This window comes from Streptomyces sp. NPDC085932 (assembly GCF_044540525.1).
Lineage (GTDB): Bacteria > Actinomycetota > Actinomycetes > Streptomycetales > Streptomycetaceae > Streptomyces > Streptomyces levis.
Map to the genome: position 1 here is coordinate 339,639 of NZ_JBITSJ010000007.1, position 110,684 is coordinate 450,322.

The 110,684-nt window shown below is 73.2% G+C and carries 103 protein-coding genes, 1 pseudogene and 1 riboswitch (2 of these 105 cut by a window edge); of the genes and pseudogenes, 50 read left to right on the forward strand and 54 right to left on the reverse strand.

Annotated features, from left to right (window positions below):
• Positions 1-972, forward strand: the 3' portion of a protein-coding gene (locus tag ACIGAQ_RS31645; protein ID WP_399789033.1) for an ABC transporter substrate-binding protein. The gene continues 339 nt to the left of window position 1, outside the view; only the last 972 of its 1,311 coding nucleotides appear in the window; the start codon falls outside the window, past its left edge; its stop codon occupies positions 970-972.
• A 52-nt stretch (positions 973-1,024) separates the two neighbouring features.
• On the opposite strand, the gene ACIGAQ_RS31650 is transcribed toward ACIGAQ_RS31645, so the two are convergent.
• Both ACIGAQ_RS31650 and ACIGAQ_RS31655 read right to left on the reverse strand, forming a co-directional pair.
• Entirely contained in the window at positions 1,025-2,746 is a 1,722-nt protein-coding gene (locus ACIGAQ_RS31650) for a hypothetical protein (RefSeq protein ID WP_399789037.1), read from the reverse strand.
• A 201-nt stretch (positions 2,747-2,947) separates the two neighbouring features.
• Positions 2,948-4,333 carry a transcriptional regulator gene (locus ACIGAQ_RS31655; protein WP_399789040.1) on the reverse strand — a complete coding sequence of 462 codons (1,386 nt, stop codon included), beginning with the start codon at positions 4,331-4,333 and terminating at the stop codon, positions 2,948-2,950.
• 306 nt (positions 4,334-4,639) lie between these two features.
• Between ACIGAQ_RS31655 and ACIGAQ_RS31660 the strand changes: the two genes are divergently transcribed.
• The 3 genes from ACIGAQ_RS31660 to ACIGAQ_RS31670 all read left to right on the forward strand — a co-directional run bounded on the left by ACIGAQ_RS31660 (position 4,640) and on the right by ACIGAQ_RS31670 (position 7,796).
• Positions 4,640-5,302 carry a bifunctional DNA primase/polymerase gene (locus ACIGAQ_RS31660; RefSeq protein ID WP_311681827.1) on the forward strand — a complete coding sequence of 221 codons (663 nt, stop codon included), beginning with the start codon at positions 4,640-4,642 and terminating at the stop codon, positions 5,300-5,302.
• 113 nt (positions 5,303-5,415) lie between these two features.
• Positions 5,416-6,207: an ABC transporter ATP-binding protein gene (locus ACIGAQ_RS31665; protein WP_399789044.1), complete on the forward strand. Its 792-nt coding sequence runs from the start codon at positions 5,416-5,418 to the stop codon at positions 6,205-6,207.
• Positions 6,204-7,796, forward strand: coding sequence for a transporter (locus ACIGAQ_RS31670; protein ID WP_399789047.1), 1,593 nt, complete (start codon positions 6,204-6,206; stop codon positions 7,794-7,796). Before ACIGAQ_RS31665 ends, ACIGAQ_RS31670 begins: the two co-directional genes overlap by 4 nt.
• Before the next feature lie 51 nt (positions 7,797-7,847).
• Here the strand turns inward: ACIGAQ_RS31670 and ACIGAQ_RS31675 are convergent, their stop codons facing one another.
• Both ACIGAQ_RS31675 and ACIGAQ_RS31680 read right to left on the reverse strand, forming a co-directional pair.
• Positions 7,848-8,756 (reverse strand): alpha/beta fold hydrolase, encoded by a 909-nt coding sequence (locus ACIGAQ_RS31675; RefSeq protein WP_399789050.1) that lies wholly within the window; start codon positions 8,754-8,756, stop codon positions 7,848-7,850.
• Between the two features lie 552 nt (positions 8,757-9,308).
• Entirely contained in the window at positions 9,309-10,001 is a 693-nt protein-coding gene (locus ACIGAQ_RS31680) for a metal-dependent transcriptional regulator (RefSeq protein WP_094056948.1), read from the reverse strand.
• A gap of 285 nt (positions 10,002-10,286) precedes the next feature.
• Between ACIGAQ_RS31680 and ACIGAQ_RS31685 the strand changes: the two genes are divergently transcribed.
• Positions 10,287-11,042 carry an SIS domain-containing protein gene (locus ACIGAQ_RS31685; protein WP_399789054.1) on the forward strand — a complete coding sequence of 252 codons (756 nt, stop codon included), beginning with the start codon at positions 10,287-10,289 and terminating at the stop codon, positions 11,040-11,042.
• 25 nt (positions 11,043-11,067) lie between these two features.
• Here the strand turns inward: ACIGAQ_RS31685 and ACIGAQ_RS31690 are convergent, their stop codons facing one another.
• Together ACIGAQ_RS31690 and ACIGAQ_RS31695 are read right to left on the reverse strand one after the other, a co-directional pair.
• Positions 11,068-12,501 (reverse strand): PAS domain-containing protein, encoded by a 1,434-nt coding sequence (locus tag ACIGAQ_RS31690; protein WP_399789057.1) that lies wholly within the window; start codon positions 12,499-12,501, stop codon positions 11,068-11,070.
• A gap of 612 nt (positions 12,502-13,113) precedes the next feature.
• A complete protein-coding gene (locus tag ACIGAQ_RS31695; RefSeq protein WP_362281139.1) occupies positions 13,114-14,214 on the reverse strand; it encodes a citrate synthase 2 in 1,101 nt (366 codons plus the stop codon).
• Positions 14,215-14,499: 285 nt separating this feature from the next.
• Here ACIGAQ_RS31695 and pdxH point away from each other — a divergent pair, with 285 nt between their 5' ends.
• Positions 14,500-15,168 (forward strand): pyridoxamine 5'-phosphate oxidase, encoded by a 669-nt coding sequence (pdxH, locus tag ACIGAQ_RS31700; RefSeq protein ID WP_399789060.1) that lies wholly within the window; start codon positions 14,500-14,502, stop codon positions 15,166-15,168.
• Between the two features lie 12 nt (positions 15,169-15,180).
• Here the strand turns inward: pdxH and ACIGAQ_RS31705 are convergent, their stop codons facing one another.
• The 10 genes from ACIGAQ_RS31705 to ACIGAQ_RS31750 all read right to left on the reverse strand — a co-directional run bounded on the left by ACIGAQ_RS31705 (position 15,181) and on the right by ACIGAQ_RS31750 (position 26,848).
• A complete protein-coding gene (locus ACIGAQ_RS31705; RefSeq protein ID WP_362281136.1) occupies positions 15,181-15,762 on the reverse strand; it encodes a hypothetical protein in 582 nt (193 codons plus the stop codon).
• A gap of 34 nt (positions 15,763-15,796) precedes the next feature.
• Positions 15,797-16,408: a TetR/AcrR family transcriptional regulator gene (locus tag ACIGAQ_RS31710; protein ID WP_311681442.1), complete on the reverse strand. Its 612-nt coding sequence runs from the start codon at positions 16,406-16,408 to the stop codon at positions 15,797-15,799.
• Positions 16,396-17,130: an enoyl-CoA hydratase family protein gene (locus ACIGAQ_RS31715; RefSeq protein WP_311681441.1), complete on the reverse strand. Its 735-nt coding sequence runs from the start codon at positions 17,128-17,130 to the stop codon at positions 16,396-16,398. Before ACIGAQ_RS31715 ends, ACIGAQ_RS31710 begins: the two co-directional genes overlap by 13 nt.
• The gene (locus tag ACIGAQ_RS31720) at positions 17,127-18,695 is read right to left on the reverse strand and encodes a 4-coumarate--CoA ligase family protein (RefSeq protein ID WP_399789064.1); all 1,569 of its coding nucleotides are present in this window, start codon (positions 18,693-18,695) and stop codon (positions 17,127-17,129) included. Before ACIGAQ_RS31720 ends, ACIGAQ_RS31715 begins: the two co-directional genes overlap by 4 nt.
• A gap of 38 nt (positions 18,696-18,733) precedes the next feature.
• Complete coding sequence (locus ACIGAQ_RS31725) at positions 18,734-19,861, reverse strand: acyl-CoA dehydrogenase family protein (protein ID WP_399789067.1); 1,128 nt, start codon at positions 19,859-19,861, stop codon at positions 18,734-18,736.
• Between the two features lie 58 nt (positions 19,862-19,919).
• Positions 19,920-21,767 carry an acetyl/propionyl/methylcrotonyl-CoA carboxylase subunit alpha gene (locus ACIGAQ_RS31730; RefSeq protein ID WP_399789070.1) on the reverse strand — a complete coding sequence of 616 codons (1,848 nt, stop codon included), beginning with the start codon at positions 21,765-21,767 and terminating at the stop codon, positions 19,920-19,922.
• A gap of 10 nt (positions 21,768-21,777) precedes the next feature.
• Positions 21,778-23,376 carry an acyl-CoA carboxylase subunit beta gene (locus ACIGAQ_RS31735; protein ID WP_399789073.1) on the reverse strand — a complete coding sequence of 533 codons (1,599 nt, stop codon included), beginning with the start codon at positions 23,374-23,376 and terminating at the stop codon, positions 21,778-21,780.
• Complete coding sequence (locus tag ACIGAQ_RS31740) at positions 23,373-25,043, reverse strand: acyclic terpene utilization AtuA family protein (RefSeq protein ID WP_399789415.1); 1,671 nt, start codon at positions 25,041-25,043, stop codon at positions 23,373-23,375. Before ACIGAQ_RS31740 ends, ACIGAQ_RS31735 begins: the two co-directional genes overlap by 4 nt.
• Positions 25,044-25,075: 32 nt before the next feature.
• On the reverse strand, positions 25,076-25,870 hold the full coding sequence (locus ACIGAQ_RS31745; protein WP_399789076.1) for a TIGR03084 family metal-binding protein: 795 nt from the start codon (positions 25,868-25,870) through the stop codon (positions 25,076-25,078).
• 450 nt (positions 25,871-26,320) lie between these two features.
• On the reverse strand, positions 26,321-26,848 hold the full coding sequence (locus ACIGAQ_RS31750) for a TetR/AcrR family transcriptional regulator (RefSeq protein ID WP_399789418.1): 528 nt from the start codon (positions 26,846-26,848) through the stop codon (positions 26,321-26,323).
• Positions 26,849-27,051: 203 nt separating this feature from the next.
• Between ACIGAQ_RS31750 and ACIGAQ_RS31755 the strand changes: the two genes are divergently transcribed.
• Complete coding sequence (locus ACIGAQ_RS31755; protein ID WP_399789421.1) at positions 27,052-27,930, forward strand: NAD(P)-dependent oxidoreductase; 879 nt, start codon at positions 27,052-27,054, stop codon at positions 27,928-27,930.
• Positions 27,931-27,987: 57 nt separating this feature from the next.
• Here the strand turns inward: ACIGAQ_RS31755 and serC are convergent, their stop codons facing one another.
• The gene (serC, locus tag ACIGAQ_RS31760) at positions 27,988-29,106 is read right to left on the reverse strand and encodes a phosphoserine transaminase (RefSeq protein ID WP_311681431.1); all 1,119 of its coding nucleotides are present in this window, start codon (positions 29,104-29,106) and stop codon (positions 27,988-27,990) included.
• 176 nt (positions 29,107-29,282) lie between these two features.
• On the opposite strand from serC, the gene ACIGAQ_RS31765 reads away from it, so the two are divergent.
• The 3 genes from ACIGAQ_RS31765 (at position 29,283) to ACIGAQ_RS31775 (ending at position 34,844) form a co-directional block, all read left to right on the forward strand.
• Complete coding sequence (locus ACIGAQ_RS31765; protein ID WP_399789424.1) at positions 29,283-32,186, forward strand: FAD-binding and (Fe-S)-binding domain-containing protein; 2,904 nt, start codon at positions 29,283-29,285, stop codon at positions 32,184-32,186.
• A gap of 386 nt (positions 32,187-32,572) precedes the next feature.
• Positions 32,573-33,709 (forward strand): lipid II:glycine glycyltransferase FemX, encoded by a 1,137-nt coding sequence (locus ACIGAQ_RS31770; RefSeq protein WP_399789079.1) that lies wholly within the window; start codon positions 32,573-32,575, stop codon positions 33,707-33,709.
• A 103-nt stretch (positions 33,710-33,812) separates the two neighbouring features.
• A complete protein-coding gene (locus tag ACIGAQ_RS31775) occupies positions 33,813-34,844 on the forward strand; it encodes an EamA family transporter (protein WP_399789082.1) in 1,032 nt (343 codons plus the stop codon).
• A 109-nt stretch (positions 34,845-34,953) separates the two neighbouring features.
• Here ACIGAQ_RS31775 and ACIGAQ_RS31780 read toward each other — a convergent pair whose 3' ends face one another.
• The 3 genes from ACIGAQ_RS31780 to ACIGAQ_RS31790 are packed head-to-tail and all read right to left on the reverse strand — an operon-like array spanning position 34,954 to position 37,457.
• Positions 34,954-35,622, reverse strand: coding sequence for a formylglycine-generating enzyme family protein (locus ACIGAQ_RS31780; RefSeq protein WP_399789085.1), 669 nt, complete (start codon positions 35,620-35,622; stop codon positions 34,954-34,956).
• Positions 35,623-35,679: 57 nt separating this feature from the next.
• Complete coding sequence (locus ACIGAQ_RS31785) at positions 35,680-36,501, reverse strand: ABC transporter permease (RefSeq protein WP_311681427.1); 822 nt, start codon at positions 36,499-36,501, stop codon at positions 35,680-35,682.
• Positions 36,498-37,457 carry an ATP-binding cassette domain-containing protein gene (locus ACIGAQ_RS31790; RefSeq protein WP_311681426.1) on the reverse strand — a complete coding sequence of 320 codons (960 nt, stop codon included), beginning with the start codon at positions 37,455-37,457 and terminating at the stop codon, positions 36,498-36,500. Before ACIGAQ_RS31790 ends, ACIGAQ_RS31785 begins: the two co-directional genes overlap by 4 nt.
• 105 nt (positions 37,458-37,562) lie before the next feature.
• Between ACIGAQ_RS31790 and ACIGAQ_RS31795 the strand changes: the two genes are divergently transcribed.
• On the forward strand, positions 37,563-38,375 hold the full coding sequence (locus tag ACIGAQ_RS31795; protein ID WP_399789090.1) for a TetR/AcrR family transcriptional regulator: 813 nt from the start codon (positions 37,563-37,565) through the stop codon (positions 38,373-38,375).
• On the opposite strand, the gene ACIGAQ_RS31800 is transcribed toward ACIGAQ_RS31795, so the two are convergent.
• On the reverse strand, positions 38,372-39,346 hold the full coding sequence (locus tag ACIGAQ_RS31800) for a WD40 repeat domain-containing protein (protein WP_399789093.1): 975 nt from the start codon (positions 39,344-39,346) through the stop codon (positions 38,372-38,374). The genes ACIGAQ_RS31795 and ACIGAQ_RS31800 overlap by 4 nt on opposite strands.
• A 133-nt stretch (positions 39,347-39,479) precedes the next feature.
• Between ACIGAQ_RS31800 and ACIGAQ_RS31805 the strand changes: the two genes are divergently transcribed.
• Positions 39,480-40,154, forward strand: a complete 675-nt coding sequence (locus ACIGAQ_RS31805; protein WP_399789096.1) for an SGNH/GDSL hydrolase family protein — start codon at positions 39,480-39,482, stop codon at positions 40,152-40,154.
• Here ACIGAQ_RS31805 and ACIGAQ_RS31810 read toward each other — a convergent pair.
• The gene (locus ACIGAQ_RS31810; RefSeq protein ID WP_399789099.1) at positions 40,142-40,894 is read right to left on the reverse strand and encodes an aminoglycoside adenylyltransferase family protein; all 753 of its coding nucleotides are present in this window, start codon (positions 40,892-40,894) and stop codon (positions 40,142-40,144) included. The genes ACIGAQ_RS31805 and ACIGAQ_RS31810 overlap by 13 nt on opposite strands.
• Positions 40,895-41,004: 110 nt before the next feature.
• On the opposite strand from ACIGAQ_RS31810, the gene ACIGAQ_RS31815 reads away from it, so the two are divergent.
• Positions 41,005-41,523, forward strand: a complete 519-nt coding sequence (locus ACIGAQ_RS31815; protein ID WP_399789102.1) for a hypothetical protein — start codon at positions 41,005-41,007, stop codon at positions 41,521-41,523.
• A gap of 46 nt (positions 41,524-41,569) precedes the next feature.
• Complete coding sequence (locus ACIGAQ_RS31820; RefSeq protein ID WP_399789105.1) at positions 41,570-42,562, forward strand: aldo/keto reductase; 993 nt, start codon at positions 41,570-41,572, stop codon at positions 42,560-42,562.
• Between the two features lie 170 nt (positions 42,563-42,732).
• Here ACIGAQ_RS31820 and thpR read toward each other — a convergent pair whose 3' ends face one another.
• Entirely contained in the window at positions 42,733-43,305 is a 573-nt protein-coding gene (gene thpR / locus ACIGAQ_RS31825) for an RNA 2',3'-cyclic phosphodiesterase (protein WP_399789108.1), read from the reverse strand.
• Positions 43,306-43,420: 115 nt separating this feature from the next.
• Between thpR and ACIGAQ_RS31830 the strand changes: the two genes are divergently transcribed.
• Positions 43,421-44,008 (forward strand): Uma2 family endonuclease, encoded by a 588-nt coding sequence (locus tag ACIGAQ_RS31830; RefSeq protein ID WP_399789110.1) that lies wholly within the window; start codon positions 43,421-43,423, stop codon positions 44,006-44,008.
• An 8-nt stretch (positions 44,009-44,016) separates the two neighbouring features.
• On the opposite strand, the gene ACIGAQ_RS31835 is transcribed toward ACIGAQ_RS31830, so the two are convergent.
• Complete coding sequence (locus tag ACIGAQ_RS31835; protein WP_311681417.1) at positions 44,017-45,399, reverse strand: MFS transporter; 1,383 nt, start codon at positions 45,397-45,399, stop codon at positions 44,017-44,019.
• Between the two features lie 27 nt (positions 45,400-45,426).
• Positions 45,427-45,864, reverse strand: coding sequence for a MarR family winged helix-turn-helix transcriptional regulator (locus ACIGAQ_RS31840; RefSeq protein ID WP_094056918.1), 438 nt, complete (start codon positions 45,862-45,864; stop codon positions 45,427-45,429).
• A gap of 154 nt (positions 45,865-46,018) precedes the next feature.
• On the opposite strand from ACIGAQ_RS31840, the gene ACIGAQ_RS31845 reads away from it, so the two are divergent.
• The gene (locus ACIGAQ_RS31845; protein ID WP_311681416.1) at positions 46,019-46,246 is read left to right on the forward strand and encodes a ribbon-helix-helix protein, CopG family; all 228 of its coding nucleotides are present in this window, start codon (positions 46,019-46,021) and stop codon (positions 46,244-46,246) included.
• Here the strand turns inward: ACIGAQ_RS31845 and ACIGAQ_RS31850 are convergent.
• On the reverse strand, positions 46,216-47,661 hold the full coding sequence (locus tag ACIGAQ_RS31850) for an NCS2 family permease (RefSeq protein WP_311681415.1): 1,446 nt from the start codon (positions 47,659-47,661) through the stop codon (positions 46,216-46,218). The two genes, ACIGAQ_RS31845 and ACIGAQ_RS31850, sit on opposite strands and share 31 nt — an antisense overlap.
• A gap of 118 nt (positions 47,662-47,779) precedes the next feature.
• Here ACIGAQ_RS31850 and ACIGAQ_RS31855 point away from each other — a divergent pair, with 118 nt between their 5' ends.
• The 3 genes from ACIGAQ_RS31855 to ACIGAQ_RS31865 all read left to right on the forward strand — a co-directional run bounded on the left by ACIGAQ_RS31855 (position 47,780) and on the right by ACIGAQ_RS31865 (position 51,548).
• Entirely contained in the window at positions 47,780-48,046 is a 267-nt protein-coding gene (locus tag ACIGAQ_RS31855) for a DUF2530 domain-containing protein (protein ID WP_311681414.1), read from the forward strand.
• Positions 48,047-48,177: 131 nt separating this feature from the next.
• Positions 48,178-49,023 carry a class I SAM-dependent methyltransferase gene (locus tag ACIGAQ_RS31860; protein ID WP_311681413.1) on the forward strand — a complete coding sequence of 282 codons (846 nt, stop codon included), beginning with the start codon at positions 48,178-48,180 and terminating at the stop codon, positions 49,021-49,023.
• Between the two features lie 131 nt (positions 49,024-49,154).
• Positions 49,155-51,548, forward strand: a complete 2,394-nt coding sequence (locus ACIGAQ_RS31865) for a cation-translocating P-type ATPase (protein ID WP_399789116.1) — start codon at positions 49,155-49,157, stop codon at positions 51,546-51,548.
• Between the two features lie 6 nt (positions 51,549-51,554).
• Here the strand turns inward: ACIGAQ_RS31865 and ACIGAQ_RS31870 are convergent, their stop codons facing one another.
• The 3 genes from ACIGAQ_RS31870 to ACIGAQ_RS31880 all read right to left on the reverse strand — a co-directional run bounded on the left by ACIGAQ_RS31870 (position 51,555) and on the right by ACIGAQ_RS31880 (position 56,844).
• Entirely contained in the window at positions 51,555-52,463 is a 909-nt protein-coding gene (locus ACIGAQ_RS31870) for a hypothetical protein (protein ID WP_399789119.1), read from the reverse strand.
• A 172-nt stretch (positions 52,464-52,635) separates the two neighbouring features.
• The gene (locus tag ACIGAQ_RS31875) at positions 52,636-55,752 is read right to left on the reverse strand and encodes a sacsin N-terminal ATP-binding-like domain-containing protein (RefSeq protein ID WP_399789122.1); all 3,117 of its coding nucleotides are present in this window, start codon (positions 55,750-55,752) and stop codon (positions 52,636-52,638) included.
• Between the two features lie 165 nt (positions 55,753-55,917).
• On the reverse strand, positions 55,918-56,844 hold the full coding sequence (locus ACIGAQ_RS31880) for a DUF3027 domain-containing protein (RefSeq protein WP_311681409.1): 927 nt from the start codon (positions 56,842-56,844) through the stop codon (positions 55,918-55,920).
• A 251-nt stretch (positions 56,845-57,095) separates the two neighbouring features.
• Here ACIGAQ_RS31880 and ACIGAQ_RS31885 point away from each other — a divergent pair, with 251 nt between their 5' ends.
• The 4 genes from ACIGAQ_RS31885 to ACIGAQ_RS31900 all read left to right on the forward strand — a co-directional run bounded on the left by ACIGAQ_RS31885 (position 57,096) and on the right by ACIGAQ_RS31900 (position 60,608).
• Positions 57,096-58,529, forward strand: coding sequence for an MFS transporter (locus tag ACIGAQ_RS31885; protein ID WP_311681408.1), 1,434 nt, complete (start codon positions 57,096-57,098; stop codon positions 58,527-58,529).
• Between the two features lie 72 nt (positions 58,530-58,601).
• The gene (locus ACIGAQ_RS31890; RefSeq protein ID WP_311681406.1) at positions 58,602-59,075 is read left to right on the forward strand and encodes a DUF2771 domain-containing protein; all 474 of its coding nucleotides are present in this window, start codon (positions 58,602-58,604) and stop codon (positions 59,073-59,075) included.
• On the forward strand, positions 59,045-59,770 hold the full coding sequence (locus ACIGAQ_RS31895; RefSeq protein ID WP_399789427.1) for a futalosine hydrolase: 726 nt from the start codon (positions 59,045-59,047) through the stop codon (positions 59,768-59,770). The genes ACIGAQ_RS31890 and ACIGAQ_RS31895 overlap by 31 nt, the downstream gene beginning before the upstream one ends.
• A complete protein-coding gene (locus ACIGAQ_RS31900; RefSeq protein WP_311681405.1) occupies positions 59,760-60,608 on the forward strand; it encodes a 1,4-dihydroxy-6-naphthoate synthase in 849 nt (282 codons plus the stop codon). The genes ACIGAQ_RS31895 and ACIGAQ_RS31900 overlap by 11 nt, the downstream gene beginning before the upstream one ends.
• Before the next feature lie 8 nt (positions 60,609-60,616).
• Here ACIGAQ_RS31900 and ACIGAQ_RS31905 read toward each other — a convergent pair whose 3' ends face one another.
• On the reverse strand, positions 60,617-61,000 hold the full coding sequence (locus ACIGAQ_RS31905; RefSeq protein ID WP_010035896.1) for a cold-shock protein: 384 nt from the start codon (positions 60,998-61,000) through the stop codon (positions 60,617-60,619).
• 162 nt (positions 61,001-61,162) lie between these two features.
• Here ACIGAQ_RS31905 and ACIGAQ_RS31910 point away from each other — a divergent pair, with 162 nt between their 5' ends.
• On the forward strand, positions 61,163-61,411 hold the full coding sequence (locus ACIGAQ_RS31910) for a hypothetical protein (protein WP_311681404.1): 249 nt from the start codon (positions 61,163-61,165) through the stop codon (positions 61,409-61,411).
• Here the strand turns inward: ACIGAQ_RS31910 and ACIGAQ_RS31915 are convergent.
• Together ACIGAQ_RS31915 and ACIGAQ_RS31920 are read right to left on the reverse strand one after the other, a co-directional pair.
• Positions 61,390-62,013: an HAD family hydrolase gene (locus ACIGAQ_RS31915; RefSeq protein ID WP_399789129.1), complete on the reverse strand. Its 624-nt coding sequence runs from the start codon at positions 62,011-62,013 to the stop codon at positions 61,390-61,392. The two genes, ACIGAQ_RS31910 and ACIGAQ_RS31915, sit on opposite strands and share 22 nt — an antisense overlap.
• 64 nt (positions 62,014-62,077) lie before the next feature.
• Positions 62,078-63,067 carry a hypothetical protein gene (locus tag ACIGAQ_RS31920; RefSeq protein ID WP_399789132.1) on the reverse strand — a complete coding sequence of 330 codons (990 nt, stop codon included), beginning with the start codon at positions 63,065-63,067 and terminating at the stop codon, positions 62,078-62,080.
• A 152-nt stretch (positions 63,068-63,219) separates the two neighbouring features.
• On the opposite strand from ACIGAQ_RS31920, the gene ACIGAQ_RS31925 reads away from it, so the two are divergent.
• The 3 genes from ACIGAQ_RS31925 to ACIGAQ_RS31935 all read left to right on the forward strand — a co-directional run bounded on the left by ACIGAQ_RS31925 (position 63,220) and on the right by ACIGAQ_RS31935 (position 66,393).
• Complete coding sequence (locus ACIGAQ_RS31925; protein WP_399789135.1) at positions 63,220-65,778, forward strand: helicase-associated domain-containing protein; 2,559 nt, start codon at positions 63,220-63,222, stop codon at positions 65,776-65,778.
• A 169-nt stretch (positions 65,779-65,947) separates the two neighbouring features.
• Complete coding sequence (locus ACIGAQ_RS31930; protein WP_256984351.1) at positions 65,948-66,079, forward strand: hypothetical protein; 132 nt, start codon at positions 65,948-65,950, stop codon at positions 66,077-66,079.
• 125 nt (positions 66,080-66,204) lie between these two features.
• Entirely contained in the window at positions 66,205-66,393 is a 189-nt protein-coding gene (locus ACIGAQ_RS31935) for a hypothetical protein (protein WP_399789138.1), read from the forward strand.
• On the opposite strand, the gene istB is transcribed toward ACIGAQ_RS31935, so the two are convergent.
• Positions 66,371-67,588, reverse strand: a complete 1,218-nt coding sequence (gene istB, locus ACIGAQ_RS31940) for an IS21-like element helper ATPase IstB (RefSeq protein ID WP_311681394.1) — start codon at positions 67,586-67,588, stop codon at positions 66,371-66,373. The genes ACIGAQ_RS31935 and istB overlap by 23 nt on opposite strands.
• 180 nt (positions 67,589-67,768) lie before the next feature.
• On the opposite strand from istB, the gene ACIGAQ_RS31945 reads away from it, so the two are divergent.
• Complete coding sequence (locus ACIGAQ_RS31945; protein WP_311681392.1) at positions 67,769-69,412, forward strand: DNA repair helicase XPB; 1,644 nt, start codon at positions 67,769-67,771, stop codon at positions 69,410-69,412.
• Positions 69,413-69,428: 16 nt separating this feature from the next.
• Here the strand turns inward: ACIGAQ_RS31945 and ACIGAQ_RS31950 are convergent, their stop codons facing one another.
• A complete protein-coding gene (locus ACIGAQ_RS31950; RefSeq protein WP_311681390.1) occupies positions 69,429-69,617 on the reverse strand; it encodes a hypothetical protein in 189 nt (62 codons plus the stop codon).
• A gap of 270 nt (positions 69,618-69,887) precedes the next feature.
• Here ACIGAQ_RS31950 and ACIGAQ_RS31955 point away from each other — a divergent pair, with 270 nt between their 5' ends.
• Positions 69,888-71,927, forward strand: a complete 2,040-nt coding sequence (locus tag ACIGAQ_RS31955; protein WP_399789143.1) for a HelD family protein — start codon at positions 69,888-69,890, stop codon at positions 71,925-71,927.
• Between the two features lie 14 nt (positions 71,928-71,941).
• Here ACIGAQ_RS31955 and ACIGAQ_RS31960 read toward each other — a convergent pair whose 3' ends face one another.
• Positions 71,942-72,634 (reverse strand): copper homeostasis protein CutC, encoded by a 693-nt coding sequence (locus ACIGAQ_RS31960; protein ID WP_399789147.1) that lies wholly within the window; start codon positions 72,632-72,634, stop codon positions 71,942-71,944.
• A gap of 109 nt (positions 72,635-72,743) precedes the next feature.
• Positions 72,744-73,424 carry a maleylpyruvate isomerase family mycothiol-dependent enzyme gene (locus ACIGAQ_RS31965; RefSeq protein ID WP_311681386.1) on the reverse strand — a complete coding sequence of 227 codons (681 nt, stop codon included), beginning with the start codon at positions 73,422-73,424 and terminating at the stop codon, positions 72,744-72,746.
• Between the two features lie 47 nt (positions 73,425-73,471).
• Here ACIGAQ_RS31965 and ACIGAQ_RS31970 point away from each other — a divergent pair, with 47 nt between their 5' ends.
• Positions 73,472-74,134: a hypothetical protein gene (locus tag ACIGAQ_RS31970; protein ID WP_399789151.1), complete on the forward strand. Its 663-nt coding sequence runs from the start codon at positions 73,472-73,474 to the stop codon at positions 74,132-74,134.
• A gap of 34 nt (positions 74,135-74,168) precedes the next feature.
• Complete coding sequence (locus tag ACIGAQ_RS31975; protein ID WP_399789430.1) at positions 74,169-75,224, forward strand: GNAT family N-acetyltransferase; 1,056 nt, start codon at positions 74,169-74,171, stop codon at positions 75,222-75,224.
• Here the strand turns inward: ACIGAQ_RS31975 and ACIGAQ_RS31980 are convergent.
• Together ACIGAQ_RS31980 and ACIGAQ_RS31985 are read right to left on the reverse strand one after the other, a co-directional pair.
• Positions 75,194-75,481, reverse strand: a complete 288-nt coding sequence (locus tag ACIGAQ_RS31980; protein WP_311681383.1) for a DUF4031 domain-containing protein — start codon at positions 75,479-75,481, stop codon at positions 75,194-75,196. The two genes, ACIGAQ_RS31975 and ACIGAQ_RS31980, sit on opposite strands and share 31 nt — an antisense overlap.
• Before the next feature lie 7 nt (positions 75,482-75,488).
• Complete coding sequence (locus ACIGAQ_RS31985; protein WP_094055588.1) at positions 75,489-75,872, reverse strand: hypothetical protein; 384 nt, start codon at positions 75,870-75,872, stop codon at positions 75,489-75,491.
• A 55-nt stretch (positions 75,873-75,927) separates the two neighbouring features.
• On the opposite strand from ACIGAQ_RS31985, the gene ACIGAQ_RS31990 reads away from it, so the two are divergent.
• The gene (locus ACIGAQ_RS31990; protein WP_311681382.1) at positions 75,928-76,854 is read left to right on the forward strand and encodes a MurR/RpiR family transcriptional regulator; all 927 of its coding nucleotides are present in this window, start codon (positions 75,928-75,930) and stop codon (positions 76,852-76,854) included.
• 46 nt (positions 76,855-76,900) lie between these two features.
• On the forward strand, positions 76,901-77,833 hold the full coding sequence (gene murQ / locus ACIGAQ_RS31995) for an N-acetylmuramic acid 6-phosphate etherase (protein ID WP_399789155.1): 933 nt from the start codon (positions 76,901-76,903) through the stop codon (positions 77,831-77,833).
• 9 nt (positions 77,834-77,842) lie between these two features.
• On the opposite strand, the gene ACIGAQ_RS32000 is transcribed toward murQ, so the two are convergent.
• Positions 77,843-78,787, reverse strand: coding sequence for an alpha/beta fold hydrolase (locus tag ACIGAQ_RS32000; RefSeq protein ID WP_399789158.1), 945 nt, complete (start codon positions 78,785-78,787; stop codon positions 77,843-77,845).
• A gap of 105 nt (positions 78,788-78,892) precedes the next feature.
• Here ACIGAQ_RS32000 and ACIGAQ_RS32005 point away from each other — a divergent pair, with 105 nt between their 5' ends.
• Positions 78,893-79,507, forward strand: a complete 615-nt coding sequence (locus ACIGAQ_RS32005; RefSeq protein ID WP_311681378.1) for a helix-turn-helix domain-containing protein — start codon at positions 78,893-78,895, stop codon at positions 79,505-79,507.
• Positions 79,508-79,523: 16 nt separating this feature from the next.
• On the opposite strand, the gene ACIGAQ_RS32010 is transcribed toward ACIGAQ_RS32005, so the two are convergent.
• Positions 79,524-81,581, reverse strand: a complete 2,058-nt coding sequence (locus ACIGAQ_RS32010) for a hypothetical protein (RefSeq protein WP_399789162.1) — start codon at positions 81,579-81,581, stop codon at positions 79,524-79,526.
• A 189-nt stretch (positions 81,582-81,770) separates the two neighbouring features.
• Positions 81,771-81,962: pseudogene (locus ACIGAQ_RS32015) on the reverse strand (hypothetical protein); the annotation flags it as partial.
• 114 nt (positions 81,963-82,076) lie between these two features.
• On the opposite strand from ACIGAQ_RS32015, the gene ACIGAQ_RS32020 reads away from it, so the two are divergent.
• The 4 genes from ACIGAQ_RS32020 to ACIGAQ_RS32035 all read left to right on the forward strand — a co-directional run bounded on the left by ACIGAQ_RS32020 (position 82,077) and on the right by ACIGAQ_RS32035 (position 84,739).
• Positions 82,077-82,916: a Scr1 family TA system antitoxin-like transcriptional regulator gene (locus tag ACIGAQ_RS32020; protein WP_399789165.1), complete on the forward strand. Its 840-nt coding sequence runs from the start codon at positions 82,077-82,079 to the stop codon at positions 82,914-82,916.
• Positions 82,900-83,097, forward strand: coding sequence for a DUF397 domain-containing protein (locus tag ACIGAQ_RS32025; protein WP_311681373.1), 198 nt, complete (start codon positions 82,900-82,902; stop codon positions 83,095-83,097). The genes ACIGAQ_RS32020 and ACIGAQ_RS32025 overlap by 17 nt, the downstream gene beginning before the upstream one ends.
• 249 nt (positions 83,098-83,346) lie before the next feature.
• Positions 83,347-84,222, forward strand: a complete 876-nt coding sequence (locus ACIGAQ_RS32030; protein ID WP_399789433.1) for a hypothetical protein — start codon at positions 83,347-83,349, stop codon at positions 84,220-84,222.
• Positions 84,170-84,739: a hypothetical protein gene (locus tag ACIGAQ_RS32035; protein ID WP_399789168.1), complete on the forward strand. Its 570-nt coding sequence runs from the start codon at positions 84,170-84,172 to the stop codon at positions 84,737-84,739. Before ACIGAQ_RS32030 ends, ACIGAQ_RS32035 begins: the two co-directional genes overlap by 53 nt.
• A 1-nt stretch (position 84,740) precedes the next feature.
• Here the strand turns inward: ACIGAQ_RS32035 and ACIGAQ_RS32040 are convergent, their stop codons facing one another.
• The 6 genes from ACIGAQ_RS32040 to thrC form a co-directional block, all read right to left on the reverse strand.
• Positions 84,741-86,297 carry a carboxylesterase/lipase family protein gene (locus tag ACIGAQ_RS32040; RefSeq protein WP_399789171.1) on the reverse strand — a complete coding sequence of 519 codons (1,557 nt, stop codon included), beginning with the start codon at positions 86,295-86,297 and terminating at the stop codon, positions 84,741-84,743.
• Positions 86,298-86,390: 93 nt separating this feature from the next.
• Positions 86,391-87,542, reverse strand: a complete 1,152-nt coding sequence (locus ACIGAQ_RS32045) for an NADH:flavin oxidoreductase (protein ID WP_399789174.1) — start codon at positions 87,540-87,542, stop codon at positions 86,391-86,393.
• A gap of 159 nt (positions 87,543-87,701) precedes the next feature.
• Positions 87,702-89,324, reverse strand: a complete 1,623-nt coding sequence (gene groL / locus ACIGAQ_RS32050; RefSeq protein WP_037759437.1) for a chaperonin GroEL — start codon at positions 89,322-89,324, stop codon at positions 87,702-87,704.
• Between the two features lie 331 nt (positions 89,325-89,655).
• Positions 89,656-89,859, reverse strand: a complete 204-nt coding sequence (locus ACIGAQ_RS32055; RefSeq protein ID WP_004986573.1) for a cold-shock protein — start codon at positions 89,857-89,859, stop codon at positions 89,656-89,658.
• A gap of 456 nt (positions 89,860-90,315) precedes the next feature.
• Positions 90,316-90,591 (reverse strand): ubiquitin-like small modifier protein 1, encoded by a 276-nt coding sequence (locus ACIGAQ_RS32060; RefSeq protein WP_010035955.1) that lies wholly within the window; start codon positions 90,589-90,591, stop codon positions 90,316-90,318.
• 84 nt (positions 90,592-90,675) lie between these two features.
• Positions 90,676-91,962 carry a threonine synthase gene (thrC, locus tag ACIGAQ_RS32065; protein ID WP_399789179.1) on the reverse strand — a complete coding sequence of 429 codons (1,287 nt, stop codon included), beginning with the start codon at positions 91,960-91,962 and terminating at the stop codon, positions 90,676-90,678.
• Between the two features lie 18 nt (positions 91,963-91,980).
• Positions 91,981-92,136: riboswitch (SAM riboswitch) on the reverse strand.
• Between the two features lie 155 nt (positions 92,137-92,291).
• On the opposite strand from thrC, the gene ACIGAQ_RS32070 reads away from it, so the two are divergent.
• The 3 genes from ACIGAQ_RS32070 (at position 92,292) to otsB (ending at position 95,537) form a co-directional block, all read left to right on the forward strand.
• Positions 92,292-93,236, forward strand: coding sequence for a glucosyl-3-phosphoglycerate synthase (locus ACIGAQ_RS32070; RefSeq protein ID WP_362281020.1), 945 nt, complete (start codon positions 92,292-92,294; stop codon positions 93,234-93,236).
• Between the two features lie 73 nt (positions 93,237-93,309).
• Entirely contained in the window at positions 93,310-94,698 is a 1,389-nt protein-coding gene (locus ACIGAQ_RS32075) for a trehalose-6-phosphate synthase (RefSeq protein ID WP_362281017.1), read from the forward strand.
• An 8-nt stretch (positions 94,699-94,706) separates the two neighbouring features.
• Positions 94,707-95,537, forward strand: a complete 831-nt coding sequence (gene otsB / locus ACIGAQ_RS32080; protein WP_399789183.1) for a trehalose-phosphatase — start codon at positions 94,707-94,709, stop codon at positions 95,535-95,537.
• Between the two features lie 16 nt (positions 95,538-95,553).
• Here the strand turns inward: otsB and ACIGAQ_RS32085 are convergent, their stop codons facing one another.
• Together ACIGAQ_RS32085 and ACIGAQ_RS32090 are read right to left on the reverse strand one after the other, a co-directional pair.
• The gene (locus tag ACIGAQ_RS32085; RefSeq protein ID WP_311681364.1) at positions 95,554-95,823 is read right to left on the reverse strand and encodes a DUF3263 domain-containing protein; all 270 of its coding nucleotides are present in this window, start codon (positions 95,821-95,823) and stop codon (positions 95,554-95,556) included.
• A gap of 35 nt (positions 95,824-95,858) precedes the next feature.
• The gene (locus ACIGAQ_RS32090; protein ID WP_399789186.1) at positions 95,859-97,112 is read right to left on the reverse strand and encodes an extracellular solute-binding protein; all 1,254 of its coding nucleotides are present in this window, start codon (positions 97,110-97,112) and stop codon (positions 95,859-95,861) included.
• 154 nt (positions 97,113-97,266) lie between these two features.
• On the opposite strand from ACIGAQ_RS32090, the gene ACIGAQ_RS32095 reads away from it, so the two are divergent.
• The 3 genes from ACIGAQ_RS32095 (at position 97,267) to ACIGAQ_RS32105 (ending at position 100,469) form a co-directional block, all read left to right on the forward strand.
• Entirely contained in the window at positions 97,267-98,208 is a 942-nt protein-coding gene (locus ACIGAQ_RS32095; protein WP_362281011.1) for an ROK family protein, read from the forward strand.
• Entirely contained in the window at positions 98,208-99,419 is a 1,212-nt protein-coding gene (nagA, locus tag ACIGAQ_RS32100; protein WP_399789190.1) for an N-acetylglucosamine-6-phosphate deacetylase, read from the forward strand. The genes ACIGAQ_RS32095 and nagA overlap by 1 nt, the downstream gene beginning before the upstream one ends.
• 120 nt (positions 99,420-99,539) lie before the next feature.
• Positions 99,540-100,469 (forward strand): 1-phosphofructokinase family hexose kinase, encoded by a 930-nt coding sequence (locus ACIGAQ_RS32105; protein WP_399789193.1) that lies wholly within the window; start codon positions 99,540-99,542, stop codon positions 100,467-100,469.
• Positions 100,470-100,484: 15 nt separating this feature from the next.
• On the opposite strand, the gene ACIGAQ_RS32110 is transcribed toward ACIGAQ_RS32105, so the two are convergent.
• Positions 100,485-101,441 carry a carbohydrate-binding protein gene (locus tag ACIGAQ_RS32110; protein WP_311681358.1) on the reverse strand — a complete coding sequence of 319 codons (957 nt, stop codon included), beginning with the start codon at positions 101,439-101,441 and terminating at the stop codon, positions 100,485-100,487.
• 118 nt (positions 101,442-101,559) lie between these two features.
• Complete coding sequence (gene cdgB / locus ACIGAQ_RS32115) at positions 101,560-103,218, reverse strand: diguanylate cyclase CdgB (protein ID WP_311681357.1); 1,659 nt, start codon at positions 103,216-103,218, stop codon at positions 101,560-101,562.
• A gap of 334 nt (positions 103,219-103,552) precedes the next feature.
• On the opposite strand from cdgB, the gene ACIGAQ_RS32120 reads away from it, so the two are divergent.
• The gene (locus ACIGAQ_RS32120; RefSeq protein ID WP_311681356.1) at positions 103,553-104,137 is read left to right on the forward strand and encodes a flavin reductase family protein; all 585 of its coding nucleotides are present in this window, start codon (positions 103,553-103,555) and stop codon (positions 104,135-104,137) included.
• Between the two features lie 57 nt (positions 104,138-104,194).
• Positions 104,195-104,683, forward strand: a complete 489-nt coding sequence (locus ACIGAQ_RS32125; protein WP_311681355.1) for a GNAT family N-acetyltransferase — start codon at positions 104,195-104,197, stop codon at positions 104,681-104,683.
• Positions 104,684-104,895: 212 nt separating this feature from the next.
• On the opposite strand, the gene arfB is transcribed toward ACIGAQ_RS32125, so the two are convergent.
• Positions 104,896-105,333 (reverse strand): alternative ribosome rescue aminoacyl-tRNA hydrolase ArfB, encoded by a 438-nt coding sequence (gene arfB, locus ACIGAQ_RS32130; RefSeq protein ID WP_311681354.1) that lies wholly within the window; start codon positions 105,331-105,333, stop codon positions 104,896-104,898.
• Between the two features lie 159 nt (positions 105,334-105,492).
• Between arfB and ACIGAQ_RS32135 the strand changes: the two genes are divergently transcribed.
• Positions 105,493-106,068 (forward strand): TerD family protein, encoded by a 576-nt coding sequence (locus ACIGAQ_RS32135; protein WP_094055611.1) that lies wholly within the window; start codon positions 105,493-105,495, stop codon positions 106,066-106,068.
• Positions 106,069-106,365: 297 nt separating this feature from the next.
• On the opposite strand, the gene ACIGAQ_RS32140 is transcribed toward ACIGAQ_RS32135, so the two are convergent.
• Positions 106,366-107,817 carry a M1 family metallopeptidase gene (locus ACIGAQ_RS32140; protein WP_399789199.1) on the reverse strand — a complete coding sequence of 484 codons (1,452 nt, stop codon included), beginning with the start codon at positions 107,815-107,817 and terminating at the stop codon, positions 106,366-106,368.
• On the opposite strand from ACIGAQ_RS32140, the gene ACIGAQ_RS32145 reads away from it, so the two are divergent.
• On the forward strand, positions 107,807-108,307 hold the full coding sequence (locus ACIGAQ_RS32145) for a hypothetical protein (protein ID WP_311681351.1): 501 nt from the start codon (positions 107,807-107,809) through the stop codon (positions 108,305-108,307). The two genes, ACIGAQ_RS32140 and ACIGAQ_RS32145, sit on opposite strands and share 11 nt — an antisense overlap.
• Positions 108,308-108,501: 194 nt before the next feature.
• Here ACIGAQ_RS32145 and ACIGAQ_RS32150 read toward each other — a convergent pair whose 3' ends face one another.
• Positions 108,502-109,179, reverse strand: a complete 678-nt coding sequence (locus ACIGAQ_RS32150; protein ID WP_399789204.1) for a pentapeptide repeat-containing protein — start codon at positions 109,177-109,179, stop codon at positions 108,502-108,504.
• A 139-nt stretch (positions 109,180-109,318) separates the two neighbouring features.
• Between ACIGAQ_RS32150 and ACIGAQ_RS32155 the strand changes: the two genes are divergently transcribed.
• Positions 109,319-110,479: an FAD-dependent oxidoreductase gene (locus ACIGAQ_RS32155; protein ID WP_399789207.1), complete on the forward strand. Its 1,161-nt coding sequence runs from the start codon at positions 109,319-109,321 to the stop codon at positions 110,477-110,479.
• Between the two features lie 61 nt (positions 110,480-110,540).
• Positions 110,541-110,684, forward strand: the 5' portion of a protein-coding gene (locus ACIGAQ_RS32160) for a zinc-binding dehydrogenase (protein WP_399789210.1). Its footprint extends 840 nt past the window's final position; only the first 144 of its 984 coding nucleotides appear in the window; it begins with the start codon at positions 110,541-110,543; its stop codon lies beyond the right edge, outside the window.

Consider the following 110,684-nt stretch of genomic DNA (forward strand, 5'->3'; position numbering starts at 1 on the left):
CGGCAGGCCTCCAGGGAGAACGTGGTCGCGGTCGTCGGATCCTACAGCCAGTACGCCGACTCCTTCTTCCCGTCCCTGGAGGGCGCGGGCATCCCCTACATAGGCGGCTACGGCATCACGAACGCCGAGTTCACCAGCCCCCTGTCCTACCCGGTCAACGGCGGCCAGCCCGCGCTGCTCGCCGGCCTGGGCCGCGCGCTCGCCGACTGCGGGCCGGTCGCGCTGGTCCGTCCCGACACCATCGCGGGCGACCAGCTGCCGCCGTTGCTCGACTCGGGCCTGAAGTCGGGCGGGCACGCGCCCGCACGGGATCAGCGCGCGCCGGAGGACGCCACCGAGTACGACGGCCACGCCGAGCGGGCACTGCGCGCGACGACCTCCGACCCGGAGGACGAGGGCTGCGTGGTGCCGGCGCTCGGGGACCGCAACGGCACGTTCATGGACTCCTTCCGCCGCGCCCGGGAGGACTATCCCGACGTCCGCACGGCCGCCGTCCTCGGCAGCGTCGACCAGACGGTGATCGACGCGACCGGCGGGGCGTCGGGGCCCTACGAGGGCTCGTACATCACCGGCTGGTACCCCGTGGCGAGTGATCCGCGCTGGGACGGGATGAAGCGGGTGATCAAGGAGGAGGCCTTCGGCGACAACCGCATCGACCCCGCGGACGCCGGTGTGCAGACCACGTGGATCGCCTACTCCGTCTTCCGCCAGGTCGTCGAGTCGCTCGGCGACGGCGAGGTGAGCGCCGACACGGTGGCCGAGGCCCTCGACGACGGCTTCAAGGCCGACACGGGCGAGCTCACGCCGACCCTGCGGTGGCGGTTCCAGGACGAGCTGGCCTCGGTGGGCTTCCCGCGGCTGGTCAACGCGAACGTGACCTTGCAGGTGGTGCGCGACGGGCGGCTGGTCTCGGCCCGCAAGGGCTTCGTCGACACGACCCGGACGCTGCAGGACGCCGACGTGAACTACTAGGCGGGTGCCTGGCGGTTCACGCCGGTCCGGCTCGTCCGGCTCGTCCGGCGCGTCAGAGCTGCGTCGGCTGGCGCTCGGTCAGGCCGTACGTCTTGGCGATGCTGTTCCACAGCGTGGCCGCCTTGGCCTTCTCGGCGCTCGCGACGCCGCTGGCCCGGTTGCCGGCCTGGGTCTGGCCGGTGACGCGGGCCTGGCCCTTCTTGCAGCCCTTCTTGCCGGCGGTCTGGTCGGCCCAGGCCGCGTAGTGGTTGTCGGCGGAGGCGGAGGCCTGCCACGCCTTGGTGAGGGCGGTGGTGAGCGCGGCGTGGTCGGGCAGCCGGTCGACCTGGATGCCGCCGAGCCGGGTGACCAGCTGGGTGCGCTGCTTGGCGGCGTCGCGCAGGTCCTTGGCGGCCTGGGCGAGGTTGTCGCAGCCCTTGACGTCGGCCACCGCGTTGATCACCGCGCTGCGGCTGTCGCCGCTGTCGGCGAGCAGCTTGTCGAGTTCGACGGCCTGGGCGCGGGCCGGATCGGCGGAGGGTGAGGCGGAGTCGTCCGTCGCGGGCGCCGAGGCGGCCACGGTCTTGTTGTCGTCGCCGGCGTCGTCGTCGCCGCCCCCGCCCGCGAGCAGCGCGCCCGCACCGACGCCGAGGACGGCTATGCCGACGCCGACGGCGGCGATGAGGGGGACGCGCGAGCCGGTCCGGCCGCCGCGGGAGCGGCCCGCGGCAGGAGCGCCGTGGGACGGCTGCGGGGCGCCGTGGGAGGGCTGGGGCCGGTACTGCTCGACGCGGGGCAGTTGCTGGGTGGCCCCGGCGGGAGCGCCGGCGGCCTGGTCGTCGCGGAAGAGATGACCGAACTCGGCCGGCGGCTGCGGGTCCGCGCCGCCGGGCACCGGCGCGATGTACTGCGTGGCCTCGGCGTCCGGGTTCGAGGCGGGCGGCAGCGGCCCGGCGCCCGCACCGGTGCGCGGCCCGGTGCCCAGGAACCGCGTCGCCTCGGGGTCCTCGGCGGACGACTCGGGCGGCAGCGCCCCCGGCCCGACCGGGGGTATGTACTGCGTGGCCCCTTCGTCGGCGGCCGCCGGGACGGGCGGCAGATACTGCGTGGCCGCGGCGGCCCCGTCCGCGGGGACGGGCGGCAGGTACTGGGTCGCCCCCTCGTCGGCGGCGGGGGGCAGCGGGGCTCCTGCCGGACCGTGCCCGTGCGCACCGGGGGGAGAACCGTACGCGCCGGAGGCCGGCGGCATGCCGCCGGCTGCGGATGCCCCGTAGGCGTCGGTGGCGGGCGGCAGCGGGGCTCCCCCGCCGGAGCCGTACCCGCCGGGGGCCTGCGGGCCCTCCGGAGGCAGCGGGGCTCCCCCGCCGGAAGCGCCGTAGGCACCCGCCGGCGGCTGGGCGGTGTCGTACCCGCTGTGGTGTGCCCGCTGGTCGTACGCGTGCGGCGGCCGGGCGCCCTCCTGCGGGAGCGCTCCCGGGTCCTGCGGGTCGGCCGCGGGCTGCCGGCCGTCCCAGGCCTGCTGCTCGGGCGCGTGCCACTGCTGGGGCGGCGGGGACTGCCAGGTCTGGCCCGGCTGCGGGGCCGCCTGCTGCTCCGGACCCCACGGCAGGCCCCAGGTCTGGCCCTCCGCGGGGGCCTGCCCCGTCGAGGGCGGGGCGGGACGACGGCCCGCGGGGGCATCACCGGGTCCGCCCGTCATCCCCGGCAGCAGGGGTTCGCCACCGTCCGAGGGCAGCACGATGCCTTCGCGCGCGGGGCGCGCCGAGGGCTCCTCGCCCTGTCCACTCTGCGTCACCGGGACTCCTACTAATGGGGGACCTTGTGAATCGTCGGGTCACGCTACCGGGTCCCCTGAGCCCCGTGCCACGCAGCACAGGGCGCGACCTCCTGCCCTGTGAGCGCGGTTACAAAACCGGGTCACGGCACGCCTTTCGCGTCACCTCCCGCCCGTCCGGCGGCCGTTTCCCGGATGTTCACGCCTGCGCGGAGCGTGTGTTCACGCCGCCGCCTGCAGGTCGAGCCGTGCGCCGAACTCCCGTACCACCGCCTCGTCCCGGTAAGGCTCCAGCCGCTGCTGGAAGTCCTCCAGGTATTCGGCGCCCCGGTTGGACCGCAGGCCCTCCAGCAGTTCGACGGCCTTCATGCCGGTGCTGCACGCCTCCTCGATCTCCCGCTGCTGCACCTGCGCTGTGGCGAGCAACACATATCCGATGGCCCGCCGTCGGGCCCGGGTCCGCGGATGCCCCGCCAGCGACTCCTGCGCGCACCGCGCGGCCGCCTCGGCCTGCCCGAGGTCCCGGTGGCAGTGGGCCAACTCGTCGGCGAGATACGCCTCGTCGAAGTGCGCGATCCACACCGGGTCGTCCCCGGTGGCCGGGTCGGCCGCCTCCAGGGCGCTCACCGCGCGCCCGGCCGCGACCTGGGCGGCGCGCGCGGCGCCCAGCAGGGCGTGCCCGCGCGCCTCCGCCGCGTGGAACATGGACTCCGCGCGCGGCGTGACGCGCCCCCGCGCCCCCTCCTGCGCCGCCCGCGCCAACTGCGCGATCTCCCGCGGGTTCCCGAGCTGCGCGGCGAGGTGGCTCATGGAGGCCGCGAGGACGTACCCGCCGTAGCCGCGGTCCCCGGCCGCCTGCGCCAGGCGCAGGGCCTGGATGTAGTAGCGCTGCGCCAGCCCCGGCTGGCCCGTGTCGACGGCCATGTACCCGGCGAGCTCCGTCAGCCGCGCCACCGCGGCGAACAGGTCCCGCCCCACCGCCTCCCGGTAGGACCCCGCCAGCAGTCCCGAGACCACGCTGTTGAGGTAGTGCACGACCACCGGCCGCACGTGCCCGCTGCCGTACTGGTGGTCGAGATCCACGAGCGCCTGCGTCATGGCCCGCACGGCCTGCACGTCGGACTGCCCGACCCGTGGCCCGGCCGACCGCGACACCTGCGCGTCCGGCGCCGAGATCAGCCAGTCGCGACTGGGCTCGACCAGCGCGGACGCGGCGACGGAGGAGCCGGACAGGAAGTCCCGCCGCCCCACGTCGCTGCGCCACAGTTCGCAGACCTGCTCGATGGCCCCCAGCACCGTCGGCGAGAACTGCAGGCCGACCCCCGAGGCGAGGTTCTTGCCGTTGGCCATCCCGATCTCGTCGATCGTGACCGTACGGCCGAGTTTGCGGCCCAGCGCCTCGGCGATGATCGCCGGTGCCCTGCCCCGCGGTTGCTGCCCGCGCAGCCAGCGCGCCACGGACGTCTTGTCGTAGCGCAGATCGAGTCCGTGCTCGGCTCCGCACATGTTGACCCGGCGGGCGAGGCCGGCGTTGGAGCATCCGGCTTCCTGGATGAGCGCCTGGAGCCGTTCGTTCGGCTGCCGGGCGACGAGCGGCCTTGCGGCCATGGCGTACCCCCTGTGGCTGCGGTGCCTGCCCACGCACCGAGTTGACGTGTCTTCCGCGGCCGGGCCCTTCGCGTCCCGGCGAAGGGATCCGGCCGTGAAGATCAATGCCCCGCCGACCAGGCGAAAATGCGAGGCATGTGAGGATTGCCGGGGTAACGGCTGGTGCCGGCCCCACTCGTGGCTACCCACCTCGGGCCACGGATCCTCCTGCGCGCCCCCGCACATGCACCCATGCGCCCCGGCCAGGGGCGAGGTGCTCCTCCCCGCGCACGTCGGCGGGCGTAACCCCTGGTGACGCCCGGAGTTGTGTTCATCGTGGAAGAGACGATCGCCGGCACCGAAGCCGCTCAGATCCCGAAGCAGCGCGGGGAATCGCTGCTGGAGACCGCCGTCCGCTACGCCGAGGAGCGCCACTGGGACGTGTTCCCGGGCACCTGGCTGGAAGCCGTCGACGGAAGTCAGCGCTGCTCGTGCGGTGACGCCGCGTGTCCGGCACCCGGCTCGCACCCGGCGCGTCCGGACTGGGCGACGCAGGCGACGGGGAGCGCGACGGTCGCACGGCGGATGTGGCAGAAGCAGCCGACGGCGTCGATCCTGCTGCCGACGGGGCGGACGTTCGACGCGATCTCCGTGCCGGAGACGGCCGGGTTCCTGGCGCTGGCGCGCATGGAGCGGATGGAGCTGACGCTGGGGCCGGTGACGCTCACGCCGGACCGGCGCATGGAGTTCTTCGTGCTGCCGGGGGCCGCCGTGAAGGTGCCCGACCTGGTGCGCAAGCTGGGGTGGTCGGTGTCGTCGCTGGACCTGACGGTGCTGGGCGAGGGGGCATACGTGGCCGCGCCGCCCACGCGGTTCGGGTCCCGTGGGGCCGTGCAGTGGGCCTGCCGGCCGACGCCCGCGAACCGGTGGCTGCCGGACGCGGAGGAGTTGATCTCGCCGTTGGCCTATGCGTGCGGGCGGGACCGGTAGCGCCTGTTCGTCTGCCTGGTGGCGGTCGGCCGGCGGCTGCGGCTTCGTCGTGGTCGATCGCGCAGTTCCCCGCGCCCCTGAAAGAAGGGCGACGCCCCACCGTAAGGTGCACGGTGACGGAGGGAGGCGCGGTGGGATCCAGCGCTGTGCGTGTGCAGGGACTGTGGAAGCGGTTCGGGCAGCAGGTCGCTGTCGCCGGGATCGATCTGGAGCTGCCCGCGGGCAAGTTCATCGGGCTCGTCGGGCCGAACGGGGCCGGGAAGACCACCACGCTGTCCATGGTGACCGGGCTGCTCCGACCCGACCACGGGACCGTCGAGATCGTCGGGCACGACGTGTGGCGCGATCCCGTCGAGGTGAAGGCCCGCATCGGGGTGCTGCCGGAGGGGCTGCGGCTGTTCGAGAGGCTGTCCGGGCGGGAACTGCTGGCGTACTCGGGCCGGTTGCGGGGGCTGCCCGGCGCCGAGGTCGACAAGCGCACCACCCAGCTCCTCGACGTCCTCGACCTGGCCGGCGCCCAGCACAAGCTCGTCGTCGACTACTCCACCGGCATGCGCAAGAAGATCGGTCTCGCCGCCGCGCTGCTCCACAATCCCGAAGTGCTCTTCCTGGACGAGCCGTTCGAGGGCGTCGACCCGGTCTCCGCCCAGACCATCCGGGGCGTCCTGGAGCGCTACACCGCCTCGGGCGCCACCGTGGTGTTCTCCTCCCACGTCATGGAACTCGTCGAGTCGCTGTGCGACTGGGTCGCGGTGATGGCCGCCGGGCGCATCCGGGCCACCGGCACCCTCGCCGAGGTGCGCGGTGACGCGCCTTCGCTGCAGCGGGCGTTCCTCGAACTCGTCGGCGCCCAGGGCCGGGACGCCGGGTCCGACCTGGACTGGCTGGGCGGCGGGTCCCGGTGAGCGCCGGCGCGATCACCCCCGTCCTCATCCGGCTGAAGCTGTCCCTGCTGCGCAACGGGCTGCGGCAGTCCGGCGGACGCAGGGCCGCCTACATCACCTCGGCCGTCTTCGCCCTGCTGTTCGCCGCGCTCCAGCTGATCGGCCTGATCGCGCTGCGCGGGCACGCGCACGCCGCGTCGGTGGTGGTGCTGGCGGTGGCGGTGCTGGGGCTCGGCTGGGCCGTGATGCCGCTGTTCTTCCCCAGCGGTGACGAGACCCTCGATCCGACCCGGCTGGTGATGCTGCCGCTGCGGCCCCGGCCGCTGGTGCGGGCGCTGCTCACGGCGTCCCTGGTGGGGATCGGGCCGCTGTTCACGCTGTGTCTGCTGGCCGGTTCGGTGATCGCGGTGGCCCGGGGCGGGGCCGCGTTCGCGGTGGGCGTGGTCGCCGTCGTGCTGGCGCTGCTGGTGTGCGTGGCCCTCGCGCGGGCCGTGGCCGCCGCCAACGTCCGGCTGCTGACCAGCCGAAAGGGACGCGATCTCGCCGTGCTGAGCGGGCTCGTCATCGCCGTCGGGGCACAGATCGTCAACTTCGGCGCCCAGCGGATCGGGGCGTCCGGGCTGGGCGAGCTGGACCCGGCGGGGGACGTGCTGCAGTGGGTGCCGCCCGCCTCGGCGATCGGCGCCGTGCACGCGGTGAGCGAGGGCTCGTACGGACGCGCCGTCGCACAACTGGCGCTCAGCGCGGGCGCACTGGCGGCGCTGCTCGCGGTGTGGTCGCGGCATCTGACCCGGCTGATGACCTCGCCGGACGGCTCGACCCTGCCGACGGCGGACACGGCCGCCCGCACGCGGTCGTCGACCGGGCTCGCCGGGCTGCTGCCGGCCGGACGTACGGGCACGGTGATGGAGCGCAGCCTGCGCTATGTGTGGCGCGACCCGAAGACCAAGGCCGCCTGGGTGACCTCGCTGGCCATCGGGCTGATCGTGCCGGTCTTCAACGCCTGGCAGGGCACCGGGTCCGTGTACTTCGCGTGCTTCGCGGCCGGCATGCTCGGCATCCAGATGTACAACCAGTTCGGGCAGGACTCCTCGGCGTTCTGGATGGTCGCGATGACGATCTCCTCCACCCGTGACGCCTACGTCGAACTGCGCGCCCGGGCCTACGCCCTGCTGCTGATCACCCTGCCGTACGCCGCGCTCGTCACCGTCCTCACGACCGCGATGCTCGGCGACTGGCCGCGGCTGCCCGAGGCGCTGGGGCTGTCGTTCGCGCTGCTCGGCGCGATGCTCGCGACCGGGGCGTGGACCTCCGCCCGCTTCCCCTACTCCATCCCGCAGGAGGGCTACAAGAACGTCGCCCCCGGGCAGACCGGGCTCGCCTGGATCTCCATCTTCGGCGGGATGATCGGGGCGGCCCTGCTCTGCGCGCCCGTCATCGCGCTCACGATCTGGCTGAACGTGAGCGCCGACGGCGACGACCTGGCCTGGCTGCTGCTGCCCGTGGGCACGCTGTACGGAGCGGTGCTCACGGCGGTGGGACTGCGCCTGGCCGCTCCCCGCACGGCCCGGCGGCTGCCGGAGATCCTCCAGGCGGTCAGCAAGGGCTGAGGGGGCCGGGCGGGCGGTGGCCGGGCGCCGGTCGTCGGTGGCCGGCCGGTCTCAGTCGTCGCCGAGGGAGTCCAGGAACGGTTCGATGGCCGCGCGCCAGGCCTCGGGCTGGTCGTAGTGGACGAGGTGGCCGGCGTCGGCGACCTCCGCGTACTGGCCGCGCGGCAGGACCCGGACCATCTCCTGGGCCTCGGCGCGGCCCAGCTCGCCGTCGAGGCCGCGCACCACCAGGGCGGGGCACCGCACCTGGGCCAGCTCCTCCCAGTGCGCGTCGTACACCCACGTCTCGCGGGAGCGGAGCATCTGCTCCGGCTCGAAGACGGGGCGCCAGCCGTCCGGGGACTCGGCCATCACCTCGGCGTAGAACGCGCCGCGGGCCGGGTTGGGCCGCTCCACCCAGGGGTCGTCCTCGCCGAACCACTTGCGGACGTCGGCGAGCGTGGCGAAGGGCAGCGGCCAGGACGCGAACCACTGGGCCCACTCCCGCTGCGACGCGGCGCCGAGGGCGGAGGCCCGCATGTCGCAGATGATCAGCCCGCGGACCAGGTCCGGACGCCGGGCGGCGAGCTGCCAGGCGGTGAGCGCGCCCATGGCGTGACCGATGAGGACGACCGGGGCGAGACCGAGCTGTTCCAGAGCGGCCTCGGCGTCGTCGACGTAGGCGTCCCGGGTGAAGGCGCCCTCCGGGGGCTTCTCGCTGCGGCCGTGGCCGCGCTGGTCGAGGGCGACCGCGCGGTACCGGCCGGAGAGCCACCGGGCGGTGGGCGCCCAGTGCGAGGCGCGGCCCATGAGGCCGTGCAATAACAGCACGCCCGGGGAGCCGTCGGCCCCGGACCGCCCGCCGTGCCCCTCCCCCGCGCCCGGCCCGTCCTGGGACGGATCGGTCTTGGGCGGGTCGCCGAACTCCCAGGCCGCGAGGCGTACGCCGCCCGTCCCGGTCACGTCGATGCGTCGCGCCATGTCTGGCACCCCCCAAGCTTCGCGCGGACCGCGGCCGCTCCGGCCGGACGGTCCTGGGAACCGTGTTCTGCCTGCTGTGCCTGTCCTGCGGGTCCCTGGTGAACCCGTGCCCTGCGTCGCCCGCAGACTATCGAATGCGCTTTCGAAGATGCGGTTCCGGCGGGCAACACCCCTCATTCGAGTGACGGCCCTCGGGGATTGATCGCCGCTGCCGAGGGGAGATCTTCAGCGGGAGGCGGACCGCTCGGGGAAACAGGTCCGCGGGGGATGACCCTGAGAGCTCGGGGCTCCGGGTCAGCACAGGGGAGGACAGGCCCCGGCGCCGCACGGCGCCGGGGCCCTCTCCGTCCGAACGGCACATCCTCCCGCCCCCTCCCCGGCCGGGTGACATCGCTGTCAGGCCACGGCCCAGAGCCCTTCAGGTCATATGCCTCACGCGACAGCGTCGCACGGGAAGCGGACGAGCGCTGCCATTCGACGGACCGGACCCGGAACGCGGTACGGATCACGCCAACGCCGCAAGCGCCCCCGCGGCCCGTGCCATCGACCGGATCAGGGCTTGGCGACGAACACGTGGGAGGCCACGTCCGACTCCAGCTCGGCCGCCTCGCCGCCGCTGCCCACCAGCACGCCGCCCGCCGACTCCGTCACGCTCACCACCGAGCCGGGCTGCACGCCCGCGCGCCGCAGCGTGTACATCAGCTGCGCGTCCGTCTGGATCGGCTCGCCGATGCGGCGCACCACGACCGTCTTGCCCTCCGTGCCCGGGTCGAGGCTGGCCAGCGACACCATGCCCTCGTCCAGGAACGGGTCGGCGCCGTCCTTCTCGCCCAGCTCCTCCAGGCCCGGGATGGGGTTGCCGTACGGCGACTCCGTCGGGTGCCGCAGCAGCTCCAGGACGCGACGCTCCACGGCCTCGCTCATCACGTGCTCCCAGCGGCACGCCTCGGCGTGGACCTGCTCCCACTCCAGACCGATCACGTCCACGAGCAGACACTCGGCGAGGCGGTGCTTGCGCATCACGCGCGTGGCGAGACGGCGGCCCTCGTCCGTGAGCTCCAGGTGCCGGTCGGTGGCGACGGACACCAGGCCGTCGCGCTCCATCCGCGCCACGGTCTGGCTCACCGTCGGGCCGCTCTGGTCGAGCCGCTCGGCGATACGGGCGCGCATGGGGACCACACCCTCTTCCTCCAGCTCGAGGATGGTGCGGAGATACATCTCCGTGGTGTCGATCAGTCCGGACATACGTGCCCCTCGAATGAGATCTGCCGGAGGCTGGACGGCTCACCGGCGCGTGCGCTGGCCCTGCACCCAATTCTGCCGGATACCACCGACAACCGTGCCGCGGGAGGAGAAGCGGTGGATCACCGGGTCCCGGAGCAGCGTACGGAGTCCCGCTTCGTGCCCCGACCGGCGCCGGGGCCACGCGGGGGGATCCCGGCCGTATTGACACCGCACTGGTCCAGACCGCACCGTGATGCGCGACACAAGCCCGTGGGCCACTCCGCACCAGTCCGAAGGGGATCCCGTATGAGCGACCGCTCACCGGCCGGCCAGTTCCTCGACGCCGCGATCGACCTGCTGCGGCGGGTCCGTGACGAGGAGGCCGACAGCATCGCGGCCGCCGGGACGCTCCTGGCCGACACCGTCGAGCAGGGCGGCCGGCTCTTCGCCTTCGGCGCCGGGCACTCCTCCCTCGCCGCGCAGGATCTCGTCTACCGCGCCGGCGGACTGGCCCTGATGAACCTCCTCGCCGTGCCGGGCGTCGTCGGCGTCGACGTCATGCCGGCACCGCTCGGCTCGGCCCTGGAACGCGTCGACGGCCTCGCCGCCGCCGTCCTCGACAACTCCCCGCTCCGCGCGGGCGACGCCCTGCTGATCATCTCCCTCTCCGGGCGCAACGCCCTGCCCGTGGAGATGGCCCTGCACGCGCGCGCCCTGGGCGTGAAGGTCATCGGCGTGACGTCGGTGGCGTACGCGTCGGAGACGAAGTCCCGGCACTCCTCCGGCACGTTTCTGAAGGACCACTGCGACCTCGTCCTCGACTCGAGGATCGCGGTCGGGGACGCGGAGCTCACCCACGACAAGGTGCCCGCCCCCTTCGCCCCCGCCTCCACGGTCGTCACCTCGGCCCTCCTTCAGGCCGTCATGGCCACGACCGCCACGACCCTCGCCGACCGGGGCATCGAGCCGCCGCTCCTGCGCTCCGGGAACGTCGACGGCGGGCACGACTGGAACGCCCGGGTGATGGAGCAGTACGGCGACCGGATCTTCTACCGGCACTAGCCGGTGACCGGCCGGCCGGGGCCCGTCAGCCGCCGGCGGGTGGGTCCGCCAGGTCCAGCAGGTCCACCACGTCCAGTGCCGTCGCGATGCGTACCGCCACGTCCTCCGCGTACACCGCGTCGGACCGCTCGAAGGCGCTGCGGCCCGCCCCCCGCAGGAACGTCACGACACCCAGCGTGCGCCCCCTGCTGCGCAGCACCGCGCACAGGGCGTGCACCGCGTCCGGCGGCCACTGACGCGCCAGCGCCCACTCGCGCGCCCGCTCGGCGGACGCGGCGCCCGCGCTCGCCCGCAGCGCCCCCGTCCGCTCCACGCACTGCAGGGCCGGGTGGCCCTCCGGGTAGCGCACGGGCAGCCCCGCCGGTCCCGCGAGCCTGCTCGGCCCCGGCGCACCCGACGGCGTGGCCGCGACCCGCACCAGCCGGACCGGCCCCTCGGCCTCCGGGTCGGTCAGCGCGCCGCCGGCCACCCGGTCGATCAGCGCGTGGTCGGCGAACCCGGCGAGGGCGAAGTCCAGGTGGACCGTCGCCGCCTCCGCCGGGTCCTCGCACTCGGCGGCCGCCCGCGCCGCCCGGTGCAGCTGCTGCGTGCGAAACCGCAGCAGGGACGCCTCCTGCTCGTTCTGCTTGAACTCCGTCACGTCCTGGAACAGCCAGCCCACACCCAGTGGAACCGGTTCTTCCGCGAGCGGCGAGGCCAGGCGCAGGAAGCCGCTGCGCCAGCACCTCCGCCGCTCCCCCTCCGGCGTGCGCACACTCACCCACACCTCGGCGGGCGCCGGGGGCGCGCCCTCCGCCAGCACGTGCTGCAGCGCGCTCTCCAGCTCCTCCACGCCCTGCGACAGCAGCTCGCCGAGCGGCCGGCCCAGCACCGACGTACGGCCCGTGCCCAGCGCCCGGGCCGCGTGCGCGTTGACCACGGCGGGCCGCAGGTCGACGTCGACCAGGACGACGCCCCAGCCGGCGTCCTCGAAGAGTGCCTCGCTCAGGGCGATGGACCGCTCCAGGTCGATCTGGGCGTGCACCTCGCTGAACGCGCAGTAGACCCCGGCCGGCTTTCCGTCGGGACCGCGCACGGCCGCCGACTGCGTGCGGACCAGCACCCGTCCGCCGTCCTTCGTCAGCAGCGCGAACTCGTGCACCTGCCGGCCCGGGGCGTGCATGGCCGACAGCAGGCGCTCCTCGACCTCCTCGGCGTCCGCGCTGCGCACCGCCCATCCGGCCAGGCCGCGCTTGCCGACGGCCTCCTCCGCGCTCCAGCCGAGGATCCGCTCGGCCTCGCGGTTCCAGTGCGTGACGACGCCGTCGGCGTCGAAGGCGCACAGCGCCGCGTCCATCCCGTCCAGCAGCGCGGCGAGCAGATCCGAACCATCGGCACCGTCCCGCCCATCGGCACCGTCCCGCTCGGGCTCTTCCGGCCCCAGCTCGTCGGTGGTCCCACTACGCCGGGAAGCACTCACCTGGACCCCCTGCAGGCTGCGTCCGCACGTACGGCACGCCGGTTCGCTCCTTGCCTTCATTCAACTGGAAGGTGACCCAGCGCACACCGGGTTCCCCCAACATTGAAGGAATCGTTGTACGCGGGCAATCCCCACGTCAACGGCCCGTGACACCGCCGTCGCACCGGTGCGGGTACCCCCGGGGTCAAGGTCTCAAAAAAACGGTTGATCCGGGCCGGGACGGTTTCTTAGGGTGCCAGTACACGAGAGAGGAGGTGGTTCGGCAGATGTATGGAAACCGGACGCGTGAGGTGGCTGCGGGCTAGCGGCCCGACACCACACTCGGTGCGGTGCCGAGCCAGCGCGCGAACGACGCGTGCAGCCGGCCCAATCTCAAGCAGTCACCCGACCCGCGAGTCGCCGGTACGTCCGGCCGGCTCCTCCCCGGAGGAACCAGACTCGCGGGTCGTCTGCGTTCTCGGAGAGACCCATCGTGCGGCCGGGTCTTCGGTGAGCAGCATCGCGTAACCGGGCGGGAACCAGGGAGGCGATCGGGGAGGAGTTGGACCGGCTCGTGTCGCCGGGCGGGGCCACGGCCCCACCCGGGGGCGGGTAGGGCCGTGGGCGGGTGGGTCAGTGGGCGATGTCCTCGTAGCCCTCGATCTCGCGCGGGTTGCGGCTGCCCGGGCCGACGTAGCGGGCCGAGGGGCGGACCAGGCGGCCCGTGCGCTTCTGCTCCAGGATGTGGGCGGACCAGCCGGCCGTACGGGCGCAGGTGAACATGGACGTGAACATGTGCGCGGGGACCTCGGCGAAGTCCAGGACGATGGCCGCCCAGAACTCCACGTTGGTGGCGAGGACGCGGTCGGGGCGGCGGGCGTGCAGCTCCGCCAGGGCCGCCTTCTCCAGGGCCTCGGCGACCTCGAAGCGCGGGGCGCCCAGTTCGCGGGCGGTGCGGCGCAGGACGCGGGCGCGGGGGTCCTCGGCGCGGTAGACGCGGTGCCCGAAGCCCATGAGGCGCTCGCCCTTGTCCAGGGTCTGCTTGACGTAGGCCTCCGCGTCGCCCGTGCGCTCGATCTCCTCGATCATGTGCAGGACCCGGGACGGGGCCCCGCCGTGCAGCGGACCCGACATGGCCCCCACCGCGCCGGACAGCGCGGCCGCGACGTCCGCGCCGGTCGAGGCGATGACCCGGGCCGTGAACGTGGAGGCGTTCATGCCGTGCTCGGCGGCGCTCGTCCAGTAGGCGTCCACCGCCGCCACGTGCTTGGGGTCGGGCTCGCCCCGCCAGCGGATCATGAAGCGCTCGACGACCGAGTTCGCCTTGTCGATCTCGCGCTGCGGCACCATGGGCAGGCCCTGCCCGCGGGCCGACTGGGCCACGTACGACAACGCCATGACGGCCGCCCGGGCCAGGTCCTCGCGGGCCTGCTCGGCGTCGATGTCCAGCAGCGGCCTCAGGCCCCAGACCGGCGCGAGCATGGCCAGCGCGGACTGGACGTCCACGCGGATGTCACCGGAGTGGACGGGGATGGGGAACGGCTCGGCGGCGGGCAGCCCCGGGTTGAAGGCACCGTCGACGAGCAGGCCCCAGACGTTGCCGAAGGAGACGTGGCCGACGAGGTCCTCGATGTCGACGCCCCGGTACCGGAGTGCGCCGCCCTCCTTGTCCGGTTCGGCGATCTCCGTCTCGAACGCGACGACTCCCTCGAGCCCGGGTACGAAGTCGGACATCAGGCGGCTCCTCGTGATGTAAGCGACAGATGGTGTGTTGTGGGGTGGGACGTACGAACCATGTGTCAGTCAGCTGGCGAAGCGGGCGGCCGTCCAGTGGATCCACGGTCGTCTGCGGCGACTCGCGGTCCTGGCCGGTTGCCCCTGTGATGCCCCGAACGGTCGGCGGTCACCCAACCGGAACGGCACCGAAACGATATCTCCGAGTGTCAAGGTTGGGGAGGGTTCGCGGCACTCAGTGCCAGGCAGTGACGAAGGACACCGTCCGTACGGCAAGATGACCGGGTGACCGACCGCGACGACGTCCCCTTCGACCTGGCCTCGATGCGCAAGCAGTACCGGGCGGACGGGCTCTCCGAGACCGAGCTGGCCGCCACCCCCGTCGAGCAGTTCGCGCGCTGGTTCAAGCAGGCCGCGACGGACGGCGGGCTGTTCGAGCCGAACGCCATGATCGTCTCGACGGCCGACGCCGAGGGCCGGCCCGGCTCCCGCACGGTGCTGCTGAAGCACTTCGACGAGCACGGCTTCGTCTTCTACACGAACTACGACTCCCGCAAGGCCCGTGACCTGGCGGAGAACCCGTACGTCTCGCTGCTGTTCCCCTGGCACCCCATGGCCCGCCAGGTCATCGTCACGGGCGTCGCGCGGCGCACCGGCCGGGACGAGACGGCCGCCTACTTCCGCACCCGCCCGCACGGCTCCCAGCTCGGGGCGTGGGCCAGTGCCCAGTCCTCGGTGGTCTCCACCCGGGCCGACATCGACGGCGCGTACGCCGAACTGGCCGCCCGCTACCCGGAGGGCGAGCAGGTGCCGGTGCCGCCGCACTGGGGCGGGTTCCGGGTGGCGCCGCAGACGGTGGAGTTCTGGCAGGGCCGTGAGAACCGCCTGCACGACCGCCTGCGGTACGTGGAGCAGCCCGACGGCAGCTGGCGGGTGGAGCGGCTCAGTCCGTGACGGGGCCGGGCCTCAGATCTTTCCCTGGACGAACGCCGTGCGGTGCCCGTCGAGCAGCTCGCTCACGCGGCCGCGGAATTCCGGTGTGAGCTCGGGCCAGTTCCAGAACTCGAACCCGAGATGGGCGAAGGCGAAGTAGTCGTCGGTCCAGGCCCAGTCGCGCAGGGGAACCCGGCGGGCGCAGGCCGGGCAGCGGACCTGGGCCGCACCGGTGGCGGACCAGGTGCTGATGGCGTCCCCGAAGGGCGCCCAGGCCTCGTCGATCGTCGCCCACTCGTCGTCGACCAGGCGGGTCGTGACCGAGCAGCGCGGGCATGTCGCTGCCTCCATGCCTCCTGGCCAGCCGTGGAAGACGGTGCGCCCGGTGTGCACGGCGAGGCCGTCCCACGGCTCGTCGTCCGCGTCGGCCTCGGCGACCGCGCGCTCCCATCGCGGGCCCGGCGGGTGTCCCAGGGGCAGGCCCAGGACACAGTCCGTGCGTTCGGACAGCACGACGCCCTCGGCCACGAGCCACTGCACGACTCTGCGCGCGAGCGGCTCCGCTTCCGCCCCGTCCGCGTCGAGGTCGACGATCGTCTGGTAGTGATCACCCATGCCGGAACCGTAGTGCCCGGCACTGACACCGCCCTCAGCCCAGCGTCTCCTCCAGCAGCCCCGCCCACTGGGCCACCACCCGTTCGCGGCGGGCGGCGTCGTCCGTGAGGAGGTTGGCCAGGCCCAGGCCGCGGGCCATGTCGAGCAGGCCCTGGACCGTTTCGCGGACGCCGGGGACGGATTCGTCGGCGGCGAGGAGGTCGACGGCGATGCGGTGGGTCTCGCGGCCGACGCGGGATTCGAGCTCGGTGACGCGGGGGCGGAGCTGCTCCTCGTTGGAGGCGGCCACCCACAGGTGGAGGGCGGCGCGGAACAGCGGGCCCGTGTAGAGGTCCACCAGGGCGGCGACGACGGCGTGGCGGTCCCCGTGCGCGCCCTCGGGGAAGAGGGCGCGCAGGGCGGTGGAGCGTTCCTCGGCGACGTACTCGACGGCCGCCGTGAAGAGGTCCTCGCGGGTCGGGAAGTGGTGCTGGGCGGCGCCGCGGGACACACCGGCCCGCTCGGCGACGACGGAGACGGTGGAGCCCGCCCAGCCGTGTTCGGCGAGGCAGGCCACGGCGGCTTCCAGGAGCCGCTGCCGGGTGGCCCGGCTGCGGTCCTGCTTGGGGACTCTCTCCGCACGGTCGACCGTGCTCACACCACCCATGCCGGATCCCGTCGTTCGAGGAAGGCCGTCATCCCCTCGCGTGCCTGCGGGGAGGCGAACAGCCGGGCCGAGAGCGCGGTCAGGTCGGCCGCTTCCCGGTCGAAGGCTTCCAGCACCCTAGCCGTGAGCAGCCGTTTCGTCTCGGCCAGGGCGTCGGGGGCGGCTCTGCGCAGGCCGTCGAGGATCGGGGCCAGGGCCGTGTCGACGTCCTCGGCGTACGCGGTGAGCAGGCCCGTCGCGGTGGCCTCGGCCGCGTCGAAGCGTTCGCCGGTGAGGTAGTGGCGGGACAGGGCGCGTGGGTTCGCGCGGGACAGCAGCGGCAGCGAGATGACCGCGGGGGCGACGCCGATGCGGACCTCCGTGAAGGCGAAGGTGGCCGCGGTGGAGGCGACCGCGATGTCGCAGGCGGCCAGCAGGCCGAGGCCGCCCGCGCGGACGTGGCCGGTGACCCGGGCGACGACCGGCTTGGGCAGTTCGACGATCCGGCGCAGCAGGGCGACCAGCGCCTCGGGGTCGGGCGGGTCCTTGAGGTCGGCGCCGGCGCTGAACGTGGTGCCGGTGTGGGTGAGGACGACCGCGCGGACGCCGGTGTCCCGGCCGGCGTCCGTGAGCGCGTCGGCCAGTTCGCCGACCAGGGCAGCCGAGAGGGCGTTGCGGCGCTGCGGCGCGTCGAGGGCCAGGGTCTCGACGGCACGCGCGCGGGTGCGGGCGATCAGGGTCATGCGCTCTCCCGGAGCTGTCGGCGGAGGATCTTGCCGGAGGCCGCCCGGGGGACGCCGTCGATGAAGGTGACCTCGCGTATCCGCTTGTAGGGGGCCACGCGCTCGGCGACGTACATCATGATCTCCCCGGCGGTGAGTCCGGCGGCGGCCGGCTGACGGACGACGTAGGCGTGCGGGACCTCGTTGCCGTCGTCGTCGTAGGTGCCGATGACGGCGGCGTCGGCGATACCCGGGTGGGTGAGCAGGAGCGCCTCCAGTTCGGCCGGGGCGACCTGGAAGCCCTTGTACTTGATCAGTTCCTTCACCCGGTCGACGACGAACAGCCATCCGTCCTCGTCCACGTGCCCGACGTCCCCCGTGTGCAGCCAGCCGTCGGCGTCGATCATCGCGGCGGTGGCGTCGGGGCGGCCCAGGTAGCCCTTCATCACCTGGGGGCCGCGGATGAGGATCTCGCCGGACTCGCCCGGGGGCAGGTCCCGGGTGGGGTCGTCGAGGGAGACGATGCGCATCTCGGTGCCGGCGATGAGCCTGCCGACGGTGCCGGGCGGCGCGTCGCGCATGGCGTCCAGCGGGACGACGTGGGTCCCGGGCGACAGCTCGGTCATGCCGTAGGCCTGGCCGACGGGCGGCAGGCCGAGGCGTTCGGAGCAGGCGGCGGCGAGGCGGGCGTCCAGGGGCGCGGCGGCGCTGACGATGTACCGCAGCGACGACAGGTCATACCGGGAGACGACCGGGTGCTTCGCGAGGGCCAGGACGATGGGCGGGGCGACGTACAGCGCGGTGATGCGGTGGTTCTGGATCGCCGCGAGGAACTGCTCCAGGTCGAAGCGGGGCAGCACGACGACGGTGGCGCCTTGGCGCAGGGGCGCGTTCATCAGGGCCGTGAGGCCGTAGATGTGGAAGAAGGGCAGCACCGCCAGGACCCGGTCGCCGGGGCCCGCGGGGATCGCCGGGGCCAGCTGGGCGAGGTTGGTGGCGATCTGGCGGTGGGTGAGCATGACGCCCTTGGGCGTGCCGGTGGTGCCGGAGGAGTACGGCAGGGCGGCGACGTCCTCGGCGGGGTCGATGGCGACGCGGGGTTCGGGGGCGGTGGTGGCCAGCATGTCGATCAGGGAGCGGTGGCCGGTCGCGCTGTCGCACACGAAGATCTCCCGTACGCCGCCCGCGAGTTCGGCGGCCCTGCGGGCGATGTCCAGCAGCGGCGACACGGTGACGATCCAACGGGCCGCGCAGTCGGTGAGCTGCTTGGCGAACTCCTGGGCGGTGGCGAGCGGATGCACGGTGGTGACGGTGGCACCCGCGCGCGTGGCGGCGTAGAACGCGGTCGGGAAGGCGACGGTGTTGGGGCTGTGCAGGGCGAGGACGTCGCCCTTGCGGACCCCGGCCTCGGCGAGGCCGGCGGCGACGCGCCGGTGGAACCGGTCCACCTGCTCGTACGTGAGGGTGGTGCCGTCCGTGCCGTCGATCAGGGCCGGGGTGTCACCGAACTCGGCGGCCCGGGCCAGGACGGCGTCGTGGATGGGGAGGTCGACGGGCGGGACGTCTGCGTACTCGCTGCGGAACATGGCTGGTTCCTCCTCGCGGCGCGGGAAGTCTCAGGTTCTCAGTACGACTTCGGCAGGCCCAGGGTCTGGTGGGAGACGTAGTTGAGGATCATCTCCCTGCTGACCGGGGCGATACGGGCCACGCGCGCGGCCGTTATCAGCTGCGCCAGGCCGTACTCGCGGGTGAGTCCGTTGCCGCCGAGGGTGTGCACGGCCTGGTCGACGGCCTTCACACAGGCCTCGCCGGCGGCGTACTTGGCCATGTTGGCGGCCTCTCCGGCGCCCGGGTCGTCACCCGCGTCGTAGAGGGCCGCGGCCTTCTGCATCATCAGGCGGGCCAGTTCGAGGTCGACGTGCGCCTGGGCGAGGGGGTGGGCGATGGCCTGGTGGGCGCCGATGGCGGTGTTCCAGACGGTGCGGTCGCGGGCGTACTCGACGGCCCTGCCGAGGGCGTACCGGCCCATGCCGATCGCGAAGGCGGCCGTCATGATCCGCTCGGGGTTGAGTCCGGCGAACAGCTGGAGCAGGCCCGCGTCCTCGTCGCCGACGAGCGCGTCGGCGGGCAGGCGCACGTCGTCCAGGACGAGTTCGAACTGCTTCTCCGCGGCGTTGAGTTCCATGTCGATGGGGCGGCGGGTGAAGCCCTCGGTGTCGCGCGGGACGATGAACAGGCAGGGCTTGAGGCGGCCGGTGCGGGCGTCCTCGGTGCGGCCGACGATCAGGGTGGCGTCGGCGATGTCGACGCCGGAGATGAAGACCTTGCGGCCGGTGAGGATCCAGCCTCCGGTGTCCTGGTCGCGGCGGGCCGTGGTGGTGATGCGGTGGGAGTTGGAGCCGGCGTCGGGTTCGGTGATGCCGAAGGCCATCCGGCGGGTGCCGTCGGACAGGCCGGGCAGCCAGGTCTCCTTCTGGGCGTCGGTGCCGAAGCGGGCGATGACCGTGCCGCAGATGGCCGGTGAGACCACCAGCATGAGCAGCGGGCAGCCGGCGGCGCCGAGTTCTTCGAGGACGATGGAGAGTTCGGTGATGCCGCCGCCTCCACCGCCGTGTGCCTCCGGCAGGTTGACGCCCAGGTAGCCGAGTTTGCCTGCCTCGGACCAGAGGTGATCGGGGTCGGCGCCCCGGCCGTGGCGTCTGCCGAGGGCGGCGACGGCTGCTCGGAGCGCCTTGTGGTCTTCGGTGTCCATGGGACGTCCTTTCAGGTGCGGGTCGTATGTGGCTGGGCGCGCAGTTCCCCGCGCCCCTTCAGGCCTCCTGCACAACCGCCAGCAACGTCCCCGGCTCGACCTGCTGGCCGGGTGCGACCGGCAATGCGGTCAGCGTTCCGGTCACCGGTGCGGTGATCTTGTGCTGCATCTTCATCGCCTCCAGCCAGAGCAGGGGCTCGCCGGCCTTCACCGGTGTGCCCGCCGCGAGGCCGTCGGCGACGCGGACGACCGTGCCCGGCATGGGGGCCAGGAGGGAGCCGGGGGCGTGTTGCGCGGTGGGGTCGGGGAAGCGGGGCAGGGCGGTCAGGGCGGTGGTGTTGACGTGGACCCGGTCGTCGTGGCGGGCGACGTCGAACCGGCGTCTGACGCCGTCCACTTCGAGGATCACCAGACCCGCGTCGGCGTGCACCACGCGCACCCCGTCCGCCTCCAGGCCCTGCCGGGTGTACCGGTAGCGGGCCTCGTGCTCCTCCCCCGCCATCAGGTAGCGCTTGGTCTGCGGCTGCGAGGGGACGTTGCGCCAGCCGCCGAAGCCGGGGCGGGCCCGGGCGCTCGCGTCGGCGAGGGCGGCGGCCAGGGGGGCGTGCGGGTCGGGGGCCGGTTCGGCCAGGTCCGCGAGGTGGCGGTCGTAGAAGCCGGTGTCCATGCGGGCGGCGGCGAATTCGGGGTGCCGCAGGGAGCGGACCAGCAGGTCGCGGTTGGTGACGGGGCCGTGGATCGCGGCCCGTTCCAGGGCGGACGCCAGCTTGCGCAGGGCCTCCGCGCGGGTGGGCGCGTGGGCCACGACCTTGGCGATCATCGGGTCGTAGTGGACGCCGATGGTGTCGCCGTCGGTGTAGCCGGTGTCGAGGCGGACGGCGCCGGGGAGCGCGAGACGGTGCAGGGTGCCCGTCTGCGGGGCCCAGTCGCGGGCGGGGTCCTCGGCGTACAGGCGGGCCTCCACGGCGTGGCCCCGCGCGCGGGGCGGCTCGGGGGCGAGGGGGTGACCCTCCGCGATGCGGATCTGCTCCGCGACCAGGTCGATGCCGAACACGGCCTCGGTCACCGGATGTTCGACCTGGAGGCGGGTGTTCATCTCCAGGAAGTGCGCCCTGCCGTCGGCGACGAGGAACTCGACCGTGCCGGCGCCGACGTAGTCGACGGCCCGGGCGGCCCGTACGGCCGAGGCGTGCAGTTCCTCCTCCAGTGCGCCGGGCAGCGCGGGGGCCGGTGCCTCCTCGATCACCTTCTGGTGGCGGCGCTGCAGGGAACAGTCGCGGGTGCCCAGCGGCCGGACCGTGCCGTGGGTGTCGGCGAGGATCTGCACCTCGACGTGCCGGCCGCGCTCCACGTACGGCTCGACGAAGACCTCGCCGTCGCCGAAGGCGCTCGCCGCCTCCGCGCGGGCGGCCGCCAGTTCGGCGTCCAGGTCCGCCAGGCGCCGTACGACGCGCATGCCGCGGCCGCCGCCGCCCGCCGCGGCCTTCACCAGGACGGGCAGGTCGGCCTCGGTGACCTCGGTGAGCGGCTCGATGCCCAGGAGCTGCTTGGCGCGGGTCTTGGACGCCATCGCCTCGATGGCCTCCGGGGGCGGGCCGATCCAGGTCAGGCCCGCGTCCAGGACGGCCCGGGCGAAGTCCGCGTTCTCGGAGAGGAAGCCGTAGCCGGGGTGCACGGCGTCCGCGCCGGCGGCGACGGCGGCCTTCACGATCAGGTCGCCGCGCAGGTAGGTGTCGGCGGGCGCCTCCCCCGGGAGGCGGACGCTCGCGTCGGCCACGCGCGCGTGGAGAGCGTGCGCGTCGGCGTCCGAGTGGACGGCGACCGTGCGGATGCCCAGCTCGTGGCAGGTGCGGAAGACCCGGCAGGCGATCTCGCCCCGGTTGGCGACCAGCACAGAAGTGATCACTGAAGGTTCCTCACATCCGGAAGACGCCGAAGCCGCCGCGGGCGCCCTCGTAGGGGGCGGTGTGGATCGCGGACAGGCACAGGCCGAGCACGGTGCGGGTGTCGCGCGGGTCGATCACGCCGTCGTCATAGAGCCGCCCGGACAGGAACATCGGCAGCGACTCGGACTCGATCTGCTGCTCGACCATGGCGCGCAGCGCGGCGTCGGCCTCGTCGTCGTACGGCTGTCCCTTGGCCGCGGCGGACTGACGGGCGACGATCGACAGCACGCCGGCGAGCTGCTGCGGGCCCATCACGGCCGACTTGGCGCTGGGCCAGGCGAACAGGAAGCGGGGGTCGTAGGCGCGGCCGCACATGCCGTAGTGGCCGGCGCCGTAGGAGGCGCCCATGAGGACCGACAGGTGCGGGACGCGGCTGTTGCTGACGGCGTTGATCATCATCGCGCCGTGCTTGATGATGCCGCCCTGCTCGTACTCCCTGCCGACCATGTAGCCGGTGGTGTTGTGCAGGAACAGCAGCGGGATGTCGCGCTGGTTGGCGAGCTGGATGAACTGGGCGGCCTTCTGGGACTCCTCGCTGAACAGCACCCCCTGGGCGTTGGCGAGGATGCCGACCGGGTAGCCGTGCAGGGTGGCCCAGCCGGTGGCCAGACTGGTGCCGTACAGCGGCTTGAACTCGTCGAAGTCGGAGGCGTCGACGACGCGGGCGATGACCTCGCGCGGGTCGAAGGGGCTCTTCAGGTCGCCGGGGACGATGCCGAGAAGCTCCTCGGCGTCGTACTCGGGCGGCTCGGCCGGGCCCGGATCGCCGTACGCCTTGCGGTGGTTGAGGCGGGCGACCACGCGGCGGGCCTGGCGCAGCGCGTCGTGCTCGTCGACGGCGAAGTAGTCCGCGAGGCCCGAGGTGCGCGCGTGCATCTCGGCGCCGCCCAGGGACTCGTCGTCGCTCTCCTCGCCGGTCGCCATCTTCACCAGGGGCGGGCCGCCCAGGAACACCTTGGCCCGCTCCTTGACCATGATCACGTGGTCGGACATGCCGGGGATGTAGGCGCCCCCGGCGGTGGAGTTGCCGAAGACGACCGCGACGGTCGGGACGCCGGCGGCCGACAGCCGGGTGAGATCCCGGAAGATGGCGCCCCCGGGGATGAAGATCTCCTTCTGCGAGGGCAGGTCGGCGCCGCCGGACTCCACCAGGCTGATGCAGGGCAGCCGGTTGGCGAGCGCGATGTCGTTGGCGCGCAGGGCCTTCTTCAGGGACCACGGGTTGCTCGCCCCGCCGCGTACGGTCGGGTCGTTGGCGGTGATCAGGCACTCCACGCCCTCGACGACCCCGATGCCGGTGACCAGGGACGCGCCGACGGTGTAGTCGCTGCCCCAGGCCGCGAGCGGGGACAGTTCCAGGAAGGGCGTGTCGGGGTCGAGGAGCAGTTCGATGCGCTCGCGGGCGAGGAGTTTGCCGCGCTTGCGGTGCCGTGCGACGTACTTCTCGCCGCCGCCCGCGAGGGCCTTGGCGTGCTCGGCGTCGAGCGCGGCGAGCTTGTCGAGCATCGCCTCGCGGTTGGCCCGGAAGTCGGGGCCCGACGGGTCGAGCGCGGAGGTCAGGACGGTCACAGCAGGGCCTCCGGTATCTCCAGGTGGCGGGAGCGCAGCCATTCGCCGAGCGCCTTGGCCTGCGGGTCGAAGCGGTGCTGGGCGGCGACGCCCTTGCCGAGGATCCCCTCGACCACGAAGTTCAGGGCGCGCAGGTGGGGCAGCACGTGCCGGGTCACCTTCAGCGGGCGGCTCTCGGGGATCAGCTCCCGGAACCGCTCGACGGTCAGCTCGTGCGCGAGCCACCGCCAGGCGTCGTCGGTGCGGGTCCAGACGCCGACGTTGGCGTTGCCGCCCTTGTCGCCGCTGCGGGCCCCCGCGACGAGGCCGAGCGGGGCCCTGCGGCACGGTCCGGCCGGCAGCGGCTCCGGCAGGGGCGGCTCCGGGACGTCGTCGAGCACCCGGGTGTCCTGGGGCGGGGACACCGTGACCCGGCGTCCGTCGGGGAGGACGGCCACATGGTCGACCGCCCCATGGGGGACGTACACATCCTCGAACACCCCATACGGCGCGCCCTTCCCGGGTGGCGCCAGCACATGGAAGCCGGGGTAGCTGGCCAGCGCCAGCTCCACCGCGGCCCCGCTCAGCGCCCGCCCCACGGCCTGCTGGTCCGGATCCCGTACGACCAGCCGCAGCAGCGCGCTCGCGCACTCCTCGGTGTCGGCGTCGGGCCGGTCGGTGCGCGCCAACTCCCAGCGGGCGTCGGCGACCTCGTGCAGCGCGGGCGCCATCTGGTCCCGCACCAGCGCGGCCTTGGCCTCGATGTCCAGGCCGGTGAGCACGAAGACGACCTCGTTGCGGAAGCCGCCGAGCTTGTTGAGCCCGACCTTGAGGGTGGGCGGGGGCGCCTCCCCGCGCACGCCCTCGATCCGCACCCGGTCGGGCCCGTCCTGGCCGAGCCGGACCGTGTCCAGCCGGGCGGTGACGTCCGGCCCCGCGTACCGGGCACCGGCCGTCTCGTACAGCAGCTGGGCGGTGACCGTGCCGACGTCGACGAAGCCGCCGGTACCGGGGTGCTTGGTGATCACGCAGCTCCCGTCGTCGTGCAGCTCGGCGAGCGGGAAACCGGGGCGGCGCACGTCGCCGTCCCGGAAGAAGGCGTAGTTGCCGCCGGTGGCCTGCGCTCCGCACTCCAGGACGTGCCCGGCGACGACGGCCCCCGCGAGCCGGTCGTGGTCCCCCGGAGTCCAGCCGAAGTGGGCGGCGGCCGGCCCGGTGACCAGGGCCGCGTCCGTCACGCGCCCGGTGACGACGAGGTCGGCGCCCGCGCGCAGACAGGCCGCGATACCGAAGCCGCCGAGGTAGGCGTGGGCGGCGAGGCTCCCGGGATGGGCGGCGGTGAGGTCGTCGCCCTCGACATGGGCGACACGCACGGGGACGCCGAGCCGGCCGGCCAGCGCCCGTACGGCGTCGGCGAGTCCGGCCGGGTTGAGCCCGCCCGCGTTGGTGACGATCCGCACGCCCCGCTCGTGCGCGAGTCCGAGGCACTCCTCCAGCTGCCGCAGGAAGGTGCGGGCGTATCCGGCGCCCGGGTCCTTCAGCCGGTCCCGGCCGAGGATCAGCATGGTGAGCTCGGCGAGGTAGTCGCCGGTGAGGACGTCGAGTTCGCCGCCGGTGAGCATCTCGCGCAGGGCGTCGAAGCGGTCGCCGTAGAAGCCGGAGGCGTTGCCGATGCGCAGGGGTTTCACCGGCTCGCCCGTCCTGCCGGTGTGCGGGGTCGTCACGAGGCGGCTCCCTTCGGCGGGCGTCCGCTGCCCGGCGGTCCCGCGAAGGCCTGTGCGATGCCGAGCCAGCGGTCGGCGTCGGGGCCGTCGGCGCGCAGGGCCAGGTCGGCACGGTGGGCGCGCTGGGTGACGAGCAGGCAGAAGTCGAGGGCGGGGCCGGTGACGCGCTGCGGGGCGTCGTCGGGTCCGTAGGTCCACAGGTCGCCGGAGGGTGCCCGCAGCTCGATGCGGAACGGGTCGCCGGGCGGAGTCAGCCCGTGCACGCCGAAGGCGAAGTCCCGGGTCCGTACCCCGAGCCAGGCCACATGCCGCAGCCGGTCCGTGGGTGGGCGCACCACACCCAGGGCGTCCGCGACGTCCTGTCCGTGGGCCCAGGTCTCCATGAGGCGGGCGGTCGCCATGGAGGCGGCCGACATGGGTGGCCCGTACCAGGGGAAGCGCGCCTTGGGCGGTGCGGCGCGCAGGGCCTCCGCCAGCGCCGCGCGGCCCTCGCGCCAGCGGGCGAGCAGTGCGCCGGGCGGCAGGGCGGCGCCCTCCGCCGCGCCCTCGTCGACGAACGAACCGGGCGCGGCGAGGGCCTTCTCGACCAGGGCGTGGAAACCGTCGGCGTCCGTGACCGCGAGCAGGGCGGAGTGGTCGGTCCAGGCGAGGTGGGCGATCTGGTGGGCCACGGTCCAGCCGGGTGCGGGGGTCGCGAGCGCCCAGCGCCGCGCGTCCGCGCCGGCCACGAGACGGTCGAGTTCCTCGCTCTCCTCGCGCAGATCGTCGAGCACGGACGTCGAGTCGGACACGAGCGCTCCCCTCGGGGCACGGCGGTGTGCGCGGTGATGCCAGGTGGCACGGGGTGGTGCGGGGTGGTGCGGCGTGGTGAGGAGCATGGCAGCGCGCCAGGAAACAATCAAGCATGCTTGCATGAAAATCTGCTCGGCCGGGCTGGAGTCGTCGGACGAAAGGACGTGGGCCGCACGAGCGCGTGGGGCAGGAGGACTGCCCGGCGCCGGCTCAGGCGGCCGAGCGGGGCCGCCGAGCCCTTGGCGACAGCAGGACGACCCGAACGCGCGGGATCACCCGGCCGGGCGGGACCGCCGAGCGCGCGGCGGCAGCCGGGCGACCCGAAGGCGCGGGATCAGCCGACGCAGTACCAGGGGATCAGTCGACGCGGCACGAAACGATCAGTCACCGCAGCACCAGGCGATCAGTCGACGCGGTACCAGGCGATCAGTCGCCGCAGTACCAGCCGATCAGTCGACGCGGTACGAGGCGATCAGTCGGGCCAGGTGGCGGCCCGCCACCTCCAGCGGGGTCGCGCTGCGGGCGACCTGCGCGGCCAGTTCCGCGCCCTCCAGGGTCGCGATCACCGTGTGGGCCAGGTCCTCGGCGTCCGCCTCGGCGAAGCCGGCCGTGACGAGCTTCTCGGCGACCACCGTCCGCCAGCGCGCGAAGGCCTCCGCCGCCGCCTGCTGGATGCCGGGAGCGCCGGCCGCCGTACCCACGGCGGCGGAGGTCACCGGGCAGCCGTCCAGCCAGTCGGAGTCGCGCAGCCCCTCGGCGAGGGACGCGGTGAGGGCGAGGAGGGCCCGCCCGGGGTCCGGCTCCGCGTCGAGCGTCTCGCGCAGCAACTCGGTGAACTCCTCGTCGCCGAGCCGGACGGCCGCCGCACCGAGCTCCTGCTTGCCGCCGGGGAAGAAGTGGTAGACGGACCCCAGGGTGGCCCCGGCCTCGCGGGAGATCTGCTTGATGCCCGTGCCCTCGTAGCCCTGCCGCTGCATCAGGCGGGACGCCGTACGGACGATCCGCTCGCGGGTGCCGGCGGTTTCGAGGTCGTGCGGGGCCTTGGTCTTCACGCCGCCACTCTACCGAGCTAGACCGATCGCTCTAGCCACTGTGCTACGTTTCTCTCTGGATAGAGCGTTCGTTTTAGTCGTTCCGGCCGACGTGCGCTCCCGTCGTCGTTTTCCGTGAGCAGAGGGGGATCTCCGTGAGCACTTCCGTGACCGTCATCGGCCTCGGCCCCATGGGCCGCGCCATGGCCGGCGCCTATCTGGACGCCGGCTACCGCGTCACCGTCTTCAACCGCACCGCGAGCCGCGCCGACGAACTGGTGGCCCGGGGCGCGCTGCGGGCCGCCACCGTCGAGGAGGCACTGGCGGCCAACGAGACGGTGGTGCTGAGCCTCACCGACTACGCCGCCATGTACGCCCTGCTGGAGCCCGCCGCCCCGGCGCTGCGCGGCCGTGTCCTGGTCAACCTGAGCTCGGACACCCCGGAGCGGGTCCGCGAGGGAGCCGCCTGGGCCGCGAAGCACGGGGCGTGCCATCTCACCGGCGGGGTGCAGACACCGCCCTCCGGCATCGGCTCGCCGGAGGGCGACACCTTCTACAGCGGTCCCCGGGAGGTCTTCGAGGCCTGCGAGGACGACCTGAAGGTGCTCACCGGCACCGACTACCGGGGCGAGGACCCGGGCCTGGCCGCGCTGTACTACCAGCTCCAGATGGACCTCTTCTGGACCGCCCTGACCGCCTGGCTGCACACCCTGGCCCTGGCGGACGCGAACGGCATCAGCCCCTCGCAGTTCGCCCCGTACGCGGCGCGGACCCTGGGCGGGATGGACCAGTTCCTCGACTTCTACACGCCCCGGATCGAGGCCGGGCGGCACACGGGTGAGGTCGAGCGGATCTCGATGGCCGTGGCGAGCATGGACCACGTCGTGCACACCACCCGCGACTCGGGCGTGGACCCGGCGCTGCCCGCCGCGGTGCTGGAGGCGTTCCGGCGCGGGGCGGCCGCGGGGTACGCGGAGGACAGCCTGACCCGGCTGTTCGAGGTGTTCGGGCGGGGTGCGGCGGCCTGAGCACGACGGAGGGCGCCCCGCGTGTGCGGGGCGCCCTCGGTCACGTTCGCGGGAAGGTCAGAGCTTCTCGATCACGTAGTCGACGCACTTGGTGAGCGCCTCGATGTCCGCCGGGTCGATCGCCGGGAACATCGCGACGCGCAGCTGGTTGCGGCCGAGCTTGCGGTAGGGCTCGGTGTCGACGATGCCGTTGGCGCGCAGCACCTTCGCGACGGCGGCGGCGTCGACCTCGTCCGTGAAGTCGATCGTGCCGATGACCTGCGAGCGCTTGGCCGGGTCGGTGACGAACGGGTTCGCGAACTTCACGTCCTCGGCCCAGCCGTACAGCGTCCGCGCGGACGTGGCCGTGCGGCGCACCGACCAGTCCAGGCCGCCCTGGCCGTTGATCCACTCCAGCTGCTGGTTCAGCAGGAAGAGCGTGGCGAGGGCCGGGGTGTTGTACGTCTGGTTCTTGCGGGAGTTGTCGATCGCCGTGGGCAGCGAGAAGAACTCCGGGACGTGGCGGCCGGAGGCGTGGATCCGCTCGGCGCGCTCGATGGCGGCCGGGGAGAACACGCCGATCCACAGGCCGCCGTCGGAGGCGAAGGACTTCTGCGGGGCGAAGTAGTAGACGTCCGTCTCGCTGATGTCGACGGGCAGGCCGCCGGCGCCGGACGTGGCGTCCACCAGCACCAGGGCGCCCTCGTCGGCGCCGGCCACGCGCTTGATCGGCATGGCGACACCGGTGGAGGTCTCGTTGTGGGTGAACGCGTAGACGTCCACACCGGCCTCGGCGACCGGCTCGGGGTGGGTGCCCGGGTCGGCGGAGATGACGTCCGGCTCGGCCAGCCACGGGGCGAGCTTGGCGGCCTTGGCGAACTTGGAGGAGAACTCGCCGAAGCTCAGGTGCTGCGACTTGTTCTCGATCAGGCCGTGCGTCGCGATGTCCCAGAACGCGGTGGAGCCGCCGTTGCCGAGGACCACCTCGTAGCCGTCGGGGAGCTGGAACAGCTCGCTGATGCCCTCGCGCACCTGGCCGACCAGGTTCTTGACGGGGGCCTGACGGTGGGAGGTGCCCAAGAGAGAGGTGCCGGTGGCGGCGAGGGCGTCCAGCGCCTCCGTCCGCACCTTGGAGGGACCCGCGCCGAAACGTCCGTCCGCGGGCTTGATGTCAGAGGGAATCTGGATCTCAGCCACGGAGGGGAGCGTAGCCGTTCACAGAAACGTGGGCGAAACGTCGTCCGTCGGGTGAGACGGCAGGTGGACGGTGGCGGACCGGGGCGGCCGGAGGCGGGGTCGTCACTGTCCGTGCCCGCGTGCATGCTGGAGCCATGACGGATCTTCCGCACGGCACGGAGCTGACGGCCCGGGATCTGACGGCCCTGGAGGGCGAGTTGCGCGCGGCCGTCCGCGGTGACGTGGGCTTCGGCGCGCTGGACCGGGCCCTGGTCACCATGGACGCCTCCAACTACCGGCGTGTGCCGTGGGGGGTCGTGGCGCCGTGGGACGCCGAGGACGTGGCGGGTGTGCTGGAGGTGTGCCGGGAGCGGGGGGTGCCCGTGGTGGCGCGGGGTGGGGGGACGTCGATCGCCGGGCAGGCGACGGGCACCGGTGTGGTGCTGGACTTCACCCGCCACATGAACCGGCTGGTCGGTCTGGATCCCGAGGCCCGTACGGCCGTCGTGCAGCCGGGGCTGGTGCTCGACCGGCTCCAGGAGGCCGCCGCCCCGCACGGGCTGCGCTTCGGCCCCGACCCGTCCACGCACAGCAGGTGCACGCTCGGCGGCATGATCGGCAACAACTCCTGCGGCTCGCACTCGGTGGCGTGGGGGACGACCGCCGACAGCGTGCGGGAGCTCGCCGTTCTCACCGCACGGGGGGAGCGGCTGCGGCTCGGGCGGGACTGGGCCGGGGCCCCGGACGGCCTGCGGGCGCTGGCCGAGGGCGAACTGGCCCGGCTGCGCACGGGCTTTCCCGACCTGCCCCGCCGCATCTCCGGTTACGCGCTGGACGCCCTGCTGCCCGAGCGGGGCGCCGACGTGGCCCGCTCCTTCTGCGGCAGCGAGGGCACCCTCGGCGTCCTCACCGAGGCGGTCGTACGCCTGGTCGAGGCGCCACGCGCGCGTGCGCTGGCCGTGCTGGCCTACGCCGACGAGAGCGCGGCCGCGGAGGCCGCCGCCGGGCTGCTGCCGTTCGGGCCGCTGACGGTGGAGGGCATGGCGGCGGACCTGGTGCCGTCGGCCGCGGACCTCCCCCGGGGCGGGGCCTGGCTGTTCGTGGAGACCGGCGGGGAGTCGCAGGCGGAGGCACGCGCGCGTGCGGAGGCGATCGTGCGGGCGGCCGACGTCCTGGACGCCCGGGTGGTCACGGACGCGGCGGGGCAGCGCGCGCTGTGGCGGATCCGGGAGGACGCGAGCGGGACGGCGACGCGGATGCCCGACGGGACCGAGGCGTGGCCGGGATGGGAGGACTGCGCGGTGCCGCCCGCCCGGCTCGGCGCGTATCTGCGGGACTTCCGGTCGCTGCTGGCGGCGCACGGGCTGCGCGGCACGCCGTACGGGCACTTCGGGGACGGCTGCATCCACGTCCGTGTCGACTTCGACCTCCTCACCCGGGCCGGCGTCGCCCGCTTCCGCCGTTTCTCGGAGGAGCTGGCGGAGCTCGTGGTGGCGTACGGGGGTTCGCTGTCCGGGGAGCACGGGGACGGGCAGGCGCGGGCGGAGCTGCTGCCGAGGATGTACGGCCCGGAGCTGGTGGGCCTGTTCGAGCGGGCGAAGGCCGTGTGGGACCCGGACGACCTGCTCAACCCCGGCATGCTCGTCCGGCCCGCGCCCCTGGACTCGGGCCTGCGCTTCGCCGTCCTGCCCCGCGAACCGGTCGACGTCGCCTTCGGCTACCCGGCGGACGGCGGCGACTTCACGGCGGCGGTACGGCGCTGCGTGGGGGTCGCCAAGTGCCGTACGGCGTCGGTGTCCGGGCCCGCCGTCATGTGCCCGTCCTTCCGGGCGACCGGCGCCGAGGAGCACTCCACGCGCGGGCGGGCCCGGCTGCTGCACGAGATGCTCGCCGGCGAGGTGGTCACGGACGGCTGGCGCTCCACGGAGGTCCGGGACGCGCTGGACCTGTGCCTGTCCTGCAAGGGCTGCCGGTCGGACTGCCCGGTCGGGGTCGACATGGCCACCTACAAGGCGGAGTTCCTGCACCACCACTACGCCGGGCGGCGCCGGCCCGCCGCGCACCACGCGATGGGACGGCTGCCGGTGTGGCTGCGCGCGGTGGCGGTCACGCGCACGGCGCCGCTGGTGAACGCACTCGCCGGGACACGCCCCCTCGCCGCGCTCGCGAAGCGGCTGGGCGGGATCGCACCCGAACGGGAGCTTCCGCGGGTGGCGCGGCGGACGTTCAGCCGGTGGTGGGAGCGGCGGCGCGGTGCGGCGAGGGGCCGGGACGGGGCCGGGGACCTGATCGTCCTGTGGCCCGACACGTTCACCGAGCACCTCTCCCCGTCCGTGGGGCGGGCCGCCGTGCGGGTGCTGGAGGCGGCCGGGCTGCGGGTGGCGCTGCCGCCCACCGTGCACCTGCGGAAACCGCCGGTGGGCGACGGCAGGGCGGTCGCCCTCGACCCCCTGTCGCTGGTGCGCGGGCGGGGCCGGGTCTGCTGCGGGCTGACGTACGTCTCGACCGGGCAGCTCGACCGCGCCCGGGCGGTCCTGCGCCGCACGCTCGATCTGATGGAACCGGTGCTGGAGACCGACGCGCCGGTCGTGGTGCTGGAGCCGAGCTGCGCGGCGGCCCTGCGCACGGACGCCCCCGAGCTGCTGCACGACGACCCGCGGGCCGCCCGTCTCGCCGCGAAGGTGCTGACGTTCGCGGAGGTCCTGGAGCGGCACGCTCCCGGCTGGACGCCGCCGCGCGTGGACCGCCCGGTGGCCGGTCAGACCCACTGCCACCAGCACGCGGTGCTCGGCGACGCGGCCGACCGCCGGCTGCGCGCGGCCGCCTCGCTCTCCGGCGAGCTGAGCGGCGGCTGCTGCGGCCTGGCGGGCAACTTCGGCTTCGAGAAGGGCCATTACGAGGTGTCCGTCGCGTGTGCGGAGGACCAGCTGCTGCCCTCCGTGCGGGACGCCCCGGACGGCACGGTGGTCCTGGCGGACGGCTTCTCCTGCCGCACGCAGCTGGAGCAGCTGGCGGGGGTGCGCGGACGGCACCTGGCGGAGGTACTGGAGGAGGCACTGGACGCCTCACCGCCCGCCGACGACACGGCCGACACCACGTGAGGCGCCGGACGGCTCGCCTCCGCCGGTGAACCCACGACAGGCGCCCGGACGCCGCGCTGCTCCCGACGACTCCGAGAGACCCCCGGACGACTCGCCTCCCCCGACGACCCCACCAGAGACCCCCGGACGACTCGCCTCCCCCGGCGAGCCCGCTTGAGGTGCCGCACGCCTCGCCGCCCGCCGACGACACGGCCGGGAGCCCGCTTGAGGCGTTGGCCGGCTCGTCCCCCGGCGGCCGTCCCGCGTGAGGCGTTCGGGCCACGTGGCGGGGCGATCCGAGTGTCTGGGGCCGGGGAGCGGCGGGGCCGCTCCTAGGCTCGCGGCACCACTCACCGCCCGCCGAGGGCCCCCGCCCGCCGAGGGCCGCTGCTCGAAGGAGCCCGCGCATGAGCGTCCGCGTCCAGCCGATCACCCGCGACGAGCACCTGGCGTTCGTCGCGGCCCGCCCCTCCGCCAGCCACACCCAGGTCCCGTCCTGGGGCGCGGTGAAGCCCGACTGGGAGGCGGAGAGCCTCGGCTGGTTCGACCGGACCGGGCAGCTCGTCGGCGCGGGCCTGGTGCTGCTGCGCCCGCTGCCGGGGCCCCGGCTGCCCGGGCTGCGGCGGTACCTGGCGTATCTGCCCGAGGGCCCGCTGATCGACTGGCACGAGCCGGGCCTGGAAGACCTCCTGGAGCCGATGGTCGCCCACCTGCGGCGGCGGGGCGCCTTCGCCGTGCGGATGGGCCCGCCGGTCGTGGTGCGCCGCTGGAGCGCCGAGACGGTGAAGGCGGCGATCGCGGACCCGGCCGCCCGCCGGCTGCGCGACGTGCGGGCGACGTCGTACGACCCGCGGGCCGGGCAGGTCGCGGACGGCCTGCGCCGGACGGGCTGGCGGCTGAGCGAGGCCGGCGGCGACTCCGGCTTCGCCGCGGGACAGCCCCGGTACGTCTTCCAGGTGCCGTTGGCGGGCCGCTCGCTGGAGGAGATCCACGACGGCCTCAACCAGCAGTGGCGGCGCAACATCAAGAAGGCGGAGAAGGCCGGGGTGAAGGTCGTGCGCGGCGACGCGGAGGACCTGCCGGCCTTCCACGAGCTGTACACCGAGACCGCCGAGCGCGACGGCTTCCTGCCGCGCCCCCTCTCCTACTTCCAGGGCATGTGGAGCGCGCTGACCGCCGAGCACCCGGACCGGATGCGGCTCTACCTCGCCCACCACGACGGCGAGGTGCTCGCCGCCGCGACGATGCTCACCGTCGGCGAGCACGTCTGGTACTCCTACGGCGCCTCCACCGGCCGCCGGCGCGAGGTCCAGCCGAGCAGCGCCGTGCAGTGGCGGATGCTGAGCGACGCGCACGAACTCGGCGCCGCCGTCTACGACCTGCGAGGCATCACCGACACCCTGGAGGAGTCCAGCCCGCTGCTGGGCCTGCTCCGCTTCAAGGTGGGCACCGGCGGCGAGGCCGTCGAGTACCTCGGCGAGTGGGACTACCCGCTCAACCGGCTGCTGTACAGGGCGTTCGAGTTCTATCTGTCCCGCCGCTGAGGCGGCAGCGGGCACCGGCCGGCGTCTCACGGCGCGAGACAGAGGCAAAAGGGCTTCACGCACCTGACGGAGTCCATTACCCTGGACTGTGAAGTACATCGGGATGTACGCAACGTGCCGACCGGTGTACGGACCGCCCGCATCCGCGCCGACGAGCCCAGGACCGCTTGTGACCACCCGCGACAGCGTCAGCACGCCTCAGCCCGCGACCACCGCGTCGCCCGCGTCCGGCCCCGCCTCCGGCCCGGGCAGGCTGGGCTCCCTCGGCCCCGTGGGTCTCGTCCTGGCCGGCGGGATCTCGGTGCAGTTCGGCGGCGCCCTGGCGGTGACGCTGATGCCGCGGGCGGGCGCTCTCGGAGTGGTGGCGCTGCGGCTGCTCGTCGCGGCGGTCGTGCTGCTGCTGGTCTGCCGTCCCCGGCTGCGCGGCCACTCGCGCGCCGACTGGGGCACGGTCGTCGTCTTCGGCATCACCATGGCCGCGATGAACGGCCTCTTCTACCAGGCCGTCGCCCGGATCCCGCTGGGCCCCGCGGTCACCCTGGAGGTGCTGGGACCGCTCGCCCTGTCGGTGCTGGCGTCCCGGCGGGCGATCAACGTCGTCTGGGCGGCCCTCGCCCTCGCCGGTGTCTTCCTCCTCGGCGGCGGAGGCTTCAGCGGACTCGACCCCACGGGAGCGGCCTTCGCCCTGGGCGCCGGCGCCATGTGGGCGGCGTACATCGTCTTCAGCGCCCGTACGGGCCGCCGCTTCCCGCAGGCGGACGGGCTGGCCCTGGCCATGGCGGTGGGCGCGGTGCTGTTCCTGCCGCTGGGCATCGCCGAGTCGGGCACGAAGCTCCTCGACCCGGTCACCCTGGGCCTGGGCGCGGCGGTCGCCCTGCTCTCCTCGGTCCTGCCCTACACGCTCGAACTGCTCGCCCTGCGCCGTCTGCCCGCCTCCACCTTCGCGATCCTGATGAGCCTGGAACCGGCCCTCGCGGCCACGGCCGGCTTCCTGATCCTCGACCAGTCCCTCACGGCACCGGAGGCCGCGGCGATCGCGCTGGTCATCGCGGCGAGCATGGGCGCGGTGCGGACGCAGGTGGGCCGGGGCCGCGGCAAGACGGCGGCACTGGAGGGCACGGGCCTGGAAGGCTAGGCCGCAGCACCGACCGACGCGGACCGCACCACCCCCCGGGCACGCACCGCACCACCCACCGCGTACCCACCGCACCGGCCCTTACGGCACCGTCCGAGCGCACCGGCCCCTACGACACCGTCCGGGCCAGACGGAACCCCACGTCGTCGATCCGGAACGTCGGATGGCTCCGGCGCCGGACCGAGGCCCGGCAGCTCCAGTGCTCGTCGGACCAGCCGCCGCCGCGCAGTACCCGGTAGGTGCCGTAGACCTCGGGGTCGTAGAGGTCCCAGCACCAGTCCCAGACGTTGCCGAGCATGTCGTACAGGCCCCAGGCGTTGGGCTGTTTGCCGCCCACGGGGTGGATCCTGTCGCCCGCGTTCCCCCGGTACCAGGCGATGTCGTCGAGGGGACCGTAGCGCGGGCCGGTGCCGCCGGCGCGGCAGGCGTGCTCCCACTCGGCCTCGGTCGGCAGGCGGTAGCCGTCGGCGCCGGCGTCCCGGTCGACCGCCTCACCGCCCTCGCGGACGCGGTACGCGGGGGTCAGTCCGTCGCGCAGGGACGAGGCGTTGCAGAAGCGGACCGCGTCCCACCAGGACACGCCCTCCACGGGCAGCCGCGCTCCCCGGGCCGCGCTCGGCCGGTGACCGGTGACCTCGGCGTACTCCTCCTGGGTGACGGGGAACACCGACAGCCGGAACGCCGCGACCTCCACGTCCCAGCTGCGCCCGGTCCGCCGGTCCGACAGCGTCACCCGCCCGGCCGGGACGGTGACCATGCCGCTCTGGAAGTCCCCCATGACCGGCCACCCTACGGCGGGGGCGCCCGGCCACGACCGGGCGCCCCCGCCGCTCCCCTACCGGCTGAGCTTGCGGAACCGCCGTACCGCCAGGGGCAGGAAGACCGCCGTCAGGATCACCGGCCACACCCCGGCCATCAGCAGCGCGTGCTGTTCCACCCAGGAGTCGCCGCCCCCGCCGGGCGTGCCGAACAGGTCGCGGGTGGCCGCCGCCGTGGACGAGATCGGGTTCCAGGCCGCGATCCAGCCCAGCCAGTCGGGCATCAGCTGCGGCGCGACGAAGATGCTGGAGATCATCGTCAGCGGGAAGGCGACCGCGAACAGTCCGCCCGCCGCCTCCGGGTTGGGCACCAGCAGGCCGAGCCACACGCCGATCCAGATCAGCGCGAACCGCAGCCACAGCAGCAGGCCGAACGCGGCGAGGAAGCCGAGACCGCCGTCCGGGCGCCAGCCCATGGCGAGGGCGGTGAGCATCATGATGGCCAGCTCCGCGCAGGCCACGATGAGGTCGGTGACCCCGCGTCCGGCCACCACGGCGGAGGAGGCCATCGGCATGGAGCGGAAGCGGTCGATGACGCCCTTGGTGGAGTCGTAGACCACGACGGTGGCCGTGTTGATGAAGCCGAACGCCATGGTCATCACGAACATGCCCGGCATCAGGAAGTCCTTGTAGTCCCCGCCGCCCGGCACCGTCATCGCGCTGCCGAAGACATAGCCGTAGAGCAGCACGGACAGGATCGGGAAGCCCAGCTGCCAGGCGATGTTGACCGGCTGGCGCTGGTAGTGGGTCAGGCCGCGGCGGACGATGTTCCAGCAGTCGGCGAGCGCCCAGTACGTGCCGCCCCGCGCGCTGGTGGTGCTCAGGTCGACGGCGCTCATGCCGCGGCCTCCTTCTCGGTCCGGTGTCCGGTCAGGCGCAGGAAGACGTCGTCGAGGCTCGGCCTGCGCAGTCCGATGTCCTCCACGCGGACGCCCTCGTCCTGGAGGGTCCGCGCCACCTCCGTGAGGGCCGCGACCCGGTCGGCGACCGGGGCGTGCACCCGCAACTCCACCTCGTCGGCCTCCGGTTCGCCGTCGGTGACCCGGGCGACGACCTTCACCACCCGCGGGATCTCGGACCGCTCGGCGACCACGACCTCGATCCGGTCGCCGCCGACCAGGCCCTTCAGCCCGTCCGGGGTGTCGTCCGCGATGGCCCGGCCCTGGTCGATGACGGTGATGCGCGAGGCCAGTTTGTCGGCCTCCTCCAGGTACTGCGTGGTCAGCAGCACCGTCGTGCCGCTCGCCACCAGCGCCCGGACCGAGTCCCAGACCTCCCCGCGGCTGCGCGGGTCCAGGCCGGTCGTCGGCTCGTCGAGGAAGAGCACGGCCGGGGCCAGGATCATCGACGCGGCGAGGTCGAGGCGGCGCCGCATGCCGCCGCTGTACTTGCCGACACCCCGGTCGGCGGCGTCGGTCAGGTCGAACTGCTCCAGCAGCTCGGCCGCCCGGAGCCTGGCGCGCTTGCCGCCCAGGTGGAACAGGCGGCCGAACATCTCCAGGTTCTGCCGGCCGGTGAGCACCTCGTCGACCGCCGCGTACTGGCCGGTGAGCCCGATCCTGGCCCGCACCTCGCGCGGCTGCCGGGCCACGTCGAGCCCGGCGACCGTCGCCCGGCCCCCGTCCAGCCGGATCAGCGTGGACAGGATGCGCACGGCGGTGGTCTTGCCCGCGCCGTTCGGCCCGAGCAGGCCGTGCACCGTGCCCTCGCGGACCTCCAGGTCGAAGCCGTCGAGGGCGCGCTTCTCGCCGTACCGCTTCTCCAGCGCCTCGGCGCGCACCGCATGTCCGTCCATGTCGTCCTCCCGTTGCTCGTGCCGCGTCGGCACTGAACTGGGTACAGCGTACCCGATTAGGCGTACGTTGTACCCAGTTTTCTCGCGGGGCCCTAAGCTGGGCTCATGACGAGCGGCGCACAGGGCAGTGGCGGTACGGAGACCAGCGGCAGCGGCGACATCGCCCGCACCCTGGAGCTGCTGTGGGACACCGGCCGGCGCCCGAGCCGCGGGCCCAAGCCGACGCTGTCCCTGGACCGGATCGTGGAAGCGGCCGTCCAGGTGGCGGACGCCGAGGGCCTCGAAGGGCTCTCCATGCGCCGCGTCGCGGCCGAGCTGGGCACCGGCACCATGTCGCTGTACCGGTACGTCCCCGGCAAGGGCGAGCTGCTCGACCTCATGCTGGACCGGGTCCAGCGCCCCTCGGAGAACCCGGCCGACCTGGGCGACGGCGGCTGGCGCGCGGCCCTGGAGGCACTGGCCCGGGCGACCCTCGCCCTCTACCGCCGCCACCCCTGGCTGCTCCACGTCAACCAGTCCCGCCCGATCCTCGGGCCCAGCGCCCTCGACGGCATGGAAAAGGTCCTCACCCGGATCCGCCCCATGGGGCTCAGCGACCCCGAGCTGGTCTCCGCGATCATCATGATCGACGGGTACGTCGTCGGGGCCGCGCGCACGCAGCTGTACCAGCTGGAGGCGGAGCGCCGGACGGGCCTGACGGACGCCGAGTTCTGGCAGGCGCAGGTGCCGGTCCTGGAGAAGGCCATGGCGTCCGGCCGCTACCCGGTCATGGCGTCCCTGTCCGAGGACACCTTCGGACCGGACTTCGACCACTTCGAGTTCGGTCTCCAGCGCATCCTGGACGGCCTGGAGGTGCTGGTCGAGCGGCGCCGCCGGTCCCCGGAGCCGGCAGAGGACCGCGCGCAGAACGGGAGTTAGGCCCGGCGCCTCAGCCTGCGCAGGCCGAACACGACGACCAGGGCGGCGGCAGCGGCGATCGCCCCGGTCTTCAGGTCGCCGCTCAGTCCCTCGCCCCCGGCGCCCTCCGCCGAGGAGGACGAACCGCCCTTGGCCGGGGCCGAGTCGGAGCCCCCGGGTGCGTCCTGCGGCTCCACCGGGCTGTCCGCTCCCTCCGCGCCGAACATGAGCTTCGTCCCGTCGGCGGTGTAGGTGACGGACTCCCCCTGCCCCAGGAACGGCACGCCGAGCCGCTCCTTGCGCTTGAGCTTCCCGCCGTTCCAGTCGTAGGCGATCGCCCCGAAGTAGCTGCGGACGACGAGGTGTTCGCCGTCGGGCGAGAGCGTCGCGTCGGTGGCCTCCAGATCGGGGACGGCCGCCACGGGCCGGAACACGTTGGTGCCGCCCGGGGCGAGGCCGGCCGGGCCCTCGTACAGGTGCCCGCCCTTCTCGTTCTTGTCGACGATGTAGACGCGGCCGGTCTTCGGGTGCACGACGAGCGACTCGGCGTCCCGCGCGCCGTCGGAGTACTTCACGACGTACTGGGTGGCCCGGATCTTCTGGTCGCGCAGGTTCTTCGGCTCGGGCAGCCGGTAGATCCACACGTGCGGCCAGGTGCCGCCGAGGTTGTCGCCGATGTCGCCGACCCAGATCTCGTTGTCCGGCCCGATGGAGACGGCCTCGACGTCCCGCGGGCTGCCCACGCCGGTCATGGTGATCGTCGCGACCGTCTCGCCCGTTCTGCTGTCGACGGCGTAGAGGTAGGCCCCGTCGTCACTGTCGTTGTGCGTCCAGTAGATCCCCGGGTGCTGGCGCGAGGCGGCCAGGCCGCTGGACTCGGTGATGCGCGGATCCCTGATCGTGAACTCCCCGTCCCCGTCGGCGGCGGTGGCGGGCACGGCGAGGGCGCCCGTGAGGAGGGCCGCCGCGAGAAGGGTGAAGGGTGCGCGCATGCCCCAAGCGTGCCATCCCGCCGGGCGGTTCATCAGGCGCTTCCCCGGGAGCCGGCCTCCCGCACCGGGACCGGGCAGGACGCGTGGCCCGACTCACATCCCGTCCGGCGCGCTGATCGTCCATGATGAGCGGATGCTCAGGTTCATGCCCGTCGGTGACTCCATGACGATCGGAAGCGCGGGCGAACACACGTGGCGCTACCGGCTGTGGCAGCACCTGCGCCGTTCCCACGGCGGCCCCTTCACCCTGGTCGGCCCCCGCGAGACGCTCTACGACAAGGTCGCCGAGGCCCCGACGTCGTACGCCTACGCCCGACCGGACTTCCCCCGGGCGCACCTGGCCGGCTGGGGCGAGGGCTGGCAGCACATGGCGCCGCTGATCGGCGACGCCGTGCGCTCGTGCCGCGCGGACGTCCTGCTGGTCTCCCTGGGCCTGATCGACCTGGGCTTCTACACGAACGCGGAGCAGACCGCCGAGAACGTCCGGGCCTTCACGGCCGAGGCGCGCGCGGCGAACCGGCGGGTGCGGATGGTGTGGCTGCCGGTCACGCCGAACGTCCGGGCCCGTACGGACACGGCCTTCGCCGCCGAGGTCGCCCGCTTCAACGAGCTGCTCGCCAAGACGGCCGCGGACCTCGCCGAACCGGCCTCCCCGATCCTCCTGGCCTCGGCCCCGCCCGCCTACGACGTCTCCGCCGACACCTACGACGGAACCCACCCCAACGCGAGCGGCGAGCACAAGATCGCGGCGGCCTTCGCCGAGGCGATGCACCAGGGCTGGGACCTGGGCGCGCCCTACACGCCCTGACGCTCCCGGATCATCCGGGCCAGGTATCGCGCGCAGGCCGCGACGTCCAGGCCGTCCCACCGCTCCTCCTCGTGGCCGAGGTAGACGGCCCGGGCGCGGGCGAGGGCCGGGCGGTGCGCGCGGGGCAGCCGGCCGACGGCCCACTCGGCGGCGGCGTCCTTGGACCGGACGGCTCCGGTGGCGAGGGTGTGCCACCCGCGGGCCAGGGTGAGCAGGACGTTGCGCGTGTCCGTCGCCAGCTCGCCCATCAGCTCCGGCACCCCGGCGACGATCGCCCGCCGCAGGTCGGCCTCCGGCACGGGATCGAGCAGCTCGGCGGGCCGGGGCCCGTACAGCGGGGCGTCGGCGAGCAGCACCATCGTCAGGACCGTGGCGAGATCGGGGCTGGGCCCGCGCCCGGGCGTCACCCCCCGCTCGAAGTCCTCCCGCAGCCATTCCCCGTACAGGAAGTCGCAGACGGGCGGGTACCGCCAGGGCCGTACGTCGCCCTGCACGACGAGGGTGAGCTCGACCGGCCGCAGTCCGTCCCCGACGCCGGACACCTTCAGCAACTCCTCGACCAGCACCCGGCGCCGGTCGTGGGTCGCCGGCTCGCGCAGCACGGCCAGCACGTCCACGTCACTGTGCGGGCGCAGACCGCCGAGGGTGGCGGAGCCGTGCAGGCAGACGCCGAGGAGGGAGTCCCCGAGGGTGCTCCTCAGCAGCCGGACCAAGTGCCCGGTGCCGGGCCGTCGCGGCATCACGTCCCGCTCCTCTCGTCGTCCGGTACGCACGGCCGGGAATCACCCCCACGTGGGGTTTGCACACCGCCCCGCTCACCTCCCTTCCCTCCCCGCCCTACCGTCCCCCCATGGCGACACACCCGACCGCCGGGGAACCGGACCGGTGCGCGGCCGGGCGGTCGGACCGGTCCGCTCCCGACGCCGTCACGCGTCTGGCCTCGTGGAACCGGGCCCGCCTGGAGGCCGAGGGCCTCCTGCTGAACCCACCGCCCCGGGGCGGACCGCTCATCGGCCCGGCCCACCGCTCCCCCGCCGGCGAGGACCTCCTGCGTGAGGCGAGGGACCTCCTGCGCGCGCTGCTCTGCGACGAGCGGCGGGCGGCGTCCGGTCCCCACCGCGTCACCACCCTCACGCTCACGCTGCCCCGCGACAAGGCCCACGCCCTCGCCTTCCTGCTGCGCGCCGCCACCGAGATCGGCACCGTCGGCACCGCCGCGCACCTGCTCTTGCGCATCGAGTACGCCGAGCCGGCCGACGCACCGGCGGACCGCGCCCTCACCGCCTGCCTGCGGCTGGTGAACGACCTGGAGGTCAACGAGCGGGAGCTGTACGGCCGTGAGAACGGGCCGGACGACCCGCCCGCCTAGGCCGGCGCTTGCTTGGAGCGCACTTCAAGACGTTGGCTTGGTCGGCATGAAGTACACGCAGCTCGGACGCACGGGACTCAAGGTCAGCCGGCTCGTCCTCGGCACCATGAACTTCGGCCCGCAGACCGACGAGGCCGACAGCCACACCATCATGGACGCGGCGCTGGACGCGGGCATCAACTTCTTCGACACCGCCAACGTGTACGGCTGGGGCGAGAACAAGGGCCGTACCGAAAGCATCATCGGCACGTGGTTCGCCAAGGGCGAGGGCCGGCGCGACAAGGTCGTCCTCGCCACGAAGGTCTACGGCAACATGGGCGCCGACGGCCCCGCCTGGCCGAACCACGACAAGCTCTCCGCCGTCAACATCCGCCGGGCCGTCGACGCCAGCCTCAAGCGGCTGCAGACCGACCACATCGACGTCTACCAGTTCCACCACATCGACCGGGACACCCCCTTCGAGGAGATCTGGCAGGCGATCGACGTCCTCATCCAGCAGGGCAAGATCCTCTACGTCGGGTCGTCGAACTTCCCCGGCTACAAGATCGCCCAGGCCAACGAGATCGCCGCCCGGCGCGGCGGGACCATCGGGCTGGTCAGCGAGCAGTGCCTGTACAACCTCGCCGAGCGTCGCGCCGAGATGGAGGTCATCCCGGCCGCGCAGGACTACGGGCTCGGGGTCATCCCGTGGTCGCCGCTGCACGGCGGTCTGCTGGGCGGCGTGCTGAAGAAGGAGGTCCAGGGCGGGCGCCGCGCCTCGGGCCGCGCGGCCGACGCGCTCGCCGACCCGGCCACCCGGGCGCGGATCCAGTCCTACGAGGACCTGCTCGACAAGCACGGCGTCGAGCCCGGCGAGGCCGCCCTGGCCTGGCTGCTCACGCGCCCCGGCGTGACCGGCCCGATCGTCGGCCCGCGCACGGCCGAGCAGCTCGCCTCCGCGGTCCGCGCGGCCGAGCTGGAGCTGTCCGAGGAGCTCCTGACCGGCCTGGACGAGATCTTCCCGGGCCCGGGCCCGAGCCCGGAGGCCTTCGCCTGGTAGTCGCCCCTTCGGGGGCGCGGGGCCGGTCCGTCGTGCGGCTCCGCCGTGCGGGCGCGACCGGCCCCGTCGCCTACCGGCCCAGCACGGAAGCCAGGGCGACGACGAGGAACATCAGCACGAGCACACCGGCCATGATCCGGTTGCGGGTTTTCGGGTCCACGGCACCGAGCCTAACCGGCACTCCCGAGCGCCCAGCGTCCGACCGCCTCGTACCGGGGCTGCTCCCCCGGCACACCGGACGTCGGCAGGTTGCTCCGCACCAGGACCAGCTCGTCGACGGTCCAGGTCCGGCCGGTGAACCCCGCGAGCGCGTCCAGGTACGGCCGTGTGTCCCGCGCCTCCCGGCTGCGTGCCACGGTCAGGTGGGCCTTGTACCGCCGGTGCTCCCCCATCGGCACCCCCGCCTTGCGCGCCGCGGCCTCCGCCCGCTCGGCGAGCAGCCGCAGCGTCGCCAGGTCGCCCTCGGCCCCGGCCCACAGCGCCCTGCCGTGCCCGAACTGCCCGCCGCCCCGCACGGCCAGCGGAAAGGGGGCGGTCCGGTGCGCGGCCCGCTCCAGCCGGGCCGACAGCTCCGGCACGAGCGCGTCGCCGACCTCGCCGTAGAAGGCGAGCGTGAAGTGCCATCCGGGCCGTCCGGTCCACCGCATCCCGCCGGCCCCGGGCAGCCCGCGCAGTTCGTCGACCACGGCCCCGAGCTCACGGCACACCTCGTCGGGGGGCAGCACGGCGGCGAAGAGTCTCATCCGCCCAGTCTGCCCGCCCCCGCCCCGCGGGTCCGGGCGTGCCCTGGTCGCCGTGCGTATCGTTGGACTGCGCGGCCGGATCCATCGTCGGGTGCGGCCGGGGAGGAGCGCCACGATGACCGTCCTTGACGACAGGATCGAGATGGCCGACAACAGCGGCGAACTCACCCTCGACGAGATGTTCGAGTGGGTGGAGACGATGCCCGTCCCCGAGGGTTACAAGGTCGAAATCGTCGGGGGGAACATCTTCATGGCGCCTCAGCGGGACACCCACTGGGACATCATCCTGGACATCGTCGAGCAGCTGCGCGCCAAGTACCCGCGCAAGCGCCTGAAGTCCGACGTCCGTGTCGACTACCCGGGCCACCTCAACGGCTTCGCCTCGGACGTGACCCTGATGGCGGAGGACGCGGCCACGAACGACAAGGGGCTGTGGCGCTACGAGGACGTCGAGTTCGTCGCCGAAGTGATCTCCAGGAAGACCGGGGCGAACGACTACGGCCCCAAGAAGGAGGCTTACGCCGCGGCCGGCGTGCCGGTGTACCTGATCGTGGATCCGTACACCGGCCGCTGGCATCTGCACACCAAGCCCAAGGACGGTGAGTACCGGGGCGAGCTGAGCCTGGACTTCGGAGACGAGATCGACCTGACCGGCACCGTGGTCGGCCTCGTCCTGAACACCGGCGAGTTCCCCCGGGACTGACGGCCCCGCTACGCCGCCGGTGCCAGTTCCTCCGTCCGTTCGCGGGGGACGAAGCGCACCCGGGGGTGCCCGCGGTGCCAGCCGACCGACAGGCGGAGATTGCCGACGCGGGCCAGGATGAGGCCGATCGCGGCCGCGGCCGCCACCGCCACCGCGCCGCCCGCCGCGAGGCCGACGCGCGCGCCGTAGGTGTCGGTGACCCAGCCGACGATCGGGGCGCCGACCGGGGAGCCGCCGAGGAAGACCATCATGTAGAGGGCCATGACACGGCCGCGCATGGCCGGGTCGGTGGACATCTGGATGCTGGTGTTCGTCGTGACGTTGACGGTCATGCCGAACAGGCCGAGCGGGATCATGAGCAGGGCGAACATCCACAGGGTGGGGGTCGTCGCGGCCAGGATCTCCAGGGCGCCGAAGGCCATCGCCGCCACGATGAGCAGCCGCAGCCGGGCCGTGCCCCGCCGGGCGGCGAGCAGCGCGCCCGCGACCGAGCCGACCGCCATGAGCGTGTTGAACAGGGAGTAGGCGCCGGCGCCCGCGTGGAAGACGTCGTCCGCGAAGGCCGAGAGGTAGACGGGGAAGTTGAAGGCGAACGTGCCGACGAAGCCGACCAGGACGATCGGCCAGATCAGCTCCGGCCGGCCGGTGACGTAGCGGACGCCCTCGCGCAGCTGCCCCTTGCCCCGCGGGGCGCGCTCGACGGCGTGCAGCTCGCGGGCGCGCATCAGCAGCAGCCCGGTGAGCGGCGCGATGAAGGACAGGCCGTTGAAGAGGAAGGCGTAGCCGGTGCCGACGCCGGTGATCAGCAGGCCCGCGACGGCGGGGCCGACCAGGCGGGCCGACTGGAAGTTCGCCGAGTTCAGGCTGACGGCGTTCTGCAACTGGCCCGGGCCGACCAGTTCGGAGACGAAGGACTGGCGGGCCGGGTTGTCGACGACGGTGGCGAGACCGACCGCGAAGGCGGCGACGTACACGTGCCACACCTGGACGTGCCCGGTGAGCGTGAGGACGGCCAGGGCGATCGCCGTGAGCGCCATCGCCGACTGCGTCACGAGCAGCGTGGGCCGCTTGCGCAGCCGGTCGACGAGGACACCGCCGTAGAGGCCGAACAGGAGCATCGGCAGGAACTGCAGGGCGGTCGTTATGCCGACGGCGGCGGAGGAGCCGGTGAGGCTGAGCACCAGCCAGTCCTGGGCGATGCGCTGCATCCACGTGCCGATGTTGGAGACGACCTGCCCCATGAAGAACAGGCGGTAGTTCCGCACCTTCAGGGAGGAGAACATCGAGGACTTGCGGACGGCGCGGTCGCCGGAGGCGGGTGTCGCGGGGGCGGGCGGGGAGTCGTGGGGTTCAGGTGCGGGGGCGGAAGCTGTTCCGGGTCCCGAACTCAAAGGGTTCGCCTCCTTGGTGCATACGGCTTACAGGTGCGCGAGCTTCTCCAGCACGGGGGCGGCGGCACGGAGCTTCGCCCACTCGTCCTCGTCGAGGTTCTCGGCCAGCGTGGCCAGGAACGCGTTCCGCTTGGCGCGGCTCTCCTCGAGCATCGCCTCGGCCTGCTCGGTGCGCGTGACGACCTTCTGGCGCCGGTCCTCGGGGTGCGGCTCCAGTCGCACCAGTCCCTTGGCCTCCAGCAGCGCCACGATGCGGGTCATCGACGGCGGCTGGACGTGCTCCTTGCGGGCGAGTTCGCCCGGGGTGGCCCTGCCGCACAGGGACAGGGTGCCGAGCACCGACATCTCGGTGGGGCTGAGCGACTCGTCGACCCGCTGGTGCTTGAGACGGCGGGACAGCCGCATCACGGCGGATCGGAGGGAGTTCACGGCGGCTGCGTCGTCGCCATGGCTGAGGTCCGGCATGTTCTTTAGCGTAACTCATTACTCTCGCTAAATACCACCGGGAACACGCGGAAGGCCCGTGACGCCCGCCACTGAACCGCGACATCACTCATATGGGTGATCCCGGAGGGGAACGTGACACACCGCACCGAACGCTGCCGCGACCCTCATGGTCATGGGGACCAGTGTGCTCAGCCTGCGAATAGACCACGACCTGCTCGAACGGCTCCGGCACCATGCCGCCAAACGAGGAATGAGCGTCCAGGACTACGTCGTCCGGACGCTCATTCGTGATGACTTCGACCAGCGGTTCCAGGCCGCCGTCGAGGAGACGGAGAGGTTCTACGGCTCGTCCGGCTCCGGGGACGAGGATCAGGTCAGACCCAGCGCCGGCATCAGGTAGTAGAAGGCGAACACCGCCGCCACCGCGTACATCGCCGACGGCACCTCCCGGCCCCGCCCGGCCGCCAGCCGCAGCACGACGAAGGTGATGAAGCCCATGCCGATGCCGTTCGTGATCGAGTAGGTGAACGGCATCATCAGCATCGTCACGAACGCCGGGATCGCGATCGTGTAGTCGGCCCAGTCGATCTCCTTCACCGAGCCGGCCAGGATCAGGAAGCCGACCGCGACCAGGGCGGGCGTGGCCGCCTGGGACGGGACCATCGTGGCGACCGGGGTCAGGAAGAGCGCGACGGCGAAGAGAGACCCGGTGACCACGTTCGCCAGACCCGTCCGGGCCCCCTCACCGACACCCGCCGTGGACTCCACGAACGCCGTGGTCGCCGAGGAGGAGCTGGCACCACCGGCGGCGACCGCGAGGCCGTCCACGAACAGCACCTTGTTGATGCCGGGCATCTGGCCCTCGCCGTCGGTCAGCTTCGCCTCGTCGGAGACGCCCATGATCGTGCCCATCGCGTCGAAGAAGCACGACAGCAGCACGGTGAAGACGAACAGCACCCCGGTCAGCACGCCGACCTTCTCGAAGCCGCCGAACAGGCTGACCTGCCCGACCAGCCCGAAGTCCGGACTGGCGACCGGGTTGCCCGGCCACTCGGGCGTGGTCAGGCCCCAGCTCGGCACCTCGGCGACCGCGTCGATGACCATCGCGACGACCGTCATGGCGACGATCGAGATCAGGATCGCGCCCGAGACCTTGCGCACGATGAGGGCCATGGTCAGCAGGACACCCAGCACGAAGACCAGCACGGGCCAGCCGTTGAGGTGCCCGTCGCCGCCGAGCTGGAGCGGGACGGTGGTCCGGGCGACGTCGGGGATCCGGGAGACGAAGCCGGCGTCGACCAGCCCGATCAGCATGATGAACAGGCCGATTCCGATGGAGATGGCCTTGCGCAGCCCGTAGGGCACGGCGTTCATCACGCGCTCGCGCAGCCCCGTGGCGACCAGCAGCATCACGACGAAACCGGCCAGCACCACCATGCCCATCGCGTCCGGCCAGGACATGCGCGGGGCGAGCTGCAGGGCGACGACCGAGTTCACGCCGAGACCGGCGGCCAGCGCGATCGGGACGTTGCCGATGACCCCCATGAGCAGCGTGGTGAGCGCCGCGGTCAGGGCCGTCGCGGTGACCAGCTGTCCGTTGTCCAGCTGATGGCCGTACATGTCCTTCGCGCTGCCCAGGATGATCGGGTTCAGCACGATGATGTAGGCCATCGCGAAGAAGGTGGCGAGACCGCCGCGGACCTCGCGGGACAGGGTGCTGCCCCGCTCGGAGACGCGGAAGAAGCGGTCGAGGGTCGTGGGCCCGGCTCCCGGCTGTTCAGGGGCGGGGACCTTGGCGGGAGCCGAGGAGGACATGTGTTTGGTGGTTCCTACGAAGAGAAGTGGTCAGACACAAACCGTTTCAGTATGAACATATAACGCCTCCCTCGGCCATCTCCGCGCGTAGACCTGTGGGCCTCGTAAGCTGTCCCCCATGGCGAAGTGGACCCCCCGACACGAGGCGCCGGAGCCCCTGGAGGGCCCCGTGGTCGCCACCATCACCGGCGGCACGATCCTGTGGTTCGTCCTCTTCCTCGTCCAGCTCCCCTTCTACGGCTGGTTCGACGACCGCGGGCACACCTGGTGGATCTGGACCTGCCTGGCCGGCGGCGGCCTCGGCCTCATCGGCATCTACTACGTCCGCAGGCGCGACGCGGCACTGAAGCGGGCAGCGGTCCAGGAGACGCCGGCGGCGCAGTAGGACCGGCGAGCACGCGTCCGCCGCCCCGGCAGGACACACCCCCGCCCCCTCCCTAGGCTCGGAAGGAAGCGGCGAGACGCGGTGCAGCCCCTCGCGCGCGCAAGGCCGCCCGACCGGTGAGGAGCGCAGCCATGACGACGCAGAACGACACGGCCGAGGCCGACCGCGCACTGAAGACCAAGCACCGGGCGATGTGGGCCCAGGGCGACTACCCCTCCCTCGCGGCCGAAGTCATCCCCGGCCTGGGAGCGACTCTGGTCGAGGCGTGCGGCGTGGGCCCCGGCCAGCGCGTGCTGGACGTCGGCGCCGGCTCCGGCAACGCCGCGATCCCGGCCGCCCTGGCCGGCGCGGACGTCGTCGCCTCCGACCTCACACCCGAGCTGTTCGAGGCCGGGCGACGGGCGGCCGAGCAGCGCGGGGCGCGGCTCACCTGGCAGGAGGGCGACGCCGAGGCCCTGCCCTTCGGCGACGGGGAGTTCGACACCGTGCTGTCCTGCGTGGGCGTCATGTTCGCCCCGCACCACCAGCGGGCCGCGGACGAACTCGTCCGGGTCTGCCGCCCGGGCGGCACCATCGGGCTGCTGAGCTGGACGCCCCAGGGGTTCATCGGACGGATGTTCGCCACCATGAAGCCGTACGCGCCCCCGCCCCCGCCGGGCGCCCAGCCGCCCCCGCTGTGGGGCGACGAGGACCATGTGCGCGCCCTCCTCGGCGACCGGGTCACGGACCTGCGGGCCGAGCGGCGGACCGTCCGGATCGAGCGCTTCGACACGCCCGAGACGTTCCGCGACTACTTCAAGGAGCGCTACGGCCCCACCATCGCCGTCTACAAGAACCTTGCCGACGCGCCCGAACGGGCCGCCGCCCTGGACCGCGACCTGGCGGACCTCGCCCGCGACGCCGGCCTGGGGACGGGCCCGGACGGGACGGCCCTGGAGTGGGAGTACCTGCTCTGCACCGCCCGCCGGGCCGGCTGACCCGCCGCCCGGCAGCGGCGACGGCGACGTACAACTGCCGTACGACCACGGCACGAAGTCCCTCCTTCCCAGGTCGGATCTTCGCCGCACTCAGCGGGTGAAGCGTCACATCCGCACGTACCGTCGAAGGCATGACGCATCTCGACGCGGGTGCCCGGCCCGACTCCGCAGGTCCGGCGACGGTCACCTCACGCGAGACCGGCCTGACCGGCGCTCAGGTCGCCGAACGGGTGGAGCGCGGTCAGGTCAACGACGTACCGGTGCGCAGCAGCCGGTCCACCGTCGACATCGTCCGGGCCAACGTCTTCACCCGCTTCAACGCGATCATCGGCGTGCTGTGGCTGATCATGCTGGTGGTCGCGCCGATCCAGGACAGCCTGTTCGGTTTCGTGATCCTCGCCAACACCGGCATCGGCATCGTCCAGGAGTGGCGGGCGAAGAAGACGCTGGACTCGCTCGCGCTGATCGGCGAGGTGCGGCCGACCGTGCGCCGGGACGGGGCGGCCGCCCAGGTCAGCACGTCCGAGATCGTCCTGGACGACCTGATCGAGATCGGGCCGGGCGACAAGGTCGTCGTCGACGGCCTCTGTGTCGAGGCCGACGGTCTCGAGATCGACGAGTCGCTGCTCACCGGCGAGGCCGACCCGGTGGTCAAGCACCCCGGCGACCCGGTGATGTCCGGCAGCTTCGTGGTCGCGGGCGGCGGCGCCTTCCAGGCCACGAAGGTCGGCCGGGAGGCCTACGCGGCGCAGCTCGCGGAGGAGGCCTCCCGGTTCACGCTCGTCCAGTCGGAGCTGCGCTCGGGCATCTCCACGATCCTCAAGTACGTCACCTGGATGATGGTCCCGACGGCGATCGGCCTGATCATCAGCCAGCTGCTGGTGAAGGAGAACGCCTTCGACGACTCCGTCGCCCGCACGGTCGGCGGCATCGTCCCGATGGTCCCCGAGGGCCTGGTGCTGCTGACCTCGGTCGCCTTCGCCATCGGCGTGATCCGGCTGGGCCGCAAGCAGTGCCTGGTCCAGGAGCTGCCCGCGATCGAGGGCCTGGCCCGGGTCGACACCGTCTGCCTGGACAAGACCGGCACCCTCACCGAGGGCGGCATGGACGTCACCGAGCTCAGGCCGCTGCAGGGCGCCGACGAGACGTACGTACGGAAGGTCCTCGGCGCGCTCGGCGAGTCCGACCCGCGGCCGAACGCCTCGCTGCAGGCGATCATCGACACCTACCCGGCCGTGGAGGACTGGCGCTGCACGCAGGCCCTGCCGTTCTCCTCGGCCCGCAAGTACAGCGGCGCCGCGCTCAGCGAGGGCGACGGGCAGAGCGGCACCTGGCTGCTGGGCGCGCCGGACGTGCTGCTGTCCGAGGACGATCCGGCGCTCGCCGAGACCGGGCGGCTGAACGAGCAGGGGCTGCGCGTGCTGCTGCTGGCCCGGGTCGAGCGGGACCTGGACGATCCCGAGGTGGCGCGGGGCGCGAAGCCCACCGCCCTGGTGGTGCTGGAGCAGCGGCTGCGGCCGGACGCCGCCGACACGCTGCGCTACTTCGCCGACCAGAACGTCCGGGCCAAGGTCATCTCCGGGGACAACGCGGTCTCGGTCGGCGCGGTCGCCGCCAAGCTCGGGCTGTCCGGGACCACCGTGGACGCCCGCCGGCTCCCCGCCGACCAGGACGGGATGGCGGACGCCCTGGACGACGGCACGGTGTTCGGGCGGGTCACCCCGCAGCAGAAGCGGACCATGGTGGGCGCGCTGCAGTCCCGCGGGCACACCGTCGCGATGACCGGTGACGGGGTGAACGACGTCCTCGCCCTGAAGGACGCCGACATCGGTGTCGCGATGGGTTCGGGCTCGGAGGCGACCCGGGCGGTCGCGCAGATCGTGCTGCTGAACAACAGCTTCGCGACGCTGCCGTCCGTGGTGGCGGAGGGCCGCCGGGTCATCGGCAACATCACGCGGGTGGCGACCCTGTTCCTCGTCAAGACGGTGTACTCGGTGCTGCTGGCCGTGCTGGTGGTCTGCTCACAGGTCGAGTACCCGTTCCTGCCGCGCCATCTGACCCTGCTGTCCACGCTGACCATCGGCGTCCCGGCGTTCTTCCTCGCGCTCGCGCCGAACAAGGAGCGCGCGAAGCCGAACTTCGTGCGGCGGGTCATGCGGTACGCGATCCCCGGCGGGGTGGTGGCGGCGGTGGCGACCTTCGCGACGTATCTGATCGCCCGGGAGCACTACACGGGCGCGGAGGCGCTGGACGCGGAGACCAGCGCGGCGACGCTCACGCTGTTCCTGATCTCCATGTGGGTGCTGGCGATCATCGCCCGGCCGTACACCTGGTGGCGGATCGCCCTGGTCGCCGCGATGGGCGGCGCGTTCCTGCTGGTGCTGGTGGTGCCGTGGCTGCAGGACTTCTTCGCCCTGAAGCTGGTGGGGATGACGATGCCGTGGACCGCGGTCGGCATCTCGGTGGTGGCGGCGGCCACCCTGGAACTCACCTGGAGGTGGGTGGACCGCCGCTTCCCGGCCTAGCCGGCCTTACTGCACGTCGACGAAGTCGCCCGTGGCGTTGACCGCCGGGGTCGTGGTCGTGCCCGCGAAGGACCAGCGGAAGTAGCCGTCGGTCGACGCCGTGGTCGTGGTCTTCAGCTCACCCGTGCTGTTCGACTTGATGGTCTTCAGCGTGGTGTAGGTGTTGCTGCCCTTCTTGCGGAACTGCAGCTTCACCGACTGGTTGGTGTAGCCGTGGTACTTGTTGTCGTCCCAGTTGGCGCGGGACAGCTTGCCGGTGACGGTGATGGTCTTGCCCTTCTTCACCGGCTCGGGCGAGGCGTTGACCGTCAGCTTGGAGTAGCGCTGGAGCTTGAAGGAGTTCGTCGGGTCCTGCACCTTCACGCCGACGTTGTCCAGGTTCGGGTTCTCCGGGTCCTCGCCGTTGAACGCGACCGCGAACGCCGCCGCCTTCCAGGAGCCGGCGTCCTCGTTCAGCAGCGCGAACGGGTCGATCTCGACGGTGGCCTTGCAGCCGGCGACGGTCGCGGAGGAGTCCGTGCAGGTCGCGTCGTTGCTGTCGAAGAAGAAGATGCTCTCCTCGAACGAGGCACCGCGGTACAGCTCGACACCCGCGAAGAAGTCCGCGGCGTGGATGTTCACTTCCTTGCCGTGGGTCAGCGTGAAGGACACCGGGACCTTGACCAGGTTGGTGGTGCCGACGGCGATGTTCTTGCCGTTGTTGACCTTGACCGAGGAGAAGGTCGCGTTCAGAACGCTCGGCTGGCCGTCCTCGGCGGCGGCGAAGGCCGACCGGCCGGAGTCGGCGTGGATGACATCGCTGGCGGCGGCGATGTCCGCGGGCACCTTCGGCTCGGCGGCCTGCGCGGCCGGCACGGCGAGGGCGGAAAGGGCCAGGGCGCCGGTGACGGCGGCCACGGTGGCTCGGATACGCATGCGTTCTCCAGGTGGAGAGGGACCCCGGTGCTCGTCGTCGGCTCTCGGGGCCCAAGTGATCGTGGAGTCTGTTGACTCACGTGATCAGATTCGCGAACGGAGCGCTTGGTTGTACGACAGGTGAAAAATGTGTGCGGTTTTTTTCACCGGCCGGGTGAACGCCGCCACCGGCTCAGTCGAACCACCGGTCCCGCGCCAGTTCCTGCGTGCGGGACGGGTCCTCCAGCAGCGCCGCCACCTCGAACCGCCGGGGCCACTGCCCCGCCGCCCAGGCCAGGCCCGCGGCGACGCCCTCCAGGGTCGCGGCGTGCAGGACGCCGTCGTCGGTGAGCCGCCAGTCGATCTCCACGCCGTCCACGACGAGTTCGTCGTGCTCCACATAGGAGGCCGGGGTCCGCGGGCCGAGCAGCACCCGCACCGGCTCGGGCACCTCGTGCTCGGCGCCGTCGGAGTCGACCCGCCCGGTGACCGACTCGCTCAGCCGCCGCACCTGGAACAGCTCGGCCAGCTCGGCGGCGCGGGACGGCCGTACCGGGAGCAGCGGGACGCCCTCGGTGAACGGCAGCAGGTCGGGCGAGTCGCACACCACGGCCCCGGCCGCGTCCACGACCTCCACCCGGCCGTCGACCACGGCCCGCAGCTCGTCCGGCAGGGTCACCTGCTCCGGGTCCAGCTCGGCCAGCGCGCCGTACAGGGCGTGCAGCTGAGCCTCCGTCACCTCCCGCTCGGGGTCGCCGAGCCGGTCGAGCAGCTCGGCGGCGCCGCCGGGCTCGTCCAGCAGCGCGGCAACCGAGGTGCGCACGCCGAGCGCCCGCAGCACCTGCTCGTCCTCGAATCCGGTGGCGTCGGCCTCGTCGTAGAGGCCGCGCAGCAGCGGGTCGCCGCCGGCGGCGCGCAGCCCGGCGGGGCGGCGGCCGGACAGCACCCGGTTCCCGCGCAGCCACCAGGCGGTGTAGGGGCGGACGACCTCGTGCGTGCCGTCGTGCAGCAGGATCCGCACGGGCTGCACGATCGCGTCCCGGAACGGCGGCCGGGACAGCAGCGCCAGCGCCTGCGCCCACTTGTCCTCGTCCACGAGGTCCAGGTCCCGCACGGCGACGATCTCGGTGGCGACCGGCGGCACGGGGCTGTCCGGGAAGCGGTCGAGGACGTCCTCGCACCACACGTCGACGGCGTCCAGCAGGCCCGCGTCGTCCGGCTCGGCGAAGTCGCCCTCGCGGGGCTCCAGTTCGTCCGGGTCGAGGACGACGTCGGTGGCGCGGACGAGCGCGAAGTCCACCAGGACACCGCAGGCGGCCAGGGGCTGCTCGCCCCACTTCGCGGCCAGCTCGGCGTCCACGGCGGCCAGTTCGTCCTCCCGCATGACCTGCGCGAAGGGGCCACCGGGGAAGACCAGTTCGCAGGCCGGGGCCGGTTCGCCGTCCTCGTCGGGCAGGGCGAGCGCGCCCAGCCAGGGCTCGTCGCCGGGCTCCAGGCCCGCGTCCCGCACCAGGGCGAGCACGGTGTCGGCCAGCTCCTCGGCGTCGAGGGCGTCCTCCTCCCAGTTCACCGCGCCCTCGTCGTCGAGCGACGCGGCGACGGCGGCCCGCACCTGCGGGGTGGTCAGGACGGCCCGCGGGGTCGCGGGCAGCGCGCCCAGCTTCTCCAGGATCGGGTGGGCGGCGTCCGGGTGGGCGACCTTCAGACCGAGCCGGGCCAGCACCTCCGGGTCGATCCGGGCGCCGTCCGCGCCGGGCAGCAGCACCTGCCGGGGCCCGATGGTCGTCCGCCCGTCGGCCAGCGGCACCGGCAGACCGGACAGCCGGTCCGGGTCGACCCCGGCCAGGCTGTCGTAGAGCCGCCGCCACCAGTCCGGGTCCTTCTCCAGGCCGGCCAGCCGGTCGATCGCGTCGGTCAGCGGAACCCGGGCGACCGCCAGGGTCCGCAGCTCCGGGCGGCGTTCCAGCCCGGCGGGCAGCAGGGTGGGCAGCACCTCGGCGAGGACCCGCACGGTGTCCGCGCCGGCGCCCTCGACGAGCTCGGCGTCCCGCGGCCGCAGGGATTCCGGCAGGTCGTCGCCGTCCCGGGGCGGGACCGCGGGCGGCAGGAAGGAGGTGCGGGGCAGCCGCTCCAGGACGGCCCGGCGCAGGGCGCCGTCCAGTTCGCCCTTGCCGAGCGGTCCGGGCACGAGGTCGACGATCCCGGCGGACACCGGGCGCCAGTCGCCGAGCAGTTCGGCGTAGGCGTCGGCCGCGCGCTGGACGAGGAAGTCGGTCAGCGGGCCGGGGGCGGCGTGCCGGCGGGTGGAGTCCAGCGGGAAGGAGGCGATGAGCAGGGCGGGCACGCCGAGCGGTTCGTCGCTGGGGGTCGGGGCGTGCACGACCGGGCTGGTGCGCGGCCGGACCGGGCTGCCGTCGCTGTCGACGGGGACGGCCCAGGTGACGGACCAGTGGGGCCGCTGCCGCTCCTCCACGGGCCGGTCGGCCAGCAGGTCGGGCGTGAGCGGGCCGTTCGCGGCGGCGGTGCGCCAGTGGGTGACGCCCTCGGCGGAGTCGTCGACGACGGTGAAGGGCCCGTCGGTGCGGCGCGTGAGGGTGCGGGGCTGCTCGTCGCCGATCTCGACGACGACTTCCTCCAGGCCGGGCAGGGCGAGCAGCAGGGCGTCGTCGACGGCCCGCAGCAGCCGCTCGGCCAGATCGGCGGCGGCCGCGTCCCGCAGCGGCAGGATGACGGCGGTGTCGTACGGGTCGGGGGCGGTGCCCTCGGCGGCGAACGGCAGCCTCAGCAGCGGCACGTGCCCGTCCCGCCGCCGGATCTCGTCGCCGAGGCCGGGGCTGTGCCGGGCGGTGTCGGCGGCGAGTTCGCGTGCCTCGGCGAGGGACCAGCGGACGCCGCCGTGCCGGCCGACGACGGCGGGCTCGTCGGTCACCGACAGCACGGCGGCGAAACCGACGCCGAACCGGCCGATCGAGGGCGTGTCCCGCTTGGCCGACGCGCGCAGCGTGGACAGCGACTCGACGCCGGCCGCGTCCAGCGGGGCGCCGGTGTTGGCGGCGACGAGCACCCCGTCGCGCAGGGTGAGCCGCAGCCGTCCCGGCGCTCCCGCCCGGGCCGCGGCGTCGGCGGCGTTCTGGGCGAGTTCGACGACGAGCCGGTCCCGGTAGCCGCCGAGGACCAGGTCCTCCTCGGCGTTGGCGTCCTCGCGGAACCGGGCGGGGCTGGTGGCCCAGGCGTCCAGGACTCCGCGCCGCAGACGTGCCGTACCGAACGGGTCGGCACCTTCGGCGGCCGGACGCACGAACTTGCTCACGTTGACTCTCCTCATCGGCGGCGGGGGCCGTGAGCTCGAAGGTACCGCGCCCCGCAGGGACCGCCGGACCAGGTGCGGGCGGCGCCCCGCCCGCGGAGCGGCTCGCGCCGGGCGCAGCCGCGGGCGCGGCGTCATGCGGCCTCGGCCGGGCCTCCGGACCAGCCGCTACGAGTGCCCGAGTTCCGCCGTCGCCTCGTCCTCCGTGACCGGCACGGAGCCCGAGTCCGAGGCCGGGCGCAGCGGGAACGGGTCCACCCGGGTCTCGTCGACGACCGGCGGGGCCGGCTGCGGCGGGCGCGGCATGACGGCCGCCTCGGAGTGGCCGCCGCAGCCGTAGGCCAGGGAGACCACACGGCCGTCGGCCGGGGAGAACTCGTTGGCGCAGACGCCGAAGGCCTGGCCCAGGGAGCCGCCGACGGGCACGAGGAAGCCGCAGCTGACACAGGCCGCGGGGGCGGACTGGGCCATGGGGGTCTTGGGGCCGAACGCCTCCTCCCAGCGGTCGGCCGCGGTGTGCAGGCCGTAGCGGGACAGGACGCGGGCGCGGCGCATGCCCAGTTCCTCGGCGACCGCCGCGATGGAGCCGCGGGACGGCGTGACCGGCAGGCGGGACGGGGGCCCCTCGGTGACGTCGGCGTCCTCGGCCTCCACCAGGTCGGCCATCTCGTGGGAGACCGGGGAGTTCGGCGCGGGCTCGTCCTCGCCCGAGTAGCCGGGCTCCAGGCGCAGGTCCTCGGCGTCCGTGGGCAGCAGGTCGCCCGGGCCCATGTCGCCGGGGCGCAGCCGCTCGCTCCAGGGCACCCACTCGGGCGCGAGCACCGCGTCCGGACCGGGCAGCAGCACCGCCTCGTCCACCGTGACGACCTTCGCGCGGGAGGCCCGGGCCACCGTCACGGCCCAGCGCCAGCCCCGGTAACCGAGCTCGCGGCAGGCGAAGAAGTGGGTGACGACGCGGTCGCCCTCGGAGACCGCGCCCACGTGCTCACCGACGATGCCCGGCGCGGCGGCCTCCTCGGCTGCGGCACGCGCGAGGTCGACGGCCTCGGCGCACAGACGGTCGGGGGTGCGGCTTCGCGTTGTCGCTGCGCTCACAGGTATCGCTTCTCTCCATACGCCGTCTCGAGTGCGCCACTCCCAGCGCCAAGGCGGGACGGAGCGGACCAGGGGACCGCGTCGACGTCCTTCATCCATTCTGCGGGATGGCTGAGATACGCACGCTACCCTTCCGCCCCACTTCGCGTACACCGACCGGTTCCATGAACGACAACCCGGACAGTCACCCCACAGGCCCTATACAAGCGGTAATGGCACTACCCACAGCGTTCTCGGGGCACTATGACGACGTGGCAGCCGCGAAGACGCCCCAGGGCGCCACCGGGACCGGTGGGTCGAAAGGGGTCAAGGGAAGCAGCCGACCGAGCGGACCGGGCCGCATGGGCGGCCCCCTCCGCGCGGTCGGCCGTGCCCTGCACTTCCCGGTGACCGGCACCGCCCGCGGCATCCGCAAGGCGACGCACGCGCACGGCGCGGGCGAGTCGGGCCTCGGCAAGCTGATCGAGCTGCACGGGGTGAACGGCGCCGGTGACGTCATGATCACCGTCGCCCTCGCCTCGACCGTCTTCTTCTCCGTCCCGACCGACGAGGCCCGCGGGCGCGTCGCGCTCTACCTCGCCATCACCATGGCGCCCTTCACGCTCCTCGCGCCGGTGATCGGCCCCCTCCTCGACCGCATCCCGCACGGCCGCCGGGCCGCGATGGCCGGGGCGATGCTGGCCCGGGCGCTGCTGGCGCTGGTCCTGTCCGGCGCGGTGGTCAGCGGCAGCCTGCAGCTCTACCCGGCCGCGCTCGGCGTGCTCGTCGCGTCGAAGGCGTACGGCGTGGTCAGAAGCGCCGTCGTGCCACGGCTGCTGCCCCCGCGCTTCTCCCTGGTGAAGGCCAACTCGCGGGTCACCCTGGGCGGCCTCCTGGCCACCGGCATCGCCGCGCCCATCGGCGCCGGCCTGCAGCAGATCGGCCCGCGCTGGCCGCTCTACGGCGCCTTCGTGATCTTCGTGGCGGGCACGGTCCTGTCGTTCACGCTGCCGCCGAAGGTCGACTCCGCCAAGGGCGAGGACCGGGCGCTGCTCGCGGCGGACGAGCAGCACCTGCACGGGCCGCACCGCAAGCCGGTCAAGCGCCCCGGGCTGCGCACGGTCGGCCCGGCCGTCACCCACGCCCTGGGCGCCAACGCCTCCATCCGCTGCCTCACCGGCTTCCTGATCTTCTTCCTCGCCTTCCTGCTGCGCGAGCACCCGATCTCCGGCCAGAGCGCCGCCGTGTCCCTGGGGATCGTGGGCGTCTCGGCGGGCGCGGGCAACGCGCTCGGCACGGCCGTCGGCGCGTGGCTGCGCTCCCGGGCGCCGGAGATCATCATCGTGACGGTCGTGGCGTGCGTGCTGGGCGCGGCGATCACGGCCGCGGTGTTCTTCAGCGCGGTCCTGGTCGCGGGTCTGGCCGCGATCGCCGGCTTCGCGCAGGCCCTGGCCAAGCTGTCCCTGGACGCGCTGATCCAGCGGGACGTGCCGGAACTGGTCCGCACCTCGGCCTTCGCCCGCTCCGAGACGCTGCTGCAGATGTCCTGGGTGCTGGGCGGGGCGGTCGGCATCGCCATGCCGCTCAACGGCACGCTCGGGCTGGCCGTGGGGGCGGCGATCGTCGGCACCGGATGGCTGACGACCGTGCGGGGGCTGGTCGGCTCGGCGCGGCGCGGAGGCTCGGGGCGGGCCCGGGTGGCGTAGCCGGGCGGTGGTGTCCGGGCACGCCGTACCCCGCGTGGGCGGTGCGAGCGGCGGGCCCGATAGCCTTCGGCCATGAACACGTTGCAATCCGCTGTGCGACGCCGCCGCGCCGTCGCCGTCGCCGGTGTCGTATCCGCCGGACTGCTCGTCCTGTCGGCCTGTGACAAGCCGACGCCGATGGCCACGGTCACCGTGGGCAGCGACTCGGTGAACACCGAGGCCACCTGTGGTGGTGAGGGCGACGCGCTGAAGCAGTCCGACCTCACGCAGTGCCTGAAGGACAAGGGCATCAAGAGCATTTCGGTCGACCCGGACGAGACCGTCCGCTTCGGTGTCGACCCGGAGATCGCCGACAAGGGCTGGACGATCCTGATGAACGGTCAGCCGCTGACCGACGCCAGCAAGAAGACGTACCGCACCATTCCGGGCAGCGTGTTCTTCAACGCCCAGTACGGCGCGCAGGGCAACTCCACGCTCGTCTCCATCAAGGAGGGCGACAAGGAGCCGTCGGGGCTCTGGAACTTCAAGCTGAAGAAGGACGCCTGATCGCTGCCGCAGGGCCTCGCCGGGTGCTGGTCGCCACCGCGGTTCCCGTGGAGAGGGACGCGGTGGTGGCGGGTCTTCCGGCTGCCCACGCCGGTGACGAGGCGCCGCTCGATGTGGTCGCCGTCGGCGTGGGGCCCGCGTCGGCCGCCGCCTCCACCGCCTCCGCCCTCACCGCCGCCGCCCTGCGGGGCCGGCCCTACGGCCTCGTCGTGTCCGCCGGGATCGGGGGCGGGTTCCGGCCGGACGCGCCCGTGGGGTCGCTGGTCGTCGCCGACGAGGTCGTCGCGGCCGATCTGGGGGCCGAGACCGAGGACGGGTTCCTGTCCGTCACCGAACTGGGGTTCGGCACCGTCCGGCACCGGCCGCCCGGGGAACTCGTGCGGCGGGTCGCCGACGCCACCGGGGCCCGGGCCGGTGCCGTGCTCACCGTGTCCACCGTGACCGGGACGGCCGCCCGGGCCGCCGCCCTCCGGGAACGGCACCCCACCGCGCTCGCCGAGGCCATGGAGGGCTTCGGGGTCGCCGAGGCCGCCGTGGCGCAGGGCGTGCCCGTGCTGGAGATCCGGGCGGTCTCCAATCCGGTCGGCCCCCGGGACCGGGACGCCTGGCGCATTCCCGACGCCCTGGCGGCCCTCACCGAGGCGTTCGGGAAGCTCGCGCCCGTACTGGAGAGTTGGAACCGGCATGACCGCTGAGCAGCTGCAGATCGCGTACTCCCCCTGCCCGAACGACACGTTCGTCTTCGACGCCCTGGCCCACGGCCGCGTCCCCGGCGCCCCCGCGCTGGACGTGACCTTCGCCGACATCGACCTCACCAACGGCATGGCCGAGCGCGGCGAGTACGACGTGCTGAAGGTGTCGTACGCCGTGCTGCCGTACGTGCTGGACGACTACGCCCTGCTGCCCTGCGGCGGCGCGCTCGGGCGGGGTTGCGGGCCGCTGGTGCTGACCCGGGAGGCGGACGCCGACCTCACCGGGCGGACCGTCGCCGTGCCGAGTGAGAAGTCCACCGCGTACCTGCTGTTCCGGCTGTGGGCCGCGGACACGCTGGAGGGCGGGGTCGGCGAGATCGTCGTCATGCCGTTCCACGAGATCATGCCGGCCGTGCGCGACGGGAAGGTCGACGCGGGGCTCGTGATCCACGAGGCGCGCTTCACCTACAAGAACTACGGGCTGCACAAGCTCGCCGACATGGGCGAGCACTGGGAGCACACCACCGGCCTGCCGATCCCGCTCGGCGCGATCATCGCCAAGCGGTCGCTGGGCGAGGAGAGGCTGCGGCTGCTCGCCGACTCCGTCCGGGCGTCCGTGCGGGCCGCCTGGGACGACCCCGAGGCGTCCCGGCCGTACGTCATGGAACACGCCCAGGAGATGGACCCGGCCGTGGCCGACCAGCACATCGGGCTGTACGTCAACGAGTTCACCGCCGACCTCGGCGAGGACGGCTACGCCGCCGTACGCGGCCTGCTGACGCGCGCGGCGGCCGAGGGGCTCGTCCCGCCCCTCGGCCCGGACGCGCTGCGGTTCCCCTGAAGACCGGGTCAGACGTCCAACTGGTCGGCGACCGCGCGCAGCAGGCCCGCGATCTTCTTGCCGGCGGTCTTCTCGGGGTAGCGGCCGCGCTCCAGCATCGGCGTGATGTTCTCCAGGAGCGTCGTCAGGTCCTGGACGATGGAGGCCAGCTCGTCGGGCTTCTTGCGTGTCGCCGCCGCCACGGACGGGGTCGGGTCCAGGATCGTCAGGGACAGCGCCTGGTCGCCGCGCTGTCCGGCCACGACCCCGAACTCCACGCGCTGTCCCGGCTTGAGCGTCTCGACTCCGGCGGGGAGGACCGAGGAATGGACGAAGACGTCACCGCCGTCGTCGCGGGAGAGAAAGCCGAAGCCCTTCTCGCTGTTGAACCACTTGACCTTGCCGGTAGGCACGTCTGTCCTCGTCCTCGTACTCGTCGGAAAACTGCTTCTGAAACGGCTCTTGATAGCACTCGGGCGGGTCGTACGACCCGCCGGTACCAAGGCTAATGCTCTTGCAGCCGGTGACAAGACGTCACCGGGTTGTTCCTTCGCGCTGGGAACTACCCTGGTCGGGTGCGTGACAAAACCCAAACGAATTCCGCCGCGCCCGGTGACCGGCTGGTCCGGGCCGGAGCCGTCGTCTTCTTCATCGGCGCCCTGGCCACACTGGTCACGGTCGCCCCGCTGTTCCTCGGAACGACGCCCTTTCCGACGTACATGTTCGGATTGAGCATGCTCATGGCGGTCGGATTCCTGATGGCCGGTGCGGGAGTACTGCGTTCCGTCTCGGCCGGCCGGCGTCAGGCACGCGCGGGGCGGTAGTCCGAAAGCCACCCGGGGAATTCGCTCAGGCCGGTGAGGACGACGTCCGCGCCCGCCGCGCGCAGTTCCTCCGGGGAGCAGGGGCCGGTCGCCACCGCGACGGAGAGCGCGCCGGCCGTGCGGGCCCCGCGCACGTCCCCGACGTGGTCGCCGACGTAGACGGCCGCGTCGTGCTCGCGCAGGGCCTCCGCCTTCTGCTCGGCCCACAGGTCGCCGATGACCGCGTCGGGCTCCAGCCCCAGGTGGGCGAGGTGCAGCTTGGCGTTGGGCTCGTACTTGGCGGTGACGACGATCGCGCGCCCGCCGGCCTCCCGTACCGCCGCCACGGCCTCCCGGGCGCCCGCCAGCGCCGGGGTCGCCTCGATGGCGATGGTCGGGTACATCGCCCGGTACAGGTCCGCCATGGCCTCCACCTCCTCGGCCGGGAACCAGTTGATCAGCTCCTCGGCCAGCGGCGGGCCGAGCCGGGTGACCGCCAGATCGGCGTCGATGTACGTCCCCGTCCGCTCGGACAGCGCCAGGTAGCAGGCGCGGATGCCGGGACGGGAGTCGATGAGGGTCATGTCGAGGTCGAAGCCGACGGTGAGTGCCATATGGGCCATTGTGCCCAGCCGGTGTGCGCGGCAGACGCGCGCCCGGGGACTCCGGACACGGCCCGGACAGGCCCTAGCGGCGGCGCTGTGAACGCCAGACCAGGAACAGGGCCGACGTCACCGCCGCGCCGCGCACCACCCAGGGCCATGTCTGCGCCACCGCGTCGTTCATCGCGCCCTCGGCGATCGGCTCGCCCCAGCGGTCGTTCATCCGGCCCCAGAGCCACACCAGGCCCGCCACCACCGCCGTACTGGGCAGGATCACCACCGCCCACTTCGTCTCCGCCGGGGTCAGGCGGCGGGAGGCGTAGGCGATGAGCCAGCCGAGGAGGAGCACGAACCAGTTGCCGAGGACGGCGCCCGCGACGAGGAGCGCGGCGGCGGCCAGCAGGAGGGGGTTGCTCCAGTTCCCGGCGGCGGGCAGCCCCGGAAGACGGCGGCCCTTCCTGCCGGCCTCCTCCACCGGCTCGGCCGCCTCGACGGCGGGGGCCGGTTCCGTCGTCCCGTCGGGCTCGGCCTTGCGCTGCGGCGGCGGCTTCAGCAGGTCCGGCAGTTCCACCCCGCCCACGAAGCCCGGCACCTCGTCACCCACGCCGAAGGGGCTGCTGTCCACCCGCCACCAGTCCGGCTGGACCGCGCTGTCCCCGAGCTCGTGCCCGGCGGCCAGGTGGGGCGGGGCCGGGCCGTCGGAGGGCGCGGGCTGCGCATGCTCGGCGGGGCGCGCCGGGCGGGGCCGCGGCACGACGCGCCGCACCCCCTTGGCCCGCTCCCGCCCCTGCGGTTCGCGGTCGGGCTGCACGGGCACGGCGGCGGGGGCGGCGTTCTGCGGCGCACGCCCGTCCGCAGCGGCGGCCACGACGTCGTCGGGGCTGCCCAGGCGGGTCAGGATGCGGCGGACGGCGGCGGGCGAGTCGACGGTGGCCCTGGCGCGGCGCCGGTCGATCTCGTTGCGCAGGTCCGCGACCAGGCGCATGCGGGTGGCCGAGGACAACTGCTGCTGCTGGGCCACGTCGCCGACGCGGCTCAGATACTCGTAAACGACCTGGTCGCTCTCAATCCCCACGAAGTCCCCTCCGGGGCGGGTGCGTTGCGTGACGCCGTCGGACGACGGTACCGCGCGGACCGGCGCGGCTTCCAAAAGCACGTGGGGTGTCCGGGTGCGAGGCCGCGCACAGACGGCCCGGCCGCCGGAGGCGACCCGCTACCGTGGACCGGATGAGCACCGAGGACAGGCCTGTGGCCCCCCGCTCCCTCGCGGAGGCGCTCCGCGCGCGGGGCGACGCCGCGCTGGGCGCGCTGCTGCGCAGCCGACCGGATCTCATCACGCCCGTGCCCACCGATCTGACGCAGCTGGCGACCCGCGCCGGCACCCGCGCCTCGGTCGTGCGGGCCCTGGAGCGGCTGGACCGGTTCACGCTGCAGACGGCGGAGGCGCTGGCCGTGGCGGCGGACCCGGCGGCCTACGACGAACTGCTCGGGCTCATGGCGGGCGACGCGGCCGACCCGGCGGTGGCGGCCGCCCTGCCGCACGCCCTGGACGCGCTGCGCGAGCAGGCCCTGGTGTGGGGCGGCGACGACCGGCTGCGGCTGGTGCGCACGGCCCGTGAGCTGCTGGCGCCCTCGCCGCAGCACCCCTCGCCCACGGGGCTCGGCCCCACCGTGCAGGAGGCCACCGCCGGGATGTCCCCGGGGCGGATCCAGGAGATCGTCACGACGGCCGGGCTGCCCTCCACGCACGACTCGGTCTCCGCGGTGACCGCCCTGGCCGGGCTGTTCGGCGACCGCGAGCGGATGGCGGCGCTGCTCGCACAGGCCCCGGCCGACTCGCTGGAGGTGCTGGAGCGGCTGGTGTGGGGGCCGCCGTACGGGCAGGTCACGGCCGATCCGGCGCCCCGGCTGCGCTGGCTGCTGGACCGCGGGCTGCTGCTGCCGACGGCGCCCGGGACGGTCGTCCTGCCGCGCGAGGTGGCCCTGCACCTGCGGCGGGGCCTGGCGCACCGGACGCCCGAGCCGGTGCCGCCGGCGGTGGAGGCGGCCGCGGCACACCGTCCACAGGTTGTGGACAGCACGGCGGCGGGGCAGGCGTACACGGCGCTCACGACCGTCGAGGAACTGCTGAAGGACTGGGACGAGGGCGGTCCGGCGGTGCTGCGGGCCGGGGGCCTGAGCGTGCGGGACCTGAAGCGGACCGCCGTCGCCCTGGACGTGCCGGAGCCGGTGGCCGCGTTCTGGGTGGAGCTGGCGTACGCGGCCGGCCTGATCGCCTCCGACGGCGAGGCCGACGAACGGTACGCGGCCACCCCGGCCTACGACGAGTGGCGCGAGCAGCCCCCCGCCGAACGCTGGTCGGTGCTGGTCACGGCGTGGCTCTCGGCGACCCGGACGGCCGGCCTGGTCGGCGGGCGGGATGCCAAGGACCGGACGCTGTCGGCGCTCGGACCGGGCCTGGACCGGTCGGCGGCGCCCGAGGTGCGGCACCGGGTGCTGGCCCTGCTGGCCGCGCTGCCGGAAGGAGCCGCGCCGGACCCGGAGTCGGTGCTGGCCCGGCTGCGCTGGGAACGCCCCCTGCGCGGCGCCCGGCCCGAGGACGACCTGCGCGGCCGGCTGGCCCGCTGGACGCTGTCCGAGGCGGAGCTGCTCGGCGTCACCGGCCGGGGCGCGCTGTCGGCCCACGGCCGGGCCCTGCTGGGCGCGCCCGCGGCCCCGGCGAAGAGCCCGGCGGGCGAGTCCTCCGGCCCGGCGGAGCCCTCCGGCCCCGGGGACAAGCTGCCCGTCCACCACCACCACCGCCCCGCCCCGCTCACGCCCCTGTCCCCCGCCGAGCAGGCCGTCGCCTCCGCCGCGGCGGCCCGGGTCCTCGCGCCGCTGCTGCCCGAGCCGCTGGACCACGTGCTGCTCCAGGCCGACCTGACGGCGGTGGCGCCCGGGCCCCTGGAGCGGCCGCTCGCGGACATGCTGGGCGTGCTGGCGGACGTCGAGTCCAAGGGCGGGGCCACCGTCTACCGGTTCACCCCCGGGTCGGTGCGGCGCGCCCTGGACGCCGGGCAGACCGCCTCCGACCTGCACGCCTTCCTCGCGGCCCACTCCCGTACGCCGGTGCCGCAGCCGCTGTCGTACCTCATCGACGACGTGGCCCGCCGGCACGGGCAGCTGCGCGTGGGCGCGGCCTCGGCGTACGTGCGCTGCGACGACGACGCGACGCTGGGCGAGATCCTCGCCGACAAGCGGGCCGCCGCCCTGGGGCTGCGCCGGCTGGCCCCGACCGTGCTGGCCGCGCAGGCCGACCCGGCCGGACTGCTGGAGGGGCTGCGGGCGATGGGGTTCGCGCCGGCCGCCGAGTCCGCCGAGGGCGACGTGCTGATCACCCGCGCCCTGGCCCGCCGCACCCCGCCGCGCTCCGCGCCCGAGCCGGTCCCGGACGGCCCGCCCGTGCCCGACGACACCCTGCTCGCGGCGGCGCTGCGCGCCATCCGTGCGGGTGACCTCGCCTCCACCGCGCCGCGCAAGCCCGGCACGGGCCCGGCCGCCGACGGGGAGCTGCCGCGCACCGGCTCCGCCGAGACCCTCGCCACCATGCAGGCCGCCGTCCTGACCGGCGAGGCCCTGTGGATCGGCTACGTCAACGCCGAGGGCGCCGCCAGCCAGCGGGTCATCGCCCCGGTCCGCGTCGAGGGCGGCTTCGTCACGGCGTACGACCACACCGCGGACGAGGTGCGTACGTTTCCGCTGCACCGGATCACCGGGGTGGCGGAGCTGGCGGACGACGCGGGCTGACGGCGCCGCGCCGGGTCTCTCACCCGTTCGGGTGCACGCCGGCGTTCATGCACGCCACGCCGGGGATGTCCCACCCTCGGGCGACCTTGCCGGGCCTGCCGCATCACGCGGGGTGCCCGGGGGCAGCCACCGGGTGTCCCTGTGAGCGCTGTCGAAAGGAACTCCCCGCATGCGCGCTGTTCGTCGAGTCGCCGCCGTCCTGGCCACCGCCGCCCTGATGACGTTCGGAGGGCTGGCCACCCCGGCCGCCGCGGTGAGCATCGATGTCGCCGGTCTCGTCCTGGAGACGCCGCAGATCTGATCGCCCGTCCGCACGCCCACCGGGCCGGCCGCGCGCCCGCGGGCCGGCCCGCGGCGGCCGCGTCCGCCGTCGCCGTCGCCGGGAGAGGTCCCGTCCGTCGTCTCCAGAAAGGCCCTGTCGTCCGCATGCGTGAAAAGCTGCCCGCCGTCGCCCTCGCCGCCGTCGCCCTGGTGGGCGCGCTCGCGTCCCCCGCCGCGGCGGCCGGGGCGCTGCCCCTGCCGCTGCCGGCCGCCGGTCCCGAGTCGCTGGTCGCCGAGGCGGTCACCGTCGAGGGTCCGCTGATCCAGAACGTCAGTCTGCCCACGCTGCGCTAGAGCGCCGGGTCCGGTAGCTCTCGCCGTCCAGCCGCACGACCTCGGCGTGGTGGGCGAGGCGGTCGGTCAGCGCCGGGGCGGACGCGCCGAAGACCTCGTTCCAGCGGCCGAGGGGGCGGTCGCTGGTGACGATCAGGGAGGCGCGCTCGTAGCGGTGGGCGACCAGCCGGAAGAGCAGGCCGGCGGTGTCCGGGTCGAAGGGCGTGTAGCCGACCTCGTCGACGATCAGGAGGGGGTGTTCGTCGAGCGAGGCGAGCTCCGCGTCGAGCCGTCCGGCGGCCCGGGCGTCGGTCAGCCGGGCGGCCCACCCGGCGGCGGTGGCGAACAGCACCCGGTGCCCGGCCTGGCAGGCCCGCACGCCCAGGGCGACGGCCAGGTGGGTCTTGCCGGTGCCGGGCGGGCCGACGAACACCACGTTGCGCCGGGCCGTGACGAACTCCGCCTTGCCGAGCCGGGCCACGGTCTCCCGGTCGAAGCCCCGCGGGTGCCGTTCGTCGAAGTCCTCCAGGAGCTTGCGGGCGGGGAAGCCGGCGGCGCGGATCCGGGCCTCCGCCTCACCGTCCGGGTCCGGCTGCCGGGGTACCGCGGGCGCGTCCGCCGCGGCCTCGGGCCGGGGCTCGGGGGCGTGCTCGTTCCTGACGGGCTCCGCCGGGGGCCGGACGGCGTGCCCGCGGTCGCCGTGCGCGGCCATCGGGCCCGACATGTAGGCGAGGATCGCCGCCGAGACGATGAACGCCATGTGGATCACCGTCCCCCACAGCAGGGCGTGCTGCGAGGTGTGGTGGACGTCCACGAACATCTGGAGCAGGTGGACCGAGGAGATGCCCACGATCGCCGTGGCGAGCTTGACCTTCAGCACGTTGGAATTGACGTGCGAGAGCCATTCGGGCTGGTCGCGGTGGCCCTGGAGGCCGATGCGGGAGACGAACGTCTCATAGCCCCCGACGATCACCATGATCAGCAGGTTGGCGATCATGACGACGTCGACCAGCTTCAGGACGGCGAGCATGACGTACGTCTCGGTGGCGTGGCCGCCCACGCACATGAGGATTAAGGTCCACAGCTCCTTGAAGAACTTGTAGACGTAGACGCCCTGGGCGGCCACGAGCCCGAAGTACAGCGGGGCCTGGAGCCAGCGGGTGGCGAACAGGGCGTATCCGAGCGTGGTGGTCGGGGGGTTCTGCACCCGCGCCATTCTTCGGGGCCGGGCCGGAAAAACTGAATTCACACCACACGTTGGGATGAATAGGCATTCAGTACGACCGGAGTCGCTTCCGGGCCGTCCACGTCACACCACCGCACGCCGACGATCAGGCACACTGGACGTTTGGCCGAGCACTCATGCCAGGGTGCCGCCTCCAGAAAGGGACCCGCGTTGAACGGACCTCTCATCGTCCAGTCCGACAAGACCCTGCTCCTGGAAGTCGACCACGAGCAGGCCGACGACTGCCGTCGGGCCATCGCTCCGTTCGCGGAGCTGGAGCGGGCGCCGGAGCACATCCACACCTACCGGGTGACCCCGCTGGGCCTGTGGAACGCGCGTGCCGCCGGGCACGACGCCGAGCAGGTCGTGGACGCGCTCGTGCAGTACAGCCGCTATCCGGTGCCGCACGCGCTGCTCGTCGACGTCGCCGAGACGATGGACCGCTACGGCCGCCTCACCCTCTCCAAGCACCCGGCGCACGGCCTGGTCCTGACGACCACGGACCGTCCGGTGCTGGAGGAGGTGCTGAAGTCCAAGCGGATCGCGCCGCTGGTCGGCGCCCGGATCGACCCGGACACGGTCGCCGTGCACCCCTCCGAGCGCGGCCAGATCAAGCAGACGCTGCTGAAGCTGGGCTGGCCGGCCGAGGACCTCGCCGGGTACGTCGACGGTGAGGCGCACCCGATCGAGCTGGCCGAGGACGGCTGGGCGCTCCGGCCGTACCAGAAGCAGGCGGTGGAGAACTTCTGGCACGGCGGTTCGGGCGTCGTCGTCCTGCCGTGCGGTGCCGGCAAGACCCTGGTGGGCGCCGGGGCGATGGCCCAGGCGAAGTCGACCACCCTGATCCTCGTCACCAACACCGTCTCGGCGCGGCAGTGGAAGCACGAGCTGGTGAAGCGGACCTCGCTCACCGAGGACGAGATCGGCGAGTACAGCGGGACGCGGAAGGAGATCCGGCCCGTCACGATCGCCACGTACCAGGTGCTGACGACCCGGCGGAAGGGCGTCTACCCGCACCTGGAGCTGTTCGACTCGCGGGACTGGGGCCTGATCGTCTACGACGAGGTGCACCTGCTGCCCGCGCCGGTCTTCAAGTTCACGGCGGATCTGCAGGCGCGCCGCCGGATCGGCCTCACCGCCACCCTGGTCCGGGAGGACGGCCGCGAGTCGGACGTGTTCTCCCTGATCGGGCCCAAGCGGTTCGACGCGCCGTGGAAGGAGATCGAGGCGCAGGGCTACATCGCGCCCGCCGACTGCGTGGAGGTCCGGGTCAACCTGACGGACTCCGAGCGGCTCGCGTACGCGACGGCCGAGGCGGAGGAGAAGTACCGCTTCTGTGCGACCACCGCGACCAAGCGGAAGGTCACGGAGGCGATCGTGCGCCGCTTCGCCGGGCAGCAGATCCTGGTGATCGGCCAGTACATCGACCAGCTCGACGAGCTCGGCGAGCACCTCGGGGCGCCCGTGATCAAGGGCGAGACGTCGAACGCGCAGCGGGAGAAGCTCTTCGACGCCTTCCGCGAGGGCGAGATCAGCGTGCTCGTGGTGTCCAAGGTCGCCAACTTCTCGATCGACCTGCCCGAGGCGACGGTGGCGATCCAGGTCTCGGGCACCTTCGGCTCCCGGCAGGAGGAGGCCCAGCGCCTCGGCCGGGTGCTGCGGCCCAAGTCGGACGGCCACCAGGCGCACTTCTACTCCGTGGTCGCCCGGGACACGATCGACCAGGACTTCGCCGCGCACCGGCAGCGCTTCCTGGCGGAGCAGGGGTACGCGTACCGGATCATGGACGCGGACGAGCTGCTCGCCGGGAGCTGATACCGGCCCGGGCCGCTCACTTGCGGCGGACCACGCCGACTTCCTCTCCGTACTGACCGAGGACGACCACGTCGAAGGCGGCGCCCGCGAAGACCTTGACGGCGCGCAGGGCATCGCCGAGGCGGTGGCGGTGACTGCCGGACACGGCGGTGGCGCCGGGCGGGCGGCCCGGTGCCGGGGCGGGGTGGATGGTTGCTGCGCTCATGTCTCCATGGTGCGTTTCGTCCCGTAAGGCCCGCGTCGGTCTCGGGACCGAACCTCGCGTCCGCCCGCGTACGTCCCCGGGCGGACGCGGGCCCCTCGGGAGGAGGGCGGCGTCCCCTAGGGGACGAGAAAAGCGTTCGCGCCCGCCACGCCCGCTCACCTAAAATCTCCGCTCTTGCCCGCCTCCCTCGACGGAGTGCCGCCGACCGGACGGAAACCGGCCGGCATCCCACCGCCCTTCCCCCAGCAGGTCCCTTCCGGAGGCACTCCCTTGTCCACGCCCGTCGACGACCCGCTCGCGCGTGAGCGCTCCCACCTCGCCGCGTCCCGTTCCGCCCTGCGCGCCATGCGCGAGGACGTCGAAGCCCTCGACATCAGCGACGTCACCGCGAACTGGGTGAACGCGGAGGTGCTCGCCCGCCAGATCGAGGAGCGCATCAAGGCCCTGGCCGACCTCAGCGAGACCCCGCTGTTCTTCGGCCGGCTCGACTATCTGCACGCGCCGGGCGGCGAACGGGCCGAGGGGGCGGAGGGTGAGCGCTTCTACGTCGGGCGGCGGCACGTGCACGACCACGACGGCGACCCCATGGTCATCGACTGGCGCGCCCCGGTCTCGCAGCCGTTCTACCGGGCCTCCAAGAAGGACCCGATGGACATCGCGCTGCGCCGCCGCTTCGGCTACACGGGCGGCGACCTCACCGCGTACGAGGACGAGCACCTCTCGGACCCGGCCGAGGCGGCCCGCACCAGCAAGCTGCTCCAGCAGGAGATCGAACGGCCGCGCGTGGGCCCGATGCGGGACATCGTCGCGACGATCCAGCCCGAGCAGGACGAGATCGTCCGGTCGGGTCTGTCCGGCACGGTGTGCGTGCAGGGCGGCCCCGGCACCGGCAAGACGGCCGTCGGCCTGCACCGGGTCGCCTATCTGCTCTACGCCCACCGCGAGCGCCTCGCCCGCACCGGCACCCTGGTCATCGGGCCGAACCGGTCCTTCCTGCACTACATCGAGCAGGTGCTCCCGGCCCTCGGCGAGCTGACCGTCCAGCAGGCCACCGTCGAGGACCTGGTCGCGCACGTCGAGATCAAGGGCACCGACGACGCCACGGCCGCGGTCGTCAAGGGCGACGCCCGCATGGCCGAGGTGCTGCGCCGGGCCCTCTACTCCCACGTCACGACGCCCACCGAACCGGTCGTGGTCGTGCGCGGCTCGCGCCGCTGGCGGGTCGCGGCGTACGAACTGGAAGAGATCGTCCGGGAGTTGCTGGACCGCGACATCCGCTACGGCGCCGCCCGCGAGGCCCTGCCGCAGCGCATCGCGCACGCCGTGCTGGTGCAGATGGAACGCTCGGGGGAGGCGCCCGACGACCGCGTGCAGGACGCGGTGGCCCGCAACAGCGCGGTGAAGGCGGCGGTCAAGGCGATCTGGCCGCCGGTCGACCCGGCGAAACTCGTGCTGCGGCTGCTGTCGGACGCGGAGTTCCTCGCCGCGCACGCGGAGAGGATCCTCGACGCGGACGAGCAGAAGGCGATCCTCTGGGCGAAGCCGGCGCGCAGCGTGAAGTCGGCCCGGTGGTCGGCCGCGGACGCCGTCCTGGTCGACGAGGCCACCGACCTGGTCCGGCGCACGCACTCCCTCGGGCACGTCGTCCTCGACGAGGCGCAGGACCTGTCCCCCATGCAGTACCGGGCGGTGGGCCGCCGCTGCACCACGGGCAGTGCGACGGTCCTCGGCGACCTGGCGCAGGGCACCACGCCGTGGGCGACGCGCAGCTGGGAGGAGGCGCTGTCCCACCTGGGCAAGCGGGACGCCGTGATCGAGGAGCTGACGGCGGGCTTCCGTGTCCCCACGGACGTCATCACCTACGCCTCACGCCTCCTGCCGCACATCGCCCCGGGCCTGAGGCCGGTGGTGTCGATCCGCGAGAACCCGGGCCGCTTCGAGGTCCGCCCGGTCTCCGGGACCGCCGACGTGGTCGCCGCCTGCCGCGAGTCGCTGCGCCACGAGGGCTCGACGGGCCTGATCGCGGCGGACGCCCGGGTCCCCGCACTGGCCGGGGCCCTGCAGGACGCCGGCATCCCGTACGTCGGCCCCGGCGAGGAGACCACCCGGGAGACGCGCCTGACCCTGGTCCCGGCGTCCCTGGCGAAGGGCCTGGAGTACGACCACGTGGTGCTGGACGAGCCCGGCGCGGTGGTCGACGGCGAACCCGACGAACGCACCGGGCTGCGCCGCCTGTACGTCGCCCTCACCCGTGCGGTCTCGGGTCTGACGGTGACGCACGCGGCTCCCCTGCCGGAGCAACTCGGGTAAGCGCCGGGCACCCTTCAGGAAGCGTCCACCGCGGCGCGCCACTCCGCCACGGCCTCGGCGGACACCGGCTCGTCCCAGCCACCGGGACGAGCCGCCCCACCGATGTGGAACCCGTCCACCCCGGCCTTCAACAGCACCGGCACGTGGTCGAGCCGCAGGCCGCCCCCGACCAGCAACTGCTGCCCGTATCCGGGCTCCCCGGCCCGCCCGGCCTCCGCGAGCAGCACGGGCAGCCCGCCGTCGACCCCGTCCGCCGACCCGGCCGTCAGGTACGTGTCCAGCCCCGGCATGCCGTCCAACTGCTTGCGCAGGGCGTCCCGGTCGGCGGCCCGGTCGATGGCCCGGTGGAACGTCCAGGGGCAGCCGTCCAGCGCCGCGACGACCCGCTCCACGGCCGCCAGATCCACCGAGCCCCCGTCGTCGAGGAACCCGAGCACGAACTCCTCCGCCCCGGCCTCGCGCAACTCCGCGGCCGTACCGGCGAGCCGGTCGACGTCCCCGGCCGCGAAGCCGTCCGCCAGGCGGATCATCACCCGCAGGGAGATGTCGACGGCCTGCCGGATCCCGGCGACGGTCGCGGCCGACGGGGTGAGCCCGTCGGCCGCCATGTCGGTGACCAGTTCAAGGCGGTCCGCGCCTCCCGCCTGGGCGGCGACCGCGTCCTCGACGCCGAGGGCGATCACCTCCAGGACTGCACGCTTGCTCATGGGGCCCCTTCGTCGGCACGGCGTCGGCGTTCGATGACAGGTCTAGTCCAATCAAAGACTACGCTGCCCACTCCGGCCGGCTCCCAAGCACCCTCCGGGGCCCGGGCCCTCACCCGTAGATGTTCAGCTCGGCCGCCTCCACCCCGGCCAGCTCGAACGCCGGCGCCCCGGCGACCGGCCGCCCGGTGTACAGCCGCACCAGGGTCGGCCCGTCCCCGATGAACCGCCCCGGGGGCCGCTCCCCGCCGCTCTCGCCCAGCCGCAGCGGCTCGTCCAGGTCGTCGAGGTCGGCGTGGAGCGGCACGTGCCCCCGCTCGCGGGTGATGCGGGCCAGCAGGGCGAGCGCGTCCGGCAGTCCGGCCCCGCCGTAGGCGCCCGCTTCCCCGAGGGCCTCGCGCACGTCACCGGCGTGCACCCACTCCCCCAGCGCGAGGCCGTCCAGCCTGCCGTCCGCCCCGGCGATCGCCGGCCCGGCCGCGGTCATCCCGCGCTCCAGCTCGTCGACGACCTGCGCGTCGCTCCAGCCGGCCCGTTCGGCGATGTCCCGGTCGTTGGACTCGGGCGAGAACACGCCCGGCTCGAACCGGCCCTCCGCCACCCGCGCCAGGGCGGCCGAACAGTGTGCCAGCACGTCCCGCACCGTCCAGCCCGGGCACGCGGCGACGGGCCGCGCGAAGTCCTCCCCGGTCCTGTCCCGCAGCAGCGGGATCAGCGCGTCACGCTCGATCACGAGCAGCCGGCCGGGCTGCTCGGGGTCCCGTACGTCGTACACATCGGCAGGAGTCGTCATGCACCCCACGCTAGGTGCCGTGCCCGGGTCGGCGGGAGAATGACCCCATGGCCGATCTCGACACCCTGCGCACCCGCTTCGCCCGCACCCTGGAAGCGGCCCGGGGGCCGGGCGGCGGTCCCGACCCGGCGCCGTACGCCGAGGACCTGCTCGGCCGCTGGCAGGAGCCGCAGCGCCGCTACCACACGGTCGAGCACCTCACGGCGGTCCTGGACCGCGTCGACGTGCTGGAGGAGTACGCGCGGGATCCGGAGGTGGTCCGGCTGGCGGCCTGGTTCCACGACGCGGTCTACCTGCCCGACCGCTCCGAGAACGAGGAACGCTCCGCGCGGCTCGCCGAACGGGCCCTGGCGGAAGCCGGGGTACCGGACGCGAAGACGGCCGAGGTGGCCCGGCTGGTCCGGCTCACCGTCACGCACGACCCGGCGGACGAGGACCCCGACGGCCGGGTCCTGTGCGACGCCGACCTGGCGGTCCTGGCCTCGCCGCCGTCGGCGTACGCCGTCTACACCACCGCGGTCCGCGAGGAGTACCACTTCGTCCCCAACGACGCCTTCCGCACGGGCCGGGCCGCGATCCTGCGCCAACTCCTCGCGCTGCCCCGGCTGTTCCGCACCCCGTACGGGGCGGAGCACTGGGAGGCGACGGCCCGCTACAACCTCACCGCCGAGCTGGAAATGCTGTCGCTCCCACCCCTGGATGCCTCGTAGCCTGCCCGCCATGTGGACAACGGGTGCGGAGCAGGTGGAACGGGCCGTCGCCGAGTGCGTGGGCGTGCTGGGGGCGGTCGCCGGGCGGGACTGGACAGGGGTGCGGGCCGGGCGGCTGGAGTGGAGCTGCCGGGAGACCGCGGTGCACATCGCGGACGATCTGATCGCGTACGCGGGGCAGCTCGCGGGGCGGGAGACCGAGGCGTACGGCCCGTTCGAGATCGCTCTGGAGGAGGGCACCGACAACGCGGGCGTGCTGCGGGTGATCGGCACGATGGGCACGCTGCTGGCCGCCGCGGTCCGGACCACCCCGCGCGAGGTGCGGGCCTTCCATCCGTATCCCTTCCGCAGCGCGAACCGCGAGGGGTTCGCCGCCATGGGCGTGGCCGAGGTGCTGCTGCACACCCACGACATCGCCGAGGGACTCGGCGTCGCCTACGAACCCGACCCGGCGCTGTGCGACTTCGTCCTCACCCGGATCTTCCCGCACGTCCAGCCCGGCCCCACGCCCTGGCGGACCCTGCTGTGGGCCACCGCCCGCGGCGACCTGCCCGGGCGCGCGCCCGTGACGCAGTGGCGGTGGAGCAACAACCTGGTCGTCGAGACCGAGCGGCTCACCCTTCAGGGCGTCACCCCGGCGGCGGCCGACGATCTGTCCACGGTCGGCGAGGGCGGCTTCGCCTGGCTCGACGGCGGGCCGATCGAGGGCACCCGGGTCGGCGCCGGACTGGTGTACAAGCAGTACGAGGACGGCGTCCACCGGCCGGAGTGGGGGATGTACGTCCTGGTCCGCCGGGAGGACGGCCGCGCACTCGGCGCCATGGGGTTCCACGGCGTCCCGGACGCGTCGGGCCGGGTGGAGATCGGCTACGACCTCGTCGAGGCGGCCCGCGGCCGCGGCTACGCCACCGAGGCCCTGCGCGCGCTGTCGTCCTGGGCGCTGGACCGGCCGGAGGTGCGGGTCGTCGTCGCCAACGTCGAGCGGGCCAACCTGCCCTCGCAGAACGTCCTGGCGCGGGCCGGCTTCGCCCAGGTCGCCGAGGACCCCGAGCACCTGGCCTACGAGCTGGGCGCGTCCGGCGACCGGTAGCGTCCCTTGCGCCGCCGCAGCCCCGCCCCGTGCAGCAGCCGCACCACCTCGCGGCTGCTGACCTCCACGGCCCCTGCGGCGACCACCTCCGCGTACCGCTGGGCGGGGATGTCGTAGTGGTCGCGCTCGAAGGCGCGGCGGGGCACGCCCAGGCGGGCGGCGAAGGTGTGGAGTTCGTCGTAGGAGACGTCGCTGACCAGGTGGGACCACAGGCGGCCGTGGCCGGGCCAGGTGGGCGGGTCGATGTAGATCGTCACGCCGGTCTCACGAGGACGCGGGCCCGCCGAGGGCCTCGCCGAGCGATCCCACCGCCGCGACCTTCACCCCGGCCTCGGTGCACACCCAGTGCGGGTCGGGCCCCAACTCCGGTTCCACGTCGAGCGCGTGCGGCTCGCCCGTGCCGCACACGGGGCACAGCGGCCAGCGGCCGTACCGCTCCAGCAGGGCGTCCTGGACGTCCTGCGCGACCAGGCCGGCGACGAACTGCGCGCCCTCCGGCCACTGCTCGACCCACCAGCGCCGCTGGGTGATGGACTGCTCCACCAGCGACACGACGTCGGCGTCGGCGACGCGTCCCGCGACGAGGTCGGCGAGCACGAGGGCGCGCGCGGCGTGCAGCGTCTGCTCCAGGGGGCTGATGGGGTCCATGCCCCCATTGTGCGCACTCTTGACCCCGGCGCCGAGCCGAAAATATCTTTCAGGGGTGACCCAGAGAGTGAAGGAAATTTTCGCCAGGGAGCGGGGCGGCCCGGGCGGCACCCCGCCGGCCCCCGCCGCCCTCGCGGCCAAGGTCCGCACGCTCGCACCGTCGATGACGCGTTCCATGCAGCGTGTCGCCGAGGCCGTGGCGGGCGACCCGGCCGGCTGCGCTGCGCTCACGGTCACCGGCCTCGCCGAACTCACCGGCACCAGCGAGGCGACCGTCGTGCGCACCGCCCGGCTGCTGGGCTATCCGGGCTACCGGGACCTGCGGCTGGCGCTCGCCGGGCTCGCCGCGCAGCAGCAGTCCGGCCGCGCCCCGGCCATCACGACCGACATCGCGGTGGACGACCCGATCGCCGACGTGGTCGCCAAGCTCGCCTACGACGAGCAGCAGACCCTCGCCGACACCGCCGCCGGGCTGGACACGGCCCAGCTGGGCGCGGCCGTCACCGCCCTGGCCGCCGCCCGCCGCACCGATGTGTACGGGGTCGGGGCGTCCGGGCTCGTCGCCCAGGACCTGACGCAGAAGCTGCTGCGCATAGGGCTGATGGCACACGCCCACAGCGACCCGCACCTGGCCGTCACCAACGCCGTGCAACTGCGCGCGGGCGACGTGGCGATCGCCATCACGCACTCCGGGTCGACCGGGGACGTCATCGAGCCGCTGCGGGTCGCCTTCGAGCGCGGGGCGACGACCGTGGCGATCACCGGCCGCCCGGACGGCCCGGTCACGCAGTACGCCGACCACGTCCTCACCACCTCCACCGCGCGCGAGAGCGAGCTGCGCCCCGCGGCCATGTCGTCCCGGACCGGCCAGCTCCTCGTGGTGGACTGCCTGTTCGTGGGGGTGGCGCAGCGGACGTACGAGACGGCGGCGCCGGCGCTGTCGGCTTCGTACGAGGCGCTGGCCCACCGGCACCGTCCCTGAGGCCGCCGCCCCGCCCAGCACCGGAAAGACACGGAAAGAGCCGTCCATGACCTCCACCTCCGACCCCCGTGACGTCCGAGCCGAGTTGGAGTCCCTGACCACCGAGGCCTTCCGGCCGGACCTGGCGGACATCGACCGGCTGCCCACGCTGGACATCGCGCGGCTGATGAACGGCGAGGACGCGACCGTCGCCGGGGCGGTCGCGGCCCGGCTGCCCGAGATCGCCGCCGCGATCGACGCCGTGGCGCGGCGGATGGCCCGGGGCGGCCGCCTGGTCTACGCGGGCGCGGGCACGGCGGGCCGGCTCGGCGTCCTCGACGCCTCCGAGTGCCCGCCCACCTTCAACACCGACCCCTCCCGGGTCGTCGGCCTGATCGCGGGCGGTCCGGGGGCCGTGGTCACCTCGGTCGAGGGTGCCGAGGACTCCCGGGAACTGGCCCGGGCCGATCTGGAGCCCCTCGGCCTGACCCCCGACGACACGGTGGTCGGCATCTCGGCGTCGGGCCGCACGCCCTACGCGGTCGGCGCGGTCGAGCACGCCCGGGACTGCGGCTGCCTCACCGTCGGCCTGTCCTGCAACCCGGGCAGCCCCCTGGCGGCCGCCGCCGAGCACGGCATCGAGATCGTCGTCGGACCCGAACTGCTCACCGGGTCCACCCGCCTGAAGGCCGGCACGGCGCAGAAGCTCGTCCTCAACATGCTGTCGACGATCACGATGATCCGGCTGGGCAAGACGTACGGGAACCTGATGGTCGACGTCCGGGCCTCCAACGACAAGCTCCGGGCCCGCTCCCACCGGATCGTCGCCCTCGCCACCGGCGCCGGGGACGAGGAGATCGAGCGGGCCCTGGCCGCCACCGACGGCGAGGTGAAGCACGCGATCCTGACGATCCTGGCCGGAGTGGACGGCCCGACGGCGGCCCGGCTGCTGGAGGAGTCCGGCGGGCACCTGCGGGCGGCCCTGGAGGCCCGCCCGTAGGACCCGCCGTCAGACGGCGGTGACGGCCGTGTGGCGCAGGATCTCGCCGGCCAGACGGTCGTCCAGCGCGGCGGGCAGGGTGTGGCCCATGCCCTCGATCAGGACGAGGCGGGCTCCGGGCAGGGCGGCGGCGGTGGCCTCGGCGTGGGCGGGCGGGAACATCGGGTCCTCGGTGCCGTGCAGGACGAGCGCGGGTGCCGTGACGGAGGCCAGCTCCGCCGTGGAGCCCACCGGTGTGGCCCCGGCGAAGGCGTGGTTGAGCGCGGCCCGCGGATCCCGCGCCCGCTCGTACGCCCGGCGCTCCACGGCCCGGTACTCCTCCTCGTCGAACGGCAGCACCGGCCCGTGCAGCACCCGCCACAGCGGCAGCCGGGCGGCGAGGTGTCCCTCCAGGCCCGCCTGCGGCTCGGGGAAGGACGCGACGAGCGCGGCCAGCAGTTCGGGCGTGGGCGGGGGCAGTTCGCCGGGAAGCGGGGGCGCCCCCTCCATGGCCCGCTGCACGGCCGCCGCCGCGTCCGTGCCGAGCGGCTGGGAGGACAGGCTCGTCAGGGTCAGCACCCGGTCCGGGTGGGTCACGGCCAGCAGCTGGCCGATGACGCCGCCCAGCGAGGCGCCCACCACGTGGGCGCGTGCCACCCCGAGGGCGTCCAGGACGGCGAGCGCGTCGGAGGCCAGGTCGGCGACGGTGTAGGGATGCGCGGCGAAGTCGACCGTGGAGGAGCGGCCGGTGTCCCGGTGGTCGTAGCGGACGACCCGGCGGCCCCCGGCGACCAGGCGGCGGACGATGCCGTCGTTCCACTGGATGCCCTGCGCCTGGGCGCCCATCACGAGGAGCACCGCCGGGTGGTCCGGATCGCCGAACTCCTCGGTCCACAGGTCGAGTCCGGCCGAGGCGACCATGCGCTCGCGGCCGGTCAGGTACGTGGTGTCGTTCTTGGCTTCATTTTCCTGCATGGTCGTTCAGATTAATGAGGGGGGAGCGGATGCGCACCCGTTTTTCCGGCACGGCCGTGCCGGAAAAAGCTGGACGCCACGAGGCCGGCCGGGCAGGCTGACCTCATGGCAGGCGTGAAAGGGCAGGTGCAGAAGCGCGGCGTGGAGCGCCGTCGCGCGATCGTGGACGCGGCGATCGAGTTGTTCGCACGGCAGGGCGTGCGCGGCACGGGGGTGGCCGCGATCGCCGAACGCGTGGGCGCCACCCCGTCCGCCCTGATCCACCACTTCGGCAGCAAGGACGCCCTGGTCCAGGCCGTGCTGGAGGAGGCCGACCGGCGGGCCCTGGAGCGGCTGTCCGCCACGAAGGACGCCGAACCCACGCTGGAGCAGGCGTTCGCCTGGTTCGTCCGGGACGCCGAGCACACCGCCGCGACCGAACGGCAACTGGCCGCCCTGCACACCACCCTCACCGCCGAGAACCTCGATCCCGGCTCCGGGCTCCACACCTGGTTCCGCGACCGCGGCCGGGCCCTGAGAGCGCACCTGGTCGCCCTGTTCACCCGTGCCGCGGCCGACGGTTCGGCCCGCACGGACCTGGACCCGGCCCTCCTGGCGGCGGAGACGGCCGCGTTCCTCGAAGGGGCCCACCTGCTGTGGCTCCTGGACCCCGAACAGGTGGACCTGACGGCCCTGCACCGCAGTTACTTCGAGGGCCTGGCGTCCCGGATCAGCCGCTAGGACCGAGGCACTCCGCTCAGCCGGAGAGCTGGACGACCGCCTCCCGCTCCCCCGCTCGCTGCTCCCGCTCCTGCTGCTCCCGCTCCGCCGCGGCCCGGTCGGCCAGGGCGTTGACGGCCGCGTTGAAGCGGTCCATGGAGGTCGGGCGGTCCGGGCCCAGCACGTACTCCTTGAGGACGCGGCGCTCCGGTGCCATCGGGTCGTGCAGGGGTGCGCGGACCGCGCGGAGGATCTCCGGCAGCCGGACGCACTCCCGGTCCAGGAGGTAGGCGCCCCCGGCGGTGGTGTAGGCGGCCCGGAAGGCCTCGTCGGACAGGTCGTCGGCGTTGGTCAGGACGTACGGCTTGAGGCTCGCCACGAAGTCCGCGACCACGGACGACACATCGCTGACGAGCAGGTCGGATTGGTCGAAGCACTCGTAGAGCGTGGGCAGTTGCCGGACGATCACCTGGTGCCGCACCGCGCCCCGGCTCTCCCAGAAGATCCGGTGCCACTCGGCCCGCAGCTCGTGCCACTCGGCCTCGCCGCTGCGGTCGGGCAGCCGGGCCTCGCGGGTCTGCTGGGCGTCGTCGCCGTCGAGCCGCCCCGACAGCTCGGCGAGCCGGGCCTGGATCTCCGCGAGCCGCGGCCGGGCGGCGGCGACGGCGGCCTCCACACGCTCACGGTCACCCCGTTCCCCGTCGCGCCGCTCGTTGTCCGCGCGCAGCAACTCCCGGATCGCCCGGTCGGCTTCGGCCGCGGCGCGCGAGCGCTTGCCGGTGAGCGGATGCGGCTTGTAGAGGACCCGTACGTTCTCCGCGAGCAGCTTCTCGACCAGCGTCACGCCCATCGGGATCAGGGACGTGTGACAGTCGTCGTCGCTCCAGCCCTCCCAGGTGGGCGCGTACAGGACGGTCGGCAGCGGCCCGGGCAGGTGGTCCGCGTGCAGCCGGATCGACGACAGCTGCGGACGGCCCACCTCGACGATCGCGGAGTCGCTGATGGCGTGCCGCACCCGCTGGTACCGGTCGCGCCCGGCCCGCCCGGCGACCCAGATCTCGTCGTACACCTTGCTCACCCGGTTGCTGCTGGCGAGCTTGTCGCTGTCGCCGTGCCCGATGAAGACGTGCTTGGCCTCGGCGACCCGCAGCATGTGCACGTTCTTGCCCGCGTTGCCGGGATAGAGCACGACCCGCAGCTCGGGCAGTTCCAGCTGGGCCACGTCGTCGGCCTTCGGCACGCACAGCACCGGGATCGACGTACGGCTCAGATAGCGGAACGAGGCCCGCTCCCGCAGGATGATCAGCGGCCTCCGGTCGAGCTGCTCCAGCGTCTCGATCCACATGTTCACCTGGTACATGAAGTCCCGGGAGACGGACGCGAAGCTGAAGTACAGCGCCACCTCGGGCCGGTATGCGGCCAGTTGGCGGTTCACCTCGGCGATCACCTCGTCGTCCGACGGCATCCGCCGCGCCCGGCGCAACTGTCCCAGCAGCGCCAGCACGGCCGCCACCGTCAGCCCGGCGGTCAGCGCGAACCCGGCAGCGGCGGGCCGCCACGCCCCCACGGCGAGTGCGGTGAGCACTCCGGCGTGCGCCGGCAGGTCCAGGTGCAGCAGCTTGCGCAGGAAACGCCGGTAGAGGAGGGCGGGCGGCGCCTCGGGGATGCCCGCCCCGCTCATGTCGAGGTTGCGCACGACCACCGGCAGGACCCGCCGGCGCCGGATGGCGTGATGCACGGCCGTGTACAGCACGACCAGCGCGAAGTGCACGCTGAACACGGCCAGCGCGGTCACCAGCACGGCACCGGGCGCGTCCATCCGGTCGGCGAGGGCGAGCAGCATCACCGTCCGCACGGCGAACCGCATGGTCCGCGTCAGTTGCAGCGCGGCCAGCCGCCGCACGAAGGCGGGAGCACGGGTGTGCAGCACCTCGTCGGCGGCGTAACTCACGGCCGAGGCGGCGGCAAAGCCCCACAGCGACGGGAGCAGCGCGAAGACGGGCAGGGCGGCGAAAGCGGCGGCGAACAGGAGTACGAGAAACAGGTCGGTCTTCCCACGCACACGCAGGACACCGCACCACCAACGGAGCGTCATGGCAGGCTTTCTCTGAGGAAATCGGTCTTCCGGAGTGGCGTGCGGTGGGGCGGACGCCGGGGTGTACGCGCGATACGCCTGTTCGACGACGATGCCGGGCCAATGGTTGTAGTCCACCCGCCGATCACTGTCGTTTCACCGCGACTTCACCTCCCGATTGACCTGCCGCACGCGGGCCCGCAGCGCCTCCCCGACGGGCAGCGACCGCAGCACGTCGGTCAGGTGCTCGGCCGTCCGCACGTTGCACCGCCCCAGATCGACCAGGGCGAACGGCTCGTCCCGCACGGCCGTGACGGGGTCGACGCACAGGGACGGCAGCACGACACCGACTCCCGCGAGTGCGTCCCGCAGTGACTCCACGATCTCTTCGGTCGAGCGCACGCTTCCCTACCTCCACGCTGAGTTGACGATTCGCCACCCAGCGTGTCCGAGGCGCCTCTAACCTGGCCAGATACGGCGGTCCAACAACCCGATGTGTACGACAGGGAGTTGCCCATGCCCGGACCCAGGGACCTCGACCCCTCCTCCTCACCGCGGGCCCTCCTGGGCGCCGAACTCCGCCACGCCCGCGAGAAGGCCGGCCTCAGCCAGGAGGAACTCGGCCAGCGGCTCTTCGTGAGCGGCTCGTTCATCGGCCAGCTGGAGGCGGGCACGCGCAGGATGCAGCGGGAGTACGCGCGCCTGCTGGACGAGGCGCTAGGGACGGAGGACTTCTTCCAGCGGCACTGCGGGGCGGCGGCGAAGTCGAGGTATCCGGAGCATTTCGCGGAGGCGGTGGAGGCGGAGGCGGAGGCCACGGAGATCCGGCAGTACGCGCCGCTTCTGATCTCCGGGCTGCTGCAGACGCCCGCGTACGCACGGGCCGTGTTCCGTGCGTACCGGCCGACGGCACCGGCGGAGGTCATCGAGGAGTTGGTGGCGGCCCGCATGGACAGGGCGGCCCTTCTCGACGATCCAACAGGCCCTCTGTTGTGGACGGTGCTTGACGAGGCCGCCCTGCGTCGGCGGACCGGCGGCCGGGAGGTGATGGCAGAGGCCCTGCGTCACGTCGCCGGCCTGGTGCGCCGCAACCGGGTCATCGTGCAGGTGCTGCCGTTCGGCGCGGGCGCGCACGCGTCGATGGAGGGCTCCATGAAGCTGATGCACTTCGAGGACGCGCCTCCGCTGCTGTACTTCGAGGGAGTCGGCACGGGACGGCTGGAGGACGACCCGACCACCGTCCGGTACCAGCGGCGCACGTTCCAGCTCCTCACGGCCTGCGCCCTCTCCCCGGCCGACTCCCTGGCCCTCATCGAGGACATCGCGCAGGATTACGGCCATGAGGAGCATCACTGAGGCCACCTGGCACAAGTCCAGCTACAGCGGCGGCAGCGGCGGCGACTGCCTGGAGATGGCGAACGGCCAAGCCGCAGTCGTCCCCGTCCGCGACTCCAAGAACCCCCACGGCCCGAAGCTCGTGTTCCGGGCCACCGCCTGGGCCGCGTTCGTCGCGAACCTCAAGGACGGGACGGCCTGAGCTTCGGGACCCGGGCTTCGAGCCCTCCTTTCAAGGAGTGGGAGGCGGGCCTCAACCCGCCCTCCCACCCCGCGAGTTGACGCCACGCGTCCGGCTTGCCACGGACAGTCACGTACCTCTAACGTTCCTGGACAAGCAACAGCCCCCGCCCGGTGCGGCAACACCTGCGGGGGCTTAACCAACGAGATCGAAGAGACCGATCCCATGGCTGACGCCCACTTTAGTGCTGCCCTCCCCTCCGCGCACCCCATGGCCAACCCCGGCTACGGCAAGCGCTCCACTCCCGGTCAACTCCGTCCCGCAGCGCACGACTTCGCCCACCTCCCACCCCGCGAAGCCGCCATCGCCGCCTACCTCGACCGCCTCCCCGACGGCGCCGACATCTCGGTGAAGACGCTGGCCAAACAGCTGCCGTACGGCCAGTGCGCCCTGAGCACCGCCCTCAACCGCCTCCAGCAGGCAGGGCATCTGCGCCGGGGCCGGGAGTGCGTCACGGCCGACGACGGGAGTTCCCGCTGGATCACCCGATCGTGGTGGTCCCGCACGGCCCGGGACGACGACTGGTGGGCGGCCTTCACCCGCGGGGACGTGCCGAGGGAACCGCCGCGCCCCACCCGCTCCCGGGCGCACATCCTCCTGGCCGCCCTCGGCCGCACCGCTCCCGTGCTGTCGCTCTCCCAGGCCGACTGCGCGGCGCTCGCCCCCCTGGTGACGGAATGGTTCGAGCGGGGCGCCTCGGAGGACGACGTGCTGCACGCCCTCACGGCCGGTCTGCCCACACCCGTCCACCACCCCGCCGCCCTGGTCCGCACCCGCCTGACCGGCAAGCTCCCGCCCCCACCGGCCCCGCGTCCGCCCCTGCGCGTGCTGGAGTGCGCGAACTGCGGCGCCCCGGGACGCCCGGAGTCCCTGCCGGGAGGGCGTTGCAGCGCCTGCCGGGGTGAGAGCGCCCCCGCGCAACCCCCCGCACCCCTGCCCGCCCCGTCCGTACACGATCACGCGGCCAGGATCCGCGCAGCGATGGACCAACGCCGCCGGGAGAAGAATCCGCCGGCTGGGGACAATGGACGGTATGAACCACGCCCAGCTGACCGCACTCGGCCGTGCCCTCCGGCTCCTCGGTGAACACGGGGAGGCCCTCACCGGCGACACCCCGGACGCCAAACTGCACGAGGTGAAGGCGGATCTGCGGCGGGCCCTCGACCTGCTGGAGGAGAGCGTCTCGAACGCCGCGCCCAGCACCCGGTGCCCCGAGCATCCCAACGGCCCGGTCGACGAGGCCGCCCCCGACCTGTGCCTGCTGTGCGAGACCCGGCGCCGGGCCGCCCGCCGGAACGAGTTCAACGGGCCCGCTCCCCACCAGCCGCTGTCCGAGCCCGCACCGTCGCGGTACGGCGTGCGCGGCGACCGCCCGCAGCCCCAGCAGCGCTGGCTGCCGGAGCTGTGGAACGGCCAGACGTGGCAGCTGTGCGGCACCCCGCGCCGGGACCGCCGCGAGGCCGAGCTGTACATCGCTGCCCAGCGCCGCGCGCCCCGGGCCGCCATGGCGTACCGGCTGGTGCACGAGTTCACGGACTACGAGGTGCTGCGGGTGTGGGGCACACCGGTGCGGATCGACATCGAGCCGATGGGCAACCTGTAGGTCACAGCAGGGGCAGGGCCTCGAAGTCGTGCCCCTGCCACAGGCGCCGCGCGGTCTCCTCCGGGTAGGCCGTGACCACCGGCTCCGCGTCCAGCACCTGCACCAGCCGCCGCTGATCGTCGTACGCGGGCCAGCCCGGGTCGCCCGTCCTCGCGAACGCCGTCCAGGAGGAGCGGAAGCGGGCCGACAGCGCCAAGGCCTCGGCGGACGGTTCGGTCCCCGCGAACAGCAGGGCGCCCAGGTCGGCCCCGTACGTGCCGAACAGCAGCGGGATGTCCAGGCCGTGGCAGGCGCCGAGCGCGCCGCCGTTGCCGGGGGCCGGCCAGGTCAGTTCGTATACGTGCGCGCTGCCGCCGCCCGCTCGGTGCGCCTCGGCCAGGTGCAGGGAGGGCATGGCGAAGAGCCAGTCCGTCTGGACGCGTTCGTACAGCTCGCCCGGGGAAGCGCCGGGGTAGGCCGCGCGGTAGGCCGCTGCCCCGTCGGGGCCGGGGGCGAACAGGCGCAGGGCCGCGCCCGCCCGCTCGTCGCCGATCTGGCCCAGCTGCCCGGCCAGGGCGACGAAGAGGCGGTACTCGTCGCGGTTGTGGCCGACGAGCAGGTCGACGTCCTGCGCCGCTCCGGACGCCAGGGCCTGCCAGGGTGTCGCCGGGAGGACCTCGCCGTCGACCACCGGGGAGAAGGGGGTCACGGTGGGTGCCGCCTGCCCCCAGCGATCGAGGTGCTGCGGCATCTTCGGGCCCAGGGCCTCCCCCGCCGCCGTCAACCGCCGCGGTTCCACCGACGACAGGTCGGCGACCGTGGGGCGCAGGCCCACCTCGGCGGCCAGGGCCGTGCCGATGTCCCGGGCCAGCGCGGCGGAGAAGAACGTCCCCGGCACGCTCTGCGCGATCGCCCGCCGGAACAGTCCGGCCGCGCGGTCCATCACCAGCAGCGAGGCCACCGACCCCGCGCCCGCGGACTCGCCGAAGACCGTCACCTGCTCGGGGTCCCCGCCGAACGCCGCGATGTTGTCGCGCACCCACTCCAGCGCGGCCACCTGGTCGAGCAGGCCCCGGTTGGCGGGCGCCCCCTCGATGTGGGCGAACCCTTCCATGCCGACGCGGTAGTTGAGGGTGACGACCACCACGTCGCCGTCGGCCGCGATGTGCCGGGCGTCGTAGCCGGGGCTGCCGGCGTGGCCGAGCTTGTAGGCACCGCCGTAGATCCACACCATGACCGGGCGGCGGGCGGCCGGGTCGGGGTCGGGGGTCCAGACGTTGACCGTGAGCCAGTCGTCGCCCTGGGGGACGTGGAACAGGTTCGGGCCGCCCATCAGGCCGAGGTCCTGCGGGGGCGGCGGGCCGAAGGCGTACGCCTCCCGTACGCCGTCCCAGGGCAGGGCGGGGCGCGGCGCCCGGAAGCGGGCCTCGCCCACCGGCGGTGCGGCGAAGGGTATGCCGCGGAAGACCGCGAGCCCCTCCTCGCGGCGTCCGCGCACCGCACCGGCGGTGGTGCGCACCACCGGTCCGGGCTGCTCGCAGGGGCCGTCCGCGGGCGGGCGGGGCTCGGTCGTCGTCATCTGGGTCTCCTCACGGATGCCGGTGATCAGGCGCTCGGCCAGTGTCCTTGACCGAGGCAACCGGATCCAGGCACCCGTGGGCGGACCTCCGTGTCAGCTGAGGGTCTTCAGCGACGCCGCGTCGTACGGCGCCAGCTCGTCGAAGCGGCCGGCGAGGACCTTCTCGGCCCACTGCGGGTCCTGGAGCAGGGCGCGGCCGACGGCGACCAGGTCGAACTCGTCGCGCTCGAAGCGGTCCAGGAGGTTGTCGAGGTCGCCCAGCTCGGCGCCCTGGCCCTGGAAGGCCTTGACGAAGTCGCCGTCGAGGCCGACGGAGCCGACGGTGATGGCGGGCTTGCCGGTGAGCTTCTTGGTCCAGCCGGCGAGGTTCAGGTCCGAGTCGTCGAACTCGGGCAGCCAGTAGCGGCGCGTGGAGGCGTGGAAGGCGTCGACTCCGGCGGCGGCCAGCGGGGTGAGGATGGACTCCAGCTCCTCCGGGGTCTCGGCGAGGCGGGCGCCGTAGACGTCCTGCTTCCACTGCGAGTAGCGGAAGATGACGGGGAAGCCGGGCGAGACGCTCTCGCGGACGGCCGCGACGATCTCCGCCGCGAACCTGGTGCGGGCCACCCGGTCGCCGCCGTAGGCGTCGGTGCGGCGGTTGGTGCCCTGCCACAGGAACTGGTCGAGCAGGTAGCCGTGGGCGCCGTGCAGCTCCACACCGTCGAAGCCGATGCGCTCGGCGGCCGCGGCGGCCTCGGCGAAGGCACCGACGACGGCGTCGATGTCGGCCTGCGTCATGGCCTTGCCGGTGGGCTCGTCGGCGCCGATGCGCAGCCCGGAGGGGCCGACGGCGGGGGCGTCCGCGACGGGCGGCTCGCCCTGCTTGCGGACCATGCCGATGTGCCACAGCTGGGGCACGATCCTGCCGCCCGCGGCATGCACCGCCTCGGCGACCTTCGCCCAGCCCGCCAGCTGCTCCTCGCCGTGGAACCGCGGCACGCGGTCGCTCTGCCCGGCCGACTCGTGCCCGACGTAGGTGCCCTCGGTGACGATCAGCCCGACTCCGGCGGCGGCGCGGCGCGCGTAGTAGGAGACGACGTCCTCGCCGGGCACGCCGCCCGGGGAGAACATGCGCGTCATGGGCGCCATCACGATCCGGTTGGGGACGGTCAGACCGCCCAGGGTGACGGGCCGGGACAGGATTTCGGCGGCACGGGAGGCGACGGTCACGTGGGGGCTCCTTCGGATACCGGACAGTATGCTCATACCAGGCAGTATGTGCACGTGCATCGGACCCCAGGTTCAACCATGCGGCCCGCCGCCGCCATCCCGTGCCCCCTGTGATCCCGCACACGCCGAAGGGCGGCACCCCCTGCCGGAGCAGGAAGTGCCGCCCTCCGAAAGGACGTTGACCGACTCAGTCGATCAGAAGTCCATGTCACCGCCCGGCATGCCGCCGCCGGCCGGCGCGGCGGCCTTCTCCGGCTTGTCGGCGATGACGGCCTCGGTGGTGAGGAACAGCGCGGCGATGGAGGCGGCGTTCTGCAGCGCGGAACGCGTCACCTTCGCCGGGTCGATGATGCCCTCGGCGATCATGTCGACGTACTCGCCGGTCGCGGCGTTCAGGCCGTGGCCGACCTGAAGGTTGCGGACCTTCTCCACGACGACGCCGCCCTCGAGACCACCGTTGACGGCGATCTGCTTCAGCGGGGCCTCCAGCGCGAGCTTCACGGCGTTGGCGCCGGTCGCCTCGTCACCGTCGAGCTCCAGCTTCTCGAAGACCTGGGAGGCCTGCAGCAGGGCCACGCCACCACCGGCGACGATGCCCTCCTCGACGGCCGCCTTGGCGTTGCGCACGGCGTCCTCGATGCGGTGCTTGCGCTCCTTGAGCTCCACCTCGGTGGCGGCACCGGCCTTGATGACCGCGACACCGCCGGCGAGCTTCGCCAGGCGCTCCTGCAGCTTCTCGCGGTCGTAGTCCGAGTCGCTGTTCTCGATCTCGGCGCGGATCTGGTTCACGCGACCCTGGACCTGGTCGGCGGAGCCGGCACCGTCGACGATGGTGGTCTCGTCCTTGGTGATGACGACCTTGCGGGCCTTGCCCAGCAGGTCGAGCGTGGCGTTCTCCAGCTTGAGGCCGACCTCCTCGGAGATCACCTCGCCGCCGGTGAGGATGCCGATGTCCTGCAGCATCGCCTTGCGGCGGTCGCCGAAGCCCGGGGCCTTGACGGCGACGGACTTGAAGGTGCCGCGGATCTTGTTGACGACCAGGGTCGACAGGGCCTCGCCCTCGACGTCCTCGGCGATGATCAGCAGCGGCTTGCCCGACTGCATGACCTTCTCCAGGAGCGGGAGCAGGTCCTTGACGTTGGAGATCTTGGAGTTGGCGATCAGGATGTACGGGTCGTCGAGGACGGCCTCCATACGCTCCATGTCGGTGGCGAAGTACGCCGAGATGTAGCCCTTGTCGAAGCGCATACCCTCGGTGAGCTCCAGCTCCAGACCGAAGGTCTGGGACTCCTCGACGGTGATGACGCCTTCCTTGCCGACCTTGTCCATGGCCTCGGCGATGAGCTCGCCGATCTGGGTGTCGGCGGCGGAGATGGAGGCCGTGGAGGCGATCTGCTCCTTGGTCTCGACGTCCTTCGCCTGCTCCAGCAGGGCGGCGGAGACGGCCTCGACGGCCTTCTCGATACCGCGCTTGAGGGCCATCGGGTTGGCACCGGCGGCCACGTTGCGCAGACCCTCGCGCACCAGGGCCTGGGCGAGGACGGTCGCCGTGGTCGTACCGTCACCGGCGACGTCGTCCGTCTTCTTGGCGACTTCCTTGACCAGCTCGGCGCCGATCTTCTCGTACGGGTCCTCGAGCTCGATCTCCTTGGCGATGGAGACACCATCGTTGGTGATCGTGGGCGCGCCCCACTTCTTCTCGAGGACGACGTTGCGGCCCTTGGGGCCGAGCGTCACCTTCACGGCGTCCGCGAGCTGGTTCATGCCGCGCTCGAGGCCGCGCCGCGCCTCCTCGTCGAACGCGATGATCTTGGCCATGTGAAGTGGTCCCTCCAGGACTGGGGGTGATTACTTCGGACCGCGCCCGCGCCCGCGACGGACGGCCCCCGACCGGTGGTTCCTTGCCCCACCTGGTCCGTGGCCTCACCGACCCGGTCCTTACGTTGTCACTCTCACCTTCAGAGTGCTAACGCAATGATTAGCACTCGGGCATGGCGAGTGCAAGCGCCTCCCCGGGATCGGGCCGGTGCGTCAGCCACCCGCGAACACCCCCCGGCACCCCCTGCGAACAGGCCGAAGGGCCCGCATCCCGGGGGATGCGAGCCCTTCTGAGAAGACCGGTCGCTTGCGCGTTGGTCGTGGTGCGCGTTCAGGCGGTGACGCGAACCATGTCGGCCTGCGGGCCCTTCTGGCCCTGCGAGATCTCGAACTCGACCCGCTGGCCCTCTTCCAGGGTGCGGTAGCCGTCCATCTGGATCGCGCTGTAGTGGACGAAAACATCCGCACCACCGTCGACCGCGATGAAGCCGTACCCCTTCTCCGCGTTGAACCACTTGACGGTGCCCTGAGCCATGCCTAACTCCCCTATTACTGGCCCTTGCACAGATCCACACTTCGCGGACCCGGGTCAGACCTCACCCCCCACGGTTGGGGGCGTGCGCCGGAACGCGTCGACCGCGGCTGAATGTATCTGTCCAACTGCCGTCTGCAACAGGTCAATCGGACGAGAATTCTGGACGCGCAGGGTCCGGAATGTGGGGAGAATTCGCCCGAATTCAGGGCAAGTCGGGCCACACAAAATGCGCAAAAGCCGCGAAAGACAAGCACACTTTGGCTACATCTTGTCGGGCTCGCGGCAGGAATTCAGGGTTCCGATCAGGGGATCGGGATCGCGTTCCCCAACTGTACCGCGCTCAATCACACAGAATTGCCCCCTCCGCTTCTCTCACGGTGGGGGCAATTCGATGAACTCTCCGTGACCGGCATTACTCCAGGTAACAATCAAGCCGGTCGACCGGTCGGGACGGGCTCAGCCCCCGGCGACGGCCGGGATGATCGACACGCCGGCACCGTCCGGGGTGGCCGTCTCCAGCCCCTGCTCGAACCGCACGTCGTCGTCGTTCACGTACACGTTGACGAACCGGCGCAGCTTCCCCTGGTCGTCCAGCACGCGCGCGGCGATCCCGGTGTGGTTCTTCTCCAGATCGGCGATGACCTCGCCCAGGGTCGCCCCCTCGGCGGCGACCTCGGCCTGCCCGCCGGTGTAGGTGCGCAGGATGGTGGGGATGCGAACGGTGACGCTCATGACTTCAAAACCTCCGGTTGGTGACGAACCCAGGGGCGCGGGGAACTGCGCGAACAACCCCCACCGGCCCGCAGATGGCAACGATCAGACGAGCCCGGCCTCGCGGAACGACTCCAGGCTGGGCCGAATGGTCGCCGTGAGCCCCGTGCCCGCCACCGCGTCCAGCGTCTTCAGACCGTCCCCGGTGTTGAGCACCACAGTCGTCTTCGACGGATCCAGCAGCCCGCCCTCGATCAGCTTCCTGGTGACACCCACGGTCACCCCACCGGCGGTCTCCGCGAAGATCCCCTCGGTCCTGGCAAGGACCTTGATCGCGTCGACGACCTGCTCGTCCGTCACGTCCTCCACCGCACCGCCCGTGCGCCGCGCGATGTCCAGCACGTACGGCCCGTCCGCCGGGTTGCCGATCGCCAGCGACTTGGCGATCGTGTCCGGCTTCTGCGGCCGCACCACGTCGTGCCCGGCCTTGAACGCCGTCGACACCGGCGAGCAGCCGAGCGCCTGCGCGCCGAAGATCTTGTAGGGCCTGTCCTCGACGAGCCCGAGCTTGATCAGCTCCTGGAGCCCCTTGTCGATCTTCGTGAGCTGCGAGCCGGAGGCGATCGGCACCACGATCTGGTCGGGCAGCCGCCAGCCGAGCTGCTCGCAGATCTCGTACGCCAGCGTCTTGGAGCCCTCGGCGTAGTACGGCCGCAGGTTGACGTTGACGAAGCCCCAGCCCTCGCCGGCCGGGTCGCCGATCAGCTCGGAGCAGAAGCGGTTCACGTCGTCGTAGTTGCCCTCGATGCCGACGAGCTCGCCGCCGTAGACCGCGGCCATGACGACCTTGCCCTGCTCCAGGTCGTGCGGGATGAACACGCAGGAGCGGAAGCCGGCGCGGGCCGCTGCGGCACCCACCGCACCGGCCAGGTTGCCGGTGGAGGAGCAGGAGAGGGTGGTGAAACCGAAGGCGCGGGCGGCCTCCAGGGCCTGCGCGACGACGCGGTCCTTGAAGGAGTGCGTCGGGTTGCCGGAGTCGTCCTTGACGAAGAGCTTGCCGGCGTCGACGCCCAGCTCGCGCGCGAGGTTGTCGGCCTGGACGAGCTTGGTCCAGCCCGGGTTGAGGTTCGGCTTGTCCGCCACGTCGGCCGGGACCGGCAGCAGGGGGGCGTAACGCCAGATGTTCGCGGGGCCCGCTTCGATCTTCTTGCGCAGCTCCTCGGTGTCGTAGGCCGAGAAGTCGTAGGCGATCTCCAGCGGGCCGAAACACTCCTCGCAGGCGAAGACCGGGCCGAGGGGCACGCGGTGACCGCACTCGCGGCAGCTCAGGGCGGCGGCCGGGCCGAGGTCTACGGTGGAGTTCGTGGTGCTTGCAACAGTCTGCACAGCCATGTGAGGCGAGGCCCTTTCTCCTCATCTTCCTCACGACGCATCTCGCCGTGAGACGGATTTGGCACCTTCCCTAGCCGGGAGCCTCGCGCTGTGGTCGCCAGTGACCTACGAGAACCGACTGGAGGGTTGCCGGGGCTTCATCGGGCCGTTTCCCTCTGCCCCTCTGGATGAGCTGTATGTGGTTGTGAACGACGGCCGACCCCGGACATGCGATGGTCACCCGCGTTGTTCAAGACTGTAACCGACGACCAGGACAGTTGAGATAGTCGTCCGAACCGCGAGACGCGTCACATTCCGTCCCGCCGAGAGAACGCTAAGGAGCCGCCACGGTGCTGGAAGAAGTCGAGCGCTGGCTGAGCACCCGTTCCTGGTCCGCGAACGAACGCCCGCTCCACCGGATCATGGCAGCCAAGCAGCGCACGGGCCGCACGGTCAGTGTGGTGCTGCCCGCGCTGAACGAGGAGGAGACGGTCGGCGACATCGCCTCCGTCATCCGGCACGACCTGATGCTCCAGGTCCCGCTCGTCGACGAGCTCGTCGTCGTGGACTCGGGATCGACCGACCGCACCGCCCAGGTGGCCGCCGCGGCGGGCGCGACGGTGGCGCACCGCGACGCGATACTCCCGCGCGTCCCGGCCGTGCGCGGCAAGGGCGAGGTGCTGTGGCGCTCGCTGCTCGTCACGCGCGGCGACATCGTCTGCTTCATCGACGCGGACCTGCGGGACTTCTCGTCCGACTTCGTCTCGGGGATCGTCGGCCCGCTGCTGACCGACCCGGACGTGCACCTGGTCAAGGGCATGTACGACCGGCCCCTGGGCGGTGCCGCCGGGCAGGGCGGCCGGGTCACGGAGCTGATGGCGCGCCCGCTGCTCAACATGCACTGGCCGCAGCTGGCCGGGTTCGTGCAGCCGCTGGGCGGGGAGTACGCGGCCCGCCGCTCGCTCCTCGAACAGCTGCCGTTCCCCGTCGGCTACGGGGTCGAACTGGGCATGCTGGTCGACGCCCTGCACCTGGTGGGCCTGGACGCCCTCGCCCAGGTGGACGTCGGGGTGCGCAAGCACCGGCACCAGGACGGGCAGGCGCTGGGCCGGATGGCCGCCGAGATCTACCGCACCGCGCAGCTGCGGCTGGCCCGGGGGCATCTGATCCGGCCGTCCCTGACCCAGTTCGAGCGGGGCGGGGACGGCTTCGAGCCGCGCACGTACTCCGTCGACACCGAGGAACGTCCGCCGATGGTGGAGATCGCCGAGTACCAGGCACGGAAGGCGGCCTGACCGGGGCCGTTTTCGGCCGGACGCGGCAAGTCCGTACGTTTGAGCGTTTACAGGCCGGGCTAGGTTGAGGCCTATGGGTTCGACGCACGGTTCTGCACGGGTACTGGTGGCCTCCAATCGGGGCCCGGTCTCCTACACGGTCGGTGAGGACGGTTCGCTGGACGCCAAGCGGGGCGGCGGCGGGCTGGTCTCGGGGCTCTCCGCGATCGGCTCGGACGCGGACGCGCTGTGGGTGTGCTCCGCGCTGTCCGACGGCGACCGGGAGGCGGTCCGGCGCGGGGCCGGCGAGGACGGCGTGCGGATGCTGGACATCCCGGCCGACGTGCACGCCGACGCCTACAACGGCATCGCCAACTCGGTGCTGTGGTTCGTGCACCACATGCTCTACCAGACGCCGCTGGAGCCGGTCTTCGACGCGGAGTTCCGGCGCCAGTGGGCGTCGTACGAGACGTACAACCGGGCGTTCGCCGAGGCGCTGGCCGAGGAGGCGGCGCAGGGCGCGGTGGTCGTGGTGCAGGACTACCACCTGACGCTGGTGCCGGGCATGCTGCGCGAGCTGCGCCCGGACCTGAGGATCGGCCACTTCTCGCACACGCCGTGGGCGCCGCCCGAGTACTTCCGGATGCTGCCGGACGACGTGGCCGGGCAGGTGCTGCGCGGCATGCTCGGCGCGGACCGGCTGGGCTTCCTGACCCAGCGCTGGGCGGACGCGTTCACCGCGTGCGCCGAGCGGTTCGCTGGCGGGCTCGGCGGCACGCGCATCGGCGTGCACGGGCTGGGCGCCGACGCGGACTTCCTGCGCGAGCGCGCGCACCGGCCGGACGTCGAGGAGCGGATGGCCGCGCTGCGCGAGGAGATCGGCGAGGGCCGCCGCACCATCGTCCGGGTCGACCGCACCGAGCTGTCGAAGAACATCGTGCGCGGCCTGCTGGCCTACCGGCGGCTGCTCCAGGCCCACGGCGAGTGGCGCGAACGCGTGGTGCACGTCGCCTTCGCCTACCCCTCGCGGCAGGACCTCGCCGTGTACCGGGACTACACGGCCGAGGTGCAGCGCCTGGCGGACGAGATCAACGCCGAGTTCGGCACACCGGGCTGGACGCCGGTCGTGCTGCACGTCAAGGACGACTTCGCCCGCTCCCTGGCCGCCTACCGGCTGGCCGACGTGGCTCTGGTCAACCCCATCCGCGACGGCATGAACCTGGTCGCCAAGGAGGTCCCGGTGGTCTCCGACGCGGGCTGCGCGCTGGTGCTGTCCCGGGAGGCCGGGGCGCACGAGGAGCTCGGCGAGGACGCGATCACGGTCAACCCCTACGACATCACGGGCACGGCCGCGGCCCTGCACGAGGCGCTGTCGATGCGCCCGGAGGAGCGGGCCGAGCGCGGCAAGCGCCTCGCGGCGGCGGCCACGGCCCTGCCGCCGGCGCGGTGGTTCGTGGACCAGCTGGAAGCGCTGAAGGGATGAGCGGCCCGATGCCCACGGCGCAGCCGTTGCCCACGCCCACCACGAAGGCGGGCCTGGAGGGCCTGGACGCCCTGCTCGCCCGCCCCGGCAAGGCCCTGATCGCCCTGGACTTCGACGGGACGCTCGCGCCGATCGTCGCCGACCCGGAGTTGGCCCGGGCCCACGCGGACGCCGTGCCCGCCCTGGCCGCGCTCGCCCCGGAGGTCGCCACCGTCGCGGTGATCACCGGCCGGCCGGCCGCGGTCGCCGTGCGCAACGGCGCCTTCGCGGGCGTGCCCGGCCTGGAGCACCTCGTCGTCCTCGGCCACTACGGCGCCGAGCGGTGGGACGCCCGCAGCGGCGAGGTCAGCACCCCCGAGCCGCCCCCGGGTGTGGCGGCCGTCCGCGCCGAGCTGCCCGGGCTGCTCGACGGGACCGGGACCTTCGTCGAGGACAAGGGCCGGGCCGTGGCCGTGCACACCCGCCGGGCCCCCGACCCGCAGGCCGCCTTCGAGGCCCTGCGCGCGCCGCTGACCGAGCTGGCGCAGCGGCACGGCCTGATCGTCGAGCCCGGCCGCATGGTCCTGGAACTGCGCCCGCCCGGCATGGACAAGGGCGTCGCCCTGCGCGCCCTCGCCCGGGAGATCGGCGCCGAGTCCGTCCTCTACGCCGGGGACGACCTCGGCGACCTGCCCGCCTACGGGGCCGTGGACGCCCTGCGCGCGGAGGGCACCCCGGGTCTGCTGGTGTGCAGCGGCAGCGACGAGGTGACCGAGCTGCGGGAACGGGCGGACGTGGTGGTGGACGGCCCCGAGGGCGTCGTGGCGCTGCTGCGCGAGCTGGCCGGCCGGCTGGGCTGAGCCCGCCCGCGCCTGGTCAGCGTTCCGACCGGCGCCGCTCCCGTATCCGCCGCAGCCGGTTGACCGTCACCGGATCGTGGGCCAGGGCCCGCGGGTCGTCCAGCAGGGCGTTGAGGAGCTGGTAGTAGCGCACGGGTGCCAGGCCCAGTTCCTCGCGCACGGCCCGCTCCTTCGCGCCCGGCCCGGGAAAGCCGCGGCGCTCCAGCGCGAGGATGTCCCGCTCCCTGCGCCCGAGCCCCCCGTCGTCCCGGCCGGCGCCCCGGTCCTCGCCCGTCTCCTCGTCCATGGACCGCACCGTAACGCCCGCCACCGACAGCGGGACTACTCCGCGCTCTCGGCGCGGACCGCCGCCGCCTGGAGGTGGCCGAGGACGCCCGTGGGGCTGCCGCCCGGGGCGACGGCCTTGCCGATCTGCGTCTTGACCTGGGCGCTGACGTCGGCCCATGAGGTCTTGCCCACCGGGTACAGCTCCGAGGACAGCAGCTGCTCCAGGAACGGCCTGAGGTGCTTGTCCCGGTCGGCGGCGGTCATGGTCGCGGACGCGGAGGCGGTGACGGGCAGCAGGTCGTACTCGCGGGAGAACGCCAGCACGTTCTTCTCGCTGTAGACGAAGTCGAGGAAGTCGCCGATCTGGTCGCGGTGGCCGTTCTCGCGGAAGGCCATCATCCAGTCGGCCACGCCGAGCGTGGACTTGCTCGGGCCCTCCTTGCCGGGCATGGGCACCATGCCGTACTTCACGCCCTTGTCCCCGGCCATCTTCATCAGCGAGGGGTGGCCGTTGAGCATGCCGACCTGGCCCTTGGCGAAGGCGGCGAACGCGTCGGCCCGGTTGAGCTCGCCCGGCGCGACCGGTCCGGTCAGGTCCTTGCCGACCAGTTCGTCCTTCAGCCAGGAGAAGGTCTCGATGTTCTCCGGGGAGTCGATGCCGTAGCTGTCGACGCTGTCGGTGTAGCCGCCCCCGCCGCTGAGCATCCACTGCATCGTCTCGGCCTGCGCCTCCTCGGGGCCGAGGGGCAGCGCGTAGGGGTACTTCACGCCCTCGGCCTTGAGCGCCTCGGCGGCCTCGGCCAGGTCGTCCCAGCTCTCGGGCGGGGTGACACCGGCCTTGGCGAAGAGGGTCTTGTTGTAGAAGAGCACGCGGGTGGAGGAGGCGAACGGCATGCCGTACTGCACGCCCTTGACCTGGCCCGCGGAGGCCAGCTGCCCGACGAAGTCGGCCTGCACGGGTATGGAGAGCAGCTCGTCCGCCTTGTAGAGCTGGTTCTGCGCCGCGTAGTCCGCGTACGCGCCGATCTGCGCCATGTCCGGCGCCTCACCGGCCGAGACCATCTCCCGGACCTTGCGGTCGACGTCGTTCCAGGAGTGGACGCTGACCTCGATCGTGACGTCCGGGTGCTCGGCCTCGTACTCCTCGACGAGCTTGTCCCAGTACTTCTTCGAGCTGTTGGCCGCGCTGTCGCCGTAGTCGGCGGCGACCAGCTTCAGGGTGACGTCCCCCGAGCCGCCCGTGACACCGCAGCCGCCGAGGACCGCCGTCATGCCCAGTGCGGACGCCACCGCGATCGTTCCTGCCATTCGCCGACGCTGCACCGCTGCTCTTCCCCAACCCTGGCGTCCCGCACCGCACTCCGGCCCGTCCGCCACCCGAAACTTTTCGATATCCGGATTAAGGTCTACACCACGTGAGTGGACTAGACCTCTTGCGGGTCCCCGGGTCACACTGTTCTCCGTGAGACATGTCATCGCCCTCGACGTGGGCGGCACCGGGATGAAAGCCGCCCTGACCGGGCCGGAGGGCGAGGTCCTGCACCGCGCCCGTCGGGCCACCGGGCGCGCCGAGGGACCGGACGCCGTCGTCGCCGGCATCCTCGACTTCGCCGCCGAGCTGCGCGCCTACGGCACCGAGCAGCTCGGCACGCCCGCGTCCGCCGCCGGCGTGGCCGTCCCCGGCATCGTCGACGAGGCCGAGGGCACCGCCGTCTACGCCGCCAACCTCGGCTGGCGCGACGTCCCGCTGCGCGGCCTGCTGGCGGAGCGGCTGGGCATCCCGGTCGCCCTCGGGCACGACGTGCGCACCGGCGGCCTCGCCGAGGGCCGGGTCGGAGCGGGCCGGGGCGCCGACCGCTTCCTGTTCGTGGCGCTGGGCACCGGCATCGCCGGCGCGATCGGCGTCGACGGCCGGGTGGAGGCGGGCGCCCACGGCTTCGCGGGCGAGATCGGCCACATCGTCGTACGCCCCGGCGGCGCCCCCTGCCCGTGCGGCCAGCGCGGCTGCCTGGAGCGCTTCGCCTCGGCCGCGGCCGTGAGCGAGGCCTGGGCGGCCGCCTCCGGCTCCCCGGGCGCGGACGCGGCGGACTGCGCCAAGGCCGTGGACGCCGGCGACCCCCGCGCCCTCGCGGTCTGGCAGCAGGCCGTGGACACCCTGGCCGACGGTCTGGTCACGGCCCTGACCCTGCTGGACCCGCGCACGCTGATCATCGGCGGTGGTCTCGCGGAGGCGGGGGACACCCTGTTCACACCCCTGCGGGAAGCGATCCGCAGCCGCATCACCTTCCAGAAGCAGCCGTCACTCGTCCCGGCGGCCCTCGGGGACGGTGCCGGCTGTCTGGGGGCGGGCCTGCTGGCCTGGGATCTTCTGGCATCGACCGACCGTACGGAGGTAACGCCCTGATGGCAGCCCACCCAGGGGCGCGGGGAACTGCGCGACCAGCCACCCACCACCCGCACCCCGCCACGGCCGACCGCCCCACGGTCCTGACCGGCGCGACCGTGGTCCTCCCCACAGGAACCGTCGAGAACGGCCGGCTGGCCGTCGACGGCACCCGCATCACCGCCACCGCCCCCGAAGACGCCCACGCCATCGACGCCACCGGCCACTACGTGGTCCCCGGCTTCGTCGACCTCCACAACCACGGCGGCGGCGGAGCCTCCTTCACCTCCGGCTCGGTCGACGACATCCTCAAGGGCATCCACACCCACCGCCTGCACGGCACGACCACCCTGGTCGCCTCCACCGTCACCGGCGACATGGACTCCCTCGCCCGCCGCGCGGGTCTGCTCAGCGAACTCGCCGAGCAGGGCGAGATCGCCGGCATCCACTTCGAGGGACCGTTCATCTCCCCCTGCCGCAAGGGCGCCCACTCCGAGGAACTGCTGCGCGACCCGCACCCCGCGGAGGTCCGCAAGCTGATCGACGCCGCCCGGGGCCGGGCCAAGATGGTGACGCTGGCCACCGAGCTGCCCGGCGGCCTGGACTCCGTGCGTCTCCTGGCCGACCACGGCGTCATCGCCGCCGTCGGCCACACGGACGCGACCTACGAGCAGACGGTCCAGGCCATCGACGCGGGCGCCACGGTCGCCACGCACCTGTTCAACGCGATGCCGCCGCTCGGCCACCGCTCCCCCGGCCCGATCACCGCGCTGCTGGAGGACGAGCGGATCACGGTCGAGCTGATCAACGACGGCACGCACCTGCACCCGGCCGCCCTCCAGCTGGCCTTCCACCACGCGGGCGCCCACCGGGTCGCCTTCATCACGGACGCGATGGACGCGGCCGGCTTCGGCGACGGGCGCTACTGGCTGGGCCCCCTGGAGGTGGAGGTCGCCGACGGCGTGGCCCGCCTGCTGGCGGACGGCACGATCGCCGGTTCGACCCTCACGCTGGACCGGGCCTTCCAGCGGGCGGTCACCGTCGACGGCCTGTCCGTCGAGGACGCCGTGACGGCGCTGTCGGCCACCCCGGCCCGCCTGCTCGGCCTGGACGACACGATCGGCTCACTGGAGCCCGGGAAATCCGCCGACCTGGTGCTCCTGGACTCCGCGTACGAGCTCAAGGGCGTGATGCGCCGGGGCGAATGGGTGGTCGGTCCCCAACTGGGCTGATCCATCCCGCAGTCGGGAGACGGTGGCCGGCTCCAGGACTGGGCCGACCGCCGTCTCTTTGGCATGATCGAGCTTCCGGACCGTTCATGTCAGCCAGCGCATCGGGGGAGGTCGGCCCAGGTGATCCTCACGGTCACGCTGAACACCGCTCTCGACATCACCTACCGCGTGGGGTCCCTCAGGCCGCACGCCTCCCACCGCGTCTCCGAGGTGACCGAACGCCCGGGCGGCAAGGGCGTCAACGTCGCCCGGGTCCTGGCGGCGCTCGGGCACGAGGTGACGGTGACCGGTTTCACGGGCGGGGCGACGGGCCGGGTCGTCCAGGAGAAGCTCGCGGAGGTCCCGCGGGTGGCCGACGCCCTGGTGCCGGTCTCCGGCGCGACCCGCCGCACGACCGCCGTGGTCGACGAACGCACCGGCGACACGACCCAGCTGAACGAACCGGGCCCGACGATCACCCCCGCCGAGTGGTCGGCCTTCCAGGAGGCCTACGCGGACCTGCTGCACGGCGTCTCCGCGGTGGCCCTGTGCGGCAGCCTGCCGCCGGGTGTGCCGGTGGGCGCGTACGCCGGCCTGGTCCGCACGGCGCGGGCCGCCGGGGTCCCGGTCCTGCTCGACACCAGTGGCGAACCGCTGCGCCGGGGCGTCGCCGCCCGCCCCGACATCATCAAGCCGAACGCGGACGAGCTGGCGGAGCTGACCGGCTCCCACGAGCCCCTGCGCGCCACCCAGGACGCCCGCCGCCGGGGCGCCGGCGCGGTGGTCGCGTCCCTCGGCCCCGAGGGCCTGCTGGCAGCCACCCGCGAAGGCCGCTGGCGAGCCGTCCCACCGGCCCCGGTCCGGGGCAACCCGACGGGCGCCGGCGACTCCGCGGTCGCGGGCCTGCTGTCGGGCCTGGTGGAGCACCTCCCCTGGCCGGACCGCCTGGCCCGGGCCACGGCCCTGTCCACGGCGACCGTGAGCGCACCGGCGGCCGGGGAGTTCGACCGGGGGCGGTACGAGGAACTGCTGGAGAAGGTGGCGGTGACGGCCGAGGTCACCGCGGCGTGAGCGCGCCGGGCGGGCTCAGTCCTTGACCTGGCCGGCCTTCAGCCGCAGCTGGTCCAGCAGGACGTTGCACTTGTCGCCGGCCTCACAGGAGACCGTGATCGTGTTCGTGCCCTTGTTCAGGGTCGGCCAGGCGTAGGTCTCGGTCCAGCCCTTGGCGAAGTCGCCGCCCTTGGCCCCGGTGAAGTTGCCCATGTTCAGCTTGCTGCCGAAGGGCTTGCCGTTGACGGTCAGCGTCATCTTCTGGTCCTCGTCGACCGTGCTGTACCGGGCGAAGACGGTGTACACACCGTCCTTGGGGACGCCGTTGACGGTCCACGTGACCGAGGAGCCGGGCTGGTTGAGGTTGCCCACGTAGATGCCGCCGTCGGACTGGGCGCCCTGCACGTCCTGAGCCAGTGCCGCGCCACCGCCGAGGCGCAGCGCCTTGGCGTCGATGGTCGGCAGGTCGGCCTCGCTCCCGCCGTCCGCCTTGGTGGCCGAGGGGCTCGGCTTCGACTCCTCGGACTGGGTCGGGGTCGTGCCCGACGCGCCGTCCGACTCGCCCTTGTCCTTGTCACCGCCGACCATGGCCACGCCGATGCCGATCACGACCGCGGCGACCACCGCGATCGCGCCGATCAGCAGCCCCTTGGTGTTGGGCCCGCGACCGCCCCGGCCGCCATGACCGCCGTGACCGGCCGACGCCATCGCCGTCTGGGTGGTGGGGGCGCCGCCGGGCAGCGTCTCGGGCGCCGCGTAGTGCGCGTTCGGCTGGCCGTACGCGCCCTGCTGCTGCGGGACCTGTCCGTAGGGCGCCTGCTGCGGCTGCTGGCCGTACTGGCGGGTGCCCACCGTCCGCACCCGGTTGACCGAGTTCGGGTAGCCGTAGCCACCGGACGGCGGCTGGGCTCCGTTGGCCTGCCCGTCGGCGTAGAGATAGCCGAACGGGTCGTCGTCCTCGGGCGTGCTCGCGCCGTTGTTGCCGGGCGTCATCCCTTGGTCTCCTCAGTCAGGTGCGGTGCATGCGGTACGGGTCGTGAGAACGCGAGCCTACCCGCTCCCAGTGACCCAAACAGGTGACTCAGACCGCATCAACTCGCTGACCTGGGGTTCACCCCGCGCGTCTGTGTTGTTTGGGACGAGATCGTTTCTCGACGTACATCCGCTCGTCAGCGGATTTCAACACTTCGTCCGCCGTCATTCCACAGTGTGCCCATCCGATGCCGAAGCTGGCGCCCACGCGGACGGCCCGCCCCTCGGCGCGGATGGGCTGGATGATCTCGTTGCGCAGGCGGACCGCGAGGTCCTGCGCGTCGGCCCGGCCGAGCCCGTCGGCCAGGATGACGAATTCGTCACCCCCGAGCCGGGCGACCGTGTCGCCGTCGCGCACGCCGTTGCTCAGCCGCCGGGCGACCTCGATGAGCACCGCGTCACCCGCGTTGTGCCCGAACCGGTCGTTGATCGACTTGAAGCCGTCGAGGTCGCAGAAGAGCACCGCGAGGCCCTTGGTGCCGTCGTCGTGGTCCCCGTCCGGGGCGACGGTGTGCACATGGTGGTCGTAGGCGTCGTACGGCTCCGCGCCCTGCCGGAAGTCGAACCCGGGCCCCACCACGTCGAAGGCGGGATGGCCGTAGGCGGCGTCGTGGGACTCGGCGACGGCGGAGTGCGGGGCGGCGCGCCGGCACAGGCGCGCCGAGAGCCGCGAGCGCAGCTCCGCGGAGTTCGGCAGGCCGGTGAGCGAGTCGTGCGAGGCACGGTGGGCGAGCTGCAGCTCGCGGCGCTTGCGCTCCTCGATGTCCTCGACGTGGGTGAGCAGGAAACGCGGCCCGTCGGCGGCGTCCGCGACCACGCTGTTGCGCAGGCTGACCCAGACGTACGTGCCGTCCCGGCGGCCCAGGCGCAGCTCGGCGCGGCCGCCCTCCGCCGAGGTCCGCAGCAGCGTGCCTATGTCCTCGGGGTGGACCAGGTCGGAGAACGAGTAGCGGCGCATCGCGGAGGCCGGGCGGCCCAGCAGCCGGCACAGGGCGTCGTTGGTGCGCAGGATCCGGCCGTGCTGGTCGCCGCCCATCTCGGCGATGGCCATGCCGGACGGGGCGTACTCGAAGGCCTGCCGGAAGCTCTCCTCGCTCGCCCGCAGGGCCTGCTGCTCGCGCTCCAGGCGGACCAGGGCGCGCTGCATGTTGGCACGCAGACGCGCGTTGCTGATCGCGATGGCGGCCTGGAAGGCGTACATCTGGAGCGCCTCGCGGCCCCAGGCGCCGGGCCGGCGGCCGTTGCGCGGGCGGTCCACGGAGAGCACGCCGATCAGTTCGCCGCAGGCGGCGCTGCCCTGCGGCCCGGGCGCGTACATCGGTGCGAAGAGCCGGTCGGCCGGGTGCCACTCGTCCTCGAAGCGGGGGGCGGGGCCGTCGGTGTACCACTGCGGGACGTCGTCGTCGTCGAGGACCCAGCCCTCGGTGTGCGGTATGAACACCAGGTCGCCCCAGTGCTCACCCATGCCCAGGCGGCGCTCCCAGGAGTCGCGCGAGCCGACGCGGCCGGTGATCAGGGCCTCGGCGGCGGGGTTCCCGGCGAAGGCGGCGACGACGAGGTCGCCGTCCGGCCGGACGAGGTTCACGCATGCCAGCTCGTACCCGAGGGCGGCGACGACTCCCTCCGCGACGGTCTGCAGTGTGTCCGCCAGGCTGCGGGCCGTGTTCATGTCGGCCATGACCTGGTGCAGTTGTCGCAGGGACGCAAGACGGACGTAGGGCTCCGACTCGGTCTCCATGCTCGCCCTCCCCCCGAGTACCTCGCAGCGAATCAAGAATCAAGGGTTCTCATCGGCGTACGTCCTGGCAGCTTCCCCGCCACTGAATCACAGCGCGCTGCCCACTCGGTACACAGGGTCAACAATTCCTGCCCCTTGTGACTCAAGTCACAGGTAAACCTGAACAATTGCGTGGAGTTTCTGCGTTCTTCACGTGCGGCTACCGAACGCAGACTTTGTCGGGGTGCGCACATGTTTCTCCGGCCCGGTCCCTGACGTCCGTCGCTGGTCCTAGGACCGTGATCGGGCGGGAGCCCGATGCGCGGCGCGCGATACGGAGATTAGCGTTTCCGCCGTGCCGAACACTCCCGCTGCCCCGTCCCCGATCATTCCGTCGCCCGCCTCCGGGCATGCTGAGGGGGTGAGCAACGACGAGTTCCGCGCCGCCATGTCCCGGCTGGCCTCGGGCGTGGTCCTGGTGACCGCGCAGGAGCCACCGCTCGACCCGGACGACCCGACGGCGCCCGGCGGCGAGGACGTGGGCATGACGGCCACCGCCTTCATGTCGGTGTCCCTGGACCCGCCCCTGGTCCTGGTGAGCCTGCGCAACGGCTCCCGCATGGACGAGCTGCTGGAGGAGCAGGAGCTGTGGGCGGTCTCGGTGCTGTCCGAGAGCCAGCGGCACATCGCGGGCCGCTTCGCCATGAAGGGCCGCGTCAGCGACCGGCTGCTGTTCGCCGACATCCCGTACACGCGCGGCGAGTACACCGGCGCGCCCCTCGTCGGCGGTGCCCTGGCCGTCCTGGAGTGCCGCACCGAGCAGCGCGTGCTCTCGGGCGACCACACCCTGGTGATCGGCCGGGTCCTCACCGCCCGGGTGCCCAGCGCGGAAGGCGGACCGCTGACGTACTTCCGGGGCCGCTACCGGCAGTTGGGCTGACGGACCAGCCGCAGAAACCGTTCGGCGGCAAGCGGCCCGCCCGCCTAGGGTGCGCTCATGACGACGACCGGACTCCGCCTCGAAGAGATCACCCCGGCCAACCTGGACGCCGCCCTCGGCATCCGCGTCCACGCCGCCCAGGAGCACGCGGTCGCCCCGGTCGTGAAGTCGCTCGCGGAGGCGTACGTGCACCCGGAGGCCGCCTGGCCGCGGCTGATCGTCGACGGGGACCGCCCGGTCGGCTTCCTGATGGCCTTCCTCGACATCGACTGGTTCGAGGACGGCAGCGTCCGCCGCTCGGGCCTGTGGCGGCTGAACATCGCGGCCGGGGAGCAGGGCATGGGCTACGGCCGCTTCGCCGTCGAGTCGGTCGCGCGGGAACTGCGCCGCCGCGGCACCGAGCGGCTCTACGTCACCTGGCACCCGGGCCCGGACGGACCCGAGGGCTTCTACCTGGGCCTCGGCTTCCGCCCGAACGGCGAGACCAGCGGCGGCCAGACGGTGGGAGTGCTCGATCTCGGCCAGGACCGAGGGCGTCCGGCCTAGCTCCGGCCCTTGAGGACGTGTCCGGCCCAGGGCCTGTCGTTTGGATCATGGCGCAGGGCATCGGCAGCACCGGTGAACGCCGGCGAGCGGGGTCTGGTGCGTGCAGCTGCAAGGCGGGGGAGGGAGTCGATGCGGAGCACCGGCGAGTGACGACAACGCGGCAGATGCGCGTGCCGGGCCCCGCGTATGCGTCATGATCCAGACGACAGGCCCTAGCTCCAGCCCTGCGGGGAGCGGCCGCGCTTGGTCTCCGCGCGCTGCTTCTTCTCCCGCAGGCGGCGTTCGTTGATGCCGCGCGGGATGCGGGTCGGCTTGCGGGGCTTGGGCGGGGGCGCGGTGGCCTCGGCCAGCAGCGCGGCCAGGCGTACGGCGGCGGCCTCGCGGTTGCGCCACTGGGAGCGGTGCTCGGAGGACCGCACGGTGATCACGCCGTCGGCCAGACGGCCCGCCAGCCGCTCCAGCGCCCGCCGCTTCCACACCTCCGGCAGCGCCTCGGTCCGCGCCAGGTCGAAACTCAGCTCGACCTTGGAGTCACTGGTGTTGACGTGCTGCCCGCCCGGCCCCGAGGAACGCGAGAAACGCCACATGAGCTCGGCCTCGGGCAGGGAGACGGAGCCGCGGATGACATGAGGACCGGACATGCCGTCCATGTTCCCGCTCCTGTCCGGTCCACGTCACCCGAATATCCGGGGTAAAGAAAGTAAAGGACCTGGAACCTCGCGTACCCCTCTCCACGTTCATGGGGGTAGCTGTAGCTTCGGTGCCGCAGCTTCTTTGCCGCACGTAAACGAGGGAAGGGACTCCCAACAATGGCTGTAAGCCTGTCCAAGGGTGGCAACGTCTCGCTCACCAAGGAGGCTCCGGGCCTGACCGCCGTCACCGTGGGCCTCGGCTGGGACGTCCGCACCACCACCGGCACGGACTTCGACCTCGACGCCTCCGCGATCGCGGTCAACAACCAGGGCAAGGTCTACTCGGACGCCCACTTCGTCTTCTTCAACAACAAGCAGACGCCGGACAACTCCATCGTCCACACCGGTGACAACCGCACGGGTGAGGGCGCCGGCGACGACGAGGCGATCAACGTCAACCTCGCCGCCCTCCCGGCCGACATCGACAAGATCGTCTTCCCGGTCTCGATCTACGACGCCGAGAACCGCAGCCAGAACTTCGGCCAGGTCCGCAACGCCTACATCCGCATCATCAACCAGGCCGGCGGCGCCGAGATCGCCCGCTACGACCTGTCGGAGGACGCGGCCACGGAGACGGCCATGGTCTTCGGCGAGCTCTACCGCAACGGCGCCGAGTGGAAGTTCCGCGCCGTCGGCCAGGGCTACGCCTCGGGCCTGGTCGGCATCGCCCAGGACTTCGGCGTGAACGTCTGACCCACGCCTGAGCCGGATGAGGCAAGCCCCCGGACCGGACGACCGGCCCGGGGGCTCCGCCCCCTCAGGAGCACGGGCGGCTTCCTCCGCAGAGGCCTGAAGGGCTCCTTCCTCCCAGGCACGGGCCGCTTCCACCTCGGAGGCCCGGGCGGCTTCTCCCTCAGGGGCGCGGGGAACTGCGCGACAAGCCCCCACCGGCCGGCACGGCACGGAGCACCCGAGCCACCCCCGCGAGCCCGCATCGCACCGCACCGCCCCGCACCGCGATGCCCGGCGCGCCGCCCAGCCACAGCCCACTCACGCCCGCTCCGGCCTGCCCTCCCCGTACAGCCAGTCCTCCCAGATCCCCCGGAAGTCCTCCCCGGGCGCCCGCCGCTCCACGTACGCCGTGAAGTCGGCCGTGTCGGCGTTCCCGTGCCGGTACTCCGCCGCCCAGCCCTTCAGAATCCCCCGGAACCTCTCGTCACCGACGGTCTGACGGACCTTCTGCAGCACCATCGCGCCCCGCCAGTACACCGGCGGGTCGGAGATCCGCGCGGCGCTCGGCGGATCCGCCGGGGGGAACGCCCAGACGGCCTCGCCGGCCTCCGCCGTGGCGAAGTAGTCGCCGGAGTACAGCGCGTCGAAGGTCTCCTGCGCGCTCCGCCCGCCGTGCTCCTCCTCCCACAACCACTCCGCGTACGTGGCGAAGCCCTCGTTGAGCCACATGTCCCGCCAGCTCCGGGGGGAGACGGAGTCGCCGTACCACTGGTGCGCGAGCTCGTGGACGAGGAGCGTGATGTCGGGGGCGCCCGGGAAGACCGGCCGCGTCTGCGTCTCCAGCGCGTAGCCGAGGTCGGGCGCGTGGTCGACGATCGCGCCGGCGGAGGAGAACGGATACGGCCCGAACCGCCGCTCCGCCCAGCGCAGCACCTCCGGGATCCGCCCGAGCACCGGCCTGCTCGCGGCCGCCTCCGCCGGGTCGACGGCCGTGTACACGGGCAGCCCGCCCCCGGCCCGGGACCGGCCGATGTCGAAGCGGCCGATGGCGAGCGTGGCGAGGTAGCTCGCCATGGGCTCGGAGGTCCGCCACACGAACGTCGTCCGGCCCCGCGCGGTGCTCTCGCCGCGCAACTCCCCGTTGGAGACGGCCCGCAGCCCTTGCGGCACGGTCACCGTGAGGTCGTACGCGGCCTTGTCGGAGGGGTGGTGGTTGCCGGGGAACCACGTCATCGACCCGGTCGGCTCGCCCAACGCGAGTACCCCGTCCGCGGTGCGCAGCCAGCCCTCGCGGGAGCCGTCCGGATCGGTGACCGTCTCGGGCGCACCGGAGTAGCGGACGGTCACCCGGAACGTCTCGTCCCGGTCGACGTCCTCGCGCGGCCGGACCGTGAGCTCCTGCCCCGCCCGGTTGAACCGGGCGATCTCGTCGCCGACGGTGACCTTCTCGACCTCCATGCCGAGCAGGTCGAGGCTGAACGCCGAGAGGTCCTGGGTGGCCCGTGCGGTGAGGGTGGCCGTACCGGTGAGGCGGTGCGCGTCCGGGTCGTAGGCCAGGCGCAGGCCGTAGTGGGAGACGTCGTAGCCGCCGTTGCCCGCCTTGGGGAAGAACGGGTCGCGCACGCCGGAGCCGCCCGGGGTGCCGTGCACGCCGCCCCCGCAGCCGGTGAGGGCGAGGAGACCGGCGAGCAGGGCGGGGACAAGTCGCGCAGATCGGGCCACGTCCGCGATCTTACGGTCGCGTGACACCATCACCTGCGTGCTCGACATCGGCTACGCCCTCTCCAACCGCTTCCCCGACCCGCCGCAGACCGACTACCGCCGCGCGGACGTCCGCGCCCTGCGGCACGACCTGTTCTGCGGTGACGTCTACCTGGCGGACACCAAAACCGACCACGAGGTGTCCACGGCCTGGGGGTGGGTGCCGGTGCTCGACTTCGCGTGGGCGCTGTGCGACATCGTGGAGCGGATCGACAAGGACCCGGCGGGCTCCCGGGCGTCCCGGCCGCAGCGGGCGGAGCTGGACTTCACCGAGTCGACCGACCGCATGCTCTTCGAGCGCCGCTTCGGGTGGGTGGACATCGAGGCCGACTGGATGCGCGCGGAGGAGCCCCCGCTCACCGTCTCGCACGCCGAACTGCGCCGCGAGGCACGGGACTTCCTGCACGACCTGATCGCCGACCTCACCGACCTGCACGACGACCTCGCGGAGAACCCGGCGATCTGGACCCTCCAGGCCCGCTTCCCCCGCCTGCCGTAGCGCACCGGCACCGGCGGCCCCTGGGCCGAGGGCTGAGGACGGAAGCTGAGGGACGGAGGCTGAAGGGACGGGGCCGGGACGGAGGCCGAAGAACGGGGGCCGGGAACGGAGGACGGGGCCGGGGACCGGGGCCGGGGACGGAGGCCGAAGGACGAGGCTGGGGACGGCGGGCTGAGGACCCGGGGGCTTCGGGGTCAGCCCTCCACCCGGATCCCCCACTGCGCCGCCAGCACCGGGGCCAGGTCCAGCAGCTGGGCCGGGCTGATCACCGCTCCGGCGAGCCGGTCCAGGCCCCGGCTGATCTCCAGGGACGCGGCCCCGCGCAGGTCGACGTCCACCAGGGTCGCCGCATGGAGATCGGCCCCCTTCAGCACGCAGTCCGCGAACTCGACCCGCTCCAGGCGGGCCCCGCCGAAGTCCGGCTCGACGAGCACGCAGCCCTCGAAGACGACGTCCCTGAGCCGGGCCGTGCGCAGATTCAGATAGTCGATCTTGCCGCCGCGGATCACCACCCGCTCCAGCACCGCTCCGTGCAGCTGCGGTCCGCCGAGCCGGGCGTCGGTCAGCTCCACGTCCCGCAAGGTCGCCTCGGCGAGGTCCGTACCGACGCCCCGGACGCCGCTGAGGACCGAGTCCAGGACCCGGGCGTGCCGCAGCCGCGTCTCGTCCAGGGCGCACCCCGTCAGCGCGCAGTCCATGAACCGCGCGCCCGAGCCGTCCTGCCCGGACAGGTCCCGCTCCCGGAAGGCCAGCCCGTCGTAATCCCCGTCCGGCTCCAGCCCGCCCCCCTCGTACGGCTCCAGCGCGGGCAGCCGCACCTCCGGCCGCCGCGCCCCCTTCACACCCGCACCGCCCGCCGCTCTCATCGCCATGCCCCCATGCTGCACCCCGCCACTGACAACGCACCCGACCTGCGCGAACGTCGGCGAGGCACCGCCCATGTCACATTCCGGGACCCTCACCCGGTCGTACTGCCGGAAGGCCATCACGACCCGAGGGAGACGCCCAGTCATGCACCGCATCACCGTCATCGGCGGCGGCTTCGCCGGACTGACCGCGGCCATCACCGCCGCCGAGTCCGGCGCCAAGGTCACCGTCCACGAGGCCCACCACACCCTCGGCGGCCGGGCCCGCACCGCCGAGGGCCCCTACCGCACCAACGAGGGGCCGCACGCCCTCTACAACGGCGGCCCGCACTGGGCCTGGCTCAAGCAGCGCGACCTCATCGGCCCGCTCGCCCCGCTGCCGCCCCTGGAGGCCGCCCGGCTCCGCTTGCGCCACCACGGCGTCCTGCGCCGGACCCCGCCCTTCCCGATGCTGAAACTGCTGCGCCGGACCGCCGCGCAGGCGCCCGTGGACGTCGACTTCCTCACCTGGGCCACCGGTGTGGCGGGCGAGGAGGGCGCCCGGGCGGCCGCCCACTACTCCGCCGTCGCACTCTTCCACCACGACCCCGGATCGCTGTCGGCCGCGTTCGTGCAGGAGCGGCTGCGCCGCGCCACCAAGCTGCCGCCCGAGGCGCACTATCCGCGCGGCGGCTGGGCGAGCGTCATCGACCGGATGGCCGCCCGCGCCTGGAACCTGGGGGTGCGGATGGAGACCCTGTCGCGCGTCGACACGCTCCCCACCGACACGCCCGTGGTCGTCGCGACCTCCCTCGACGCCGCCCGGCGCCTGCTCGGCGACGACTCGCTGAGCTGGCCGAGCGGCCGTACGGTCCTCCTCGACCTGGCCCTGCGCACCCGCCGCGGGGACGCCTTCGCCGTCTCCGACCTGGACGCGCCCGGCTGGCTGGAGCGGTTCACCGCCCAGGACCGCACGCTCGCCCCGGCCGGGGAGCAGTTGATCCAGGGCCAGATCCCGATCGCCCCGCACGAGTCGAAGGCCGACGGCACCGCCCGCGCCGAGCAGCTGCTCGACCTCGGCTTCCCGGGCTGGCGCGAGCGCGTCACCTGGCGGCGCGAGGCCGTGGCGAACGGCCGGACGGGCGCGGTCGACCTGCCCGGCAGCAGCTGGCGCGACCGGCCGGCCGTGGACCGGGGCGACGGCGTCTACCTCGCCGGCGACCAGGTCGCGGCCCCCGGTGTGCTGTCGGAGGTCTCCTTCAACAGCGCCCTGACGGCGGTGTCCCTGGCCCTCGGCCGGCGCGAGCTTGACCTGAAGCAAGCTTGAGGTTGAAGGCTGGGGCCGACGACCACGAAACGCAGCGCCCCGACCACACGAGGAGCCCGCCATGCGCGCCATCCGCCTGCACGCCTTCGGCCCGGCCGAGAACCTCACCTACGAGGAGACCGAGGACCCCCGCCCGGGCCCCGGCCAGGTCCGCATCGCCGTACGGGCGGCGGGCGTCCACCTCCTGGACGCGGCGCTGCGCGAG

Excerpts from the sequence above, each read along its gene's own strand:
- ACIGAQ_RS31815 (WP_399789102.1), top strand. The coding sequence starts at position 41,005 with ATGGCGACACACCCGACCGCCGGGGAACCGGACCGGTGCGCGGCCGGG.
- ACIGAQ_RS32085 (WP_311681364.1), bottom strand. The coding sequence starts at position 95,823 with ATGGACGAGGAGACGGGCGAGGACCGGGGCGCCGGCCGGGACGACGGG.
- ACIGAQ_RS31785 (WP_311681427.1), bottom strand. The coding sequence starts at position 36,501 with ATGAGCGCCGTCGACCTGAGCACCACCAGCGCGCGGGGCGGCACGTAC.
- ACIGAQ_RS32060 (WP_010035955.1), bottom strand. The coding sequence starts at position 90,591 with ATGAGCGTCACCGTTCGCATCCCCACCATCCTGCGCACCTACACCGGC.
- ACIGAQ_RS31695 (WP_362281139.1), bottom strand. The coding sequence starts at position 14,214 with ATGTCCGACTTCGTACCCGGGCTCGAGGGAGTCGTCGCGTTCGAGACG.
- ACIGAQ_RS32055 (WP_004986573.1), bottom strand. The coding sequence starts at position 89,859 with ATGGCTCAGGGCACCGTCAAGTGGTTCAACGCGGAGAAGGGGTACGGC.
- ACIGAQ_RS31675 (WP_399789050.1), bottom strand. The coding sequence starts at position 8,756 with ATGGCGCGACGCATCGACGTGACCGGGACGGGCGGCGTACGCCTCGCG.
- ACIGAQ_RS31830 (WP_399789110.1), top strand. The coding sequence starts at position 43,421 with ATGACCGTCCTTGACGACAGGATCGAGATGGCCGACAACAGCGGCGAA.
- ACIGAQ_RS31925 (WP_399789135.1), top strand. The coding sequence starts at position 63,220 with ATGAGCACCGAGGACAGGCCTGTGGCCCCCCGCTCCCTCGCGGAGGCG.
- ACIGAQ_RS31845 (WP_311681416.1), top strand. The coding sequence starts at position 46,019 with ATGGGGACCAGTGTGCTCAGCCTGCGAATAGACCACGACCTGCTCGAA.
- ACIGAQ_RS31705 (WP_362281136.1), bottom strand. The coding sequence starts at position 15,762 with ATGGGTGATCACTACCAGACGATCGTCGACCTCGACGCGGACGGGGCG.
- ACIGAQ_RS32035 (WP_399789168.1), top strand. The coding sequence starts at position 84,170 with ATGAACCACGCCCAGCTGACCGCACTCGGCCGTGCCCTCCGGCTCCTC.
- ACIGAQ_RS31850 (WP_311681415.1), bottom strand. The coding sequence starts at position 47,661 with ATGTCCTCCTCGGCTCCCGCCAAGGTCCCCGCCCCTGAACAGCCGGGA.
- ACIGAQ_RS32045 (WP_399789174.1), bottom strand. The coding sequence starts at position 87,542 with ATGAGCATACTGTCCGGTATCCGAAGGAGCCCCCACGTGACCGTCGCC.
- ACIGAQ_RS32110 (WP_311681358.1), bottom strand. The coding sequence starts at position 101,441 with ATGACGCCCGGCAACAACGGCGCGAGCACGCCCGAGGACGACGACCCG.
- ACIGAQ_RS31805 (WP_399789096.1), top strand. The coding sequence starts at position 39,480 with ATGCTCAGGTTCATGCCCGTCGGTGACTCCATGACGATCGGAAGCGCG.
- thrC (WP_399789179.1), bottom strand. The coding sequence starts at position 91,962 with ATGGCTGTGCAGACTGTTGCAAGCACCACGAACTCCACCGTAGACCTC.
- ACIGAQ_RS31780 (WP_399789085.1), bottom strand. The coding sequence starts at position 35,622 with ATGGGGGACTTCCAGAGCGGCATGGTCACCGTCCCGGCCGGGCGGGTG.
- ACIGAQ_RS31720 (WP_399789064.1), bottom strand. The coding sequence starts at position 18,695 with ATGTTCCGCAGCGAGTACGCAGACGTCCCGCCCGTCGACCTCCCCATC.
- ACIGAQ_RS32150 (WP_399789204.1), bottom strand. The coding sequence starts at position 109,179 with ATGGCGATGAGAGCGGCGGGCGGTGCGGGTGTGAAGGGGGCGCGGCGG.
- ACIGAQ_RS31820 (WP_399789105.1), top strand. The coding sequence starts at position 41,570 with ATGAAGTACACGCAGCTCGGACGCACGGGACTCAAGGTCAGCCGGCTC.
- ACIGAQ_RS31860 (WP_311681413.1), top strand. The coding sequence starts at position 48,178 with ATGACGACGCAGAACGACACGGCCGAGGCCGACCGCGCACTGAAGACC.
- ACIGAQ_RS31930 (WP_256984351.1), top strand. The coding sequence starts at position 65,948 with ATGCGCGCTGTTCGTCGAGTCGCCGCCGTCCTGGCCACCGCCGCCCTG.
- ACIGAQ_RS31950 (WP_311681390.1), bottom strand. The coding sequence starts at position 69,617 with ATGAGCGCAGCAACCATCCACCCCGCCCCGGCACCGGGCCGCCCGCCC.
- ACIGAQ_RS31900 (WP_311681405.1), top strand. The coding sequence starts at position 59,760 with ATGACCGCTGAGCAGCTGCAGATCGCGTACTCCCCCTGCCCGAACGAC.
- groL (WP_037759437.1), bottom strand. The coding sequence starts at position 89,324 with ATGGCCAAGATCATCGCGTTCGACGAGGAGGCGCGGCGCGGCCTCGAG.
- ACIGAQ_RS31725 (WP_399789067.1), bottom strand. The coding sequence starts at position 19,861 with ATGGACACCGAAGACCACAAGGCGCTCCGAGCAGCCGTCGCCGCCCTC.
- murQ (WP_399789155.1), top strand. The coding sequence starts at position 76,901 with ATGACCTCCACCTCCGACCCCCGTGACGTCCGAGCCGAGTTGGAGTCC.
- ACIGAQ_RS31685 (WP_399789054.1), top strand. The coding sequence starts at position 10,287 with ATGAGCGACCGCTCACCGGCCGGCCAGTTCCTCGACGCCGCGATCGAC.
- ACIGAQ_RS31970 (WP_399789151.1), top strand. The coding sequence starts at position 73,472 with ATGGCCGATCTCGACACCCTGCGCACCCGCTTCGCCCGCACCCTGGAA.
- ACIGAQ_RS31865 (WP_399789116.1), top strand. The coding sequence starts at position 49,155 with ATGACGCATCTCGACGCGGGTGCCCGGCCCGACTCCGCAGGTCCGGCG.
- ACIGAQ_RS32040 (WP_399789171.1), bottom strand. The coding sequence starts at position 86,297 with ATGACGACGACCGAGCCCCGCCCGCCCGCGGACGGCCCCTGCGAGCAG.
- ACIGAQ_RS31775 (WP_399789082.1), top strand. The coding sequence starts at position 33,813 with ATGTACGCAACGTGCCGACCGGTGTACGGACCGCCCGCATCCGCGCCG.
- ACIGAQ_RS31810 (WP_399789099.1), bottom strand. The coding sequence starts at position 40,894 with ATGCCGCGACGGCCCGGCACCGGGCACTTGGTCCGGCTGCTGAGGAGC.
- otsB (WP_399789183.1), top strand. The coding sequence starts at position 94,707 with ATGCCCACGGCGCAGCCGTTGCCCACGCCCACCACGAAGGCGGGCCTG.
- ACIGAQ_RS31750 (WP_399789418.1), bottom strand. The coding sequence starts at position 26,848 with ATGCAGCGGCAGGGCTACGAGGGCACGGGCATCAAGCAGATCTCCCGC.
- ACIGAQ_RS32005 (WP_311681378.1), top strand. The coding sequence starts at position 78,893 with ATGGCAGGCGTGAAAGGGCAGGTGCAGAAGCGCGGCGTGGAGCGCCGT.
- ACIGAQ_RS32155 (WP_399789207.1), top strand. The coding sequence starts at position 109,319 with ATGCACCGCATCACCGTCATCGGCGGCGGCTTCGCCGGACTGACCGCG.
- ACIGAQ_RS31890 (WP_311681406.1), top strand. The coding sequence starts at position 58,602 with ATGAACACGTTGCAATCCGCTGTGCGACGCCGCCGCGCCGTCGCCGTC.
- nagA (WP_399789190.1), top strand. The coding sequence starts at position 98,208 with ATGGCAGCCCACCCAGGGGCGCGGGGAACTGCGCGACCAGCCACCCAC.
- ACIGAQ_RS32090 (WP_399789186.1), bottom strand. The coding sequence starts at position 97,112 with ATGGCAGGAACGATCGCGGTGGCGTCCGCACTGGGCATGACGGCGGTC.
- ACIGAQ_RS31870 (WP_399789119.1), bottom strand. The coding sequence starts at position 52,463 with ATGCGTATCCGAGCCACCGTGGCCGCCGTCACCGGCGCCCTGGCCCTT.
- ACIGAQ_RS32025 (WP_311681373.1), top strand. The coding sequence starts at position 82,900 with ATGAGGAGCATCACTGAGGCCACCTGGCACAAGTCCAGCTACAGCGGC.
- ACIGAQ_RS31680 (WP_094056948.1), bottom strand. The coding sequence starts at position 10,001 with ATGTCCGGACTGATCGACACCACGGAGATGTATCTCCGCACCATCCTC.
- ACIGAQ_RS32010 (WP_399789162.1), bottom strand. The coding sequence starts at position 81,581 with ATGACGCTCCGTTGGTGGTGCGGTGTCCTGCGTGTGCGTGGGAAGACC.
- ACIGAQ_RS31840 (WP_094056918.1), bottom strand. The coding sequence starts at position 45,864 with ATGCCGGACCTCAGCCATGGCGACGACGCAGCCGCCGTGAACTCCCTC.
- ACIGAQ_RS31770 (WP_399789079.1), top strand. The coding sequence starts at position 32,573 with ATGAGCGTCCGCGTCCAGCCGATCACCCGCGACGAGCACCTGGCGTTC.
- ACIGAQ_RS31795 (WP_399789090.1), top strand. The coding sequence starts at position 37,563 with ATGACGAGCGGCGCACAGGGCAGTGGCGGTACGGAGACCAGCGGCAGC.
- ACIGAQ_RS31960 (WP_399789147.1), bottom strand. The coding sequence starts at position 72,634 with ATGAGCAAGCGTGCAGTCCTGGAGGTGATCGCCCTCGGCGTCGAGGAC.
- ACIGAQ_RS31710 (WP_311681442.1), bottom strand. The coding sequence starts at position 16,408 with ATGGGTGGTGTGAGCACGGTCGACCGTGCGGAGAGAGTCCCCAAGCAG.
- ACIGAQ_RS32020 (WP_399789165.1), top strand. The coding sequence starts at position 82,077 with ATGCCCGGACCCAGGGACCTCGACCCCTCCTCCTCACCGCGGGCCCTC.
- ACIGAQ_RS32125 (WP_311681355.1), top strand. The coding sequence starts at position 104,195 with ATGACGACGACCGGACTCCGCCTCGAAGAGATCACCCCGGCCAACCTG.
- ACIGAQ_RS32030 (WP_399789433.1), top strand. The coding sequence starts at position 83,347 with ATGGCCAACCCCGGCTACGGCAAGCGCTCCACTCCCGGTCAACTCCGT.
- ACIGAQ_RS31935 (WP_399789138.1), top strand. The coding sequence starts at position 66,205 with ATGCGTGAAAAGCTGCCCGCCGTCGCCCTCGCCGCCGTCGCCCTGGTG.
- ACIGAQ_RS31790 (WP_311681426.1), bottom strand. The coding sequence starts at position 37,457 with ATGGACGGACATGCGGTGCGCGCCGAGGCGCTGGAGAAGCGGTACGGC.
- ACIGAQ_RS31855 (WP_311681414.1), top strand. The coding sequence starts at position 47,780 with ATGGCGAAGTGGACCCCCCGACACGAGGCGCCGGAGCCCCTGGAGGGC.
- ACIGAQ_RS31965 (WP_311681386.1), bottom strand. The coding sequence starts at position 73,424 with ATGACGACTCCTGCCGATGTGTACGACGTACGGGACCCCGAGCAGCCC.
- istB (WP_311681394.1), bottom strand. The coding sequence starts at position 67,588 with ATGGCGCGGGTGCAGAACCCCCCGACCACCACGCTCGGATACGCCCTG.
- ACIGAQ_RS32140 (WP_399789199.1), bottom strand. The coding sequence starts at position 107,817 with ATGTCGAGCACGCAGGTGATGGTGTCACGCGACCGTAAGATCGCGGAC.
- ACIGAQ_RS31915 (WP_399789129.1), bottom strand. The coding sequence starts at position 62,013 with ATGGCCCATATGGCACTCACCGTCGGCTTCGACCTCGACATGACCCTC.
- ACIGAQ_RS32135 (WP_094055611.1), top strand. The coding sequence starts at position 105,493 with ATGGCTGTAAGCCTGTCCAAGGGTGGCAACGTCTCGCTCACCAAGGAG.
- ACIGAQ_RS32000 (WP_399789158.1), bottom strand. The coding sequence starts at position 78,787 with ATGCAGGAAAATGAAGCCAAGAACGACACCACGTACCTGACCGGCCGC.
- ACIGAQ_RS31655 (WP_399789040.1), bottom strand. The coding sequence starts at position 4,333 with ATGGCCGCAAGGCCGCTCGTCGCCCGGCAGCCGAACGAACGGCTCCAG.
- thpR (WP_399789108.1), bottom strand. The coding sequence starts at position 43,305 with ATGAGACTCTTCGCCGCCGTGCTGCCCCCCGACGAGGTGTGCCGTGAG.
- ACIGAQ_RS31715 (WP_311681441.1), bottom strand. The coding sequence starts at position 17,130 with ATGACCCTGATCGCCCGCACCCGCGCGCGTGCCGTCGAGACCCTGGCC.
- cdgB (WP_311681357.1), bottom strand. The coding sequence starts at position 103,218 with ATGGAGACCGAGTCGGAGCCCTACGTCCGTCTTGCGTCCCTGCGACAA.
- ACIGAQ_RS32075 (WP_362281017.1), top strand. The coding sequence starts at position 93,310 with ATGGGTTCGACGCACGGTTCTGCACGGGTACTGGTGGCCTCCAATCGG.
- arfB (WP_311681354.1), bottom strand. The coding sequence starts at position 105,333 with ATGGACGGCATGTCCGGTCCTCATGTCATCCGCGGCTCCGTCTCCCTG.
- ACIGAQ_RS31985 (WP_094055588.1), bottom strand. The coding sequence starts at position 75,872 with ATGGACCCCATCAGCCCCCTGGAGCAGACGCTGCACGCCGCGCGCGCC.
- ACIGAQ_RS31800 (WP_399789093.1), bottom strand. The coding sequence starts at position 39,346 with ATGCGCGCACCCTTCACCCTTCTCGCGGCGGCCCTCCTCACGGGCGCC.